The 111242-nt window shown below is 67.3% G+C and carries 105 protein-coding genes, 3 tRNA genes and 1 pseudogene (1 of these 109 running past the window's edge); 38 read left to right on the forward strand and 71 right to left on the reverse strand.

Going from position 1 to position 111242, the window contains the following annotated elements:
- Window positions 1–135: 135 nt before the first annotated feature.
- From ASC81_RS06860 to ASC81_RS06880, 5 genes are all read right to left on the reverse strand, one after another.
- Complete coding sequence (locus tag ASC81_RS06860; protein ID WP_156391860.1) at window positions 136–1242, reverse strand: hypothetical protein; 1107 nt, start codon at window positions 1240–1242, stop codon at window positions 136–138.
- A 60-nt stretch (window positions 1243–1302) separates the two neighbouring features.
- Window positions 1303–2685, reverse strand: a complete 1383-nt coding sequence (locus ASC81_RS06865; RefSeq protein WP_056264408.1) for a TIGR03013 family XrtA/PEP-CTERM system glycosyltransferase — start codon at window positions 2683–2685, stop codon at window positions 1303–1305.
- A gap of 654 nt (window positions 2686–3339) precedes the next feature.
- A complete protein-coding gene (locus ASC81_RS06870; protein ID WP_056264412.1) occupies window positions 3340–4482 on the reverse strand; it encodes a branched-chain amino acid ABC transporter substrate-binding protein in 1143 nt (380 codons plus the stop codon).
- A gap of 117 nt (window positions 4483–4599) precedes the next feature.
- Window positions 4600–5022: a DNA polymerase III subunit chi gene (locus tag ASC81_RS06875; RefSeq protein WP_056264413.1), complete on the reverse strand. Its 423-nt coding sequence runs from the start codon at window positions 5020–5022 to the stop codon at window positions 4600–4602.
- Window positions 5022–6485: a leucyl aminopeptidase gene (locus ASC81_RS06880; RefSeq protein ID WP_056264416.1), complete on the reverse strand. Its 1464-nt coding sequence runs from the start codon at window positions 6483–6485 to the stop codon at window positions 5022–5024. The genes ASC81_RS06875 and ASC81_RS06880 overlap by 1 nt, the downstream gene beginning before the upstream one ends.
- Window positions 6486–6514: 29 nt before the next feature.
- Here ASC81_RS06880 and lptF point away from each other — a divergent pair, with 29 nt between their 5' ends.
- From lptF to ASC81_RS06900, 4 genes are read left to right on the forward strand one after another with little or no spacing between them, the layout of a single operon-like run.
- Entirely contained in the window at window positions 6515–7612 is a 1098-nt protein-coding gene (gene lptF / locus ASC81_RS06885; RefSeq protein WP_056264419.1) for an LPS export ABC transporter permease LptF, read from the forward strand.
- The gene (lptG, locus tag ASC81_RS06890; RefSeq protein WP_056264420.1) at window positions 7609–8736 is read left to right on the forward strand and encodes an LPS export ABC transporter permease LptG; all 1128 of its coding nucleotides are present in this window, start codon (window positions 7609–7611) and stop codon (window positions 8734–8736) included. The genes lptF and lptG overlap by 4 nt, the downstream gene beginning before the upstream one ends.
- On the forward strand, window positions 8733–9104 hold the full coding sequence (locus ASC81_RS06895) for a sirohydrochlorin chelatase (RefSeq protein WP_056264423.1): 372 nt from the start codon (window positions 8733–8735) through the stop codon (window positions 9102–9104). The genes lptG and ASC81_RS06895 overlap by 4 nt, the downstream gene beginning before the upstream one ends.
- Window positions 9101–10045, forward strand: a complete 945-nt coding sequence (locus ASC81_RS06900) for a CysB family HTH-type transcriptional regulator (protein WP_056264425.1) — start codon at window positions 9101–9103, stop codon at window positions 10043–10045. Before ASC81_RS06895 ends, ASC81_RS06900 begins: the two co-directional genes overlap by 4 nt.
- On the opposite strand, the gene ASC81_RS06905 is transcribed toward ASC81_RS06900, so the two are convergent.
- Entirely contained in the window at window positions 10042–11739 is a 1698-nt protein-coding gene (locus ASC81_RS06905) for a FimV family protein (protein ID WP_156391863.1), read from the reverse strand. The genes ASC81_RS06900 and ASC81_RS06905 overlap by 4 nt on opposite strands.
- A 111-nt stretch (window positions 11740–11850) precedes the next feature.
- Here ASC81_RS06905 and ASC81_RS06910 point away from each other — a divergent pair, with 111 nt between their 5' ends.
- Window positions 11851–12555 carry a Crp/Fnr family transcriptional regulator gene (locus ASC81_RS06910; protein WP_056264431.1) on the forward strand — a complete coding sequence of 235 codons (705 nt, stop codon included), beginning with the start codon at window positions 11851–11853 and terminating at the stop codon, window positions 12553–12555.
- Window positions 12556–12601: 46 nt separating this feature from the next.
- Complete coding sequence (locus tag ASC81_RS06915) at window positions 12602–13684, forward strand: phosphotransferase (RefSeq protein WP_056264737.1); 1083 nt, start codon at window positions 12602–12604, stop codon at window positions 13682–13684.
- Window positions 13685–13841: 157 nt separating this feature from the next.
- On the opposite strand, the gene ASC81_RS06920 is transcribed toward ASC81_RS06915, so the two are convergent.
- Window positions 13842–14549, reverse strand: coding sequence for a hypothetical protein (locus ASC81_RS06920; protein ID WP_235533589.1), 708 nt, complete (start codon window positions 14547–14549; stop codon window positions 13842–13844).
- 89 nt (window positions 14550–14638) lie between these two features.
- Between ASC81_RS06920 and ASC81_RS06925 the strand changes: the two genes are divergently transcribed.
- The gene (locus ASC81_RS06925) at window positions 14639–15331 is read left to right on the forward strand and encodes a glutathione S-transferase C-terminal domain-containing protein (protein ID WP_056264436.1); all 693 of its coding nucleotides are present in this window, start codon (window positions 14639–14641) and stop codon (window positions 15329–15331) included.
- Window positions 15332–15338: 7 nt separating this feature from the next.
- Here the strand turns inward: ASC81_RS06925 and ASC81_RS06930 are convergent, their stop codons facing one another.
- From ASC81_RS06930 to ASC81_RS06970, 9 genes are all read right to left on the reverse strand, one after another.
- Window positions 15339–17114 carry a phage tail sheath subtilisin-like domain-containing protein gene (locus tag ASC81_RS06930; RefSeq protein WP_056264439.1) on the reverse strand — a complete coding sequence of 592 codons (1776 nt, stop codon included), beginning with the start codon at window positions 17112–17114 and terminating at the stop codon, window positions 15339–15341.
- Window positions 17115–17142: 28 nt separating this feature from the next.
- A complete protein-coding gene (gene soxA, locus ASC81_RS06935) occupies window positions 17143–17868 on the reverse strand; it encodes a sulfur oxidation c-type cytochrome SoxA (protein ID WP_056264442.1) in 726 nt (241 codons plus the stop codon).
- Entirely contained in the window at window positions 17865–18188 is a 324-nt protein-coding gene (locus ASC81_RS06940; RefSeq protein ID WP_056264445.1) for a thiosulfate oxidation carrier complex protein SoxZ, read from the reverse strand. Before ASC81_RS06940 ends, soxA begins: the two co-directional genes overlap by 4 nt.
- 160 nt (window positions 18189–18348) lie before the next feature.
- On the reverse strand, window positions 18349–18759 hold the full coding sequence (locus ASC81_RS06945) for a thiosulfate oxidation carrier protein SoxY (RefSeq protein ID WP_056264449.1): 411 nt from the start codon (window positions 18757–18759) through the stop codon (window positions 18349–18351).
- Window positions 18756–19130 carry a sulfur oxidation c-type cytochrome SoxX gene (gene soxX / locus ASC81_RS06950; protein WP_056264451.1) on the reverse strand — a complete coding sequence of 125 codons (375 nt, stop codon included), beginning with the start codon at window positions 19128–19130 and terminating at the stop codon, window positions 18756–18758. Before soxX ends, ASC81_RS06945 begins: the two co-directional genes overlap by 4 nt.
- Window positions 19130–21289: a molybdopterin cofactor-binding domain-containing protein gene (locus ASC81_RS06955; RefSeq protein ID WP_056264453.1), complete on the reverse strand. Its 2160-nt coding sequence runs from the start codon at window positions 21287–21289 to the stop codon at window positions 19130–19132. The genes soxX and ASC81_RS06955 overlap by 1 nt, the downstream gene beginning before the upstream one ends.
- Complete coding sequence (locus ASC81_RS06960; protein ID WP_056264455.1) at window positions 21286–21780, reverse strand: (2Fe-2S)-binding protein; 495 nt, start codon at window positions 21778–21780, stop codon at window positions 21286–21288. Before ASC81_RS06960 ends, ASC81_RS06955 begins: the two co-directional genes overlap by 4 nt.
- Window positions 21781–21893: 113 nt before the next feature.
- Window positions 21894–23462 (reverse strand): phytase, encoded by a 1569-nt coding sequence (locus tag ASC81_RS06965; protein WP_056264458.1) that lies wholly within the window; start codon window positions 23460–23462, stop codon window positions 21894–21896.
- Window positions 23462–25942 (reverse strand): TonB-dependent receptor, encoded by a 2481-nt coding sequence (locus ASC81_RS06970; protein ID WP_056264462.1) that lies wholly within the window; start codon window positions 25940–25942, stop codon window positions 23462–23464. The genes ASC81_RS06965 and ASC81_RS06970 overlap by 1 nt, the downstream gene beginning before the upstream one ends.
- A 174-nt stretch (window positions 25943–26116) precedes the next feature.
- On the opposite strand from ASC81_RS06970, the gene ASC81_RS06975 reads away from it, so the two are divergent.
- The 3 genes from ASC81_RS06975 to ASC81_RS06985 all read left to right on the forward strand — a co-directional run bounded on the left by ASC81_RS06975 (window position 26117) and on the right by ASC81_RS06985 (window position 29065).
- A complete protein-coding gene (locus tag ASC81_RS06975; RefSeq protein WP_056264465.1) occupies window positions 26117–27019 on the forward strand; it encodes a GGDEF domain-containing protein in 903 nt (300 codons plus the stop codon).
- Entirely contained in the window at window positions 27016–28056 is a 1041-nt protein-coding gene (locus tag ASC81_RS06980; protein WP_056264467.1) for an AraC family transcriptional regulator, read from the forward strand. Before ASC81_RS06975 ends, ASC81_RS06980 begins: the two co-directional genes overlap by 4 nt.
- A gap of 319 nt (window positions 28057–28375) precedes the next feature.
- Window positions 28376–29065 (forward strand): long-chain N-acyl amino acid synthase, encoded by a 690-nt coding sequence (locus tag ASC81_RS06985; RefSeq protein WP_156391865.1) that lies wholly within the window; start codon window positions 28376–28378, stop codon window positions 29063–29065.
- Between the two features lie 13 nt (window positions 29066–29078).
- Here ASC81_RS06985 and ASC81_RS06990 read toward each other — a convergent pair whose 3' ends face one another.
- The 7 genes from ASC81_RS06990 to ASC81_RS07020 all read right to left on the reverse strand — a co-directional run bounded on the left by ASC81_RS06990 (window position 29079) and on the right by ASC81_RS07020 (window position 37823).
- Window positions 29079–29309 carry a hypothetical protein gene (locus tag ASC81_RS06990; RefSeq protein ID WP_056264473.1) on the reverse strand — a complete coding sequence of 77 codons (231 nt, stop codon included), beginning with the start codon at window positions 29307–29309 and terminating at the stop codon, window positions 29079–29081.
- Complete coding sequence (locus ASC81_RS06995) at window positions 29306–29494, reverse strand: hypothetical protein (RefSeq protein ID WP_056264476.1); 189 nt, start codon at window positions 29492–29494, stop codon at window positions 29306–29308. The genes ASC81_RS06990 and ASC81_RS06995 overlap by 4 nt, the downstream gene beginning before the upstream one ends.
- 216 nt (window positions 29495–29710) lie before the next feature.
- A tRNA-Arg gene (locus ASC81_RS07000) sits at window positions 29711–29787 on the reverse strand.
- 10 nt (window positions 29788–29797) lie between these two features.
- Entirely contained in the window at window positions 29798–31783 is a 1986-nt protein-coding gene (locus tag ASC81_RS07005; RefSeq protein ID WP_056264478.1) for an OPT family oligopeptide transporter, read from the reverse strand.
- Window positions 31784–31957: 174 nt separating this feature from the next.
- Window positions 31958–32034, reverse strand: a tRNA-Pro gene (locus ASC81_RS07010).
- 15 nt (window positions 32035–32049) lie between these two features.
- On the reverse strand, window positions 32050–35265 hold the full coding sequence (locus ASC81_RS07015) for an exodeoxyribonuclease V subunit beta (protein ID WP_056264481.1): 3216 nt from the start codon (window positions 35263–35265) through the stop codon (window positions 32050–32052).
- On the reverse strand, window positions 35262–37823 hold the full coding sequence (locus tag ASC81_RS07020) for a PD-(D/E)XK nuclease family protein (RefSeq protein ID WP_162245866.1): 2562 nt from the start codon (window positions 37821–37823) through the stop codon (window positions 35262–35264). Before ASC81_RS07020 ends, ASC81_RS07015 begins: the two co-directional genes overlap by 4 nt.
- A 144-nt stretch (window positions 37824–37967) precedes the next feature.
- Here ASC81_RS07020 and trxA point away from each other — a divergent pair, with 144 nt between their 5' ends.
- The 4 genes from trxA (at window position 37968) to ASC81_RS07040 (ending at window position 41995) form a co-directional block, all read left to right on the forward strand.
- Window positions 37968–38297: a thioredoxin TrxA gene (trxA, locus tag ASC81_RS07025; RefSeq protein WP_056264487.1), complete on the forward strand. Its 330-nt coding sequence runs from the start codon at window positions 37968–37970 to the stop codon at window positions 38295–38297.
- Window positions 38298–38540: 243 nt separating this feature from the next.
- A complete protein-coding gene (gene rho / locus ASC81_RS07030) occupies window positions 38541–39806 on the forward strand; it encodes a transcription termination factor Rho (protein ID WP_056264490.1) in 1266 nt (421 codons plus the stop codon).
- A gap of 139 nt (window positions 39807–39945) precedes the next feature.
- On the forward strand, window positions 39946–40197 hold the full coding sequence (locus ASC81_RS07035; RefSeq protein ID WP_056264492.1) for a type B 50S ribosomal protein L31: 252 nt from the start codon (window positions 39946–39948) through the stop codon (window positions 40195–40197).
- Window positions 40198–40354: 157 nt separating this feature from the next.
- On the forward strand, window positions 40355–41995 hold the full coding sequence (locus ASC81_RS07040) for a hypothetical protein (protein WP_156391867.1): 1641 nt from the start codon (window positions 40355–40357) through the stop codon (window positions 41993–41995).
- Between the two features lie 8 nt (window positions 41996–42003).
- Here the strand turns inward: ASC81_RS07040 and phoR are convergent, their stop codons facing one another.
- The 7 genes from phoR to pstS all read right to left on the reverse strand — a co-directional run bounded on the left by phoR (window position 42004) and on the right by pstS (window position 48617).
- On the reverse strand, window positions 42004–43371 hold the full coding sequence (phoR, locus tag ASC81_RS07045) for a phosphate regulon sensor histidine kinase PhoR (RefSeq protein WP_056264498.1): 1368 nt from the start codon (window positions 43369–43371) through the stop codon (window positions 42004–42006).
- A 16-nt stretch (window positions 43372–43387) separates the two neighbouring features.
- Window positions 43388–44089, reverse strand: coding sequence for a phosphate regulon transcriptional regulator PhoB (gene phoB / locus ASC81_RS07050; protein ID WP_056264501.1), 702 nt, complete (start codon window positions 44087–44089; stop codon window positions 43388–43390).
- A gap of 2 nt (window positions 44090–44091) precedes the next feature.
- Entirely contained in the window at window positions 44092–44799 is a 708-nt protein-coding gene (gene phoU, locus ASC81_RS07055; protein ID WP_056264504.1) for a phosphate signaling complex protein PhoU, read from the reverse strand.
- Window positions 44800–44813: 14 nt separating this feature from the next.
- Window positions 44814–45599 (reverse strand): phosphate ABC transporter ATP-binding protein PstB, encoded by a 786-nt coding sequence (gene pstB, locus ASC81_RS07060; RefSeq protein ID WP_056264509.1) that lies wholly within the window; start codon window positions 45597–45599, stop codon window positions 44814–44816.
- A 9-nt stretch (window positions 45600–45608) separates the two neighbouring features.
- Window positions 45609–46469 (reverse strand): phosphate ABC transporter permease PstA, encoded by an 861-nt coding sequence (pstA, locus tag ASC81_RS07065; RefSeq protein ID WP_056264512.1) that lies wholly within the window; start codon window positions 46467–46469, stop codon window positions 45609–45611.
- Window positions 46466–47488, reverse strand: coding sequence for a phosphate ABC transporter permease subunit PstC (gene pstC / locus ASC81_RS07070; protein ID WP_056264515.1), 1023 nt, complete (start codon window positions 47486–47488; stop codon window positions 46466–46468). Before pstC ends, pstA begins: the two co-directional genes overlap by 4 nt.
- Window positions 47489–47576: 88 nt before the next feature.
- The gene (gene pstS, locus ASC81_RS07075) at window positions 47577–48617 is read right to left on the reverse strand and encodes a phosphate ABC transporter substrate-binding protein PstS (protein WP_056264516.1); all 1041 of its coding nucleotides are present in this window, start codon (window positions 48615–48617) and stop codon (window positions 47577–47579) included.
- A gap of 217 nt (window positions 48618–48834) precedes the next feature.
- Here pstS and ASC81_RS07080 point away from each other — a divergent pair, with 217 nt between their 5' ends.
- The gene (locus ASC81_RS07080; protein WP_056264518.1) at window positions 48835–49314 is read left to right on the forward strand and encodes a fasciclin domain-containing protein; all 480 of its coding nucleotides are present in this window, start codon (window positions 48835–48837) and stop codon (window positions 49312–49314) included.
- A gap of 62 nt (window positions 49315–49376) precedes the next feature.
- On the opposite strand, the gene glmM is transcribed toward ASC81_RS07080, so the two are convergent.
- The 4 genes from glmM to ASC81_RS07100 form a co-directional block, all read right to left on the reverse strand.
- Window positions 49377–50708 (reverse strand): phosphoglucosamine mutase, encoded by a 1332-nt coding sequence (glmM, locus tag ASC81_RS07085; RefSeq protein ID WP_056264521.1) that lies wholly within the window; start codon window positions 50706–50708, stop codon window positions 49377–49379.
- Between the two features lie 17 nt (window positions 50709–50725).
- The gene (gene folP, locus ASC81_RS07090) at window positions 50726–51565 is read right to left on the reverse strand and encodes a dihydropteroate synthase (RefSeq protein WP_056264522.1); all 840 of its coding nucleotides are present in this window, start codon (window positions 51563–51565) and stop codon (window positions 50726–50728) included.
- 57 nt (window positions 51566–51622) lie between these two features.
- Window positions 51623–53521, reverse strand: a complete 1899-nt coding sequence (ftsH, locus tag ASC81_RS07095; protein ID WP_056264525.1) for an ATP-dependent zinc metalloprotease FtsH — start codon at window positions 53519–53521, stop codon at window positions 51623–51625.
- Window positions 53522–53605: 84 nt separating this feature from the next.
- Window positions 53606–54280: an RlmE family RNA methyltransferase gene (locus ASC81_RS07100; protein ID WP_056264527.1), complete on the reverse strand. Its 675-nt coding sequence runs from the start codon at window positions 54278–54280 to the stop codon at window positions 53606–53608.
- Window positions 54281–54300: 20 nt separating this feature from the next.
- Here ASC81_RS07100 and ASC81_RS07105 point away from each other — a divergent pair, with 20 nt between their 5' ends.
- Window positions 54301–54777 (forward strand): YhbY family RNA-binding protein, encoded by a 477-nt coding sequence (locus ASC81_RS07105; protein ID WP_056264529.1) that lies wholly within the window; start codon window positions 54301–54303, stop codon window positions 54775–54777.
- Here the strand turns inward: ASC81_RS07105 and ASC81_RS07110 are convergent.
- The 6 genes from ASC81_RS07110 to ASC81_RS07135 form a co-directional block, all read right to left on the reverse strand.
- Window positions 54755–55201, reverse strand: a complete 447-nt coding sequence (locus ASC81_RS07110) for a DUF4149 domain-containing protein (RefSeq protein ID WP_056264532.1) — start codon at window positions 55199–55201, stop codon at window positions 54755–54757. The genes ASC81_RS07105 and ASC81_RS07110 overlap by 23 nt on opposite strands.
- Window positions 55201–55677, reverse strand: a complete 477-nt coding sequence (gene greA, locus ASC81_RS07115; RefSeq protein ID WP_056264536.1) for a transcription elongation factor GreA — start codon at window positions 55675–55677, stop codon at window positions 55201–55203. Before greA ends, ASC81_RS07110 begins: the two co-directional genes overlap by 1 nt.
- Before the next feature lie 80 nt (window positions 55678–55757).
- On the reverse strand, window positions 55758–59036 hold the full coding sequence (carB, locus tag ASC81_RS07120; RefSeq protein WP_056264539.1) for a carbamoyl-phosphate synthase large subunit: 3279 nt from the start codon (window positions 59034–59036) through the stop codon (window positions 55758–55760).
- Window positions 59037–59051: 15 nt separating this feature from the next.
- Window positions 59052–59693 (reverse strand): leucine efflux protein LeuE, encoded by a 642-nt coding sequence (leuE, locus tag ASC81_RS07125; protein ID WP_056264542.1) that lies wholly within the window; start codon window positions 59691–59693, stop codon window positions 59052–59054.
- A 13-nt stretch (window positions 59694–59706) separates the two neighbouring features.
- A complete protein-coding gene (gene carA / locus ASC81_RS07130) occupies window positions 59707–60867 on the reverse strand; it encodes a glutamine-hydrolyzing carbamoyl-phosphate synthase small subunit (RefSeq protein ID WP_056264545.1) in 1161 nt (386 codons plus the stop codon).
- Window positions 60868–61044: 177 nt separating this feature from the next.
- Window positions 61045–61446 (reverse strand): heme-binding protein, encoded by a 402-nt coding sequence (locus ASC81_RS07135; protein WP_056264547.1) that lies wholly within the window; start codon window positions 61444–61446, stop codon window positions 61045–61047.
- A 91-nt stretch (window positions 61447–61537) separates the two neighbouring features.
- Between ASC81_RS07135 and ASC81_RS07140 the strand changes: the two genes are divergently transcribed.
- Entirely contained in the window at window positions 61538–62230 is a 693-nt protein-coding gene (locus ASC81_RS07140) for a Bax inhibitor-1/YccA family protein (protein WP_056264550.1), read from the forward strand.
- Between the two features lie 48 nt (window positions 62231–62278).
- On the opposite strand, the gene ASC81_RS26465 is transcribed toward ASC81_RS07140, so the two are convergent.
- From ASC81_RS26465 to surE, 6 genes are all read right to left on the reverse strand, one after another.
- Entirely contained in the window at window positions 62279–63796 is a 1518-nt protein-coding gene (locus tag ASC81_RS26465; protein WP_082536336.1) for a glycoside hydrolase family 5 protein, read from the reverse strand.
- A gap of 120 nt (window positions 63797–63916) precedes the next feature.
- Window positions 63917–65290 (reverse strand): 23S rRNA (uracil(1939)-C(5))-methyltransferase RlmD, encoded by a 1374-nt coding sequence (gene rlmD / locus ASC81_RS07150; RefSeq protein ID WP_255354402.1) that lies wholly within the window; start codon window positions 65288–65290, stop codon window positions 63917–63919.
- Window positions 65291–65379: 89 nt separating this feature from the next.
- Entirely contained in the window at window positions 65380–66387 is a 1008-nt protein-coding gene (gene rpoS, locus ASC81_RS07155) for an RNA polymerase sigma factor RpoS (RefSeq protein ID WP_082536337.1), read from the reverse strand.
- A gap of 44 nt (window positions 66388–66431) precedes the next feature.
- Window positions 66432–67325 carry a peptidoglycan DD-metalloendopeptidase family protein gene (locus ASC81_RS07160; RefSeq protein WP_056264558.1) on the reverse strand — a complete coding sequence of 298 codons (894 nt, stop codon included), beginning with the start codon at window positions 67323–67325 and terminating at the stop codon, window positions 66432–66434.
- A 64-nt stretch (window positions 67326–67389) separates the two neighbouring features.
- The gene (locus ASC81_RS07165; protein WP_056264561.1) at window positions 67390–68193 is read right to left on the reverse strand and encodes a protein-L-isoaspartate(D-aspartate) O-methyltransferase; all 804 of its coding nucleotides are present in this window, start codon (window positions 68191–68193) and stop codon (window positions 67390–67392) included.
- Complete coding sequence (gene surE / locus ASC81_RS07170) at window positions 68194–68937, reverse strand: 5'/3'-nucleotidase SurE (RefSeq protein WP_056264563.1); 744 nt, start codon at window positions 68935–68937, stop codon at window positions 68194–68196. It lies immediately after the preceding gene.
- Window positions 68938–69030: 93 nt separating this feature from the next.
- On the opposite strand from surE, the gene ASC81_RS07175 reads away from it, so the two are divergent.
- The gene (locus ASC81_RS07175) at window positions 69031–70008 is read left to right on the forward strand and encodes an NADPH:quinone oxidoreductase family protein (protein ID WP_056264566.1); all 978 of its coding nucleotides are present in this window, start codon (window positions 69031–69033) and stop codon (window positions 70006–70008) included.
- 99 nt (window positions 70009–70107) lie between these two features.
- Entirely contained in the window at window positions 70108–70851 is a 744-nt protein-coding gene (locus tag ASC81_RS07180) for a response regulator transcription factor (RefSeq protein ID WP_056264571.1), read from the forward strand.
- 123 nt (window positions 70852–70974) lie between these two features.
- Here ASC81_RS07180 and ASC81_RS07185 read toward each other — a convergent pair whose 3' ends face one another.
- Window positions 70975–71523: a carboxymuconolactone decarboxylase family protein gene (locus ASC81_RS07185; RefSeq protein ID WP_056264574.1), complete on the reverse strand. Its 549-nt coding sequence runs from the start codon at window positions 71521–71523 to the stop codon at window positions 70975–70977.
- Between the two features lie 97 nt (window positions 71524–71620).
- Here ASC81_RS07185 and ASC81_RS07190 point away from each other — a divergent pair, with 97 nt between their 5' ends.
- A complete protein-coding gene (locus ASC81_RS07190) occupies window positions 71621–72484 on the forward strand; it encodes an AraC family transcriptional regulator (RefSeq protein WP_056264577.1) in 864 nt (287 codons plus the stop codon).
- A 55-nt stretch (window positions 72485–72539) separates the two neighbouring features.
- Here the strand turns inward: ASC81_RS07190 and ASC81_RS07195 are convergent.
- The 4 genes from ASC81_RS07195 to ASC81_RS07210 all read right to left on the reverse strand — a co-directional run bounded on the left by ASC81_RS07195 (window position 72540) and on the right by ASC81_RS07210 (window position 75458).
- Window positions 72540–72627, reverse strand: a tRNA-Ser gene (locus tag ASC81_RS07195).
- 47 nt (window positions 72628–72674) lie between these two features.
- Entirely contained in the window at window positions 72675–73970 is a 1296-nt protein-coding gene (serS, locus tag ASC81_RS07200; RefSeq protein WP_056264579.1) for a serine--tRNA ligase, read from the reverse strand.
- A gap of 67 nt (window positions 73971–74037) precedes the next feature.
- Entirely contained in the window at window positions 74038–75015 is a 978-nt protein-coding gene (ispH, locus tag ASC81_RS07205; protein WP_056264584.1) for a 4-hydroxy-3-methylbut-2-enyl diphosphate reductase, read from the reverse strand.
- Window positions 75015–75458, reverse strand: coding sequence for a peptidylprolyl isomerase (locus ASC81_RS07210; protein WP_056264586.1), 444 nt, complete (start codon window positions 75456–75458; stop codon window positions 75015–75017). The genes ispH and ASC81_RS07210 overlap by 1 nt, the downstream gene beginning before the upstream one ends.
- 40 nt (window positions 75459–75498) lie before the next feature.
- Here ASC81_RS07210 and radC point away from each other — a divergent pair, with 40 nt between their 5' ends.
- The 3 genes from radC (at window position 75499) to ASC81_RS07225 (ending at window position 77604) form a co-directional block, all read left to right on the forward strand.
- The gene (gene radC / locus ASC81_RS07215) at window positions 75499–76173 is read left to right on the forward strand and encodes a DNA repair protein RadC (RefSeq protein WP_056264589.1); all 675 of its coding nucleotides are present in this window, start codon (window positions 75499–75501) and stop codon (window positions 76171–76173) included.
- Window positions 76170–76823 carry a Smr/MutS family protein gene (locus ASC81_RS07220; protein ID WP_056264591.1) on the forward strand — a complete coding sequence of 218 codons (654 nt, stop codon included), beginning with the start codon at window positions 76170–76172 and terminating at the stop codon, window positions 76821–76823. Before radC ends, ASC81_RS07220 begins: the two co-directional genes overlap by 4 nt.
- A 136-nt stretch (window positions 76824–76959) precedes the next feature.
- Window positions 76960–77604 carry a hypothetical protein gene (locus tag ASC81_RS07225; protein WP_056264593.1) on the forward strand — a complete coding sequence of 215 codons (645 nt, stop codon included), beginning with the start codon at window positions 76960–76962 and terminating at the stop codon, window positions 77602–77604.
- On the opposite strand, the gene ASC81_RS07230 is transcribed toward ASC81_RS07225, so the two are convergent.
- From ASC81_RS07230 to ASC81_RS07240, 3 genes are read right to left on the reverse strand one after another with little or no spacing between them, the layout of a single operon-like run.
- Complete coding sequence (locus ASC81_RS07230; protein ID WP_156391869.1) at window positions 77601–77990, reverse strand: group II truncated hemoglobin; 390 nt, start codon at window positions 77988–77990, stop codon at window positions 77601–77603. The genes ASC81_RS07225 and ASC81_RS07230 overlap by 4 nt on opposite strands.
- Window positions 77983–78795 (reverse strand): MinD/ParA family protein, encoded by an 813-nt coding sequence (locus ASC81_RS07235; RefSeq protein ID WP_056264599.1) that lies wholly within the window; start codon window positions 78793–78795, stop codon window positions 77983–77985. The genes ASC81_RS07230 and ASC81_RS07235 overlap by 8 nt, the downstream gene beginning before the upstream one ends.
- Window positions 78792–79502 (reverse strand): GGDEF domain-containing protein, encoded by a 711-nt coding sequence (locus ASC81_RS07240; protein ID WP_235533590.1) that lies wholly within the window; start codon window positions 79500–79502, stop codon window positions 78792–78794. Before ASC81_RS07240 ends, ASC81_RS07235 begins: the two co-directional genes overlap by 4 nt.
- Before the next feature lie 238 nt (window positions 79503–79740).
- Here ASC81_RS07240 and ASC81_RS07245 point away from each other — a divergent pair, with 238 nt between their 5' ends.
- Genes ASC81_RS07245 through ASC81_RS07255 form a run of 3 tightly spaced genes read left to right on the forward strand, consistent with a single transcriptional unit; the run spans window position 79741 to window position 82360 of the window.
- Window positions 79741–80592, forward strand: a complete 852-nt coding sequence (locus ASC81_RS07245; RefSeq protein WP_156391871.1) for a CheR family methyltransferase — start codon at window positions 79741–79743, stop codon at window positions 80590–80592.
- A gap of 2 nt (window positions 80593–80594) precedes the next feature.
- Window positions 80595–81260, forward strand: a complete 666-nt coding sequence (gene cheD, locus ASC81_RS07250) for a chemoreceptor glutamine deamidase CheD (protein ID WP_056264602.1) — start codon at window positions 80595–80597, stop codon at window positions 81258–81260.
- 11 nt (window positions 81261–81271) lie between these two features.
- Window positions 81272–82360: a chemotaxis response regulator protein-glutamate methylesterase gene (locus ASC81_RS07255; RefSeq protein ID WP_056264607.1), complete on the forward strand. Its 1089-nt coding sequence runs from the start codon at window positions 81272–81274 to the stop codon at window positions 82358–82360.
- A gap of 7 nt (window positions 82361–82367) precedes the next feature.
- Here the strand turns inward: ASC81_RS07255 and ASC81_RS07260 are convergent, their stop codons facing one another.
- Complete coding sequence (locus ASC81_RS07260; RefSeq protein ID WP_056264609.1) at window positions 82368–82676, reverse strand: hypothetical protein; 309 nt, start codon at window positions 82674–82676, stop codon at window positions 82368–82370.
- Window positions 82677–82768: 92 nt separating this feature from the next.
- On the opposite strand from ASC81_RS07260, the gene ASC81_RS07265 reads away from it, so the two are divergent.
- Window positions 82769–83695: a LysR substrate-binding domain-containing protein gene (locus ASC81_RS07265; protein WP_056264612.1), complete on the forward strand. Its 927-nt coding sequence runs from the start codon at window positions 82769–82771 to the stop codon at window positions 83693–83695.
- Here ASC81_RS07265 and hemW read toward each other — a convergent pair.
- Genes hemW through ASC81_RS07290 form a run of 5 tightly spaced genes read right to left on the reverse strand, consistent with a single transcriptional unit; the run spans window position 83667 to window position 88082 of the window.
- A complete protein-coding gene (gene hemW / locus ASC81_RS07270) occupies window positions 83667–84851 on the reverse strand; it encodes a radical SAM family heme chaperone HemW (RefSeq protein WP_056264614.1) in 1185 nt (394 codons plus the stop codon). The two genes, ASC81_RS07265 and hemW, sit on opposite strands and share 29 nt — an antisense overlap.
- Before the next feature lie 4 nt (window positions 84852–84855).
- Complete coding sequence (gene rdgB, locus ASC81_RS07275) at window positions 84856–85461, reverse strand: RdgB/HAM1 family non-canonical purine NTP pyrophosphatase (protein ID WP_056264617.1); 606 nt, start codon at window positions 85459–85461, stop codon at window positions 84856–84858.
- Complete coding sequence (rph, locus tag ASC81_RS07280) at window positions 85458–86189, reverse strand: ribonuclease PH (RefSeq protein WP_056264621.1); 732 nt, start codon at window positions 86187–86189, stop codon at window positions 85458–85460. Before rph ends, rdgB begins: the two co-directional genes overlap by 4 nt.
- A 13-nt stretch (window positions 86190–86202) precedes the next feature.
- Complete coding sequence (locus tag ASC81_RS07285; protein ID WP_056264622.1) at window positions 86203–87114, reverse strand: PP2C family serine/threonine-protein phosphatase; 912 nt, start codon at window positions 87112–87114, stop codon at window positions 86203–86205.
- Entirely contained in the window at window positions 87114–88082 is a 969-nt protein-coding gene (locus tag ASC81_RS07290) for a serine/threonine-protein kinase (RefSeq protein ID WP_056264626.1), read from the reverse strand. Before ASC81_RS07290 ends, ASC81_RS07285 begins: the two co-directional genes overlap by 1 nt.
- Before the next feature lie 45 nt (window positions 88083–88127).
- Here ASC81_RS07290 and ASC81_RS07295 point away from each other — a divergent pair, with 45 nt between their 5' ends.
- A complete protein-coding gene (locus ASC81_RS07295) occupies window positions 88128–89042 on the forward strand; it encodes a YicC/YloC family endoribonuclease (RefSeq protein ID WP_082536340.1) in 915 nt (304 codons plus the stop codon).
- Between the two features lie 130 nt (window positions 89043–89172).
- On the opposite strand, the gene ASC81_RS07300 is transcribed toward ASC81_RS07295, so the two are convergent.
- From ASC81_RS07300 to ASC81_RS28240, 3 genes and pseudogenes are all read right to left on the reverse strand, one after another.
- Window positions 89173–89733, reverse strand: coding sequence for an FxDxF family PEP-CTERM protein (locus tag ASC81_RS07300; RefSeq protein ID WP_082536341.1), 561 nt, complete (start codon window positions 89731–89733; stop codon window positions 89173–89175).
- 171 nt (window positions 89734–89904) lie between these two features.
- Window positions 89905–90840, reverse strand: a complete 936-nt coding sequence (locus tag ASC81_RS28235; RefSeq protein ID WP_369820843.1) for a methyl-accepting chemotaxis protein — start codon at window positions 90838–90840, stop codon at window positions 89905–89907.
- Between the two features lie 75 nt (window positions 90841–90915).
- Window positions 90916–91446: pseudogene (locus tag ASC81_RS28240) on the reverse strand (MCP four helix bundle domain-containing protein); the annotation flags it as partial.
- Between the two features lie 161 nt (window positions 91447–91607).
- On the opposite strand from ASC81_RS28240, the gene ASC81_RS07310 reads away from it, so the two are divergent.
- On the forward strand, window positions 91608–91859 hold the full coding sequence (locus ASC81_RS07310; protein ID WP_056264632.1) for a hypothetical protein: 252 nt from the start codon (window positions 91608–91610) through the stop codon (window positions 91857–91859).
- A gap of 48 nt (window positions 91860–91907) precedes the next feature.
- Here ASC81_RS07310 and ASC81_RS07315 read toward each other — a convergent pair whose 3' ends face one another.
- The gene (locus ASC81_RS07315; RefSeq protein ID WP_056264635.1) at window positions 91908–92399 is read right to left on the reverse strand and encodes a DUF2231 domain-containing protein; all 492 of its coding nucleotides are present in this window, start codon (window positions 92397–92399) and stop codon (window positions 91908–91910) included.
- Window positions 92400–92418: 19 nt separating this feature from the next.
- Window positions 92419–93009: a DUF4142 domain-containing protein gene (locus ASC81_RS07320; protein ID WP_056264638.1), complete on the reverse strand. Its 591-nt coding sequence runs from the start codon at window positions 93007–93009 to the stop codon at window positions 92419–92421.
- A gap of 243 nt (window positions 93010–93252) precedes the next feature.
- Here ASC81_RS07320 and ASC81_RS07325 point away from each other — a divergent pair, with 243 nt between their 5' ends.
- The 5 genes from ASC81_RS07325 (at window position 93253) to ASC81_RS07345 (ending at window position 97793) form a co-directional block, all read left to right on the forward strand.
- Complete coding sequence (locus ASC81_RS07325) at window positions 93253–93951, forward strand: ferritin-like domain-containing protein (RefSeq protein ID WP_056264641.1); 699 nt, start codon at window positions 93253–93255, stop codon at window positions 93949–93951.
- 132 nt (window positions 93952–94083) lie between these two features.
- Entirely contained in the window at window positions 94084–95217 is a 1134-nt protein-coding gene (locus tag ASC81_RS07330) for a putative zinc-binding metallopeptidase (RefSeq protein ID WP_056264646.1), read from the forward strand.
- A gap of 3 nt (window positions 95218–95220) precedes the next feature.
- Window positions 95221–96096, forward strand: coding sequence for a transglutaminase family protein (locus tag ASC81_RS07335; protein ID WP_056264649.1), 876 nt, complete (start codon window positions 95221–95223; stop codon window positions 96094–96096).
- Between the two features lie 312 nt (window positions 96097–96408).
- A complete protein-coding gene (locus tag ASC81_RS07340; protein ID WP_056264651.1) occupies window positions 96409–96987 on the forward strand; it encodes a PEP-CTERM sorting domain-containing protein in 579 nt (192 codons plus the stop codon).
- An 80-nt stretch (window positions 96988–97067) separates the two neighbouring features.
- Window positions 97068–97793 (forward strand): hypothetical protein, encoded by a 726-nt coding sequence (locus tag ASC81_RS07345; RefSeq protein ID WP_056264654.1) that lies wholly within the window; start codon window positions 97068–97070, stop codon window positions 97791–97793.
- Between the two features lie 13 nt (window positions 97794–97806).
- Here the strand turns inward: ASC81_RS07345 and ASC81_RS07350 are convergent, their stop codons facing one another.
- The 4 genes from ASC81_RS07350 to ASC81_RS07365 form a co-directional block, all read right to left on the reverse strand.
- A complete protein-coding gene (locus tag ASC81_RS07350) occupies window positions 97807–98055 on the reverse strand; it encodes a hypothetical protein (protein WP_056264655.1) in 249 nt (82 codons plus the stop codon).
- Between the two features lie 41 nt (window positions 98056–98096).
- Window positions 98097–98435, reverse strand: a complete 339-nt coding sequence (locus ASC81_RS07355) for a hypothetical protein (RefSeq protein WP_056264658.1) — start codon at window positions 98433–98435, stop codon at window positions 98097–98099.
- A gap of 101 nt (window positions 98436–98536) precedes the next feature.
- Complete coding sequence (locus ASC81_RS07360; protein ID WP_056264661.1) at window positions 98537–101941, reverse strand: response regulator; 3405 nt, start codon at window positions 101939–101941, stop codon at window positions 98537–98539.
- Window positions 101938–104538: a TonB-dependent receptor gene (locus tag ASC81_RS07365; protein ID WP_156391875.1), complete on the reverse strand. Its 2601-nt coding sequence runs from the start codon at window positions 104536–104538 to the stop codon at window positions 101938–101940. Before ASC81_RS07365 ends, ASC81_RS07360 begins: the two co-directional genes overlap by 4 nt.
- A 193-nt stretch (window positions 104539–104731) precedes the next feature.
- On the opposite strand from ASC81_RS07365, the gene ASC81_RS07370 reads away from it, so the two are divergent.
- Together ASC81_RS07370 and ASC81_RS07375 are read left to right on the forward strand one after the other, a co-directional pair.
- A complete protein-coding gene (locus tag ASC81_RS07370; protein WP_082536343.1) occupies window positions 104732–105886 on the forward strand; it encodes a serine hydrolase in 1155 nt (384 codons plus the stop codon).
- 46 nt (window positions 105887–105932) lie between these two features.
- Window positions 105933–107012: an MBL fold metallo-hydrolase gene (locus ASC81_RS07375; protein ID WP_056264663.1), complete on the forward strand. Its 1080-nt coding sequence runs from the start codon at window positions 105933–105935 to the stop codon at window positions 107010–107012.
- Window positions 107013–107022: 10 nt separating this feature from the next.
- Here ASC81_RS07375 and ASC81_RS07380 read toward each other — a convergent pair whose 3' ends face one another.
- Both ASC81_RS07380 and ASC81_RS07385 read right to left on the reverse strand, forming a co-directional pair.
- On the reverse strand, window positions 107023–107502 hold the full coding sequence (locus ASC81_RS07380; protein WP_056264665.1) for an AAC(3)-I family aminoglycoside N-acetyltransferase: 480 nt from the start codon (window positions 107500–107502) through the stop codon (window positions 107023–107025).
- A 35-nt stretch (window positions 107503–107537) separates the two neighbouring features.
- The gene (locus ASC81_RS07385; RefSeq protein WP_056264668.1) at window positions 107538–109451 is read right to left on the reverse strand and encodes a winged helix-turn-helix domain-containing protein; all 1914 of its coding nucleotides are present in this window, start codon (window positions 109449–109451) and stop codon (window positions 107538–107540) included.
- Window positions 109452–109580: 129 nt separating this feature from the next.
- On the opposite strand from ASC81_RS07385, the gene ASC81_RS07390 reads away from it, so the two are divergent.
- Together ASC81_RS07390 and ASC81_RS07395 are read left to right on the forward strand one after the other, a co-directional pair.
- Window positions 109581–111023: a hypothetical protein gene (locus ASC81_RS07390; protein ID WP_056264670.1), complete on the forward strand. Its 1443-nt coding sequence runs from the start codon at window positions 109581–109583 to the stop codon at window positions 111021–111023.
- A 65-nt stretch (window positions 111024–111088) separates the two neighbouring features.
- Window positions 111089–111242: the beginning of a DNA-3-methyladenine glycosylase gene (locus ASC81_RS07395; protein WP_056264673.1), read on the forward strand. Its footprint extends 446 nt past the window's final position; 154 of the gene's 600 nt are visible here — the first part of the coding sequence; the start codon lies at window positions 111089–111091; the stop codon falls past the right edge of the window.

Genomic DNA, 111242 nt, shown 5'->3' on the forward strand with positions numbered 1-111242 from the left:
CTCGAGCCTGCGGATGCGGTCACCCAGGGAGTTCAGCTCGAGCCTGCGGATGCGGTCACCCAGGGAGTTCAGGCAACATCAACAGCGCGTCACCCAGACCGGGAGCGCGCCAACCAGCGCATAGACCGTGTCCGGTTATGCAGGGGCAAGATCAAACATGCCACTGGGGCTCTCCACCAGATTCGCCAAGGCTCGCACCACTGTCTCTGCAGTGTGCTGTGGCTCCGCGCTGCCCGACAACAGTTGCGTGAAGCGCAGCCACTCTTCGCGGTAGTCGTAGCGATAGCTGAAGAAGTTCTTGCTGATGTAGACGCGCAATCGCGAGCGCATCGAACCGGATGCAACGAGCAAGGCCAGCGCGACCATGGCAACGAAGACCAGGGCGAGGGACAACGCCCGCCCCCAATGCCCCCCCGTGTAGCGCACGTAATAACCGACACCAGCCACGATCAGCAAATAGGCGCCCACTAGCAGCAACGTTGCCGAGTGGAAGACAGCCGCTCGCGACACATGCAACTTGCCCAGCCAGTCGGCATGCCGCCGGGACGCCACGTAGAGCAAGGGCACCGCTGCCGCGTGCACAAGGGAACGCACGCTGATCGCGTCGCCATCGAAGCGTTGGAACAATGCGGCTTGCGAGCCGATGAACAGGTCGAAGACGAAGATCGCACCCAGGCCCAGGCAGACGGGCTTGGCATTCCAGCGCGTGTCTCCCGTCGCATTGCGCAACATTTGCTCGACAAGAACCAGCCCCAGCACGGCAATCCCAAGCGCGGCAAAGGCGCGGGGCCGAGCCAGCGTCTCCGGCGGCAGACCCTCACCTAGGAAGATCAGCCCGAGCTGGGCCAGAAGCACAAGGGTCGTGATCGGGCGCAACCACCCCAACCCACCGCCACGCCTTGGCTTTGGCAGCAACATCAGCATGAAAGCGAACCACAGGCTGAAGCGCAACAGGTCGAGCGCCGGGGCTGCCCAGGTTGGGAGCTGGTTGGACCAATGCCTGAAACCGTCTATCAGCCCGACACCTGCCCAGCATGAAGTGGCAATCAGTGCGGCAAGAAAGACAAGGGCCAGCACGCTGACCGGTACGCCACCGCGAAGCAGCCGTTGCGCGAAGTACAGCGCAAAGAGCCCATAGGCTGCACAGCAGATCAGATTGCCCAGGCCACTCAGCGAAAAGAAGGGAAGAAGCGCTTCGATCACGACGCCTGGGGCAGAGTCCAATTCAGCGGCGGTAGACATGCATCATTCAAGCATGCCCCAGGGCGACAGACATCGGCGCTTACGCCGAGGAAGCTGCGTTCAGCGCGCGCCCTTGCCGGTCAGCACGACGGCCACGGTCTCCAGCATGATCAACAGATCAAGGAAGAGCGAGTGGTTCTTGACGTAGTAGAGGTCGTACTGAAGCTTCTCGACCGAATCCTCGATCGTCGAACCGTACTCATAGCGCACCTGGGCCCAACCTGTGACGCCCGGCTTCACGCTGTGGCGCACGGCGTAATAGGGAATCTTGGCGACCAACTCATCCACAAAGAACTGGCGCTCCGGGCGCGGGCCGACCATGCTCATTTCGCCCCACAGCACGTTGAAGAGCTGCGGCAGTTCATCGATACGGACCTTGCGGATGAATCGGCCGACACGTGTCACGCGATCATCGTTCTTGGTCGCCCAGCGCGGCTTGCCATCCTTTTCCGCATCGGTGCGCATGCTGCGGAACTTGATGACGTTGAACGGCACGCCGTTCAGGCCGACGCGCTCCTGCCGGTAGAGCATCGGACCGCGCGATTCGAAGCGGATGGCTAGCGCGGTGATCAACATGATCGGCCAGGTCACAGCCAGAATCAGCATCGCAAAGACGATGTCGCAAATCCGCTTCATCGCGGCGCGCAGCATGCCCTGGCTGAAGCCGTCACCAAAGACCAACCAGCCGGCGTTGACGTGTTTGATGTTGATCTGAGCCAGCGTCTTCTCAAAGTGAGTGGCGATGTCCACCACGCGCACACCAGACAACTTGCAGTCCAGCAACTGGCGCAACGGCATGCTGCCGCCGCGGCGTTCGCTCAGCGCGACGACAATCTCGTCCACGTTGTGCTTCAGTGCGGCTTCGGTCAGATTGGCACCGTCGTTGATGATCTCGGCGCTGGGCACCTCAGGATGGTCCTCATTGGGACCCGCGTAGAAGCCGACGATCTGCGCATGGGGATCAGAGGCCCGCAAGGTGTTGCCAACGGTTCGCGCTGCGACGCCCGTGCCGAATATAAGGATGCGGCTGCGCAGGCGCGCCTGAGTGCCCGAGTGGGCGGCGTAGACGCGGTGCACCATCACCGCAGCGACCGCGACCATGGCCACCAGCGTCAGCAGGTCGCGATGGCTGGTGGTCGAAGGCACCAGGCTGAAGATCACATAGGCCAGGGGCAAGCCGAACAGCAGACCGAACAGTGCGCGAGCACAGGACTCAGTCACCGAGCGGTTATGGACGTGCTGGTAAAAGCCGGTTGCCGAGTTGATAACGAACATGCAGCCCGCCAACGACAGGCTGTGCGACGCCGCAAACGGCAGTACGGTCTGGGCAGATTCCCCTTGGCTGAGGACGACGGCGATGACGGCGAAAACAATCAGGCCAAGATCGAAGAAAACCTGGAGCAAGGTCTGCTTATGCAGGTAATGGTTGAATATTCGAATCATTTGCTTCCCCGATCTTTACTACTTGGCATTCTGCGTTCGCAATTCGACCAATGAAACTCGAATCAAGTATCGATATTCACTCGCCGCGCGAAGGCCATCTGTCGCATCACTGCCAATGCGGCAACCCAACAGCCGACCACCTCGAAGACCGCCTGGCTGGCTCGGGATGTCCCGGGCTTGACGCCGCAATGGACATGTCCGACCAACCCTTGATCGCGCCGGCATCATGCCTCCGGCACCCAGGCTTGAAAGCCCCCCGTTTAAAGGGGGCTTGCCCCTTGAATCCGCGTCGTGACGAGGTCGTTCGGCGGTCCGCCGCAGTGCTAGTTTCAACGACGCGCGGCAGTAGAACCGAAAGCGGGCGACAGCACCATGACAACGTCGCGGCGCCGGCAGCAAAGCGTGCGAAACGCACAGGCGATCTACCGAAATTATTGAAACCGATCCACGACCACCCGACCAAGGCGGCACGGAAGATATGCAAATACTCTGGAGCGGCGTCTCTCCGGCAGTATTCACGCTCCAGGCTCGACCAATTGAACTAGTAAGCAGTGTTTACCCGCTGCTGCAGTCGCCCCAAATGAAAAGCCCGCACACGGCGGGCCTTGGCAACAAAGAACGCCCGCGCAGGGCGGGCGTGCGTAACGCAGACGGTCAGCGAACGACAGCCAGTTGCTCGCGGGCGCCGCCCTTGTAGGTGTAGAGCGTCAGCGCACCGTTCTTGATGTCGCCCTTTTCGTCGAAAGCGATCGTTCCAGTCACGCCCTTGTAGCCCGTGGTCTTGGCCAGCACGGGCAGGTACTTGGCCGGATCGGCTGAGCCGGCCTTGGCCATCGCTGCCACCATCACATTGACGGCGTCGTAGACGTAAGGGGCATAAATCTGCACGTCGACATTGAACTTGGACTTGAACTTGGCCTTGAAGTCGTCCATCGACTTCTTGGCTTCGCCCTCGACGCCACCGGCTTCGGCGCACACGACCTGGCCATCGCCCATGGTGCCGGCGGCCAGCTTGGGCAGTTCGCCGGAGCAGATGCCGTCGCCGCCCATGAACTTCGCTTCGATGCCCAGTTGCTTCATCTGGCGCAGCATCGGGCCGGCCACGGCGTCCATGCCACCGAAGAAGACGACGTCGGGCTTCTTGCCCTTCAGGGAGGTCAGGATGGCGGTGAAGTCCGTTGCCTTGTCATTCGTGAACTCACGGCCGACGACCTTGCCGCCCGCACCCTTGACACCCTTTTCGAACTCGTCAGCGACGCCCTGGCCGTAGGCCGTGCGGTCATCGATGACGGCGATCGACTTGCCCTTCAAGTCCTTGGCAGCGTAGCGGCCCAGCGTGCCGCCCAGGTGCACGTCGTCAGCGACGACGCGGAAGGTGGTCTTGTAGCCGTTGCGCGTGAACTTGGGGTTCGTGGCTGAAGGCGAAATCTGGGGAACGCCCGCGTCGCTGTAGACCTTCGAAGCCGGGATGGAGGTGCCCGAGTTCAAGTGACCCACGACACCATTGACCTTTGAGTCAACCAGCTTCTGCGCGGCGGCCGTGCCCTGCTTCGGATCGCCAGCGTCGTCTTCGGCCAGCAACTCGAACTTGGCCTTCTTGCCACCGATCATGACGCCCTTGGCGTTCAGCTCTTCGATAGCCAGGCGCGCACCCAATTCGTTGTCTTTGCCCAGGTGGGCAATGGCACCGCTGGTCGGCGCCACGTGACCGATCTTCACGACCAGGTCCTGCGACATTGCAGCGCCGCTGAGGAGTGCTGCCACTGCGCCCACGACGATATTCAGCTTGATTTGCATGGATCAACTCCAGTTTGAAAGAGAGAGGAACAAACAGAGAACTGTTGATTTTTCAACTAATTGAACATACCCCAAATCCAGGGGGCACTCATTCGGGAAAGCGTGGACGCAGCGTTGTCAACCCGCCGCTGAAAAGTGGTCCAGCTTGGCACCCGACTGCTGGTAGACGCGATAACGCGCACGCCCCGCTTGAACGCGCGCCGGGTCGGTTCCGATGACCTCCAATACGCGTTCGAAACCCAGCGCGTCGCCCGGCATCTCGTCGCCCAAGTTCAGAAGCAGACCGCGGTGCGGCAAAAGGGCCGCGTCTTCAACCAGCAGCACTTCGCCCGGCGCGGGTGTTGTCGCCCCGTCCCAACGACGGTGGGGGAGGAAGTCGGTTGCGTCAAAGCTCCACAGCAGCTCGTCCAGACGCGCGGCCAAAGGCGCTGGCGCACAGACGCCGACCGGCTTGCCCGACGCAAGGGCGCGGCGGATCAAACGGCAGGCGTACTGAAGTGGCTCGGCCGCGTCGCTGTAAAAGCTGACCTGGACGGCCACTACTTCGCCTGGCTCAGCACGAAATGAGTCAGCAGACCCACCGGCCGGCCTGTCGCGCCCTTGGCGGCGCCACCCTTCCAGGCCGTGCCTGCGATGTCGAGATGGCCCCAGCGATATTTGCCGGCAAACCGCTGCAGGAACTTGGCCGCCGTGATCGAGCCGCCGGCGCGCCCGGCGATGTTGGGGACGTCGGCAAAGTTGCTCTTCAGGCCGTCGGCGTACTCATCGTCCAGCGGCATGCGCCAGCAGGGGTCGAGGACGGCGTCGCCCGCAGCCGTCAGCGCGGCGGCCAGTTCGTCGTCGCTTGCATACATGCCGCTGCGCACCCCGCCCAGCGCGATGACGCAAGCGCCGGTCAGCGTGGCGACGTCAACAACGACCGCCGGCTTGAAGCGCTCCGCATAGGTCAGCGCATCACAAAGGATCAGCCGACCTTCGGCGTCAGTGTTCAGGATCTCGATGGTCTGGCCCGACATCGACGTGACGACGTCGCCCGGCTTGATGGCACGGCCGCTGGGCATGTTCTCGCAAGCGGCCACGATCATCACCAGATTGAGCTTGGGCTTGAGTTCGGCCACCGCCCGCAGCGTGCCGATGACGCTGGCAGCGCCGCCCATGTCGAACTTCATCTCGTCCATCTCGGCGCCGGGCTTCAACGAGATGCCGCCGGTGTCGAAGGTGATGCCCTTGCCGACCAGCACGACCGGCGCCACCGTCTTGGCCGCGCCTTCGTAACGGGCGACGATGAAACGCAGCGGCTCGTCAGACCCTTGCGCCACGGCCAGGAAGCTGCCCATACCCAGCTTCTCGACGGCCTTGCGGTCCAGCACCTCGACCTTGAGGCCATGCGTCTTGCCAAGGCCCTGCACCACCTCGCCCAGATAGGTCGGTGTCGCATAGTTGCCCGGGAGGTTCGCGCACTCACGCGCCAGCTCGACGCCGGCAGCAATGGCCTGGCCGCGTGCCAGCCCCGTCTTGACCGCCTTGGCGTCAGCCTTGCTCACCGCCAGGACAAGCTTTGCTAGCTTGGAGGCTGGCGCCGCGCTCGGCTTGGTATGACGGTAGAGATAGATAGCTTCGGACCCGGCAAGCGCCGTCTGCTCAGCCAGCGACTCGGCCATGCCCGCGTCGAACCCCACAAACGCCACAGCCGCGCTGACAACGCCGCGCGATTTGATCTGCGCCAGGGCCGCAGCCAGGGCAGCGCGCCCGGCGGCCAGCGATGTCTTGCCACTCGCTGCCAGCACGAGACGCGGCGCCTTGACACCGTCCGCCTGCGTCAACGTCAGCACCTGCCCGGCCTTGAGCGCGAAGTCGCCGAGCTTGATCGCTGCCTGCGCATGCCTGGCCACCACTGCATCCAGACCGGGCGCCAGCAACTCGCCGCCGAGCACGACAACGAGGGCGTCAGCGGCGATTCCCGCGAGCGCATCCAGCTCAGCGGTTTGAATCTTGAAGTCCATAATGACCAGAAGTAGATTGAAGTAATTTCATGTTATTCGATTCATCGACGCGCTCAGAGCTGGCCAAGAGCTTCGGCGTCACCCTGGTGGTCATCCTGACCATCATGCTCACGTCGACCTTGATCCGCACGCTCGGCCAGGCCGCTGGCGGCAATGTCGCGCCGCAGGACGTCGTGCTGCTGATGGGCTACGCGACCATCGCCCATCTCGCGACGATGCTCATCCTGTCCCTCTTCATCGCCGTCGTCCTCACGCTGGGCCGCATCTACCGCGAGTCGGAGATGACGATCTGGTTCGCCAGCGGCATTCCGCTGTCGCGTTTCGTGCGGCCGGTGCTGCACATGGCCTGGCCGATCCTGCTGGCGGTCATCGTGCTCGAACTGGTCGTCTGGCCCTGGGGCAACCAGAACAGCACGGAACTCAAGGAGCGCTACCAAAAGCGCAGCGACCTGTCACGCGTCGCCCCAGGGCAGTTCCAGACCTCGCGCGACGGCAGCCGCGTCTTCTTCATCGAGCGCGACGGCGACGACGCCGCGACCGGCCGCAACGTCTTCATCCTGGCCAGCAAGAACGAGCGTGAATCGGTGACGACATCGGCCCGCGGCCGGCTGGAGATGGAGGGCGATGACCGCCTCCTCGTCCTCGACCATGGCCAGCGCAATGAGACCCAGCTCAAGACCGGCGAGAAAAGCCTCGCTCGCTTCGAGCAGTACAAGGTCATGACCGACACCCAGGTGCTGGCCAACGCCAACCAGTTGCCCCCCAAGGCCATGGCGACGCTCGACCTGCTGCGGGCGCCAACCGCCAAGAACCAGGGCGAACTGGCATGGCGCCTGGGCATGATCCTGGGGGCCATCAACATGGCCTTGCTGGGCGTGGGCCTGGCCGCCTCCAACCCGCGCCGGGCCAGCAACTGGAACCTGCTGTTCGCGCTGCTGGCCTTCATCGTCTATTTCAACCTCATCAACCTGTCGCAGTCCTGGGTTGGCAACGGCCGCGCAGGCCTGCCACAGGCGCTCGCCGCCGTGCATGGCAGCGCCTTCTGCCTGGCGCTCGCCGTCATCTGGATAAGGGACAACGGCAACCGCTTCTGCCTGCGCCGCCGCATGAAGGTGGCTGCCGCATGAGGACCGTTCGCCGCCTGCTCTACAAGGACATCATCGGCTCGGTCGTGCTGGTCGCGCTGGCCTTCCTGTCGCTCTTCTTCTTCATCGATTTCGTTGACGAGCTCGACCGCATGACCCGCATCGGCGTGGGCGGCGGCAAGGCCGCATTGCTCGCCGCGATGGAGCTGCCACGGCATTTCTACGAACTCTTTCCCATTGCCGTGCTGATCGGCGCCATCGTCGCGCTGGCACGCCTGGCACAGAGCAGCGAGTTCACCATCCTGCGCACCGGCGGCCTCGGCCCTGCGCGCGCGCTCGCATTGCTGGCCGGACTGGCCACCGTGTTCGCGGCGCTGACCTTCGTCATCGGCGATTACGTCGCGCCGCATTTCGACCGCCAGGGCGAAGACCTGCGCGCCGGCTTCAGCCGCGGCGCCGCGCAGACCAAGCGCGGCGTCTGGCTCAAGGACCACCAGAAGGTCGACGGCCAGGACCGCAGCTATTCGATCAATGTCGGGCGCGTCGGCAGCAGCGGCGCGCTGGAAGACGTGCGCATCTTCGAGTTCGATGCCCAGGGCCGGCTGATGTCGCGCACCGAGGCCGACAAGGTCGATGTCGATGGCCAAGGGCTCTGGCGCCTGCAGACGGTCAGGCGCAGCATCTGGAATCCCGGCACATCTGCCGCCGCCAGCCCCGTCGGCGATGTCGTCATCAGCGAGCAATCGATGGACAAGCTGGATTGGCAAAGCTCCTTGCACGCCGGCGTCATCGCTGCGGCCGTGTTGCCTGCCAAGACCATGTCCACGCTGGAGCTCTACCGCTACACCGAACACCTGTCGGCCCAGGAGCAGTCGGCGCAGGCCCACAACATCCAGTTCTGGCGCAAGGCCTTCTATCCCTTCGCCTGCTTCGTCATGGTGGCGCTGGCCCTGCCCTTCGCCTATCTCCACGGCCGCTCGGGCGGCATCAGCATCAAGGTCTTCGGCGGCATCATGCTGGGCATCAGCTTCGTGCTGCTGAACAACGTGGCCGGGCATCTTGGCTTGCTGAAGAACTGGACGCCCTGGGCGGTGGCGGCGACGCCGAGCCTGATCTATTTCGGACTGTCGATGGCGGCATTTACCTGGCTGGTGAAGTACAGATGACTGAAGGCCTGCTCTTGTTCGCTCACGGCGCCCGCGACCCGGCCTGGGCGCGCCCTTTCGAGATCGTCGCCGAACGACTGCGCACGGCGCGGCCCGGCACGCCGCTCGTGTTGGCCTACCTCGAAATCATGGCGCCCGACATGGCGGGCGCCGCTGAGCAACTCGTGGCGGCCGGCTGCACGCGTGTACATGTGCTGCCCCTGTTTCTCGGCACCGGCGGCCATGTGCGGCGTGACGTGCCGCCGTTGCTGGAGAGCCTGCGCGAGCGCCATGGCGACGCCGTCGAATGGCGGCTGCATGCGCCGCTGGGCGAGCAGGAGGCTGTGCTCAACGCCATCAGCCTCGCCTGCCTCGGCGTCCTCGAATGAACCTGCATCAATTCCGCTTCGTCCAGGAAGCCGCCCGCCGCAACCTCAACCTGACCGAGACGGCCAAGGCGCTGTTCACGTCGCAGCCCGGCGTCTCCAAGGCCATCCTGGAGCTGGAGGAGGAACTGGGCGTCGACATCTTCTCGCGCCACGGCAAGCGCCTGCGGCGCATCACCGAGCCGGGCCAGCAGGTGCTCGCATGCATCGAGATCATCCTGCGCGAGGTCGGCAACCTGAAGCGCATTGGCGAGGAGTATTCGCGCCAGGACAGCGGCACCTTCTCCATCGCCACGACCCACACCCAGGCTCGATACGTACTGCCCGCGCCGGTGGCCCAGTTGCGCAAGAACCTGCCGCAGCTGCGCATCAGCCTGCACCAGGGCAGCCCGGACCAGGTCGCCAAGATGCTGCTGGACGAGACTGCCGACCTCGGCCTCGCGACGGAGTCACTGGCCCAGTACCCCGAGCTCGTCACCCTGCCCTGCTATGAGTGGCAGCACGTGATGGTGGTGCCGCGTGACCACCCTCTCGCGGCGGTCGAGCGCATCAACCTCGAACAGCTGGCCAGCGAGCCCCTGGTGTCCTACCACCCCAGCTTCACGGGCCGCACCCGCATCGACAAGGCCTTTGCAGCGCGTCACCTGACGCCCAACGTCGTGCTGGAGGCCATCGACTCCGACGTCATCAAGACCTATGTGCGCCTGGGGATGGGTGTGGGCATCGTCGCCGAGATGGCGATGCGCGAAGAGCCCGCCAACAGCGACCTGGTCGCGCGGCCGCTGGGCGCCATGCTGGGCAGCAATGTGACGCGCATCGCCTTCAAGCGCGGCGCCTACCTGCGCAACTATGTCTACGCCTTTGCCGAGCTGCTGTCGGAGCGCCTGTCACGCAAGCTGATCGAGAAGGCCATGAGCGGCGACTCGACCGACTTCGGTATCTAGCGCGCGTCGCTGCCGAAGCTTGAATCGAGCGGCAGCATCAGGTCCACCTCGGCGCCCCGCAGCCCGGCCTCAAAGAGATCGCGCGCAACGCTGTAGAGCGTCAAGAGGTCGCGATAGGCCGGCAGGTCGAACCGGGCGACGCCAGGCCCGCCACCTTGGGCGAGCAGCTCCTGCAACATCTTCATCGCAGCGGCCGGGTCGTCCCAGACCGCCTGCAGATGTGCGACGACGCTCGGGTTGGCCTCCAGGCTGCGGCCACGCGACAGGCTTTGCGACCACTGGGGCGCCGGCGCGCCAAAGCGCTGTTCGAACTGCTTGACCAGTTCGGCAAACACCTCGGGCTCGCCACGTTGCTGACAAAGCTCCATCAGCAGCAGATAAGGCATCGCGCCCGCCTGGTCGCGCGTCAGCCGCGTGGCCAGCAGATCGGCGGCGGCGTCCTGCTGGCCAAGCAGCTGCAGGAATTCGACTTGCTGCTGCAGGTCCAGCAGCTCGTCGGCAACGGTCAGCTCATTGGAAAGCACCGGCGCCGCTGCCGCTTGCACCGGCAGTGGCTGGGTGGCCTCCATGCGCGGCACGGGGGCGGCCGCCGAGGAAGCGGAGGGTGCCGGGGCCCAGGGCATCGGCCGGGGCTGCGGACGCGTGATCTGGTGCTGGCCTTCATCCGGCAACGCTGCAGCCACGCCGACCACCGGCGGCGCGATGCCGGGCGAAGGCGCAGCCGGCGGCAGGCCGGCCCCCTCCGCCGCATGCAGGGCCCGCCAATAGGCCAGTTCGCGCCGCGCGCGCTGGTCGCGCCAGCGGCTGAAGTAAAAGGCGGCGGAACCGGCAAGCAGGCTCAAGGCCAGCGTCAGCACCCAGGTCATGGGGTCGCGATGGGGTGACGCCCGCACGCTCTGAATGGGCGCGGGCACCGCCACCGACGCGGCAGGCGGCGGCGCCGGGATGGCTGCGGACGTAGCTTGTGCGTCGGCCTGCTGGCGTGCCAGCAGCTCCGCGCGCAGCTGCGCCACCGTCTGCTCCAGCTGCACGATCTGCGCTTCAAGCTCCGGCGTCAGCTCCAGCTCCGGCGCGCTGGCTGCTGGCTGCGCGGGCCGCGGCGCCTCGGCAACCAGCACCTCCGGCCGCTCCAGCAGCAGGCGTGGGCCGCTTGCACGCGGCTTGGGCCGCGGGCGCTGCCGTGCGACCGGTGTCGGTGCGGGCGGCGCCTCGGCCTGCAAACGCGCGACCGGCTCGACAACGGGGGGCGCCGGCGGCGCGACTGCCGGCGGCGGCGGCTCGGGCGCGGAGGCCGCGCTGGCCGGCGGGTCGACGAAGGCATTGAACTCGCGCGTCAGCCGCAGTGGGCAACCCAGGGCCAGCGTGATGCGCAACGCCGGCTCCTCGATGCGCACCTGGCTTTGAAGGCGGACGCGCTGTTGGCCAAGCTCGCCCTCGACGCGCAACTGCAGCAGTCCCGCCGGTACGCGCGAATCACCTGCCGAGACCTCGGCACGCAGGCAGGCGTCGCTCAGTCGTTCGCCCTCGGCCAGGGTCAGCGGGATGCTCGCATCCAGCGGCCGGCCCAAACTGGAATGGATCAGCGGCTGGCCGAGCCCCAGTGCCTGGGCCGGTTGAGGCGCCACGCCGAGCAGCAGTGTCAAAGCGGGTGTGAGGGCACCCAGCAACATCGGGCGCAGGGCCGTAAGGGGCATTGACTGCGGGCGGCTACAAGCGGTTGAGAGAGGGTGGGGACAACGCGAATCACTCTAGCATGGGGCCGGCCACCGACGAGGCAGCGGCGGGCCGGCACAATGCCTCAAGCCATGAACGCACTCAGCCTCACCCCCGCCGAACGCCAGCAGATCGACCAGGGCCCCTGGTTCTCGAAGTTGTCCGAGCCGCTGCGCAATGACATCCTGCAACGCGCCTTCGTGCGCCGCCTGCCTGACGAGACCATGCTTTCCCACCGCGGCGAGCCCGCCGAGGAATGGTCGGCCGTGGCCAAGGGCGCCGTGCGCGTCAGCTCGGTGTCCCTGGCCGGCAAGCAGATCTCGCTGACCTATGTCGAGCCCGGCACCTGGTTCGGCGACATCGCCCTGTTCGACGGCCTGCCCCGCACCCACGACGCCTACGCCCATGGCGAGACGACGCTGCTGTGCGTGCGCAAGTCCGACTTCCGCGCGCTGCTGCAGGCCCACTCCGAGCTCTACGACGCGCTGCTGCGGCTGAACTGCCGACGGCTGCGGTTGATGTTCGACATGATCGAGGACCTCAACACCCGGCCGCTCGCGGCCCGCCTGGCCAAGCAGGTGCTGCTGCTGGCGCGCTCCTATGGCGTGCAGGAGGGTGACGAAATCCGCATCGGCCTGCAGCTTGCGCAGGAAGACCTGGCCCAGCTGCTCGGCGCCTCGCGCCAGCGCGTCAACCAGGAACTCAAGGCATTCGAGCGTGAAGGTGCCGTGCGGGTGGAGCCGACCCGCCTCGTCGTGCTGAGCCGCGAGAAGCTGCTGGCCGCTGCGGCGCGCTGAGCCGCTGCCACGAACGGGACACCCGGCGACGGGCGTGCCGCGCACAATCGCCGGCATGGAAGCATTCACCGGCACCCGTCCCCTCGCCCAGGCCCTGGACACCGCGGCACTCGAAGCCTGGCTGACCTCGCATGTCGAAGGCTTTGCCGGGCCGCTCGCCATCGAGCAGTTCAAGGGCGGCCAGTCCAACCCGACCTATCTGCTGAAGACGCCGGGCGCGCAGTACGTGATGCGCAGCAAGCCCGCGCCGGTGGCCAAGCTGCTGCCCTCGGCCCACGCCATCGAGCGCGAGTTCCAGGTCATGGGCGCGCTGGCCGGCACCGACGTGCCCGTGCCGACCATGTATGCGCTGTGCGAGGACGAGAGCGTCATCGGCCGCGCCTTCTACGTCATGTCCTTCATGCCCGGCCGCGTGCTGTGGGACCAGAGCCTGCCCGGCATGAGCAACGCCGAGCGCGCAGCCCACTACGACGAGATGAACCGCGTCATCGCGGCCCTGCACCATGTCGACTTCAAGGCCGTGGGCCTCTTGGCTTACGGCAAGCCGGGCAACTACTTCGAGCGCCAGATCGGCCGCTGGAGCAAGCAATACCTGGCCTCGGTCACCGAGCCCAACCCGGCGATGGACGCGCTGCTGGCCTGGTTGCCGGCCCACATCCCGGCGTCGGCACGTGACGAGCGCGAGGTCGGCATCGTGCATGGCGACTACCGCATGGACAACCTGGTCTTCCACCCCACCGAGCCGCGCGTCATCGCCGTGCTGGACTGGGAGCTGTCCACGCTCGGCCATCCGCTGGCCGACTTCAGCTACCACTGCATGAGCTGGCACATCAAGACCTCGGGCGCGGCGCGTGGCCTGGGTGGCAAGGACTTGGTCGAGCTGGGCATCCCCAGCGAGCGCGAGTATGTGCAGCGCTACTGCGAGCGCACCGGTCGCACGGACGTCGATGCCGTCATGGCCGACTGGAACTTCTACATGGCCTACAACATGTTCCGCATCGCGGCCATCGTGCAGGGCATTGCCAAGCGGGTGGTCGACGGCACGGCGTCCAGCGCCCAAGCCAAAGAAACCGCGACAAGTGCCAGGCCGCTAGCCGAACTCGCCTGGAGCTTTGCTCAGAAATCGTGAACCCCTCGCCCAGTTCGCAGCGCTAAACGCGCGCGATCTAGTCGGTCCCCCGAGGGGACGGCGATGCCTGCCGGATTGACCGGCCAGCGCATCGCCATAGCGGGCCGGCTTGGGAGCGGCCCAGCGCTCGGCCCGGAACGGCCGGACAACTCAGGCGTCAGGCTACGTCGCCAGGGCGCGTCGAAGGCGTGAAGGCGATGGACGTCGTCGTCGGCCAGGCGCCGCTGTCTGACAGCCGGGCGTTGACGCGCAGTGCCTCGCGTGCGGCGCATTCGAGCAGGCGCACGAAGGCCTGCACCTTGGGCAGGTCGGGCTCGCTCATCTCGGTGCGCAGATAAAGGTTGCCGCGCATGCTCATCAGCACGAAGGGGTGGCCTTCGGGCAGCAGGTCCTGGCTGGCCTGCACCAGCGCCTCGCTGAGTTCACCGTCCAGCCAGGCGCCGGTCAGATCCTTGGTCACGCCCACGAGTCCATAGCGCTGGCGCAGCAGCTGCGAACTCGCGTTGTTGAACTTCGGGAACATCACCAGCCAGCGCATTTCCTCTGGCGTGTCAGTGTCGACGCGCGTCTTCAGCGTGTCGGTGTAGGCCTCGAAGACGGCGCGCTCCAGGTTCTCCATCAGCGTGCGGCACAGCACCATCAACTGCAGGTCATGGTGCAGCTTCATCTCGCAGCGCATGCGCAGCTCCGAGCCGGGCAGATAGCTGCGCTGTGACACACCCCATTCGATGCGCAGCGACCCCGGTGCCGCCGTGGGCTGCTCGATGAGGAAGCCTTGGCCGTCACGGGTCTGCGTGAACTCGGCGCCACGCGCCTCGGCCCAGTCCTCGATCGGACGCCAGCGGGCTGCGTTGGCGCGGGTCACGAGCCAGTGCTTGACTTGCTTTACCACCATGAGTCGTGCGGAAGTCTGAGAATGGGGCCGCTTGCTAGGCACATCGCAGGAGGCGAAGAATGATCGAAGTGTATTCATGGCCCACACCCAACGGCCACAAGGTGCACATCATGCTGGAGGAGTGCCGCCTCGCGTACCGGGTCCATCCCGTGGACATCGGTGCGGGCGAGCAGTTCACGCCCGACTTCCTGGCCATCAGCCCCAACAACAAGATCCCGGCCATCACCGACCCCGACGGTCCCGATGGCCAGCCGATCTCGCTGTTCGAAAGCGGCGCCATCCTGCTCTACCTGGCCGGCAAGACGGGCAAGTTGCTGCCCACCGACGTGCGCGGCAAGTACGAGGTGCTGCAGTGGCTGATGTTCCAGATGGGCGGCGTCGGGCCCATGCTCGGCCAGGCCCACCACTTCCGCATCTACGCGCCCGAGAAGCTGCCCTATGCCATCGACCGCTACACCAATGAGGCCAAGCGGCTCTACACGGTCATCAACAAGCGGCTGGCGCATGCCACCTACATCGGCGGGGCCGAGTACAGCATTGCCGACATCGCCGTTTTCCCCTGGCTGCGCTCCTGGAAGAACCAGGGCGTCGAGATGAACGACTACCCGCATCTCAAAGGCTGGTTCGACGAGGTCGCCAAGCGCCCGGCCGTGCAGCGCGGGGTCGAGGTGCTGGCCGGCGCGCGCAAGCCGTTGACCGACGACAAGGCGCGCGAGGCGCTGTTCGGCAAGCGCCAGGTCGAGCAGCGCTGAGCCGCCGTCAGACCGGTCGGTCAGCGGTCCATTGACCGATGCGCAGGATGACGAACTCCGCCGGCTTCAAGGGCGCCACACCGATCAGGCAGACAAGCCGCCCGTTGTCCAGGTCGTTCTGCGTCATCGTCGAGCGGTCGCAGCGAACGAAGAAGGCGTGTTCGGGCTTGTCGCCGAGCAGTCCGCCCATGCGCCACTCATTGAAAAGGAAGTCGCTGACCGCCGCGCGCACCTGCGCCCACAGGGCCTCGCCGTGGGACTCGAACACCACCCACTGCGTGCCCTTGTCGATGCTGTGCTCAAGGTAGGTGAAGTAGCGCCGCAGGTTCACGTACTTCCACTCGGGGTCGCTGCTGACGGTGCGGGCGCCCCAGAGCCGGTGGCCGCGGCCCGCGAGCGAGCGGAAGCAGTTGATGCCCTCGGGGTTGAGCACCTCTTGCTCCGCGGCCTTGATCACCGTCTCGAAGCCGATGGCACCGCGCACCACTTCGTTGGCCGGCGCCTTGAAGACGGCGCGCTCGACATCGTTGCGGGCAAAGATGCCAGCGACGAAACCAGACGGCGGCAGGTTCAGCGGCTGGTTCGTGAGCGGGTCCTGAACCGTCACCCAGGGGTAGTAAAGCGCTGCGTGGTTGCTGTCCAGCCCCGATCTGAAGTCGCGCACCCCGGCGACGCTCAGCCTTTGGGGCGGGTCAAGCAGGGCGATGCGGTATCGCATGTGCTCGGCGTGTGCGATCAGCAGCTTGTTGATGGTGGCGGCATCGCTGGCGCCGGGGGCGGCGATGGTGGCGATGTCGTCGATCAGCTCGAACTGCTTCAGCCCCGTGGCCTGGCCCAGCGCCGGGTCGGCCTGGCCCTCGTAGTCGGCGCCAGCGGGCAGCACGCCGTCGTTGCCACCGGTCAGATGGATCGTGGCCTGCAGGCCACGTTTCAGTTTCAGGCCGTCGGGCAGCGCAGCCAAAGCCCGCAGCAGGTCAATGCCATGGTTGACAACGTCTGTGCCTGCCGCGCTGCCGTCGACCAGCACGATGGGAGCGTCGCCATCCAGGCCGAACCGGTCGAAGATGCGGTCCGGGCGCAGTGGCAGCCCCTGCCAGGCGCCCAGCGAGCGGCCCGCCGCAGTCAGCACTTCGATGTCAAGCGTGAGGGCGCAGATCGCATCGGCGCCGTCGAGCGAGAAACCTGCCCCGCCGCCGCTGAAGCGCCAGCTCCCGTCATCGCCCTTGCCAGCGATGCAGACCGGCAGCTCTGCGATGCGACGCACCGCCCGACGCGATCCCACCGCAGACCTCCAGACCACGTCGCCAACGCCGAGTCCGGCCAGCGTCGGCAGCAGGTTGGGGCCGACCTTGACGGTAAAGCGGACCTGCAGATTGCCCATCGCCCCGGGGTGGCGTGCGACGACGCGAAACACATGCGGCGCGATGCCCGCCGATGCGCGCCCATGGCCGTCGTCCAGGTCCGCGGCATCGGCGCCGCCTTGCGGACGGAACACACGGCTGACGTACAGCCGCTTGCCGCCCTCATCGAAGAAGCTGCGCACCGCATGCCAGAGGTAATTCACGCGCCCCGCCGCATCGTCTGCAGCAAAGACGAGGGGGCCGCCATCGCCATGCAGGCGCTCGAACTCCGACAGGCTGGTGATGACGACCGGCGCGCCCGCCACAGGCCCGTAGCGGCAGGGACCGAGGAAGCCCGCGGTGGATGTGCTGACCCCTTCGATGACCTTGGGCCGGGTGGTCAGCTCTTCGACATAGACACCGGGTGCAAGGTAGTCGGGCATGGCAGTCTCCGGCGTGGGCGACGGGGCTTCAGGGTCGCACACCCGGCGGCTGCATCGCCATGCCGGCCGAGCGGCGCGCGAGATAGACCTCCAGCGCCAGCAGTTCGTCGCTGTCCCAGGCCCACACCGTCGCTCGCACGCCGCTGAGGCAGCCCCGCAGGCGGCGCTGCAGACTGCCCAACGACTGCCACTCCAGCCGGAAGACCGGGTAGTCGTCCACATGGCCCTGCGGAATCAGGCTGCCACCCAGGCGCAGCCCCGCGCGGTCGTCATGGCATTGGGCGCAGGACAGGTTGAGTGCGCCGATGCGGGTCGTGTAGAGGCGCTGGCCTTGGCTCGCGGCCTTGTCGAGCGCCGCGCTTTGCGGCGGCTTGAGCGGCAGGCCGCGCGACTGCTGTGCCACCAGGGCCGTCAGCGACAGCAGGGGCTCGGCCTCCGGCTGCCACGCGGGCTGTTGCTGGTGGCGCACACGGCAGCGCTGGATGCGGCCGGGGAGGTCGATGAGACCGTGATCCCACGCGGGGTAGCGCGTGGCGGCGCCGCGCAGCTTCGCGGGCTCGCCGTGGCAGCTGGCGCAAGACTTGTCACCGGCGGCCCACTGATCGCGGCCGAGCGCCAGCGCGAGCTGCGCGGGGTGTTGCGCATCGTCGGCCTGCAGCGTGCGCAGCGCCGGGCTCATCGTGTCGCGGCCGGAGCGGCGCTCGTCTGCCCCCGCCGGGAGCGCGACGAAGAGCAGCAGCAGCGCAGTCCTCATGCCACGGTCAACCGGCGTGTCTCGCGGTGCTCGAAGCCCTTGTCGCCGCGCCAGACGAAGGTCAGCTCACCGGACTTGTCGGCCCGCACCCAGAAGGCCAAATACGGATTGGCCGAGACGGCCGCGAACAGGTCGGCGGCAAAGACCAGCTCGCCATCGAGCCGGCATTCAAACCGCCGGACAAGGTCGCGCGGCAGGCGGTTGCCTTCATCGCTGGCGCGGTAGCCGGTCTCCATCGGATGCGCCACCGTTGCGCGCACCTCAAAGGGCTCGCCGGCCTTGATGGCGGCGGGCAGCGTGATGACCGCGCGGGTGGTCATCAGCGCCTGCCGGGCCGCCCCAAGGGCGCTGGCGCCCCCTCGGGGGGCTGAGTCCGCACACACAGCGTCCAGTGGACGCTGTGTGGCTGACGAAGGACCGGGCCACTGGCCCGGTGCGGCCTGCAAGGCGTCGAGCGAAGCGAGCGTGGGGGCTTCATGCTCAGGGCTCCACGCAGGCAGCGAGCGTCACGATGACATCCATGCCTGTCTGCCAGCAGCGCCCGTCTGCCGCTTTGGCGACGGCAACGATGCGCTGGCTGCGCGCCAGGCGCATGCGGGTGCCGAACTCCGGCTTGCCGTTGCCCGCGCCCAGGCTGACCTGCACGACCTGCGGCTCCGGGTTCAGCGGCGTGAACAGGGCCAGGCCCGTCACCGGCTCGCTGGCAACGACGCGCACTGGCACCGCGTTGCCGTTCTCCACCAATTCGGCAATCTCGATCTTCAATGCCCCCGCCACAGGGTCGCGGCCGGCCCAGTCACGGATGGCCGCCTGCATCGCCTCGTCGCTGGCCTGCGCCTCGGGCAGCAGCGCCAGCGCCGTGGCGCTCATGACGAATTCGCGCCGCTTCATGGCCTGGCCAGCGTTCCGAGATAGGCCACGATGTCGTCGAGCTGCTGCTCCGTCAGCGCCGGCTTGCCGGCCCAGGCCGGCGCCACGTCGCGCAGGCCTTCGGTCGAGCGGAAAGGTGGCATCACGGTGGCGGGGTTGAAGCGCCGCATGTCGGCAATGCGCTCGCGCAAGCTTTGGGCATCCAGGCGCGCCGCGCTGGCGTCCAGCGGCGGCGCCAGATTGCCCTGGTTGGCATCGCCCGCACTGTGCAGCGCATGGCAGAGCAGGCACAGGCTCTGCGTGCGGTCGGCCACCAGCGCCCGGCCGCGCTGCGCGTCACCGGGCTCGGCCTGGGCGCCGGCCGCCACGAGCAGCAGGGCCAGCGCGTACATCACACGAGAGGCTGGTTCTTCAGCGGCAGGTCGCGCACCCGCTTGCCCGTCGCTGCAAAGATCGCGTTCAGCACCGCCGGCGCCGCCACTGCGATGGTCGGCTCGCCGACACCGCCCCAGAAGCCGCCCGAGGGCATGACGATGGTCTCGACGGCCGGCATGTGCGCCATCTTCAGCACCGGGTAGGTGTCGAAGTTCTGCTGCTCGACGCGGCCGTCCTTGACGGTGATCTCGCCGAAAAGCGCTGCGGAAAGCCCGTAGACGAAGCTGCCCTCGACCTGCGCTGCGATCTGCTGCGGGTTGACCGCATGGCCGGGGTCGGTGGCGGCAACGATGCGGTGGATCTTCAGCTCGCCCTTCTTCGACACCGACACCTCGGCGCAGGCCGCCACATAGCTGCCGAAGCCCATGATCTGCGCCAGGCCCAGGTGGCGGCCCTTTGGCCGTGGCTTGCCCCAGCCGGCCTTGGCGGCCACGGCGTTCAGCACGGCCAGATGCTTGGGGCTTGCGGTCAGCAGTTCGCGGCGCAGCTCCAGCGGGTCGCGCTTGGTGGCATGGGCCACCTCGTCGAGGAAGCACTCCAGATAGACCGCGTTCTGGTTCAGGTTCACGCCGCGCCAGAAGCCCGGCGGCACCGTCGGGTTGCGCATCGCATGGTCGATCAGCAGGTGGGGCACCGCATAGCCCAGCGCGCCTTCCGCGCCACCGGCGTTCAGGCCCTGGAAGACGGCCGGGTCCTTGCCGTCCTTGATGTTCTGCGGAAAGATGCCCGCGACGATGCTCTGGCCGGAGATGCGCATGTGCAGCGCAGTCAGCTTGCCCGCGGCGTCCAGGCCGGCCGTCAACTTGCACTGCGTGACCGGGTGGAAGCGGCCGTGCAGCATGTCCTCCTCGCGGGTCCAGATCAGCTTGACCGGCGTGCCGGGCAGCTCCTTGGCAATGGCCACGGCCTGGCGCACCCAGTCGTGCACGGCACCGCGCCGGCCGAAGCCGCCGCCCAGGTGCAGCTTGTAGACCTCGCAGGCGGACGGCGGCAGGCCCGACGATTCGGCCGCCGCGGCCAGCGCAGCCTCGCCGTTTTGCGTCGGCGTCCAGACCTCGCAGCGCTCCGGCGTCCATTTGGCGGTCGCGTTCATGACCTCCATGCAGGCGTGGTTCTGGTGCGGGTAGCTGTAGACGGCCTCGACCTTGCGCGCCGCACCGGCCAGCGCGGCTTTCACGTCGCCCTGGGCGCTGCCGACCGCCGCCGTGTCGGCGTCCAGGCCTGCCTTCAGGATGGCGGCCGTGTCAGCGCTGTTCTGCGTCGCGTTGGCGCCCTCGTCCCAGACGATGGGCAGCGCGTCCAGCGCCGTCTTGGCGCGCCACCAGGTATCCGCCACCACGGCCACGGCCGTGTCGCCGACCTTGACGACCTTCTTCACGCCCGGCCGCTTCTCGACCTCGGTCGCGTCGAAGCTCTTGAGCTTGCCGCCGAACACCGGGCAATCCTTGATGGCCGCGTTCAGCATGCCGGGCAACTGCAGGTCCATGCCGTAGACCAGCGAGCCGTCCAGCTTGGCCTTGGTGTCCAGGCGCTTCATCGGTCGGCCGGCCAGCTTCCAGTCCTTGGCGTCCTTCAGCTGGATGTCGGCCGGCGCCGCCAGCTTGGCGGCCTCGGCGGCGAGCTGCCCGTAGCTCAGCTTCTTGGCCCCATGGGTCACCCAACCCGAGGCCGTCGCGCATTCCACGACGGCCACATTCCACTGGTTGGCCGCCGCCTGGATCAACAGCGCGCGCGCCAGAGCCCCGCCCTTGCGAACGTACTCATGAGACTCGCGCACGCCGCGGCTACCACCGGTGCTCATGCTGCCCCAGGCGCGGTTGCGCGCCAGGTTCTGGCCCGGCGTCGGGTATTCGGTCTTCACCTTGGCCCAGTCGCATTCCAGCTCCTCGGCCACCAACTGGGCCAGGCCGGTCAGCGTGCCCTGCCCCATCTCGGAACGCGCAATGCGGATGACCGTGGTCTCGTCCGGGAGGATCTGCACCCAGGCGTTCAGCTCGGGCGCGGCGTTGGGTTCGGCGCTCTGGGCAAGACCCGGCACATGGAAACCGACCATCAGGCCGCCGGCAGCGGCACTCGTGGCGCTGAGGAAGCCGCGCCGGTTCAGAACGGCGCTCATGCCTGGCCTCCCTCGATGACGATGGGAATCTGCTTGCGCTGCACCTGGCCGGCCGCCAGGTGGATGGCCGCACGCACGCGGTTGTAGGTGCCGCAGCGGCAGATGTTGGTCATGGCCGCGTCGATGTCGGCGTCGGTCGGTTTCGGCTTGCTCTTCAACAGCGCTGCGGCGGCCATCAGCATGCCGCTCTGGCAGAAGCCACACTGCGGCACGTCGAGCGCGTCCCAGGCCTTCTGCAGTGGGTGGGAAGCATTGGGCGCCAGGCCCTCGATGGTGGTGACCTTCTGCGCCGCCGTCAGCGCCGAAGCCGGCATCACGCAGCTGCGCACCGGCGCGCCGTCGATGTGCACCGTGCACGCACCGCACTGGGCCACACCGCAGCCGTATTTGGTGCCCGTCAGGCTCAGCTGCTCGCGCAGCACCCAGAGCAGCGGCGTATCGGCTTCCGCCTCGTACTGCATCCGCTTGCCGTTGACCGTCAATTCCGCCATGCCGCTGCTCCCGTATGCCACCTTGGCGGGCGGCAGACTAGCAGGGTCTGCGCCGCTCTGTCACGCGGTCAGCAATCCGACCGAGCGCGGCGCTGGGTTGAAGCGCCGGGCGCTCACCGCCGCGTCAGCACCGCCTTCTCGACAGCCGCCCAAGGCACCAGCTTGAAGTTCTGCGGCCCGTGCGGCAGGCGCTTGTGGCCGTCCTGCACGACGAGCACACCCTCGGCGTAGGGCCCGCCCAGGTTGGCGCCGGTCAAGTCCAGCCCATCGGTTTCCGACACGGCGTCGATGCCGAGCGCCGTGTTGATGCCGATGGCAAACGTGCCGCGCTGCGCGAATGGCCGCTTGATGTCGTAGACGGCGAAGGAGTCGCTGCCCTGCGAAGACACGACCAGCCAGCCGCGGCCGGGGTGGAGGGCCAGGCCTTCCACATCGGGCGTCAGGCCCGGGCCGGCCGTGATGACCAGCTGTGGCGCACTGCCCGCCGTGGACAGGTCCAAGCGCCAGACGCCGCGCTTCTCCTCGCCGACGAACAGCGCGCCATTCGCCTCGTCGACGACGCAGCCTTCGGGCTGGCTGTCCAGGCGGAACTCGGCGACTTGCTCGGACTGCCAGGTCTTGCCTGACAGCTTCAGCCGCAGCCGCAGCACGCGGCCGTCCTTGTCGTTCGGGAAGACATCCAGCCCGCCCTCGGCATTGCGGCCGACACAGACACCGTAGATGTCGTCCAGCCCGGTCTTCAGCCGCGCCAGTTCGCTCACCTTGCCGCCGGCCGACACGCCGAACAGCACCAGGCCGGCCTCGTCGCGCTGCGTGGCCACGGCCAGGTCGAGCTTGCGGCCGCCGTAGGCCAAGCCCTGGCGCAGGTCGACGTTGTTGATGCGGCCCACGGGCAGGAACTGGCGCTCGCGGCCATTCAGGCCGTAGACGGCCAGGCCGCGCTTCTTGTCGGTGCCGAGGATCAGGCTCTGCGCGCCGCTCGTCGGGTGCACCCAGATGGCGGGGTCGTCGGCCGCATCGCCGGCCTCGCGCATCGGCTGGGTCTGGCCAGTCGGCAGCACGACGGGTGGGCGCATCGGCGCCGCGGCAGCTGGGTGCTCGGCCAGCCAGGTGTCCAGTCGCGCATGCAGCGCCTTCTCGCCCGACTCGGCATCGGCCATCAGCAGGCGCCGGCCGGCCCGCTCGGCGTTGGCGGAAAGCGCCCACAGCCCCACGCCGGGTTCGGCAACGTAGAGCGTGCTCTCGGCATCGCGCACGCGGCAGGCGCTGGGCGCCAGTGGCGTGGCCAGGTGCTGCACCGGCAGCGCACGCTGGCCGTCGATCAGCCATTGCTCGGACAAGCCTTCGTTGCCGAGCAGGAAGAGCTGCAGCAGGCCCTGCGGGTCGCGGTAGAGGCAGAGCTGCTCGACCCCCAGCGCCGGCGGGGCCCAGGCCGCGTCGCGCTTCAACTGGCCGCCTTCGGCGCGCCAGAGCTGGATCTGGCCGCTGTCGGCGTCCTGCAGCACGGCCAGCGCGCCGCCGTCGTGGCGCTGGTCCATGTGCTTGGCGCGCACGGCATGCCGGGCCAACACGCGGCCGGCGTCGTCGTACAGCTCCAGCGCTGCCTTGCCCAACGCAAAGCGCTCGGCCTGGGCGCCGCTGAGACAGGCCGTCAGGACCAGGGTCAGGAGAACGCGTTTCATCAGTGCAGGCTCCACTTCACGCCGATCTTGACGCTGCGACCATAGCGCTCGTACTGCGCGTTCTGCGCCGGCGTGGCCTGATAGACGTAGTAAGGCTCGTTGATCAGGTTGGCCGCCTCGAAGCCGAATTCCAGCTGCTTGCTGGGCGCGTACTTCAGCGAGAAGTCCAGGCGCTTCTGGCCGTCCACGCGCAGGTCCTTGGCCGCGTCGAAGACGTCGCCGACCTCGATCAGGTAGGAGGACTGCTGGTTCATCGCCAGGCGCGTGCTGAAGCCGTGGCCCTCCCAGCCCAGGCTGAGGTTGAAGCTGCGGTCGGACTGGCTGGGCAGACTGATCTCGCGGCTCTTCCAGGTACCGCCGTCGTAGCCGCCGACGCGCGCCTTGGAGCTCACGAAGCTGACGTTGGCGCCGACGATGAGACCGTTGAACGGTGCCGGCAGGCCGCGCAGGGCCTGCGCATAGGCCAGCTCCACGCCGTGCAGCTTGGCGCTGTCGCCATTGGCGTAGGTGACGACCTCGTCGAAATCCTCCCAGCCGGGGCTGCCGGCCAGGTCGGTCTGGAAGACGAAGTCCTTGATGCGCTTGGTGAACACATAGGCCGACAGCGTGCCGTCGCGACCCAGGCCTTGCTCCACGCCGAGATCCAGGTTGCGCGAGCGCAGCGGCTTGAGCCTGGGGTTGCCCAGCTCGGCCTCGTCGCCGTCCACCAGCATGCCCGGCGACAGCTGCTCGAAGCTGGGGCGCACCAGCGAACTCGTCAGCGCCGCGCGCAACAGCAGCTGGTTGCCGAAGTCGTGGCGCAGCAGCAGCGCAGGCAGCCAATGCGTACTGCGTGTGTCGACGCTGACGGGCTGCGCTTCTTCATTGAACAGCGCCATGCCGCGCGCCTTGAACGTGATGCGTTCCATGCGCAGTCCACCCAGCAGCTGCAGGCCGCCGCTTTCCCAGGTGGCCTGGGCATAGCTGGCATCGATGTTTTCCTTCATGTCGAAGTCGCCCACCAACGAATCTTCATCGTCGCGCGAGCCGGCCAGGTCGATGCCGCGCCACAGCGCGCGCACCTTGCCCGCGTCGATGGCCGGACCGAAGCCGCCGCCCCATGGGTAGCTGACGCCACCGCTGCCGGCCACGTCGGCCAGGCCGCGCTCGCCCAGCGTGTCGCTGTCCAGCACATACGTTTCCTGCTGGTTGTCCTTGTGGCGGCGCGTGGCCTTGGCGCCGGTCATGAACTCCAGGCTGGCGCCGCCGGCCAGGTCAAAGCTGCGCTTCAGGTCCAGCTTCAGGTGGCGCACGCGGTCGCGGGCACGGCTGTCTTCCACCTCCACCTCGTCCAGCTCGTAGGCCGACGCATCACGCAGCGCGGCCGGGCTTTGCAGCAGCGGGCGGCGGCTGTCCGCAAAGCCCAGGCCGGCGAAGTCCGCCTCGAAGGCTGCGCCCGCCAGCCCCTCGGGCGTCCGCTCTTCCGCGCGGCCCAGGCCGGCCTCGGCGCCGAGTTGCCAGCCCGCTGCTTCCACGCTGCCGCCCAGTGCCAGCGACGCCGTGCGGGCCGTCTCCTTGCGTGCCTTCAGGCTGCGCACGACCGTGCCTTCGCCCAGTTCACCGGCGCCCTGCGCATCCTCGAACTCCACAGCCAGCGACTGGCGCTGCTCGTCGTCGGTAAAGCGGCTGGCAAAGCCGCGCAGATACAGCTGCTGGCCGGCGGCGGGCCGCCAGTCCAGGCTCATCGCCGCACCCGTGCGCGAGCGCAGGATGGTGTAGCGGCGCAGCTCCAGCTCCTCCAGCTTGCCGTCCTCGTCCCAGGCGCCGCCGGTCTCGACGTTGTCGCTGGCGAAGCGGCGCTGGTCGCGTGACACCGACACGGCCAGGCCCAGCTTGCCGTCTGCAAAGCGGTCGGCGAAGGTCAGCCCGGCGCGGGGCCGGGTCTTGCCCAGATTGCTGTCGTGGTTGGCACCGGCATCCAGCACCAGCAGCCTGCCCTGCACGTCGAACGCCGTCAGCGTGTTCACGCTGACGCTGCCGCCCAGGCTGCTCGCATCCATGTCGGGTGTCAGCGTCTTGTGCACTTCCAGCGAGCGGATCAGGCCGGCCGGCACCACGTCCAGCCCCGGCGCGCGGCGACCGGCCTCGGAGGCCGGCACCGTGGCGCCGTTGATGCTGATGGTGTTGTAGTCCGACCCGAGGCCGCGCACCCGCACGAAGCGGCCCTCGCCCTGGTCGCGCTCCAGCGTCACGCCGGGCAGCCGGGCCAGCGCCTCGGCGGCGTTGTCGTCAGGCAGCTGGCCGATGGCGTCGGCATGCACGACGCTGAGCAGCCCTTGAGCGTCGCGCTGCTTGTCCAGCGCCGACCGCAGGCTGGCGCGCTGGCCGGTGACGACGACGCTGTCGAGCTGCCGGGGCTGGGTTTGGGCTTGGGCCGAGAAGGCCAGGCCCAGGGCCAGGCCGAGCAGGCTCAGGCGCGGGAGTTTGTTGTTGTGATGCATTGCAAATGCCGACTGAGTGGGTGGATAGCCGCCATGCTCGCGACCACCCATGGCGCCCGTTTGAATCGGTTGTCACAAAGGCGGGTTGGCGCACGCCGGTGTGGCGCGTGAGCCGATCCGACTCCCCCGCCGCGCCTTCGCCACGCTGTCACACGGCCTTCATACGATGCCGCGATGAACCGCCTGACGCTCCCTGGCCCGCGCCTTGACCTGCCGCTGAACCTGCTGCTGCGCGAGGTCTTCTATCCGCTGCTCGCCGTGCTGATGGTTGGGCTGACGCTGGTGTTTGCCGTACTCGGCAGCGTGAAGCCGCTGGTGGAATGGCACGGGATGGACGTGCTGGCCGAAGGCGGCATGGCGCTGATGGTGGGCGTGTGGCTCGTCTACGTGCGCGGCAGCCGGCCTGCTGGTCGCGTGACGACCTGGCTGACGCTCGGTCTGGCCGGGATGCTGGTGGGCGAATGGGTGGACGCGCTGGACGAGGTCTGGCGCCTGCCCAAGGCCGCCGTCTGGGACAACTGGCTGGAGGCGCTGACGCCGCTGGGCATGGTGCTGCTGACGGTGGGCCTGCACTTCTGGCGCCAGGAGCAGCGCGTGCTGAGCCGGCAGCTCGCCCAGCGCGAGCGCTTCCTGCGCGACCACCGCGCGGTCGACCGTGTCACGCAGCTGGCCGATGCCGGCTACATGGCCGAGCAGATCCAGCTCGAACGCAGCCTCGGCCGCACGGCTTGCGTGCTGATGCTGGGCTTCGATGGCTTTGACCGCCTGACGCGTGAGCTGGGCATGCAGGCGGCCGACCACGCGCTGGAAGCCGCCAGCCTGACGCTGCTGCTCAACCTCAGGCCCGGCGACCTGCTGTGCCGCTATGCCGGCGACCGCTTCGTCGTGCTGCTGCCCGATTGCGGCGCGGCCGAGGGTCGGCGGCTGGGTGACGAACTGAAGGCCGCGCTCGAACCGCTGAACTTCAACGGCAGCGACGGCCAGCGCCTGCGCTTGCCGGTGCGCGCCGCGCACGGCGACACGGCCGGCAGCGAGCCGCCAGCGCAGCTGTTGCTGGGCCTGCTGAGGCGCCTGTGAACCTTCAGCTGCAGCTCGACGCCTTGCTGCCGCTGGGGCTGGGCGGTGCCGACGCCGGCCTGCCGCCCTACGACATCGACACCGCCTGCCTGCCGGTGGCCGACCACGCCGCGCTGCTGTCCGAATTCGCTCATCACCGGGGGGTCGCCCTGCCCTGGCCGCAACAGGCGCTGATCTCGCCGCGCCAGCTGCTGGAGCTGCTCGCGCCGCTGCGCGAGGCCGGCGCCGACAGCGCCTTCGAACTGGGCCGGCTGCTGCTGCCCGGCCACTACGGCCTGGCCAGCCAGGCGCTGCTGCAGGCGCCCAGCCTGGTCGACACACTGCGCCTGTTGTGCCGGCATGCCGGCCGGCTGACGCCGCTGCTGACGCCGCGTTTGCTGGTGGACGAACGCGAGCTGATCCTCGTGTGGACCGATGCTTGCGGCCTGCCGGCGGGTCTGCGCGGCTTTGTCATCGACCTGCACATGAGCGCCGTGGCCAGCCTGTGCGGCTGGCGCGCCGGGCGCCGTCTGCCGTGGCAGTTCAGCTTCAACCGCACCGCGCCGCGCAACGTGGCTCAGCATGCGGTGCATCTTGGGCCAGAGCTTCATTTCGGCTGCCAGGTCGACGCCATGCGCTTACCGCGCGCCTGGATCGAGCCCGGCTGGCCGGCCCCCACCGCCCCCGGGCTCGCCGAGCTGGCACTGGCCCGCCAGGCCGACCCACAGGCGCTGCGCCGCGGCTTCCTGGCGGCGCTGGGAGACTGCTTGTTGCGGCAACTGGCCGACCCGCCGCGCCTGGAGGCATTGGCCGAAGCGTTCGGCGGCAGCGCGGCCACCTTCAAGCGCAGGCTGTCACGCCATGGCACGCACTATCAGGCCGAGATTGACCGTGCGCGCAGTCATGTAGCGCTGTACCTGCTGGGGCCGTGCGGCCACAGCCGCGACGCGGTCGCGCAGGCGCTGGGCTACTTCGACGGCGCCAATTTCCGGCGCTCGTTCAAGCGCTGGACCGGCATGGGGCCGGGCGACCGGGTGTCACCGGCAACCGTGGGCTGAGCGCAAAAAAGAAACCCCGGCACCAGGCCGGGGTTGAAAACCGCCTTCCGCTGTCACGGTAGGCGCCTGCTCAGGGAGGAACAGCAGGGGGCCGAAGCCCGAAGCCAATGTAGGCCACCCGCGGGCGCCGGTTTGTAGGACGACAGCCCGATCACCTCGATGGTGCGATTCCGCGGGATCCACCCCACTTGAGGCTCGATCACGTGACAAACCGCATGAACGCCATGTGAGCCATGTATCGGTCTGTGAGATGCGGGCTCGTTGGGGTTATGGGTCCATAGACTGCGCCGCTTGCCAATGGACGCTGAGGATGCAGCCGATGTTCCACGTATCTCAACCGACGCCGCGAGCGTCGACGCCGAACAAGTTTGCAAACCCGTCGCTCGCCTTGAACAGCGGCTTCGGTGCGCTGGACGGCGACGCGCGGGACCTCGTCGAGCGCCGCTATAGCGACCGTGGCCTGCTGACCAAGCGCGAGCGTTACAGCAGCCGCAACCAGGATGGCGACATCGTCTGCACCGCTCGCGACGGCGAGGCCATCGTCGGCACGCTGTCCGTGCGTTTCGACGGCGCCGGCGGCCTGCACGCCGACCTGCTGTTCGGCGCCGAGCTGGATGAATGGCGGGCGGATGGTGTCAAGCTCTGCGAATTCGGCGGCCTGGCCGTGGACAAGCATTCGCACGACCCCAAGCGCGTGCTGGCCCAGATCTTCCACCTGGGATATCTGCATGCCCACCGTCGCGCCGGCTGCGAGCGCCTGGTTGTCGAAGTCAACCCGCGCCACGTGCCCTTCTACCGGCGCTGCCTGGGGCTGGTGCCCTGCACCAAGCCCCGGCACAACCCTCGTGTCGAGGCGCCGGCCGTGCTGATGAGCATCGCCTTCGCCGACATCCGCGAGCAGATCGCCCTCTGGGGCGGCATGCCGGATCGCCTGGGTTCGGCACGCAGCCTGTACCCGCTGGCCTGGGATGAAGCGACCGAGGCCACCATGCTGGCCAGCCTGTCCTAGGGGGTCATCTGGCTCAGCCGTGGAAACGGCGGACGTCAAAACTGGTCTCCTCCCACTCGGTCCAACTCGACCGACTGTCCTCGGCGCCGGCAGGAAACGGCTCTTCATCGCCGTCGTGAGCGGCGGCAGCGTGGATTGAAGTCAAGCGGCGAAGGGCGTCACGCAATTGCTGGACCGAGGTCTGGGCCAGGGTTGCGAACAGCGGCCGCCGGGCGGGCTTGGATGGGAACAGCGCGGGCTTCACAACACCGTCCGGCGAAAGTCCAGCTCGGTACCTTCCCACGCCTCCTCATCGGCCTTCGGCAACGTGACGCCATGCCGGGCAACGTCGATCTCCCATTCGCGCAGTTGGCTGATGGTGATGCGCAGCACTGCGGCGCTCGCCCAGCGGGCGTCATCGGTGGTGGGCGTGTCGGATTGAGATTGCATGGCGGCTCCTGTGTCGATGGAGCCAGTCTCGGAGCCCGGCCCCCCCGCGGGAATCGCCCTTAAGTGGGGTCGGTGGGGGATGGCCGGGTGGGCATCCCCCACCGTCTCCCTCTTAAGGGGGATGGACGCCGGCCGAGACCGCGTGCAGCCATGCGCCGGTTCGCCATGAAAAAAGCGCCCGGGTCCTTGAGGACGCTGGGCGCTCTGATGCGATGGTGGCCTGTCCGGAGGGACTCGAACCCCCGACCTGCTGCTTAGAAGGCAGCTGCTCTATCCAGTTGAGCTACGGACAGTCAGACCGAATTAGATCAGCACGTTGATGATGGCGTTGCCGATGCCCATCAGCGCAGCACCCGAGATCAGGCCGGCGCAGATCGGCTCCATGCCTTCGACCCAGACACGGTGGCCGGGGGTGCCCGGTGTCTTGTGCTTGCGGCCCATGGCGAAGAAGAGCACCGCGCCGACGAACATCGCCAGCACCGCCTCGGGCGGCAGCACCACGCCCAGGCCGGTGGCCACGGCCGAGAGCTGGAAGCGCCCCTTGGTCTTGATGCGCGCCACTTCCATCGCAACAGCGGCCAGCGCGGCCACAGCCATGGAAATCAACGCCGACGTCGGCAGGCCCTTCAGGCCCTTGGCGATGATGTCGGCCACGCCCTTCCACTGCAGGGCCGCCGGCATGGCGAATTGGTCGGACACCAGCGTCGTCACGCTGCGCACGCCGTTGGCGTCGGGCGTCAGGAACAGCAGGAAGAACAACGGCACGCAGAAGATCACGCCGGCCAGGTTGCCGATGATGTGACCGATGGCCTGGTGGCGCGGCTTGCCGCCGAGCATGTAGCCGGGCTTGATGTCGGACAGCAGGTTGGCCGCGTTGGAGGCGATCTCAGCGGTCATGCCCGCCGGCAGCAGGTTGGAGCCGGGGTTGGTGCGGTCCAGCGCGCCCATCGTGAACTGCGTGATCTTGGACAGCGCGCCGGTCGGCGTCCACGAGGTCAGCGCCATCGAGTTGGTGCAGATGATGGTCAGTACGAAGATCAGGGGCAGCGACACCAGGGCCAGCCAGAAGGGCACGTTGAAGAAGACGTGCGTGACATAACTGCCCAGCAGGCTGAACAACGGCACGCCGACGTAGCTGATCCACAGCGGCACCTCGATGTCCTTGAGCAGGTCGCCGTTGCCGCCGGCGCTGGTCACCGGCGCCGCCTTGCGCTTGAAGATGCTCTTGAAGATCTCCGGCTTTGCCAGCAGGCCGACCAGCGCACCAACGACCATCATGGTCACGCCCCACCACAGCGACCACTGGTTGACGATCTCGGCGCGGTTCAGCGGGATCAGCGTGCCGTCGGCGGCCAGGCGCGGCGCGATGTCGCCGGCCTGGATCATCATGGGAGCCAGCACGACGAAGTTGATGAAGGACCCGAGGAAGCAGCTCGTGGCCACGGCGATGCCCATCAGGCCGCCGACGCCCAGCATGGCAGCATCCAGCGTCAGGCGCAGGCCGAGCTGGCGGATGTCGGTGCCCATGATGGTCGGGATCAGCGCCGTCGTCTTGCCGGCCCACGCGTAGTAGTAGTGGTCCAGGCGCTCATGCAGATGCCAGGGGACCGACATGCCGGCCCACTTGTCCAGCATGAGGATCTTGAACTGGACCAGCTTCATCCAGCCGTCGCTGACGATGGCCTGGTAGAGGGCCGTGAAGCCAGCCACCACGCCGAGCAGCTTGGCCTTGAACATGCCTTCGCCACCGGCGCCGTGATAAAGCGAATCCAGCACCACGCCGCAGGCGCGGCCTTCAGGGAACGGAGCCTGGTCTTCGTTGATGAAGCGGCGCTTGAGCGGGAAGGCCAGCAGCACGCCGATCATCGCGACGACGAATATCCACACCATCAACTGCCACCACGCCGGGATGACGCCGGTGATCAGCATGTAGGCCGCGAGGCTGGAAAACAGCGGCGTGATGACGTAGCCCGCAGCGGTCGCTACCGACTGCGTGCAGTTGTTTTCCAGGATGGTGTAGTCCTGTGCGAAGCCGCTGGCATGCAGTGCACGGAACAACGCGAAGGCGAGGATGACTGACGTCAGGCCCACGCCAATGGCGATGCCGGTCTTGGCGCCGATGTACAGGCCGGTGGCCGACAGGATGCCGCCGAGCAGGAAGCCGGTGAAGCCTGAGCGCAGCGTCAACTGGGCCATGTCGCCGCGGAAGACGTTTTTGAACCACCACTCGTCCTTTTGGGCGCGTGTCCAGGTGGCGATCTGCTCGTCGGTCAGGTGTTGGAGTGCCATGGAATCTCGGGCGGCGCTTGTGGCCCCGCCAGGGTTGAAGCAAAGCCGGGCATTGTCCCGGCCGACCGCTCGGTCGGACTTTGGGGGATGCCCTCGGATCGAAGCCCCGGGATGAGGGGTTTCAAAAAACAAACCCGCCGTGGCCAGAGCCAGCGGCGGGTTGCTGAAGAGGTTTGGTCGGGGCGGCGGGATTCGAACTCGCGACCCTCTGCTCCCAAAGCAGATGCGCTACCAGGCTGCGCTACGCCCCGAACAAGCTGCGCATTCTATGCGACAGGAATGAATCGTCCCGTGCCGCTGATCAAAGCAGCGCGAATCGGCTCGCCGGGCTGCAGGTTTTGAACCGCCGCGACATAGTCGCGCATCTGCGCCAGATAGGCCGGATCGCGCTCCGGCGTGGCGCCCAGCTTGTAGTCCAGCACCCACCACTGGCCATCGTCCAGCTGCACCAGCCGGTCGATGCGTTGATCGTCGCCGCCCGAACCCACGGCCACCTCGTTGCCGGCCCAGCGCAGCCGCGCTGGGTCGAAGAAGGCGCTGCAGTCAGGGCTGGCGAGGATGGCCTGGGCCGCCTGCGCCAGCTGCTCGCGCGCCTTCTTGTCCAGGCCGAAGGCCTGCGAGGCGGCCGACGTGAGCACGGCCAGCGGCTGGGTCTGGCCCGGTGCCGAGGCCCATTCCAGCACGCGGTGCAGCGCCTCGCCGACACGCGCCTGGCGCTCGTTGCGGGCCGCGCCGTCGCGGGCGGCAACGGGCGCGGGCGGCTGCCAGCGCGGCAGTGGGGCCAAGCGAGGCGGCGCGGCGTCGGCCCGGCCGCCAGTGGCCATCGGGACGGGCCAGCGCCGGGCCAGCGGCTGCAGCCTGGCCCACCAGCTCGTCGCCTGGCTGCGGCTGGGCGTGTGGCTGAGCACCAGTGCCCGCCGCGCCCGCGTCAACGCCACATACAGGCCGTTGAGCTCCTCGCGCTCGCGCTCGGCGCGCTCCTCATCGACCAGGACCTGCAGTGATGGCGGCGGCCTCGCCTCGGAAGCCAGGAATGCAGCGCGGCGCGGCGCTGCCTGCCCCACCGGCCAATCCAGCAGCAGGCCCAGCGTCTCGGCCTTGGGCGGCGCGGCGTCGGTGTCGATCAGGAAGACGATCTCGGCCTCCAGACCCTTGGCCCCGTGGATGGTCAGCAGCTGCACCGCATCGGGCGCGGCGGCCGGCACGAACTTGACGGGGCGGCTCTTCAGCGCACGCACAAAGCCGTAGAGCTGGGCGTAGCGGCCGCCGTCCAGGTCCAGCGCGGCGCGCAGCAAGGCCTGCACGCTCTGCAGCCGAACGGCCGCGTCTGGCGCCGGCACGGCCGCGGCGATGCGCGCGAACAGGTCGCCTTCGTGGACGATGCGGTCCAGCAGCTCGTGCGGTGTGCGTTGGCGCGCCTGCTCGGCCCAGCCGCGCAGCAGCACCTGTGCGCGCGCCATCGCCGGGCTGGGCGACGCGAGGCCCTGCAGGGCGCTCCACCACGACCGCCGCTCGGCAGTTGGTCGCCCCAGCCATTCGGCCGTGCCGGCGGCCTCGGCCAACATCAGCAGGTCCGCCTCATCGGCGCCGAACAGCGGGCTGCGCAGCGCGTGGGCGAGCGACAGGTCATGGCCCGGCGAGGCCAGGACGTCCAGCAGCGCCAGCAGGTCGGCCACGTCGACCATCTCGGCCAGTGGCTGCTCCTCGGGCGCCGCATGCGGCACACCCGCCGCCGTCAACGCCTCGCTCAACTGACGCAGCGGGTCGCGCTTGCGCGCCAGCACGAAGAGATCTCCAGGCTGCAGCTCGGGACGGGCCCGCAGCAAGCCGACGATGGCCGCGCAGACGCGTTCGCATTCGGGCGCTCGGCGGCTGATCTCGGGCTCGCGGCGCGGCTCGGTCAGGCTTGGCCGCCAGCGCAGCGGGTCTGCCTCGGGTGCGGCAGGCGTTGCGACGACCTCGGCATCCAACGACCACAGGCCCGCCATGTCGTCCACGCCGGCCACTTCGGTCGTGTGCAGGCGAAAGCCCTGGTAGGCACCGGCGCGCTGGGCGCTGTCGAAGGCGGCGTTGACGGCGGCCAGCACCTCGGGCGCATTGCGCCGCGTGTGGTCACAGGCCAGGCGCACGCCAGCCAGCCCGTCGCAGACGAAATCCTGCGCTGCCGCGAACACGCGCGGGTCGGCGCGCCGGAAGCGGTAGATGCTCTGCTTGGGGTCGCCGACGATGAAGACCGACAGCGGCGAGCCCGCACCCGCGCCCGCATAGGCCGACAGCCAGCCGTGCAGCGCCTGCCACTGCAGCGGGCTGGTGTCCTGGAACTCGTCGATGAGCAGGTGGCGCACCTGGGCGTCCAAGCGCTGCTGCACCCAGCCGGCCGTCTGCGCATCGGCCAGCAGGGCCAGCGCGCCGCGCTCCAGGTCGTTCATGTCGACCAGGCCGCGCTCGCGCTTGAGTGCCTCGAAGTGGCTCACCAGCACCAGGCTCAGGCGGCGCATCGCGGCGTGCTCGTCGGCGGCGCGCTGCTGGGCGATGGCCGCGCGCAGGCGTTGCAGCTCGTCGCACAGCTCGTCGAGGTCCGAGCAGTCCAGGCCCAACTTGCGAGGCTCGCCCTTCAGCGTGAACAACGCGGCGAAGGCGGCGTCGAAATCCTGCGCCTGCTCCAGCGCCGCGGCAGCATCCTGCGCCTTCTTGCCCTTGGCGGCGCCGAGCAGCCGGGCCAAGCCCTGCAGCGGCTCGCGCAGATGCTCGAAGAAGCGCTCGGGCGTGGTGCCCAGCAGGTCCGCCGCGCCCGGCAGACTGGTCTCCAGCACACCGGCGGCCTCGGCCAGGCGCAGCTCCACGCGCTTGGCAAAGGCGCCCAGCAGCCACTCACGCAGGTTGAAGCGGCCGCGCGATTGCGTCAGCGACTGGAAGTCGGCCCGCAGCGCCTCGTCTGCCAGCACGGCAACGTGGAAGCGCCGCCAGAGCTGCGGCATCAGCTCCGCTTCGTCCTCGATGAGCTTGAGCTCGGGGGCGATGCCCTGGGCCTGCAAAAAGGCCAACGGCGCGGCGCGCAGCAGTTGTGAGAACCAGCCGTGGAAGGTGCGCACCTCCACCGCACGCCCGCCGCGCAACAGCGCGGCCTGCAGCGCCGCGAGCCTGGGGCGCAGCGCGACAGCGTCGGCCTCGGACACGCCGCGCTGGCGCAGCGCTGCAAGCTGCTCGGCCTCGCTCGCATGCGCAAATTCGGCCAGCCATTCGGCCAGGCGCTGCCGCATCTCGCCGGCGGCCTTGCGGGTGAAGGTGATGGCGACGATCTGCTGCGGCTCGGCGCCGGCCAGCAGCGCACGCAGGATGCGCGAGACCAGCATCCAGGTCTTGCCCGCGCCGGCGCAGGCCTCGACGACGATGCTGCGGGACGGGTCGCAGGCCAGCGCGTAGAACTGCTCACGCGGGATGCGCAGGCCGTCGGCCCAGTAGGCGAGTTCGGCGCCGCTCATGTCCAGTCATCCTTCCGGCACAGGCCGCGGGCCTCGCAGTAGTCACAGGTCTTGCCTTCACCGAGGGCGGGCAGCGGAGCGCCATCGCGCATGGCCATCAGGTCGGCTTGCAGACCGTCGCGCAGGGCCAGCGCGGTGTCGCTGACGTCTTCGTGCGGCAGCAGCGCGATGCCCTTGCCGTCGTCGAGCACCAGGTAGGCGGCCTGCAACCCCGTCTCTGCGCCCATCAGCAACGCGTAGGTGGCAAGCTGGGTGTCCTCCAGTTTCGCGGTCACCTTGTCCTTCAGGCCCTTCGCATCGCCGGTCTTGTAGTCCAGCAGCCAGGTCTGGCCCGCGCGGTCGTCATCGATGCGGTCGATGCGGCCTTTGAGCAGCAAGCCGTCCAGCGGCGCGTCGAACGGCTTGCAGTCGCGATCCACCTCGCCGGCCGCATAGCTTTGGCCACGGGCCTCGGCTTCGGCCAGCCAGGCGAGATAGAGCGGCCTCAGCCGCTCGAAGGCGGCGGTGAAGGGCAGGAAGTCGGCCGCATCCAGCCACGCCAGCTCGGCATCGGCCGCGGCGCGCAGGGCGGCATCGTCGTCACCGCCATCACGCGACTCGTGGAAGCGCTTCAGCACGGCGTGCAGCCAGGTGCCGTAGTCGCGCTTGGTCGCCTCCTGCTCCAGCTCGTCGGCTTCGCGCAGGCCGAGCAGCGCACGGCTGAAGAACTGGTAGGGGCAGTTGCGCAGCGCCTCGATGGCGCTGGCGCTGAGGGCCGCCGGCAGGCGCCCCTGGGCGGTTGCAGCGGCGCGGTACTGTGGCCGGCCGCGCGGCGTCAGCAGCTCGCGCTCGTCGACCCAACGGTCCAGGGCACGGCCGCTGGCCAGCCGCTCCAGCAGCGGGCTCGGCGGCAATGGCTCGGCACCGGCGAAGGCACAGCGCAGCAGCGTCAGCACTGGCGCTCGCAACAGTTGCGCAAAGCCCAGGGCTTCGGCCTCTCGGCGGTCAGAAAGGCTGGGCAGGCCCAGTGCGGCCGCGTCGGCATCGGCCAGCAGGCCGGTCTGGGGGTTCACGGGGCCCAGCGTGGCGGCATCTGCGCCTGGCAGCACGATGGCGCCAAACGGCCGCAGCATCGCGCGAGCCAGCGGCGTGATGATCACTTCGGCAGTGCCCGGTTCTTCGGTGGGCTCGAACTGAGCGGCCTCCAGGCTGTCATCCACCCAGGCAAGAAATTCCTCGGGTCGCAGCCGCGTCTGCGCCAGCGCATGTTCATGCGCACTGCCGGCCCAGGGGTTGCGCGAGATCCACAGCGTCTCCAGCAAGGCCTCGCCGCCTTCAACCTCGGCCAGCGAGCCAAGGCCGTTCAGCGCCTGACCCAGGCCCAGCAGCCAGCCACCCAGCGTGCGAGCGCCGCCCGCGAGCGGCTCCAGCTGACAGCGCGCCCGCTGCCAGACTGCGCCGGTAGCAGGCGGCAGAGTGGCCGCGTCGAGCTGGGCGGCCTGGCGCCAGCCGAAGCGGCGGCAGCGGGATTCCAGCCCGTTCAGGCCCCCGACGTCCCAGCCCGCCGTCAGCGGCGACTTCAGCCAGGCCAGCCAGTCGTCCACCACGCCACCCGACAGCGCTGCGCGCAGCAGGGCCATCAGCGCGGCAGCGGCAGGCGTGGTGGCCAGCGTCCAGCCGGTTTCGTCATGCACGGGCACGCCCTGGCGCGCCAGCAGCGCCCGTACGCGGCGGATGGCGACGCGGTCCTGGGCCAGCAGCGCAACCGGCCGGCGGCCGGCATTGAGATGCTGGACAACGGCCGTGGCGGTCTGCTCGGCCAAGGTCTCGAAATCGTCTGCCACTGCCTCCTCCACATGCGCGGCAGGCGTGAAGCCCAGCCAGGCCTGGTCGAGGTCCAGTTCGGCATCCAGGCAAAGAGCCGGCGCGTCGCCCGCGAGCAGGGCCTGGGCCAGCGGGTCGGGCCCACCGGCGCGCAGCCAGATCCAGGCGCTGGGCCGCAGTGCGAACAGCGTGTCCGTGGCGGGTTGGCGGTCATCACTGGCCACCCAGGCCAATGCGACCTGGGCCAAGGCGCGCTCCAACAGGCCGGGGCCGGCGTCCAGAGCGGCGAGCCGCTGTTGCGCGGCACTCAGGAACGCAGGCCGCTCGGTCGGCGGCACCTGGGCCGCGGCGCGGGCCAGCGCCTGGGCGGTGTCGACCAGCCGGGCGAGCGCCACGCGGTAGTCGCGCGCACTGCTGCGCTTGAGCGGCTGCACCCAGCTCTGGTCGGCGAGCAGCCGGTCCGCCGTGAAGACGTCAATGGCGGCATCGCCGGAGAGCTGGTCGGGCGCGGCCAGCGCGGTAGGCGCCAGCGTCGAGGCCAGGCTGCGGCTGGTGGTGATGCGCGGCTGCCAGCCGCCCTGGGCCAGCCATGCGCGGCGCGCCGGCGCGATCTGCTGCGCGAAGGGCAGCAGCAGCACGGCGTCACGCGCGGCGGCGCCCTGCCCCGCCAGCCAGTCGGCGCTGACGGCCGCCACGCGGCGCCAGAACCCGTCGATGTCTTCACCCGGCACGAGGCCCAGCTTCAATGCTTGCAATTCAGGCCTCCCGCCCTCACGTCCTGCCATGTTGCGGTCAACCTCGCGACCGTCCGGACAAAGTGGCTATGTCACAATGATTTTGCCTATTCGGACGGCGCCTTCGCGGCGACCGCCAACCCTTTGAGGCCAAGGAATCCTCCCATGAGCAGCGAACTGATCAAACATGTTTCCGACGCGTCCTTCGACGCCGACGTCATCCAGGCGGGCAAGCCCGTGCTGGTGGACTACTGGGCCGAATGGTGCGGGCCCTGCAAGATGATCGCGCCCATCCTGGACGAGGTCGCCACCGGCTACGGCGACAAGCTGCAGGTCGCCAAGATGAATGTCGACGAGAACCGTGAAGTGCCGGCCAAGTTCGGCATCCGCGGCATCCCGACACTGATGCTGTTCAAGGACGGCCAGCTGGCCGCCACCAAGGTCGGCGCCCTGTCCAAGGCCCAGTTGACCGCCTTCCTCGACGCGAACCTATAATCGCGCCAACTGCTGCGGTGTTGACCGCGCCTCCCGGCGCCTCGCCGCAGCAGCCAAAGCCAACACGCCCCGGGTTCCAAGGAACCCAGCCAGCGTGGTCTCGGCCCCCCTCCCTCCACTTGGTTAGTTGTCGAATCCGCGCCGTTCGCTGTTTGAACGGCCCGTCATTCGCTCAGCATGGGACGGCCGTGGAATCGTCGTTGCGCCTTGGCTGGCGCTGCGACCCCTGACGGGTGTCCACCCATGCATCTTTCCGAACTCAAAGCCCTTCACGTCTCCGCCCTCATCCAGATGGGCGAGGAGCTGGAGATCGACAACGTCACGCGCCTGCGCAAGCAGGAGCTGATGTTCGCCATCATGAAGAAGCGCGCCAAGGCCGGCGAGCAGGTCTTCGGCGATGGCGTGCTTGAAGTGCTGCCCGACGGCTTCGGCTTCCTGCGCTCGATCGAGGCCAGCTACATGGCATCGACGGACGACATCTACCTGTCGCCCAGCCAGATCCGGCGCTTCAACCTGCACACCGGTGACCTGGTGGAAGGTGAAGTGCGCGTCCCCAAGGATGGCGAGCGCTACTTCGCGCTGGTCAAGGTGGACCGCGTCAACAACCAGACGCCGGAGGAGAGCAAGAACAAGATCATGTTCGAGAACCTGACGCCCTTGTTCCCCAAGGAGCAGTTCAAGCTCGAACGCGAAGGCTACAAGGCTGATGAAAACATCACCGGTCGCATCATCGACCTGGTGGCGCCCATCGGCAAAGGCCAGCGCGCGCTGATCGTCTCGCAGCCCAAGACCGGCAAGACCGAGATGATGAAGAGCCTGGCGCATGCGCTGGTGGCCAACCATCCGGACTGCCACCTCATCGTGCTGCTCGTCGACGAGCGCCCCGAGGAAGTGACAGAGATGATCCGCACCGTGCGCGGCGAAGTCATCAGCTCGACCTTCGACGAGCCGGCCGCCCGCCACGTGCAGGTGGCCGAGATGGTCATCGAGCGCGCCAAGCGCCTGGTGGAGCTGAAGAAGGACGTGATCATCCTGCTGGACTCGATCACCCGCCTGGCGCGCGCCTACAACAACGTGCTGCCCAGCTCGGGCAAGGTGCTGACCGGCGGCGTTGACGCCAATGCTCTGCAGCGCCCCAAGCGCTTCTTCGGCGCGGCCCGCAACATCGAGGAAGGCGGCTCGCTGACCATCATCGGCACCGCGCTGATCGACACCGGCTCCAAGATGGACGAGGTCATCTACGAAGAGTTCAAGGGCACCGGCAACTGCGAGATCCACCTGGACCGCCGCATGGCCGAGAAGCGCGTCTACCCTTCGCTGCTGATCAACAAGTCGGGTACGCGCCGCGAGGAGCTGCTGCTCAAGCCCGAGATCCTGCAAAAGAGCTGGATCCTGCGCAAGCTGCTCTACAACATGGACGAGATCGAGGCGATGGAGTTCATCCTCGAGAAGATGAAGGCGTCGAAGAACAACCATGATTTCTTCGACATGATGCGGCGCGGCGGGTAGGCCCGGCACCCAGAATTAGCCAAACCGCAGCGAAGCCCGCTAGAATCGCGGGTTTTCCGCCCAGACAACCTTCGGAAAGTGCGTCGCCATCGCTATGAAGCTTTGCGGCGTGGCTCCCGACCAGACCTAAGAGGTTCCCATGAAAGAAGGCATTCACCCGAACTACCGCGACGTCGTCTTCGTCGACCAGTCCAACGGTTTCCAGTTCGTGACGCGCTCGACGCTGCAGACCAAGGAATCCATCGAGATCGATGGCAAGAAGATGCCGCTGGTGAAGCTGGAAACCACCAGCGAGTCGCATCCCTTCTACACGGGCACGCAAAAGAGCATCGACAACCTCGGTGGTCGCGTCGAGAAGTTCCGCAACAAGTTTGCCCACCTCAAGAAGTAAGCGGCTTGGCGGCTTGTGCCGCGTCAACCCACAAGGGGCAGCTCAGGCTGCCCTTTTGTTTTTCTCGTCCCAATAAGACGCTGGGCGTGAAGCCGCCCTGCCATTGCGGCCCTCTTTTGACGGCATCATGCCGCCCGGCTCCATCGAACTTCAGCGCGTGAACCTCCCCACTCCCGCCATCGTCGCCGAGCGCGGCGTCGAACGCCTGCCGCGGCTGGCGCTGCTGCTGCTGTGCGCCGCCTATGTGCTGCCGGGCATCTTCGGCCGTGACCCCTGGCGAAGCGCCGACCTGAGCGCCTTTGGCTTCATGGCCAGCATTGCCCAGGGTCACGCACCCTGGTGGCAGCCCGCCATCGCCGGCATCCCTGCCGAAGGCGGCCCCCTGCCCTACTGGCTGGGTGCACTGGCGATCAAGGTCCTGCCCTTTCTGGACGCGCCCGTCGCTGCCCGGCTGCCTTATGCGCTGGTGCTCGTCGGTGTTCTCGTGGCCGTCTGGTATGCCTGCTTCCACCTGGCGCGCACGGATGCCGCCCAGCCGGTGGCTTTCGCCTTTGGGGGCGAGGCGCAGGCGGTCGACTACGCGCGCGCGCTGGCCGATGGCGCGCTGCTGGCGCTGATGGCCTCGCTGGGCCTGCTGCAACTGGGCCACGAGACGACACCCGAGCTGATGCAGTTGCTGGGCGTGTCCGTGTTCATCTACGGACTTGCCGCAGCGCCCTACCGACGCCGCCGCTCGCGGCTGGCCGTGCTGCTGTCGCTGCCGGTGCTGGCCGCCAGCGATGCCCCCACGGTAGCCTGCGCATTGGGCCTGCTGGGCGTTCTGCTCAACCACCGCTCCAGCTATGCGGAGGCCAAAGATCAGCGTGTCTGGCTGTTGGGCGCATTGACGCTGGCCGTGCTGGCCGCCTGGGCCTTTGACGGCTGGGCATGGCGCGCGCGAACAGGCCTGGATGTCGCCTCCTTTCTCAGCCTGCTGGCCTGGTTCTGCTGGCCGTCCGGGCCACTGGCGCTTTGGACGCTGTGGCGCTGGCGCCGCCATGGCCTGAGGCGCCACATCACGGTACCGGCCATCGCCTTGCTGGTCCCGCTGGCTGCCTGTATTGGCATGGAAGGCTCTGACCGCGCGCTGCTGCTGGCCCTGCCTTCGCTGGCGATCCTGGCTGCCTTTGCGCTGCCGACGCTGACCCGCGGTTTTTCGGCCGCGGTGGACTGGTTCTCGGTGTTCTTCTTCAGCGCGGCGGCGCTGTTCTTCTGGCTCTACTACCTGTCCATGCACACCGGTTGGCCGCCGCGGCCGCTGGCGAACCTGCGTCGCCTGGCTGAAGGCTTCGAGCCTCGCTTCAGCCTGATGGCGCTGCTGCTGGCCATCGCTGCCACGGTGGCCTGGCTGGCGCTGGTTCGCTGGCGCACGGCCAGGCACCGTCATGCGCTCTGGAAAAGCCTGGCTCTTCCCGCAGGCGGTGTGGCGCTGGGCTGGTTGCTGGTGATGAGCCTGCTGCTGCCGCCGCTGGACTACGCGCGCAGCATGGCGCCCCTGGTGGCGCGGCTGAAGCTGCGCATGCCCGCGGATACCAACTGCCTGGCTGCGGCGGGCCAGAACCTCGCAACCCTGGCCGCGCTGGAATGGCATGGTGGCTGGCAGGTCCGCGGCCGCGGCTCGCTGGATTCATCTGGCTGTAGCCACGCCGTCATCAGCGCCGGCCAACCGACGCCGGCGGGCTGGCAGGTGATGGCCCAGGTGAAGCGCCCGACGGACCGCCGCGGCAGCGCCGGGTTGGTGCTACTGCGGAGGCTTTGACGGCGACGTCAGTGGTCGGACAGGACCGCACCGCTGAACGCGGCTTCGTCGCCCAGGGCTGAATCGTTTTCCTGACGCACTCGCGCGGCCGGGAACACCAGGCGGAAGCGCGAGCCCTTGCCGACATCGCTCTGGATCATCAGCTCGCCGCCATGGCGCTGCATGACGTGCTTGACGATCGACAGCCCCAGGCCCGTGCCGCCGGTCTCGCGCGAGCGGCTGCCATCGACACGGTAGAAGCGCTCAGTCAGCCGCGGGATGTGTTCGCGCGCGATGCCCAGGCCGGTGTCGGCGACGGCCAGTTCGCCGCTGCCGCCATCGAGCAGCCGCCAGGCCACCTCGATCTCGCCGCCGTCCGGCGTATAGCGGACCGCGTTGTTGACGAGGTTGGCGATGGCACTGAGCAGTTCGCTCTCGATGCCGGCCAGTTCGACATGGGTCTGGGCCCTCAGGTGCAGCTGATGTCGTCCGGCCGACAGCGCTTCTGCGTCGGCGGCGATGCGCAGCAGCATGCTGTCGAGGGATACCCAACGGTCCGGTGCCGGCCGTGGGCTGCCCTCAAGCTGGGCCAGCGTCAGCAGGTCGGCCACCAGGGTCTGCATGCGCTGCGTCTGCTGGTTCATCAGGACCAGCACGCGCTCGCGCTCCACCGCCGTCAGCGGCAACGAATGCATGGTTTCGATGAAGCCTGACAGCACGGTCAACGGCGTGCGGATCTCGTGCGACACATTGGCGACGAAATCGCGCCGCATCGCCTCGGAACGCACCCGCTCGGTGATGTCGAGCGACAGCACCAGCCGCATGCCCTCGCCGTACTCGCGCACGATGATGGACAGCGTGCCCGGGCCGCGGCCATTGCCAAGCACCAGCGCTTCGGCAAAATTGCCCGCTTGCAGGTAGGCCACGAAGGCCGGCGCGCGCACGAGGTTGGTGATGCGCTGGCGCAGGTCGCGCTGCGGGTCCAGCGAGAAGTGATCGGCCGCGACGCGGTTGCACCAGACGATCTGCTCGTGCGAGTCCAGCATCAGCACGCCGTTGGGTGACGCCTCGATGGCAGACAGGAACTGGTCCAGCTCCAGCCGTCCGCGCGCCACGGCGCGTTCACGGTCACGAACCGCGCGCTCTACGCGATAGCCCAGCTCACCCCACAGGCCGGTGTCGCGCGGCGCGTTGTCGAGCTGATTGCTGCGCAGCCAGTTCAACAGCCGGTTGCCACGCACTGCGTCCAACAGCAACACAAGGGCAACGCCCGCCGTGACCGCCGTTCCGAGACCCAGGCTGCCGATGCCCGTGACCTTTTCGACCACCACACCAACGAAAAATCCGAACAGCGCGGCCCCAAGGGCCATCAGCAGCCGAGGTAGCAACCAGGTCATGTACTGCCGATGGGCCTCAAGCGGAGAGCGCGCTGCTCTGTTGTGTCAGCCGGTAGCCCGCACCGCGGACGGTTTCGATCATGCGCGCGCATTGCACCCGCTCCAGCGCCTCGCGCAGCCGCTTGACATGGACGTCGATGGTGCGTTCCTCGATGAAGACATGGTCGCCCCAGACACGGTCCAGCAATTGCGAGCGGCTGTGCACGCGCTCGGGGTGCGTCATCAAGAAATGCAGCAGGCGGAACTCGGTCGGACCGAGCTTGACCTCGGTGCCATCCCGGCTGACGCGGCGCGTGCCCGGGTCCAACAGCAAGGGGCCCACTTCAACCGCACTGTCCAGCGCCTCGGGCGCCTTGCGGCGCAGCACGGCGCGGATGCGGGCCAGCAGCTCATTGGTCGAGAACGGCTTGGCGACATAGTCGTCGGCACCGGCGTCCAGCCCGGCGACCTTGTCGGCTTCCTCGGCGCGCGCCGTCAGCATGATGATCGGCAGCTCCTTGGTCCGGGACGCGCCGCGCCATTGGCGGGCGAGCGCCACGCCGCTTTGGCCCGGCAGCATCCAGTCCAGCACGACCAGGTCGGGCAGCACGCGGTCGACCTCGTATTGCGCCGCGCTCGCGGTACCTGCCAGCGTGACCTCGAAACCCGCGTGGCGCAGATTGATGGAGATGAGTTCGGCGATGGCCGATTCGTCTTCGACGACAAGAATCCGGCTCATGTTCAACGCACCATCGTTTCGACGGCTTCGGGACTGTTGTGCCGCACGTCCTGGCCCTTGACCACGTAGATGACGACCTCGGCCAGGTTCTTGGCATGGTCGCCGACACGTTCGATGGCCTTGGCTACGAACACCAGGTCGATGGACGACGAGATCGTGCGCGGGTCTTCCATCATGTAGGTGATGAGCTTGCGCAGCAGGCCGTCAAACTCCTTGTCGATGGCGTCGTCGTGCTTGAGCACATCGAGCGCGCGCTCGACATCCAGGCGGGCGAAGGCGTCCAGCGCCTTGCGCAGCTGGGCGGTGGCCAGTTCGGCTTCGAAGCTGAGGTCGGACATCGGCACGCGCAGGCGGCTCGACACGCCGCTGGCCACCAGGCGCTGCACGGTGCGGGCGATGCGCGCGGCCTCGTCGCCGACGCGCTCGAGGTTGGCGATACTCTTGGAAATCGCGATCAGCAGGCGCAGGTCGCGGGCCGTCGGCTGGCGGCGCGCGATGATGGTCGAGAGATCGTGGTCGATCTCGACTTCCATCGTGTTGACGCGGCCTTCGCGCGCCAGCACTTCATCCGCCGACTCGGGGCTGAAGTCCTTGAGCGCCTGCACGGCCTGGGCCACCTGGGCTTCCACCAGGCCACCCATTTCCAGCACGCGAGTCGAAATGCCGCTGAGTTCAGCGTCGAACTGGGTCGAGAGATGCTTGTCCACCATACCGTCCTCCTTGATCAGCCGAAGCGGCCGGTGATGTAGTCCTCGGTGTCCTTGCGCTTGGGCTTCATGAAGAGCTCAGCGGTGGGACCGAATTCAATCAGGTCGCCCAGGTACATATAGGCGGTGTAGTCGGAGCAGCGCGCAGCCTGCTGCATGTTGTGCGTGACGATGGCCACCGTGTAGTCGGTCTTGAGCTCATGGATGAGCTCTTCGATCTTGCCGGTCGAGATGGGGTCCAGCGCCGAGCACGGCTCGTCGAGCAGCAACACCTCGGGCTTGATCGCGATACCGCGTGCGATGCACAGGCGCTGCTGCTGGCCGCCGGAGAGGCCCGAGCCACTCTGGTTCAGCTTGTCCTTCACCTCGCCCCACAGCGCCGCCTTCTTCAGCGCCCATTCGACGCGCTCATCCATCTCCACGCGCGGCAGCGTCTCGAACAGGCGCACGCCGAAGGCAATGTTGTCGTAGATGGACATCGGGAACGGCGTGGGCTTCTGGAAGACCATGCCGATCTTGGCGCGCACCAGCGAGACGTCTTCGCCGCTGGACAGGATGTCCTCGCCATCCAGCAGGATCTGGCCCTCGGCGCGCTGCTCAGGGTAAAGCTCGAACATGCGGTTCAACGTGCGCAACAGCGTCGATTTGCCGCAGCCCGACGGGCCGATGAAGGCGGTGACCTTCTTCTCCGGGATGTCGAGATTGATGTTCTTCAGCGCGTGGAAACTGCCGTAGTAGAAGTTCAGGTTGCGCACCGCGAGCTTGGCTCGCTCGCCCACGGGCGTTTCGATCTTGGCGTCCATGGTCAATCCTTAATGTTTGTTCTTGAAGAGCACGCGGGCGAGGATGTTCAGCAGCAGCACGCCGACGGTGATCAGGAAGACGCCGGCCCAGGCCAGCTTCTGCCAGTTCTCGTACGGACTCATCGCGAACTTGAAGATGGTCACCGGCAGGCTCGCCATCGGTGAGCTGAGGTCGTTGGTCCAGAACTGGTTGGACAGCGCGGTGAACAGCAACGGCGCCGTCTCGCCGGACACCCGTGCCAGGGCCAGCAGGATGCCGGTGATGACGCCTGCGCTGGCCGCCTTCAGCGTGACGGACATGATGACCTTCCACTTGGGCGTGCCCAGGGCATAGGCCGCTTCGCGCAACGCGTTGGGTATCAGGCTGAGCATGTTCTCCGTCGTGCGGATGACCACCGGAATCACCAGCAGCGCCAGCGCCAGCGAGCCAGCGAACCCGGAAAAACTCTTGAGCTTGGCGACCACGACTGCGTAGACGAACAGGCCGACGACGATGGACGGCGCGGACAGCAGGATGTCGTTGATGAAACGCACCACGCTGCCCAGCAAGGTCTTCTGGCCGTACTCGGCCAGGTAGACACCGGCCAAGATGCCGATGGGCGTGCCCAGCAGCGTGGCCACGCCAACCATCACGAAGCTGCCGAAAATGGCATTCGCAAGACCGCCGCCCTCGCCCTGCGGCGGCGGCGTCATCTCGGTGAAGGTGGCCAGGTTGAGGCCGCCGATGCCGAGATAGACGGTCTCGAACAGGATCCAGATCAGCCAGAACACGCCGAAGCTCATCGCTCCCAGCGACAGCGCCAGCGCGACGAAGTTCATGCGCTTGCGCTTGGCATGCATGGCCAGACGGCCGGCATCGATTGAGCTCATGTGCGGGTTCCTTCGCTCTTCTTGAGCTGGGCGAGCAGCAGCTTGGAAACGGTCAACACGATGAAGGTAATCAGGAAGAGCACCAGGCCGAGATACATCAGCGATGCCTGGTGCAGGCCTTCACCCGCTTCGGCGAACTCGTTGGCCAGCGTCGAGGTGATGCTGTTGGCCGCCTCGAAAACCGAGAGCGAGTTCAACTGGTTCATGTTGCCGATGACGAAAGTGACCGCCATCGTCTCGCCGAGCGCCCGCCCGAGCCCGAGCATGATGCCGCCGACGACACCGGTCTTGGTGTAAGGCAGCACGACCTTGGAGACGACCTCCCAGGTCGTCGCGCCCAGGCCATAGGCGCTTTCCTTGAGCATCGGCGGCGTGACCTCGAAAACGTCCCGCATCACCGAGGCGATGAAGGGAATGATCATGATCGCCAGGATGATGCCCGCCGACAGGATGCCGATGCCGACCGGCGGCCCCGAGAAAAAGGCGCCGAGGTAGGGCACGCCACCGAAGGCGGCCTGCAGGGGCGCCTGCACATAGGTGGCCAGGATGGGGCCAAAGACCAGCAGGCCCCACATGCCGTAGACGATGGACGGCACGGCAGCGAGCAGTTCGATGGCCGTACCGAGCGGGCGCTTCAGCCACTTGGGCGACATCTCGGTCAGGAAGATCGCGATGCCGAAGCTGACCGGCACGGCAATCAAGAGCGCGATGAAGGAGCTGGCCAGCGTGCCGTAGATCATCACCAGCCCGCCGAACTTCTCCTGCACCGGGTCCCATTCCGTGCTGGTCAGGAAACCGAGGCCAAAAGCCTCCAGGGCCGGTGCAGCACCGACGATCAGCGAACCGATGATGCCGGCCATCAGGGCCAGCGTCAGCCACGCAGCGCCCTGCGACAAGGCGGCGAACAAAGCGTCTGCCCATGGGGCGACGCGGCGGCGCTTGGGCTGAGGGTTCATCGGCGCGGTCTGCGGCTTGCTTCTATCGACGCCGGCGTCGCCGGCTGGAAGGATGGCTGCCAAGGAACCTCCGAAAGGTCATGTCACAAGAAAGGGCGCTGCGGACATGGCAAAGCCCGGCAAGGGCCGGGCTCTGCCTCGCGCCCCGTGTTTACTGGAATGCGATGGGCTTGCCGGCAGCGTCCTTGATCTGGCCGGCCCACTGCTTGCGCACCAGGTCCTTCACCAGGTCGGGCAGCGGCACGTAGTCGAGCTCATCAGCCATCTTGTCGCCATTCTTGTAGACCCAGTCGAAGAACTTCAGCGTCGCCGCGGCGCTCGCCGGCTTCTCCTGGGACTTGTACATGAGGATGTAGGTCGGGTTGGTGATGGGCCAGGCATCCTTGCCCGGCTGCTCTGTCGTGATCTGGTAGAAGGTCTTGCTCCAGTCAGCGCCGGCTGCGGCGGCCTTGAAGGCCGTGTCGCTGGGGGGCACGAACTGGCCGTCCTTGTTGCGCAGCAGGGTGTAGGTCATCTTGTTCTGCTTCACATAGGCGTACTCGACGTAGCCGATGGAGTTGGGCAGGCGTTGCACGAAAGCGGCGACGCCTTCATTGCCCTTGCCGCCGGCACCAGCCGGCCAGTTCACCGCTGTACCCTCGCCAACCTTGGTCTTCCATTCTTCGCTGACCTTGGACAGGTAGTTGGTGAAGATGAAGGTCGTCCCCGAACCATCGGCGCGACGCACGACGGCGATGGCGGCATCAGGCAGCGGGACGCCGGGGTTGAGCGCGGCGACCGCAGCGTCATTCCACTTCGTGATCTTGCCGAGGTAGATGTCGGCCAACAAGGCGCCAGTCAGCTTGAGCTGGCCCGGGGCAATGCCCTTGACATTGATGACGGGCACGACGCCGCCGACGACAGTGGGGAACTGCACCATGCCGTCCTTGGCCAAGTCTTCGTCCTTCAGCGGCATGTCAGACGCGCCGAAGTCGACCGTCTTGGCCTTGATCTGGCGAATGCCGGCACCGGAGCCGACGGATTGGTAGTTGATGCGGACACCGGTGGCCTTGTTGTAGGCATCGGCCCACTTGGCATAGATGGGCGCCGGGAAGGTGGCACCGGCACCGGTCACATCCTGAGCAAAAGCCGCTTGAGCGCCGAACAGACCTGCGACGAGCGCAAGAGACTTGCTGACCTGGACAAAGTTCATCTGAGACACCTTCCGCGAGCGGTTTTGACAATGACGGCATCCTAGGGACTCAATGTGACGATTCGGTGACCGTCACGTCATGCATGCGGCCATTGGACCGTGAGAAGGCGCCACTGGGAAGACGCCTGAAGCGCTTTATGACATCGTCATTTGAGCTTCACGTGACGGTCATATTGAGCTTCTAGAGTGCGTCTGCCCTTGTTCTGGAGCTTTTTACATGATCCGTCGCTCAACCCTGATCGCCCTTGCGGGCAGCGCGCTGCTGGCTGCTTGCGCCACCACCCCCGCGCCGGCTCCTTTGGCCGACACGCTGGCCCGCGAGCCTCAGCTCAGCACCTTCAACCGCCTGGTGGCCCAGGCCGGCCTGGCCGAGGACCTGCGCGCTGCCGGTCCGGTGACGGTGTTCGCACCGAGCGACGAAGCCTTCAAGGCCGTGCCAGCCAAGACAATGGAAGCGCTGGCGGCGGACCGCGCGCAACTCAAGGCGGTGCTGAGCCATCACATCATCGACGGCCGCATGGCCGCCGCCGATGTGAAGCAGGGCTCTGCCAAATCGCGTCAAGGCAGCACGGTAGCGCTGGCCAGGGCCGGCAGCTTCATCACCATCGAAGACGCCGTGGTGCAGCAGGCCGATATCACCGCGACCAATGGCGTCGCCCATGTTGTCGACCGCGTGCTGATGCCGCCGAAGAAGTAATCACGGGGCATGCCCAAAAAGCAAGGCCGCCTCCAGGGCGGCCTTTGTTTTGGCGAGACGGTTCAGGCGGCGACGGCTTCCGCCAGGCGCTGGGCACAGCGCTGCGCCAAGCCGGCGTCCGAGGCTTCCACCATCACGCGCAGCAATGGCTCCGTGCCCGAGGCGCGGATGAGAATGCGCCCCCTGTCACCGAGTTCGGCCGTCACGGCGGTCTGCTCCTCCGCCAGACGCCTGTTGGTCTTCCAGTCCTGGCCTGATTGCAGGCGGACATTGATCAGGGTCTGCGGGAAGAGATCCACGCCTTGCAACTGCTCGGCAAGGCTGCGACCGCTGCGGCAGACCGATTGCAGCACCAGCAAGGCGCTGACGATGCCATCGCCGGTGGTGTGCTTGTCCAGCGCCAGCAGATGGCCGGAGCCCTCGCCGCCCAGCTGCCAGCCGCGTGCGGCCAGCTCTTCCAGCACATAGCGGTCACCGACCTTGGCGCGCACGAACTCGACATCGCGCGAGCGCAGCGCCAGCTCGACAGCCATGTTCGTCATCAGCGTGCCGACGGCGCCAGGCACGCGCAGGCCCTGGCTCAGGCGGTCCGCCACCATCACGTATAGCAGCTCGTCGCCGTTGTAGAGGCGCCCGTTGGCGTCAACCAGCTGAAGACGGTCGGCGTCACCGTCGAGCGCCACGCCGTAGTCGGCGCCATGGGCCTTGACCGCCTCAACCAGCGCACCTGGCGCCGTCGCGCCGAAACCGGCGTTGATGTTGAAGCCATCGGGCTTGCAGCCGATCGAGATGACCTCAGCGCCCAGCTCGTGAAAAACGTCCGGGGCGACGTGATAGGCCGCGCCGTTCGCGGCGTCGACAACGATCTTGAGTCCCTTGAGCGTCAGGTCGGAGCCGAAGCTGTTCTTGCAGAACTCGATATAGCGGCCGCGCGCGTCTTCCAGGCGCTTGGCGCGGCCCAGGCTGGCCGAGTCCACCCACTGCGGCGCCTCTTCGAGTGCGGCCTCCACCGCCAGTTCCCAGGCATCGGGCAGCTTCTCGCCCTTGGCCGAGAAGAATTTGATGCCGTTGTCCGCAAACGGGTTGTGCGATGCACTGATGACGACCCCCAGGTCCTGGCGCAGCGCCCGCGTCAGGTAAGCAACGCCAGGCGTTGGCAACGGGCCGGTCAGCAGCACGTTGACGCCCGCCGACGCGAAGCCGGCTTCAAGCGCGGACTCGATCATGTAGCCGGAAATGCGCGTGTCCTTGCCGATCAGGACGGTCGGGCGTTTGGCCGACTTGCTCAAGACCCTGCCCACCGCATGGCCCAGGCGCATCATGAAGTCGGGCGTGATCGGGCCCTGGCCCACCGTGCCTCGAATGCCGTCGGTTCCAAAATACTTGCGGCCCATCGAGCTCTTTCTTGTGTTCAGTGGGGTGGAATTGTCGCCGCATCGACGGCGGCCCAGACCTTGAGCGCGTCCACCATCGGCGCGACATCGTGCACGCGCAGCAGCTTCGCGCCGGCGCTGACGGCCCGCAGACCCGCCGCCAGACTGGCAGCCAGGCGCTGGTCGACCGCCCGGCCGGTGATGTCACCCAGCGTGCGCTTGCGCGACCAGCCGACCAGCAGCGGGTAGCCCAGTTCGGTCAGGCGCTGCTGGCCGGCGAGCAGACTCAGGTTGTGCTCTGCGTTCTTGGCAAAGCCATAGCCGGGGTCGAGGACGATGGCGTCAGCCGGAATGCCAGCGTCCCGTGCGGCCTGGGCACGTTGAGCGAGAAAGGCGCCCACCTCAGCCACCACATCGCCATAGACCGCCAGGTCCATCATCGACGCCGGCTCACCACGCATATGCATCAGGCAGACGCCGGCACCGCTACCGGCAACGGCAGCCAGCGCACCGGGCGACTGCAGGGCTTGCACGTCGTTGATGATGTCCGCACCGGCATCCAGCGCGCGTTGCATGACCACCGGCTTGCAGGTATCCACCGAGACCGGCACACCCATCTGGATGGCCGCAGCCAGCACATCGGCAATGCGCGCCCATTCCGCCTCGGCGTCGACCCGGGGGGCGCCCGGCCGCGTGGACTCACCGCCGATGTCGAGAATGTCGGCGCCCTCGGCGACCAGGCGCTCGCAATGCGTGATTGCCGTGCGCGTGTCGCCGTGGCTGCCGCCGTCCGAGAAGGAGTCTGGGGTCAGATTGACGATGCCCATCACCCGCGGACGGGTCAGATCGATGCGGGAGCGGCAGGTCTGCCAGTGCATGGGGCGGAATGGAAAACGGGCCCGACTGGATGGCCGGGCCCGTTGATGGGGTGGAGATCAGGCGGCGGCTGGCGCGCCGTCGGTGCTGACAGGCGGCGTGCCGCCCGTCGGACCGCTGGGCGTCGTCGGCTTGTCGTCAGGCGCACGCGGCGGCCGGCCGGCCATGATGTCCAGGATCTGGTCGCGGTCGATGGTTTCCCACTTCATCAGCGCCTCGGTCATCGCCTCGACCTTGTCGCGGTTGTCCTCGAGGATCTTCTGGGCCACGGCGTACTGCTGGTCGAGGATGCGGCGGATCTCACTGTCAACCTTCTGCTGCGTGGTCTCGCTGATGTTGGCCGTCTTGGTCATGCTGCGGCCGAGGAAGACTTCGCCTTCATTCTCGGCATACACCATTGGGCCCAGCGCTTCGCTCATGCCGTAACGTGTCACCATGTCGCGGGCCATGCGAGTGGCGCGCTCGTAGTCGTTGGAGGCACCGGTGGAGATGTCGTGGACGAACAGGTCCTCGGCAATGCGGCCGCCAAACATGATGCTGATGCTGTTGAGCATCTGCTTGAAGTACAGGCTGTGCTGGTCACGCTCGGGCAACTGCCAGGTCACGCCCAGCGCGCGGCCGCGCGGCATGATGGTGACCTTGTGAACGGGGTCGGTGCCCGGCAGCACTTCCGCCACCACGGCATGGCCGGCCTCGTGATAGGCAGTCGCGCGCTTCTCGTCCTCGGTCATGACCATGCTTTTGCGCTCGGGGCCCATGTAGAGCTTGTCCTTGGCGCGCTCGAAGTCGTTCATCTCGACCAGCCGGCCACCGCGGCGCGCAGCGAACAACGCAGCCTCGTTAACGAGGTTGGCCAGGTCCGCACCGCTCATGCCGGGCGTACCGCGGGCCAGGATGGACGCGTTGACGTCCTGGCCGATGGGCACCTTGCGCATGTGCACGTTGAGGATCTGCTCGCGGCCACGAATGTCGGGCAGCGTGACGTAGACCTGGCGGTCGAAGCGGCCCGGACGCAGCAGCGCGGGGTCCAGGATGTCGGGGCGGTTGGTGGCCGCGATGACGATGACGCCGAGGTTGGTCTCGAAGCCGTCCATCTCGACCAACATCTGGTTCAGCGTCTGCTCGCGCTCGTCGTTGCCGCCGCCGAGGCCGGCACCGCGGTGGCGACCGACCGCGTCGATTTCATCGATGAAGATGATGCACGGTGCGCTCTTCTTGGCCTGTTCGAACATGTCGCGCACGCGGGCCGCGCCGACGCCGACGAACATTTCAACGAAGTCGGAGCCCGAGATCGTGAAGAAGGGCACCTTGGCTTCGCCGGCGATGGACTTGGCCAGCAGCGTCTTGCCGGTGCCCGGAGGGCCGACCATCAACACGCCGCGCGGAATGCGGCCGCCGAGCTTCTGGAACTTCTGCGGGTCCTTCAGGAAGTCGACCAGTTCCTTGACCTCTTCCTTGGCCTCATCGCAACCGGCGACGTCGGCGAAGGTGATGTTGTTGCTGGCCTCATCCAGCATGCGCGCTTTCGACTTGCCGAAACTGAACGCCCCGCCTTTGCCGCCTCCCTGCATCTGGCGCATGAAGTACACCCAGACGCCGATCAGCAACAGCATTGGCGTCCAGTTGATCAGCATGCTGACGAGGAAGCTTTGCTCCTCGCGCGGCTTGATGTCGAACTTCACGCCATTGGCGCGCAGGTCCCCGACAAGGCCGCGGTCCTGGTAAGTGGCGAGCGTGCGCAGCTTGTTGCCGTCGGTGTCTTCGGCGTAGATGTCGCCGGTGATGCCATCCGGCAGCGTGGCGGACTTGATCCGGTTGGCCTGAACAAGGTCCAGGAATTCCGAATAAGTCACCTGCTTACCAGGTGCGGTTGTTCCGCCGAACTGTTTGACGACCGTGAACAGCACGAGGGCGATCACGATCCAGACGGCGAACTTAGAAAACCATTGATTGTTCACTGCGACTCCTTGGCCCTGATGGCCCGGCACGGGTTTCAGGACAGTGGGGGCGATTTTAGGGGTGGCAAGGGGCCAACCCTGTAATCAGCGGTTTTTCAATCCGATACCGACCAAGAAGTTCTCGGAAGAACGGATACGGGACGCCTTCGGCTTGACGGCCTTGACGACCTTGAAGCGCTCGCGGAACAGCGCCACCAGTTCGTTGTAGCCGCTGCCATGGAAGACCTTGGCCACCAGCGCGCCTTCGGGCTTGAGGTGCTGCCCGGCAAAGTCCACGGCCAGCTCGACCAGATTGGAAATGCGGGCGGCGTCGGTGGATGCAATGCCCGACATGTTGGGCGCCATGTCCGACACCACCACATCCACCGGACGGCCGGCCAGCGCCGCTTCCAACTGGGCGTAGATCGCTTCATCCTGGAAATCGCCCTGGATGAACTGCACGCCTTCGATGGGCTCAAACTCCAGCAGGTCCAACGCAATGATGGTGCCGTTGAGCTGACCCACCGCCGCACCGCCACGACCCGCCTCCATCGGCGCAAACCGGCGACGCAGATACTGGCTCCAGGCACCCGGCGTCGCGCCGAGGTCGACCACGACCTGACCAGGGCGGATCAGCTTCAACTCCTCGTCGATCTCCTTGAGCTTGTAGGCTGCACGCGAGCGGTAGCCCTCCTTTTGTGCCTGCTGCACATAAGGGTCTGACACATGGTTGTTCAACCATGCCTTGTTGAGCTTTTTGCTTTTCGTTTGAGTTTTCATGCCCACGGGATAATACGGGGATGCCTCAAATCATCCTGACCCCTGCCCAGCGCAAGGACAAGCGCTCCGACGCTCACCATCTTGACCCGGTCGTGATGATCGGCGGCGACGGCCTGACCCCTGCCGTCGTCAAGGAAACCGACATGGCGCTCAATGCGCATGGCCTGATCAAGGTGCGGGTGCTGGGCGACGACCGCACGGCCCGCGAGGCGATGTTTGCGCAGCTCTGCGACGAGCTGAACGCCGCGCCCATCCAGCACATCGGCAAGCTGCTCGTGCTTTGGCGCCCGATGCCCGAAAAGGCCAAGGGTGAGCGCGAGGACGGCATGCCCGGCCCACGCGTGGTCAAGATCGTGAAGTTCTCCAAGAGCGGCAATGCACGGCCACAGGTCAGCAAGGTCAAGGTGATGGGCAATCAGCGTGTGACCCAAGGCGGCGAGATCAAGCGTGCCAAGAAGCGTCGCCTGACCAGCGTCAAGAAGAACGTGGCCGACTGAGTCGCCACGCCAGGGCCAGCACCGCCAAGCCCTTGACCGCGAACAAAGCCAGCGAAGCGCCATGCAGCGCCGCGAAGGACGCGACGCCCGCACCGGTCCGCGCGTCTGCCATCAGCGGCTGCAAGCCGTAGTAGCCGGCAACCGTGCAGAACAAGGCAAGCGCAGGCAGCAGGACTTCAGCAGAGAAGATGTTGGCGGGAGCACCCGCTTCCGCGGCGTCGCGCGCGCGGCGGCGCTCCAGCAGCATCAGGATCAGCGCGGCCGCCAGGCTGACCTGGGCTTCGACGCCGAACACCCGGCCGACCAGCATGCCGGCCTGGGCGCGCTCCAGCACCGCGAAAGCGCTGGGCGCCGCTGCAAACGCCACACACAGCAAAAAGCCGCCCCAGAGGGCGGCCAGCAGGGCTTGTAGCCGAGCGAACATCACTCGTAACGCACTTCGACGATCTCGTAGCGCTTGATGCCGCCTGGCGCCTGCACCTCGGCCACGTCGCCGGCTTCCTTGCCGATCAACGCACGGGCGATGGGCGAGCCAACGGAGATGCGGCCATGCTTGATGTCGGCCTCGTCGTCGCCAGTGATCTGGTAGGTCACTTCCGTGCCGCTGGCCTCTTCCTCCAGGTCAACGGTCGCACCAAATACCACGCGGCCACCGGCGTCCAGCGACGAAGGGTCAATGATTTGCGCGGCCGCAAGCTTGCCTTCGATCTCCAGGATGCGGCCTTCGATGAAGCCTTGCTTGTCCTTGGCCGCGTCGTACTCCGCGTTCTCGCTCAGGTCGCCCTGGGCACGCGCCTCGGCAATCGCCTGCACGACGGCATGACGCTCCACCGTCTTCAGTCGGTGCAGTTCGGCTTTGAGCGCCTCGGCGCCGCGCTTGGTCAGGGGAATGGTCGTCATGTCAAAACTCACTGGCAAAAAGAGTTCCGCCGCTGCAGCCCGGGGTCCAGGCTGCTGCGGCGGAATCGATAAGCTGTAGTTTAAAGCAGCTCGGCGTGCAGCTCTTGCAGGGATTGCACGGTCAGGCCATCGCGGTGTTTCATACCTTCGACCGCAGCCTCGCAACCAGCCATCGTCGTGTAATACGTGACGCGGCTGGCCAGTGCGGCCTGGCGGATGTAGCGGCTGTCGGCAATCGCCGTGCGGGTCTCGTCCACGGTCGTGAAGACGAGCTGGATGTCGCCGCCCTTGAGCGCATCGACGATGTGCGGGCGGCCGTCCTTGATCTTGTTGATCAGCTTGACGGGCACGCCGGCCTCGGTGATGGCCGCCGCCGTGCCGCGAGTGGCAACGACGGTGAAACCCAGCGCGTGCAGTTCCTTGGCGACGGCGACCGCGCGCACCTTGTCGCTGTTCTTCACGGTGATCAGCACATTGCCCTGGCGCGGCAGGCGCGAGCCGGCGCCGATCTGGCTTTTCAGCATCGCTTCGCCGAAGGTCTTCGCCGAACCCATCACCTCACCAGTCGAACGCATCTCGGGGCTGAGGATGGGGTCCACGCCCGGGAACTTGTTGAACGGGAAGACGGCTTCCTTGACGCTGAAGTACGGCGGGATCACTTCGGCCGGCACACGGCCCTTGCGGTCGCGCTGATCGGCGAGCCTCTGGCCGGCCATGCAGCGCGCGGCGATCTTGGCGAGTTGCTGGCCGGTGGCCTTGCTCACATAAGGCACAGTGCGCGAGGCGCGCGGGTTCACTTCCAGCACGTAGACCGTGCAGGCGGCGAGGCCCGCGGTCACGTCGCCCTGGATGGCGAACTGCACATTCATCAGGCCGACGACCTTCAGCGCCTTGGCCATCGCAGCCGTCTGGCGGCGCAGTTCATCCTGCAGATCGGCCGCCAGCGTGTACGGCGGCAGCGAGCAGGCGGAGTCGCCGCTGTGGATGCCGGCCGCCTCGATGTGCTCCATGATGCCGCCGATCATGACGTCGCCCGTCGAGTCGGCGATGCAGTCAACGTCGACCTCGACCGCGTCTTCCAGGAAGCGGTCCAGCAACACCGGCGACTTCTCGGACACGCGCACGGCTTCGCGCATATAGCGCTCCAGGTCCTTGTCGCCATGCACGATCTCCATCGCGCGGCCACCCAGCACGTAGCTCGGGCGCACGACCAGCGGGTAGCCGATCTCGTTGGCCAGCGCGACGGCCTGGTCTTCATTGCGCGCGGTGCGGTTGGGCGGCTGGCGCAGGCCCAGCTCGTGCAGCAGCTTCTGGAAGCGCTCACGGTCCTCGGCGATGTCGATGGAATCAGGCGTCGTGCCGATGATGGGCACGCCGGCGCGCTCCAGGTCCAGCGCCAGCTTCAACGGCGTCTGGCCGCCGTACTGCACGATGACGCCGACCGGCTTTTCCTTGTCGACGATCTCGAGCACGTCTTCCAGCGTGACCGATTCGAAATAGAGGCGGTCGGAGGTGTCGTAGTCGGTCGACACGGTCTCGGGGTTGCAGTTGACCATGATGGTCTCGTAGCCGTCCTCGCGCATCGCGAGCGCGGCATGCACGCAGCAATAGTCGAACTCGATGCCCTGGCCGATGCGGTTCGGGCCACCGCCCAGCACCATGATCTTCTTCTTGTCGGTCGGGTTGGCCTCGCACTCGGCGTCGGCTCCTTCGTACGTGGAGTACATGTAGGCCGTCTGCGTGGCGAACTCGGCCGCGCAGGTGTCGACGCGCTTGTAGACCGGGCGCACGTTCAGCGCATGGCGGCGCTCGCGCACGGCGTGCTGGTTCGTGGCCAGCAGCTTGGCCAGGCGCTTGTCCGAGAAGCCCTTGCTCTTCAGCAGGCGCAGTTCGGCCTCGCTGATGGACTCGATGGCGCGGCCCTTCAGCTCGCCTTCGATCTGCACCAGTTGCTCGATCTGCGCGAGGAACCACGGGTCTACCGCGGTCTCCTCATAGATCTCGTCCAGCGTCATGCCGATGCGGAAGGCGTCGGCCAGATACAGGATGCGCTCGGGGCCTGCTTCGCCGATCTCCTGCACGATGTCCTCGCGGTCGGTCGAGCGCTCGGTCAGGCCGTCGATGCCGGTCTCCAGGCCGCGCAGCGCCTTCTGGAACGACTCCTGGAAGGTGCGGCCCATGGCCATCACCTCGCCGACCGACTTCATCTGCGTCGTCAACCGCGAGTCGGCCATCGGGAACTTCTCGAAGGCGAAGCGCGGGATCTTGGTGACGACGTAGTCGATGCTGGGCTCGAACGAAGCCGGCGTGATGCCGCCGGTGATGTCGTTCTTCAGCTCGTCCAGCGTGTAGCCCACGGCCAGCTTGGCGGCGATCTTCGCGATGGGAAAGCCCGTAGCCTTGGAGGCCAGCGCCGAGGAGCGCGACACGCGCGGGTTCATCTCGATGACGACCATGCGGCCGTCCTTCGGGTTGATCGAGAACTGCACGTTGGAGCCGCCGGTGTCCACGCCGATCTCGCGCAGGATGGCGATGCTGGCGTTGCGCAGCAGCTGGTATTCCTTGTCGGACAGCGTCTGCGACGGCGCCACGGTGATGGAGTCGCCGGTGTGGATGCCCATCGGGTCCAGGTTCTCGATGGAGCAGACGATGATGCAGTTGTCCGCCTTGTCGCGGACGACCTCCATCTCGTATTCCTTCCAGCCGATCAGGCTCTCCTCGATGAGCAGCTCGTTGGTCGGCGACAGGTCCAGGCCACGCTTGCAGATGGTCTCGAATTCTTCCGGGTTGTAGGCGATGCCGCCGCCGGAACCACCGAGCGTGAAGCTGGGGCGGATGACCATCGGGAAGCCCGCGCCACCGATCTCGGCGTGGATGCGCTTCTGCACGCCCCAGGCCTCTTCCAGCGAGTGCGCGATGCCCGACCGGGCCGAGCCCAGGCCGATCTTGGTCATCGCATCCTTGAACTTGAGGCGGTCCTCGGCCTTCTCGATGGCGTGCTCGTTGGCACCGATCATCTCGACGCCGTACTTGGCCAGCACGCCGTGCTTGTGCAGGTCCAGAGCGCAGTTCAGCGCCGTCTGGCCGCCCATCGTCGGCAGCACCGCGTCAGGCCGTTCCTTGGCGATGATCTTCTCGACCACCTGCCAGGTGATGGGCTCGATGTAGGTGACGTCCGCCGTGTCCGGGTCCGTCATGATCGTCGCCGGGTTGCTGTTGACCAGGACGACCTTGTAGCCCTCCTCGCGCAGCGCCTTGCAGGCCTGGGCGCCGGAGTAGTCGAACTCGCAGGCCTGGCCAATGATGATCGGGCCCGCGCCGATGATGAGGATGGTCTTGAGGTCTGTACGTTTTGGCATGGCTTGCGAGTCTGCTTAGAGCGTGGCCGTGGCCAGCTTGGCCCCGAACCCAACGAAAAGTGCGCCGACGCCGGCGTTGGCGGTGCTGGACAGCCGGCGGCGCGCGCGGAAGGCGGCGGCGAGGCGGGCGCCGGCAAAGATCAGCGTCGAGAGATAGAGGAAGCTCAGCACCTGGATGATGGAGCCCAGGATGAGGAAGGTCAGCGCCGGGTGCGGGTAGGCCGGGTCGACGAACTGTATGAAGAAGGACAGCAGGAAGGCGATGGCTTTGGGGTTCAGCAGGCTGACGACCAGAGCCTTCCTGAACGGCTGGCTGGCGTCGACGGCTTGCGGCGCCCCTTCGGCCTTGGTGTCCCCGCGCCAAGTACTGATCGCACCGCGCAGCAGCTGGATGCCGATCCAGCCCAGGTAGACCGCGCCGACCATCTTCACGACGAAGAAGATCTGCGGGCTGGCCATCAGCAGGGATGCGCCGCCGGCGGCGGCCGCCGTCATCAGCACCGTGTCACCCACGAACACACCGCAGGCCGCGATATACCCGGCGCGCACGCCACGCTGGGCCGCGACGGACAGCACGTAGATCGAGTTAGGCCCGGGCAGCAAGATGATGAAGATCGCCGCCGCGAGGAAGGTGCCGAGGTCGGTGATGCCGAACATGGGAGCGCCTCCTTCAGGCCTTGTTCATCAACGACAAGAAGTGGTCGAACAGGTAGGCGATGTCGTGCGGCCCGGGGCTGGCCTCCGGGTGGCCTTGGAAGCTGAAAGCCGGCTTGTCGGTGCGGGCGATGCCCTGCAACGTGCCGTCGAACAGGCTGATGTGCGTGGCACGCAAGGTTGCCGGCAGCGTGTCGGGGTCCACCGCAAAGCCGTGGTTCTGGCTCGTGATGCCGACGCGGCCGCTGTCCAGGTCCTTGACCGGGTGGTTGGCACCGTGGTGGCCGAACTTCATCTTGAAGGTCTTGGCACCCGAGGCCAGCGCCACGATCTGGTGGCCCAGGCAGATGCCAAAGACGGGGATGCCCGATTCGATCAGTTGAGCCGTGGCCTTGATGGCGTAGTCGCAGGGCTCCGGGTCGCCGGGGCCGTTCGACAGGAAGATGCCGTCCGGCTCCAGGTCGAACACCACGCTGGCGGGCGTCTGAGCCGGCACGACGGTGACCTTGCAGCCTCTTGAAGCCAGCATGCGCAGGATGTTGCTCTTGACGCCAAAGTCATAGGCGACGACGTGGAACTTGGCATTCGTCTGTTCGCCATAGCCGCTGCCCAGTTGCCATTCCGTCTGGGTCCAGACTTCGTTCTCGGTGCGGCTGACCACCTTGGCCAGATCGAGACCGGCCATCGACGGGGCGGCTTTCGCTTGAGCGACCGCTTCATCAATGTCGGCCTGGGTCAAGGCCTGGCCGGCGGGTAGCGCCAGGATGCAGCCATTCTGCGCGCCCTTGGTGCGCAGAACGCGCGTCAGGCGGCGGGTGTCGAGGCCGGCGATGCCGACCGTACCTAGCTCACGCAGGTAGGTGTCGAGCGTCTTGCCAGCGCGGAAGTTCGACGCGCGCAAAGGCAAGTCTTTGATGACGAGGCCGGCGGCATAGACCTTGCCGGCTTCGACGTCTTCGTCGCTGACGCCATAGCTGCCGATGTGCGGATACGTCAGCGTGACGATCTGCTTGCAGTAGCTCGGGTCGGTCAGGATTTCCTGGTAGCCGGTCAGTGCGGTGTTGAACACCACTTCACCGACCGTCTGGCCCGTGGCGCCGATGGATTGGCCTCGGAACACCGTCCCATCCGCCAACGCCAAGATTGCTTGAGGGGGGTGGAGCAGGTCAGCCAGCACAAAGGTCTCCGCAAGTGGGGCGCGTGCCCAGCATCGACCCGTCGGTGACGGGTCAGCTTGAAGAAACCGAGGGGGTTTTTCGCCGGGCAGCGTGGGGTTCAGGTAAACCCATCAAGTATAGCCGACTGGGGTTAGTACGGAGGCTTCGTGACCGCTCGGCGACGTCTTCGTGAAGACTCAAAGTGCCGCGATGCCGGCGCGGGCGATCTCGACGTCCTCGCTCGACTTGACGCCGCTGACACCGACCGCGCCGACACACTGGCCGTCGATCAGGATGGGGACGCCGCCCTCCAGCAGGCCGTGCAGTCCTGGCGCACTGAGGAAGGACACGCGGCCTTGGTTGATCATGTCCTCATAGACCTTGCTTTCTCGGCGCCCGAGCGCAGCCGTCTGCGCCTTGGCCGGCGCGATCTGCGCAGAAATCGGCGCTGCGCCGTCCAGCCGCTGCAGCCACAACAGATGCCCGCCTGCGTCGGCGATGGCAATGCTGACTGCCCAGCCTTGCTGCCTGGCATGGGCTTCGGCCGCCGCCGCGACGCGCTTGACATCTTCGAGTTCGAGCTGAGCTTGCTGTTTCATGGTCTTGCGTTTGCTGGGACAGGCCCCAATGTAGCCGCCTTGCACCGACCTAGAATCGGTGCAGTTTCTATTGCCCCTTCGGAGGATCGTCATGAACGAAAGTCTGCAAAACCAATATGGCTACGCCAACGTAGGCCTTGCGGCTGATCGTCAGCGTGTGCTGCGTAACACCTACTGGCTGCTGGCTCTGTCCCTTGTGCCGACGGTCCTCGGCGCCTGGGTCGGCGTCGCGACCGGGCTGTTCGCGGCGATGAGCCCCGGTATCAGCATGATCGTGTTCTTCGTCGGCGCCTTCGGGTTGATGTTCGTCGTCGAGAAGACCAAGGACAGCGCAGCCGGTGTAGCCGCGCTGCTGGCGTTCACCTTCTTCATGGGGCTGATGCTGTCGCGTCTGGTCGGCCACGTACTCGGCTTCAAGAACGGCACATCGCTCGTCATGACTGCCTTCGGCGGCACCGCTGCGGTCTTCTTCACGATGGCTACCCTCGCGACCGTCATCAAGCGTGATCTGTCGGGCATGGGCAAGTTCCTGACTGTGGGCGCCATCGTGTTGCTGGTCGCCTGCATCGCCAACTTCTTCCTGCAGTCATCGGCCCTGATGCTGACCATCCTTGTGCTGATGCTGGGCGTGTTCTCGGCCTTCATGCTCTACGACATCAAGCGCGTCATCGACGGCGGCGAGACCAACTACATCAGCGCAACGATGGCAATCTACCTGGACATCTACAACGTCTTCCAGAGCCTGCTGTCGTTGCTGGGCATCTTTGGCGGCGAGCGCGACTGATGCGCCAGCCGGCTTGAGCACCAAAGGCGGCCGAGGCCGCCTTTGGTCTTATTGGGCAGGTTTGTAGTTCTTCAAAACAAACGGCGCGCTCAGCACCACGGGCTGGCCGATCTGGCCCAGTTGCAGCGCCAGGTTGACCGTGCCGCCGGCGAAGCTCTCGGCCGCCACGCCGCCGATGGCGATGGGCTCCAGCTTGCTGGTCAACGTCACCGAACCGGAGACCACGGCCGTGTAGGGCGGCGTGCCGAGTTGCAGCAGCATGGGCAGGACCGCCTGAGCCTTGGTGTCCTCGGTGTCGAGCCGAGCCCAGGCGATGACTTGCAGCTTGTCGCCCTTGGCGATGCTGCCCTGCAGCGGTGCAACGGCGCCGATGTCCCAGACATTGGGCTTGGCGGACTGCAGCGCCACGCGCAGGCAGACCTTGCCGGTCGCCGCGCAGGGCACCTGCTGGCTGGATTGGCCCTCGCCGTAGACCGACCAGGTTGTCACGCGCGGCGTGTTGATCAGATAGTCCAGTGCGGGGTCGCTCGTGCGTGCGGGCGCCGCAGCGCTGGCCTTCTCGGGCACCAGCGCGCCATGGATGGGTTTGACCCAGCCGTCGGCCTTCATGTCCCAGAGCACGAAGTCGGAGTCGAACTGCCAGTAGGACCACGCGAAGCCGCGCGCTTCGGCCGCGCGCGCCACGGCGGCCGTCCAGGCGACGCGCTGCGCCATGCCCGCCGTTTCCAGTGCGCCGAACTCACCCAGCAGGATGGGCCGCTGGTGCTTGTCCGCCCAGGCCTTGACCCGGTCCAGGTCATTCTTCAGCTTCTCCTGGTCGGCCGCCGTGCCCCAGGTCACGCCGGACAGCTTTTGAAACTGCGGCGTCCACGACGCTCCCTGGTGGGTGAACTCCATCGGCGTGTAGTAGTGGAAGGTGACGATGAGTCGCCGATCAGCCTCTGGCAGCCGCAGGCTGTCGAGCTGGTCCAGCGAGTTCCAGGACTTCGGGCCGACGATGACGCGGCGTGTCGGATTGGTCTCGCGGATGATGGCCAGGTTCTCCGCCAGCATGTCGTTCCAGACCGGGTCGGCCGCACCGTTGGGTTCGTTCAGGATCTCGAAGATCACCGCGTCCGGCGTGCCCTGGTAGCGCGCGGCAACCTGCCGCCAGAACGCTTGCAGACGGACGCGGCAAGGCGCCAGGTCCGCATCCTTGGCACACTCGTTGAAGTTGTGCTCGTCCAGGATGACCTGCAGCCCGGCCTTCACACCCGCGTTGACCAGGTCGTCGAGCGTCTTGAACCACTGCGCGGACAGGCGGTTCTCCGCGTCCATGTGGGCAAAGGCGTGCAGGTTCAGGCGCACATGATCGAAGCCGCCGTCGCGGATGGCCTGCATGTGGCGCGACTGGAAGCGCGCCTTGGTTGGGTCCGTCCAGATCGCGTCGTAGCCGACGATGTTGACGCCGCGCTTGAGCGTCCCCAGCGCCGAAGCGCCATCTCCTTGAGCCTGCGCGACGCCAGACAGGCTGAACGTCAGCCAGGCCAGACCCAGCAGTCGAGCGACATCGAAACGATTGAACATGGCTTGCTCGTCTCCGTGTGGATTTTTAGATAAACAAAACTAAACAAGAATGTTTATCTATTTTGTCCACGAGACCCGATTCGGCACCCCGGACTTACGCGGAGACGGCCGCCCGACTGGTCAGCGCTGGAACACGGCGATGGATTCAACGTGGGCCGTGTGCGGAAACATGTTCACCGCGCTCGCCGCCGTACAGCGGTAGCCGGCCACATTGACGAGCAAGCCGGCATCGCGCGCCAGCGTCGCCGGGTTGCAGCTGACATAGACGATGCGCTTCGGCGGCGTCCAGCCGGGCGCCAGCGATGGGTCGAGCGCGATGTCAGCCACGGCTTTGGCGAGGGCGAAGGCGCCCTCACGCGGCGGGTCGATGAGCCAGCGGTCGGCGGTGCCGTCCAGCGCCAGCAATTCAGGCGTCATCTCGAACAGGTTGCGCGCGACAAAGCTGGTCTTGTGCGCCAGGCCATTGGCTGCCGCGTTTTCGCGCGAGCGCTGCACAAGCGTCTCACTGCCCTCGATGCCCAGCACCTCGCGCGCCTTCGTGGCGAGCGGCAACGTGAAGTTGCCCAGGCCGCAGAACCAGTCGATGACACGGTCGTTGGGCTCGACGGCCAGCAGTCGCAGCGCGCGACCGACCAGCGTCGCGTTGATGTGCGGGTTGACCTGCGTGAAGTCGGTCGGCTTGAAAGGCATCGTCACGCCGAACTCGGCCAGCCGGTAGGCCAGTTGCGCGCCGCCTTCGTCCAGCAGCTTGACGGTGTCGGGTCCCTTGGCCTGAAGCCACCACTGCACGCCGTGCTTCGCGGCGAACTCGCGCAGCAATGCGATATCGCCATCGGGCAGCGGGTTCAGGTGGCGCAGCACCAGCGCGATGACCTCGTCGCCCATGGCCAGTTCGATCTGCGGCAGGCGATCGCGTTCGGCCATGCTGGCGATCAGCTCGCGCAGCGGCATCAGCAGGTCGCTGACGACCTTGGGCACGACCTTGCAGACCTGCATGTCAGCCACATAGCGGCTCTTGCGCTCGTGAAAACCGATCAGCACGGTGCCCTTCTTCTGCACGTAGCGCACCGAGAAGCGCGCGCGGTAGCGGTAGCCCCAGGTCGGGCCCTCGATGGGCCGCAGCAGCACCTCGGCCTTGACCTTGCCGAGATGCCAGAGCTGGTCCTCGACGACGCGCTGCTTGACCGCCACCTGCGCGCCCGCGTGCAAGTGCTGCATCTTGCAGCCGCCGCAGGCGCCGGCGTGCAGCCCGAAATGCGGGCAGCCCGGCGTCACGCGCAGCGGGCTCTCCTTCTTCATCTCGGTGAGCTGACCTTGCTCCCAGTTGTTCTTGCGGCGCGAGATCTGCGCCTTGACGATCTCGCCGGGCAAGGCGCCGTCGATGAAGACCACCTTGCCCTCGGCGTTGTGCGCCACGCCCTGTGCTTCAAGTTCGAGGCTTTCGACCTTCAGCCATTCCGTTGTTTGATTCATCCTCGAATTATCCGAGGACAAAACGGAACCCTTCGCTCACCGAGCACGTCGCGCGATCCCCCAAAGGGATGCGGACCGGCTCCGGGCGGCCCGTCGCTCGGCCCAACGGCTTAGAAGATCGAATCCCTGTCCACGCCGTGCCGCATCATGTTGCGCTTGAGCTTGGCCAGCGCCTCGATCTGGATCTGGCGGATGCGCTCGCGCGTCAGCTTCAGGCGGATGGCCAACACGTCCAGCGTCTCGGGCTCGCGGTCGGACAAGCCGTAGCGACCGGCCAGCACCTCGCGCTCGCGGTCGTTCAGGCTCGCAAGACCATGTCGCAGCAGCTCCTCGACCTCGTGCGACAGGCGCAGGCCCAGCGGGTCGATGGCCTGTTCGTCGGCCACAAGGTCGAGCATGGATTCGCCGCCCTCGCCGTTGCGGTCCACCGGAGAGTCCAGCGAACTCGGCAGCTCCGCATAGGCCAGCAGTTCGGCCACCTCGTCGACCGGGCGTCCCAGCGCCTGGGCAACGTCTTCCGCACGCACGCGCCCTTCCGACCCGTTGGCACTTTGCAGCGCCTCCAGAGCCCGACGCGCCTTCAGCACCTGGTTGAGCTCGCGCACGATGTGCACGGGCAGCCGTACCAGGCGGGCCTGGTGCATCAGCGCGCGCTCGATGCTTTGGCGGATCCACCAGCTCGAATAGGTCGAGAAGCGAAAACCGCGCTCAGGCTCGAACTTGCTGATGGCGTGCATCAGGCCGAGGTTGCCCTCCTCGATGAGGTCGCTCATCGGCAGGCCGCGACCGAGGTAGTTCTTGGCGATGCTGACGACGAGCCGCAGGTTGTGCTCGATCATGGCCTGCCGGGCATCGAAATCACCCGCGCGCGCCGCCTGGGCGGTGTCGAACTCCTGTTGCGGTGTCAACAACGGCGTGCGGCGGATGTCGCGCAGATAGGCCTGCAGCGCATTGCCCAGCTCCACCTCGTCGCCGCTGCTGCGCAGCACCTGGGCATCTTCGTCAGGGGCACCGGACACAGGCTCCGATTCGCCGTGCCCGTTGATGGCCGACAGCAGGACGCCCGGTTCGCGAGCGGAACCGTCATGACCGTTGAGCTTGGGCGCAGCGCGTTTCATGACTTGGTCGCTGGCCCGGGTTGTGTGATTGACGCGCCGTCGCTTCAGCGCGGCGGCAGCAACTTGGAAGGGTCGACAGGCTTGCCGAGTTTGCGCACTTCGAAGTGCAGCTTGACGGTGTCGCTCTCGGTGGAACCCATCTCGGCAATCCTCTGACCCTTGCGTACCACTTGGTCCTGCTCGACCAGCATCGCCCGGTTGTGGGCATACGCCGTCAGGTAGGTGTTGTTGTGCTTGATGATGACCAAGTTACCGTAGCCGCGCAACCCCGAACCGGCGTAAACAACGCGTCCGTCGGCGACAGCGAATACCGGGTCGCCCGGCTTGCCCGCAAAGTCCAGGCCCTTGTTGCGCTGCTCGTCAAAACCGGCACTGACCGGCTGGGACACCGGCCAGGCCCAAGCAAGGCCATCATCATCCGTGGCTGCAGCAGTAGCGGGAGCCGGAGCAGTAGTGGTCGCCGTCGAGGGCGCCGATGCGGGCGCGCTCGCCGCGGCCACGGGTGGCTTGGCATCCAGCGGGCGTGTTTCGACCTTGGCTGCGCCGGCGACCGGCTTGGCTGTGACGGCACTCGGGTCCACACCCGGCGGCACTACGCGCAGCACTTGGCCGACCTCGATGCGGTTCGGGTTTTCGAGGTTGTTCCACTTGGCCACGTCGCGCCAGCTCTGGCCGTTGTCCAGTGCAATGCGGATCAATGCATCACCCGGCTTGACGGTGTGATAACCCGGCTTGCCCGCGTTTTCTGCACCCGGAAGCGCTGGTTTGGTTTCGACTGCCGACGCGGCCGAAGCTGCGGGTTCCGGTGTGGCCGGCACAGTGACCTTGGGCGGCTGCGGATTGCGGTCTTCGACCGGAGCGCGTTGCAACGAGGTGCCGCAGGCACTGAGCAGCAGCGCGGTGGTGACTACAAATATGAGGCGCAGGCTAGAGGGCATCGTGTGGCGAAGACGCGTTGGGAGGCCGACCCAATTGTGTGGCGCGGTGCGCCGACGACCCCCGTCAAACAACGCCAGATTTTAGGGGAACGAAAAGCACGGCTTCATGTTCGCTGCGCACCCAGCGGCTGACGCCCGCCTCCACAACATGGTCCAACACCACCAGCACTTGGCCCCGCCCCCTCGCCACGGTCGGCGCAACGAGGCGCCCCCCGGGCGCGAGCTGCTCGGTCCAGGCCGGTGGAATGTCCTCGCCGCCCGCGGCCGCGATGATGCTGTCGAAAGGACCGCTGGCCGAGTGGCCGATGCGTCCGTCGCCCCAGATGAGGCGCGGCGAACGCGGTAGGACAACGCGCTGCAGATTCAGCTTGGCTTTGTCATGCAGGGCCTGCAGGCGCTCGACGGATGTGACCTGGCGTGCCAGCATGGCGATGACGGCGGCCTGGTAGCCACAACCCGTGCCGATCTCCAGCACGCGGCCCAGCGAGCCGCGCTGGCGCGCGCCGCCGCTGACCATCAGCAAGCCCAGCATGTGGGCGACGACGGAGGGCTTGGAAATCGTCTGGCCATGGCCGATGGGCAATGCTGTGTCTTCATAGGCCTGGGCGGCCAGTGCCGTGTCGACAAACTCGTGGCGCGGCACCGCGGCCATCGCGGCCAGCACGCGTTCATCGAACTTGCCTTCAGCCCGCAACCGCTCGACCATGCGCTGGCGCACCGCGCCGCCGTCGAGCCCCGTCCCGCTGGGGCGTGACAGCCGCGCCGCATCGACGGTGGCCTGGTGCAGATGGCGCTGCGGCATCAGCAGCTCGCGCTGCGGCGCAGCGGCCGACTTCAGGCTGGCAGGAAAGCGCTTGGCTGTGGACATTCAGAGCCCAAGGCGCTGTGTCCAGCAGGCAAGCGATGAATGCTCGGTGAGGTCGACCTGCAGCGGCGTGATCGACACAGCGCCATTGCTCGTCGCATGGAAGTCCGTACCTTCGCCAGCTTCGCGGGCGTCGCCCGCGGGACCGATCCAGTAGATGGTCTCGCCGCGCGGATTGACCTGCTCGATGATGCCCTCGCTGGAATGCCGCCGACCCAGGCGCGTGATGCGGCGCGGCAAGGTGTCGGCATCCGGCCGGTTGGGAATGTTGACGTTGAGCAGGAAGGCCTGGCTCAACCCTCCGGCGATGACCTGCTCAACCAGGCTGCGTGCCAAGCGGGCTGCGGCCTCCAGTTCGCCCCAGCCCTTCTCGGCCTGCGAGAACGCGATGGACGGGATGCCGAAAAGATAGCCCTCAGTCGCCGCCGCCACGGTGCCCGAGTAGAGCGTGTCGTCGCCCATGTTGGCGCCGTTGTTGATGCCGGACAAGACCAGGTCGGGCCGGTAGCCCAGCAGGCCGGTCAGCGCGAGGTGGACGCCGTCGGACGGCGTGCCGCTGACATAGCGGAAGCCGTTGGCCGCCCGGTAGACGTTCAGCGGCCGGTTCAGTGTCAGCGAATTGGACGTGCCGCTGGCGTTTTGCTCGGGCGCGATGACGTCGATCTCGCCAAGGCCTTCGCAGGCTTTCACCAAGGCCGCAAGGCCGGGGGCCAGGTAGCCGTCGTCGTTGGAAATGAGGATGCGCATGGCGGCCAATTGTAGGGATGACGTCACCTGCGAGACCGGGTGTAACCCTCTCGATTCCTATCATGCCGGCTTCGGAAAAACGTGGAGACGACGATGAAGGCTTGGCTGTGCGACAACCCCACAGGCGTCGAGGCGCTGCAGTGGCGCGAACTGCCGCAACCGGCGCCTGCTGCAGGTCAGATCCGCGTCCAGATCAAGGCGGCCAGCTTGAACTTCCCGGACTTGCTGATCGTCCAGAACAAATATCAAATGAAACCGGCCCTGCCCTTCGTGCCGGGCACCGAGTTCTCCGGCGTCGTCACGGAACTCGGCGAAGGCGTCAAGGGTTTCGCGGTCGGCCAGCGCATCGCCGCGTTTGGTGGTTTGGGCGGCTTCGCTACGGAGGTCTGCATCCCGGCCATGCTCGCCATGCCCTTGCCGGATGCCTTCAGCTTTGAGGACGCGGCCGCCTTCATCTGCACCTATGCCACCAGCCATCACGCGCTGATGGACCGCGCAGCGCTGCGCGCCGGTGAGACGGTGTTGATCCTGGGTGCTGCCGGCGGTGTCGGCACGGCTGCCATCCAGATCGCCAAAGCCGCGGGGGCGCGCGTCATTGCGGCAGCGGGCAGCGACGCCAAGTGCGAAGCCTGCAAAGCGCTGGGCGCGGATGCGGCCATCAACTACACGACCCAAAACCTGCGTGACGAATTGAAGTCGTTGACTCAAGGCAAGGGGCCCGACGTCATTTACGACCCCGTCGGCGGCGACCTCGCTGAAGCCGCCTTCCGTTCCATTGCCTGGCGCGGCCGCTATCTGGTCATCGGCTTTGCGCAAGGGGCCATTCCGGCATTGCCGCTCAATCTCGCGCTGCTCAAGGGCGCATCCATCGTCGGCGTGTTCTGGGGCGAATTCGCCAAGCGCGAGCCAGGCCCTAACGCCAAGATGCTGGGAGAACTCGCCGCCTGGTACACGGCCGGCAAGATCAAGCCCGTGATCGACCGCGTGCTGCCCATGGAGGAACTGCCCGCCGCCTTCGCGCGCATGGCTGCCCGCGAGGTCGTCGGCAAGTTGGTTCTTACCAATCCTTGAAGCCTGAACCGGGGGCGTGAGCCGCCGTGATATCCCTGAGCTCCTAGGGGGCGGTGCGCTACATTCGACGGTCGAAACGACAGCCGCCCGCCTCGCGCCATGACCGTCAAAGTTCTCATCATCGAAGACAACCCTGTCGCCCGCAGCTTCTTGTGCCGCGTGGTGCGAGAGAGCTTCAGCGACGCCATGGAGATCACCGAAGTCGGCGATCTTGAGAACGCCCGCCGCCAGGCCGCCAAGCTGTCAGGCGGCAACCCGGAGATCAGCTTCAAGCTCATCCTCGTCGACCTTGAACTGCCCGATGGCAACGGCATGGAGTTCCTGACCGAGATGGCCGGCTCACCGGCGATCAAGATCGTCACCACGCTGTACTCGGACGACGACCACCTTTTCCCAGCCCTGCAGTGCGGCGCAGACGGCTACCTGCTGAAGGAAGACCGGTTCGAGGTGTTGGTGGAAGAGCTCCAGCGCATCGTTCGCGGTCAACCGCCCCTGTCGCCCGCCATTGCGCGCCGCCTGCTGTCGCACTTCCGCCCCAGCACCAGCGACAGCGGCACGATGCCGCTGAACTCCGGCTTCGGCACCTTGTCGTCGTCGCATGCGCCCTTTGCCAACAGCCGCGGTGTCGCCTTGGACCCGCCGCCTGAGTGGGAACGCCTGACACCGCGCGAGAGCGAGGTGCTGACCTATCTGAGCAAGGGCTTCACGATCAAGGAGATCGCGAACCTGATGGGCATCAAATGGTTCACCGTCAACGACCACATCAAGAGCATCTACAAGAAGCTCAACGTATCGAGTCGCGCTGAGGCCGCGGTGTTGGCAAGCAAGCAGGGCCTCGTCTAGGTAGCGGCCCACCCACCGCTTCTGTCCAAGGCCTCGTCGAGTACGGGGCCTTGTTGTTAGCGGACCTCGCAGAGCGCGGGGGGAAGGCGCAGCGGCGGTGCCAACTGCGCCTTCTGGACTGCGTCAGACCGCCGAGCGCAGCTTTACAGCGGGGAAATCGACCGGCACTGCAAACGCGACGTTCACGTAGTTCGTGAACAGGTTCAATGCGACATGAGCCAGGATTTCGACGATCTGGCCATCATCGAAACCAGCCGCTTTCAGCGCTGCAATGTCCGCGTCACCCACCTGGCCGCGTTGCTCCACAAGCTTCAACGCAAACTGCAGCGCTGCTAACGTTGCGGGATCAGCGGACTGACCGGCTTGTGCTGCGCTCATCTCGGCCGGCGATGCGCCCGCCTTGCGGCCCAATGCGGTGTGCGCAGCCAGGCAGTATTCGCAGGCGTTGCGGTCGGCGACGGCGACGGCGATCTGCTCGCCCAGCTTCGCCGGGATGCGGCCCGCGCCAAGGGCGCCGAAGCATGCCCACATCGCCTGCAGCGCGGCGGGTGAATTCGCAACGGCGCGGAACATATTGGGCGTTGCGCCAAAGGCGCCGTGCACGGCGTCGAGCAGTGCACGGCTGCCGGCGGGAGCGTCGGCAAAAGAAACGAGGGGAACTCGGGCGGTCATGGCGTCACCTTTCGGTTGCAGTGGAAAGGACGCCACTGTGCCGCCTAGTGCCGCACGATAAGTATCATGGCGTCCATCTTTTATATCCAATCGTCCCATGCCCGACGACCATCCGCTGGACCGCCTCAGTCCGATGTTTGAACGCCTGCGCTTGCGGGCCAGCCTCTTCCATACCGGTCCGCTGTGCGGGGTGACCCATTTCGACGCACGTCCGGGCCGCGGGTTCCTGCATGTGATGCGCAATGGCGAGATGCAGGTGCGGCACGCCGCCGCGACAGGCATGGTTGAACAGCTGTGGGTGCGGGAGCCCAGCCTCGTGTTCTACCCACGGCCCCTCGCCCACGACTTCCACAACGCACCCACCGAAGGGTCGGACTTCGTCTGCGCAACGGTGGACTTCGACCAAGGCGAGGGGCACCCGCTTGTGCAGGCGCTGCCACCCCTCGTGGTGCTGCCTCTGGACCGCGTTGAAGGAATCGCTGCGACGCTGTCGCTGTTGTTCGGCGAAGCCGAACGCGTGCGCTGCGGCCAGCGCCTGCTGGCCGACCGGCTCTTCGAGGTGCTGCTGCTACAGCTGCTCCGCTGGATGCTGGATCAGCGCGACGCACCGCTGCCCGTCGGCCTGCTGCGGGGTCTGGCGGACACCCGGCTGGCACGTTCCCTGACCGCCCTGCATGCACGGCCCGGCGAGGCCTGGAGCTTGGCCCGCATGGCCGCCGAGGCGGGCATGTCACGCAGCCGCTTCGCTGAAGCCTTTCGCGACGCGGTGGGACAGCCGCCGGCCGACTATCTCGCGCAATGGCGGCTGATGATCGCGCGCGCCGAATTGCGCGCCGGCAAACCCATGAAACAGCTCGCCGCCGAATTGGGCTACGCGAACGCATCCGCATTGAGCCGCCTGTTCGCGCAACGACACGGGGGCCTGTCGCCACGCGCCTGGTTGAACGGCCCCGTCGCCTGAACCACATCCAGAGACACAAAGAAAAAGCCCGCCGGGGTTACCGGCGGGCTTGTCCTGGAGGAGAGGGGGGGATTCGAACCCCCGAGACGTTACCGTCCGCCTGATTTCGAGTCAGGTACATTCAACCACTCTGCCACCTCTCCGAATCTGGTGCGAGCTGAGCCCAGCATTATAGCCAGGCTTTTCGAGCTCAACCCCGCAGCGTGTCGACCCCGCCCAGATAAGGCCGCAGCGCCTCCGGCACCGTGATGCTGCCGTCCGCGTTCTGGTAGTTCTCAAGCACGGCGACGAGCGTGCGCCCCACCGCCAGACCCGAGCCGTTCAGCGTGTGCACGAACTCGTTCTTGCCCTGGGCGTTCTTGAAACGGGCCTGCATGCGCCGCGCCTGGAAGGCGCCCATGTTCGAGCAGGAGCTGATTTCGCGGAAGGTGTTCTGCGCGGGCAGCCATACCTCCAAGTCGTAGGTCTTGGTCGAGCCGAAGCCCATGTCGCCGCTGCACAGCAGCACGGTACGGTAGGGCAGGCCGAGCTTCTGCAGCACGGCCTCGGCGTGGCCGGTCATCTCCTCCAATGCAGCCATGCTGTTGTCGGGATGCTCGATACGCACCATCTCGACCTTGTCGAATTGGTGCTGGCGGATCAGGCCGCGGGTATCGCGGCCTGCAGAGCCGGCTTCGGAACGGAAACAGGGGCTGTGCGCCGTCAACTTGACCGGCAGGTCTTCGGGCTTCAGCACGCTCTCGCGCACGGTATTGGTCAGCGAAATCTCAGACGTGGAAATCAGGTACTGCTCAACCTGTTCCTCGTCGCCGCCGCGCAGCACCCAGAACATGTCTTCCTTGAACTTGGGCAACTGGCCCGTGCCCTCCAGGATCTCGCGGTTGACGATGTAGGGCGTGTAGCACTCGGTGTAGCCGTGCTCGGCCGTCTGCACATCGAGCATGAATTGCGCGAGCGCGCGATGCAGGCGCGCGGCCGGGCCTTTCATGAAGGCAAAGCGCGATCCGGAGAGTCTCGCACCCATCTCGAAGTCCAGGCCCAGTGGCGCGCCGAGGTCGACGTGATCGCGGACCTCGAAATCGAAGCTGCGCGGCGTACCCCAACGCCGCACCTCGACATTGCCGTGTTCATCCGTGCCCGCGGGCACGCTGGTATCCGGGAGGTTGGGCACGCCCATCAGCATCTGGTTCAGCTCAAGCTGAATGGCGTCCAGACGCTCGGCACCAGCCTTGAGTTCATCGGCAATGCTGCCGACCTCGCTCATCAGCGCCGAGGCGTCTTCGCCTTTGCCCTTGGCCATGCCGATCTGCTTGGACAGCGCGTTACGCCGTGCCTGCAGTTCCTCGGTGCGCACCTGCACCGAGCGGCGTTCGCCCTCCAACGCGCTGAAACGATCAACGTCTAGGAAGGGCTGGGGATTCTTGCGCGCTGACAGACGTTCGATGACGGCGTCCAAGTCCTTGCGCAGCTGGGTGATGTCCAACATGTTCAGTCTCCGAATTTCATGCAAGAGCGGCGCCACAAGGCGCCGCCATAAAAGGTGGGCGCTCGCGTCAGGATCGCGAGGAACTGACCTCGGCCATGGACTTGTCGCCCAGGCCCATCGGCAGCGGAAAACGCACATGCTCTTCAACGCCCGGCAGGCTGCGTACCGTCGTGGCGCCCAGGGCGCGCAGGCGGTCGATGACGGCCTGCACCAGCACATCGGGCGCCGAGGCCCCAGCCGTCAGGCCCACACGGGGGCAGCCTGCCAGCCATTCGGCCTTGAGATCCTCGGCAGCGTCGACCATATAGCCCGGCGTCCCGAGTCGTTCGGCCAGTTCACGAAGGCGATTGCTGTTGGAGCTGGTCGGGCTGCCGACGACGATGACGACATCGACCTGCGGCGCCAGCACCTTGACGGCGTCCTGCCGGTTCTGCGTGGCGTAGCAGATGTCCTGCTTCTTAGGCTCGCGCACCTGCGGGAAGACGCGCTTCACCTCGGCCAAAATCTCGGCCGCATCGTCGACGCTCAGCGTCGTCTGCGTGACGACGGCCAGCTTGGACTGGTCGCTCACTTGCACCTTGGCCACGTCCGCAACCTCCTCGACCAGGAAGATGCCTTCACTGAGCTGGCCCATCGTGCCCTCGACCTCGGGGTGGCCCTTGTGGCCGATCATGATGAATTCGTAGCCCTCGCGGTGCAGCTTGGCCACCTCGACGTGGACTTTGGTCACCAGCGGGCAGGTCGCGTCGAAAACCTGGAAGCCGCGGGCAGCCGCCTCGCGCCGCACCTCCTGGCTGACACCGTGGGCGCTGAACACCAGCGTGGCACCGGCCGGCACATCGGCCAAGTCCTCGATGAAGATGGCACCGCGCGACTTCAGGTCGTTGACGACGTAAGTGTTGTGGACGATCTCGTGACGCACATAGATCGGTGCACCAAACTTCAGCAGCGCCCGCTCGACGATCTCGATGGCGCGGTCCACGCCAGCGCAAAAACCGCGCGGCTCAGCCAGCAGCACTTCCTGGGGATGCACAACGGCGTTCATCACAGCACCCCGATCACTTGCACCTCGAAGCTGACCGGCTGGCCAGCGAGAGGGTGGTTGAAGTCAAACAACAGCGCGTCATCGCCCAGTTCGCGCACGACGCCGGCATAGCCGCCCTGCCCGTCCGGACCGGGGAACTGCACGACATCACCGACGTTGTAGGTCTCGTCCGGGTCGCCGAGCTGGCGCAACAGCGACAGCTTCACGCGCTGCAGCAGCTCAGGGTTGCGCTCGCCAAACGCTTCGCCGGGCGCCAACTGAAAGCGCTCGTGTGCACCTTCGGGCAGGCCCATCAAGCGCGCCTCGATGGCGGGCGACAGCTGGCCGGCGCCCAGTGAAAGCGTCGCGGGCTTGTCGTCGAAGGTGTTGACGATGTCGGCGCCGTCCGGGCCCGAGAGCCTGTAATGCAGCGTGAGGAAGGAGCCGGCCTGGATGGGGTTCATCAAAAGAGGGAGAGAGGTGCTTGGCTAGACTGCCGATTTTATGCCGCTGACCCACCTGCCCCCGGATGCCCGCCCGCGCGAAAAGCTGCTTGCCCGCGGCCCGCAGGCGCTGGCGGACGCCGAGCTGCTCGCCCTGCTGCTGCGCACGGGCATCCAGGGCACGCCGGTGCTGCAGCTGGCGCAGAGCCTGCTGGACCGCTTCGGCGGCTGGGCCGGGCTGCTGGCGACCAGCGTGCAGGACCTCGGCAAGGTCAAGGGCCTGGGGCCGGCCAAGCGCGCCGAGATCGCCGCGGTGCTGGAGATCGCCCGCCGTTCGCTGAACCAGCGCCTGGTGGAGAAGTCGACGATGAACGACGTCGACACGGTCAAGACCTATGTGCGCCTGCACCTGGGCGGCCTCAGCCACGAAGTGTTCGCCGTGCTGTTCCTCGACACGCAACTCAAGCTGATCGCGATGGAGACGCTGTTCCAGGGATCGCTCGCCCACACCACGGTGCACCCCCGCGAGGTCGTCAAGCGGGCCCTGGCACTGGGGGCGGGTGCAGCCATCCTGGCGCACAACCACCCGAGCGGTGTTGCGGAGCCGTCCCACGCCGACCAGCTGCTGACAAAACACCTCAGCCAGGCGCTGGCGCTGGTAGACGTGCGTGTTGTCGACCATCTCGTCGTCGGTGCCGGCGAGGTCGTTTCGTTCGCCGAGCGGGGCCTGATGTGAGCAAGCCGGCGGTGACGGTTCGCAGCCTGGCCGATCTCAAGCCGCTGGCCCGTGAGCTGGCAGCCGCGCGCCTGGCCGCCGACGTGGAGCGCGAGCGCATCGCAGCGGCCATGCGCCTGGCCGAGCAGGAGCGCCGTGTCTTCGAGCTGACGGTCGGTCCCGTCACACCGCTGCGACATGTCGACCGCGTGCTGCATGAGCTGGAGCAGCCCGCGCCCGAGCCGCGCCAGCGCCAGGCCGACGAGCGCGCCGTGCTGCTGCAGGCGCTGTCGGATGAGATCGACGTCGACACGCTGCTGGAGACCGACGAGACGCTGAGCTTTCGGCGCGAAGGCATCAGCGTGGAAGTGGTGCGCAAGCTGCGCCGCGGCCACTGGGCGCTGCAGGCGCAGCTGGACCTGCACGGCCTGCGCCGCGACGGCGCGCGCGAGGCACTTGGCCAGTTCATTCACGACAGCGCCCGGCGCGGCCTGCGCTGCGTGCGCGTCGTGCACGGCAAGGGCCATGGCTCGCCGGGCCGCGAGCCGGTGCTGAAGGGCCGGGTGCGGCGATGGCTGGTGCAGAAGAACGAGGTGCTGGCCTTTGTGCAGGCGCGCGCCAGTGACGGCGGCGCGGGTGCGCTGATGGTGCTGCTGAGCGGAACGCCCTGACGCACCGCTGACGCGTGCCCCCGCGTCGCATTGCGCCGACACGCCGTGTCGCCATTGACCTGTCTCGTTAGGGCGGAGTAGCCTGATCCCAACGCTGCCGCGCAAGCGCGATCCGGTTTCACCACGAGGAGAGCCCATGGACCTGTCCCGCCCCTTCCCCAATCGCGCCCCCACGCCCGCCCGCTACACGGGCATCGGCCTGGTCATCGCGCTGCATCTCGCTGGCATCTACGCGTTGAGCGTCGGGATGATCAAGCCGCCGGCCAGGGAACGTGAACTGGCGACGGTGAAGCCGCTTCCCCCGGAGGTGCGCGAGCTGCCACCGCCCGAGCCGCTGAAGGCGCCCCGGCCCGCAATGACCGCACCCCAACCCATCGCCGTGCCGCTGCCGATCTTCGACGTGCTGACGACGCAGGAACCGCTGATCAGCGCAAAGCCCCTGGACACGACACCCGCGGTGACGACAGGTCCGACACGCCCCCCGGAGGTCGCACCAATCCAGACCGTTGAGAAGCCGCGCATCCACAGCCCGGGCGCGGTCTGTTCCGTGATGCCGCGACCCGAGGTGCCCGCCGTCAACTGGAGCGGTGAAGCGGTGCTGCAGGTGATCGCGACCGTGCGTGGCGGACGGGTCGTGGGCAGCGAGGTTCGCATGGCGCAGGGGGCGCCCGACGGCAAGACGCGGCGTTCGCTGCAACGCTCGGTTGAATCAGCGCTGGCCGGCTACCAGTGCCAGGGCGACGCAGTATTCCAGCAGGATTTCGCGTTTCGCCTCGACTAGACGTTGCGCATCCAGTCGGCGGTGCCGGCGAACGACTCGACCAGGCGCTCTTGCAATGCCGGGTCGACGCCGCATTCCTGCATGGCCTGCGCCATGCATGCCAGCCACTCGTCGCGCTCGGCAATGCCGATGCGAAACGGCATGTGCCGCGCCCGGAGCCGCGGGTGGCCGAAGCGGCTGATGTAGTGGTCGGGACCACCCAGCCAACCGCAGAGAAACCAGAACAGCTTGTCGCGCGCACTGTCGAGCCCGTCGCCGTGCGCCGCGCGCAGCCGCGCATAGGCCGGCTCCAGGTCCATCAGGTCGTAGAAGCGGTCGACGAGTTCGCGCACACGCGCCTCGCCACCGATCCATTCGAAGGCGGAGGTGGGTGACTGTTCAGCCAAGGAGTTTGGAGGCGAGTGCCTTGATGGCCTGAGCGGCGTCGCAGCCCGGGTAATGCTCCAGCATCAACTGGCGCTTGAGCACGGCCTGCCGCACGGCCTGGTCGGCCTTCACCTCGCCATAGAGTTCCAGCCGGAAGGCCTGGCCCGGCATCGGTCCGACAAAGCGCTGCAGCACCTGCTGCAGCTGGCTGCAGATCAGCTTGCCCTCGCCCACGCGGTTGGCCTGGTTGACGAGCAGGCCCACATGACGGCGGTCCTGCTGGGTGGCCAGCACCTTGATGGTGGCGTAGGCGTCGGTCAGCGAGGTCGGCTCGGGCGTGGCGACGACAAGGACGTCAGTCGCCAGGGAGATGGCGAACAGCACGACGTCGGAGATGCCGGCACCGGTGTCAAGCAGCACCCAGTCGAAACGCGGCTTGACCAGGTCGACGATGTGCAGAAGCTTGTCGCGCACTTCGGGCGTAAGGCGCGAGTACTCGACCATGCCCGAGCCGGCCAGCAGCACCGAGAAGCCGCCGGGCGCCGGCAGGATGGCCTGCTCCAGCGTGGCCTTTTCGGTGAAGACGTCGTGCAGCGTCAACTTGGGGTGCAGGTTGAGCACCACGTCGAGATTGGCCAGGCCGAGGTCGGCGTCGAGCACCAGCACCTTCTGTCCACGCGCAGCCAGCGCCGCAGCGAGGTTGGCGGTGACGAAGGTCTTACCGACGCCGCCCTTGCCGCTGGTGACGGCAAGGGTGCGGGCGCCGGCGCGCGCCGGGCGTGCATGCGGCATGGCGGGGGCAGCAGGATCGGAGGTCGTGCTCATGCAGTGTCCTGTTGCGTATCGAGGTTCAGGGTGGCGAACAACATGCCCTTTTCTTCGGCGCTGACCAGGGATTCGATCTGGGGTTCGAGGCAGGCGCGGTTGCGGCCTTCGGCCTTGGCGCGATAGAGCTGGCGGTCGGCCCGCTCCGTCCACAGCAAAGGCGAGGAACGGACCCACTGCGGCGCGAAGGCGCCGCCCAGGCTGACGGTGACATTGAGCATCTGGCCGGGGGCGACTTCGATGCGCAGTTCGGACACGCGCTCGCGCACGCGCTCGGCGACGGCCAGGCCTGTGTGCGAGGCGCAGTTGGGCAGGATGATGGCGAACTCTTCACCACCGACACGGGCGACGAGGTCCATCGGCCGCACGGTGTGCTCGACGGTGCGAGCGACCGCGCGAATGACCTGGTCGCCGGCCCCGTGGCCGTAGGTGTCGTTGACCGCCTTGAAATGATCGATGTCCAGCATCAGCAACAGGGCCGCCTCGCCGGAGCGGGCGACGCGGTCGACCTCGCGGGCCAGGGCCATCTCGAAGCTGCGGCGATTGACCAGGCTGGTCAGCGCGTCCTTGCTGGACAGGTCACACAGCGCATCCAGCACGGCCTGCAGCCAGGCGGCACTCTTGGGCGCCTCATCCGGAAGCAGCGCGCCGGCCTGCTGCAGCAATTGCAGAGCCTGATCCAGAACGAGCGTTTCAGCGTCGATCAAGGTGGGGGCGGGCAGGCGGTGTTCCAACGGTGGGCAGTGGTCGCGACGGGTAGAGGGATTGTGGTTTCGAGTCAGTCTAGCAGCGGCCTGCGCGCGTCCAGGTCGTGAAACAGGCACGTTCCTGCGGGCTGTTTGCACTATGCTGGACCGCACCCAGGGCCGTACAAAGGGCCCGCGGTGCAGAATCGGCGCGCCGACGCCAGAGCTGCTGCGAGCACCCACAAAACCGATTCTCGACATGCCCGCACCCGACCTCGCCCAAGGCACTGAATCTCTCGATCATGAATTCAGCTTCAGCAAGGCCGACTTCGACCGTGTACGCGAGCTGATCTACAAGCACGCCGGCATCAGCCTGCATGACGGCAAGCATGCGATGGTCTACAGCCGGCTGTCGCGCCGCCTGCGAGAGACGGGCCACAAGAGCTTTGGCAGTTACCTGCAGTGGCTGGAAGCATCGAGCGGTGCGTCGGGTGCGGCCGAGTGGCAGGAGTTCGTCAACTGCCTGACGACCAATCTGACCTCCTTCTTCCGCGAGGAACACCACTTCCACGCGCTCAAGGACGACCTCAAGCCCTATGTCGGCAAGCAGGTCCGCATCTGGTGCTGCGCCGCGTCGACGGGCGAGGAGCCCTATTCGATCCTGATGACCTGCAGCGAGGCGCTCGGCTCCGGCGCGTCGGTGCAACTGGTGTCCAGCGACATCGACACCAATGTGCTGGCCGCCGCCAAGCGCGGCGTCTACAACGCCGACGCGCGCGGCCTGGACGCCACGCGGCTGAAGAACTTCTTCATGCGCGGCACGGGCGCCAATTCCGGAAAGATCCGCGTCAAGCCCGAACTGCAGCGTTGGGTGGAATTCCGCCCACTGAACCTGATGGATCAGCAGTGGCAGCTCGGCGACCCCTTCCACATGGTGTTCTGCCGCAACGTGATGATCTATTTCGATGCGGCCACCCAGCGCAAGGTGCTGGAGCGCATCCACCGGGTCATGCGTCCGGGCGGCCTACTCTTCGTCGGCCATTCGGAAAACTTCACCGAGGCGCGCGACCTGTTCAAGCTGCGCGGCAAGACGATCTACGAAAGGGTCTGATCATGAGCACCCCTTTCGCCTCACCACCGGCCGTCGGCTTCGGTAATCCGGCCGCGGTCGCACGCGTCAATGAACTCAAGGCCCAGCCTCGCAAGCAGGGTGAGGCCTCGTTCTTCTTCTATGACGCCCACTTCAAGAACGCGGCGGTCAAGATCCTGCCGGGCGAATACTTTGTCGACCAGGAAGACCTGCTCGTCATGACGACGCTGGGTTCGTGCATCGCTGCCTGCCTGTGGGACCGCGTGGCCAAGGTCGGCGGCATGAACCACTTCATGTTGCCGGAGGGCAATGGCGATTCGGGCCGCTACGGCTCCTTCGCGATGGAACTGCTGATCAACGAGATGATGAAGCGCGGCGCCAGCAAGTCGCGCATGGAGGCCAAGATCTTTGGCGGTGGCGCGGTGATCTCGGGCATGAACACGCTCAACGTCGGAGAGCGCAACACCAACTTCGTCATTGACTACCTGAAGCTGGAACGCATCCCCATCGTGTCCAAGGACGTGATGGACGTGTACCCGCGCAAGGTGTGCTTCCTGCCGGCCAGCGGCAAGGCGATGGTCAAGCGCCTCGCACCGACGAATACCGACGCCCTTGTTCAACAGGACAAGGCCGCAATCCAGAAGGTGCAGCCTGTCGCGAGCAGCGGCGGCTCCATCGATTTGTTCTGAGGAGGCCAACGATGGCCAAGACCAAGGTCGTGGTGGTGGACGACTCCGCACTCGTGCGGTCCATCCTCACCGAGATCATCAACCGCCAGAGCGACATGGAATGCATCGGCGCAGCGGCCGACCCCTTGGTCGCGCGCGAGATGATCCGCAACCTCAATCCCGACGTCATCACGCTGGACGTCGAGATGCCGCGCATGGATGGGCTGGACTTCCTGTCGCGCCTGATGCGGCTGCGGCCGATGCCGGTGGTGATGGTGTCCACACTGACCGAGCGCGGCGCCGAGGTCACCCTCAAGGCGCTGGAACTCGGCGCCATCGACTTCGTCGCCAAGCCCAAGATCGGCGTGGCCGACGGCATCCGGCAGTTGGCCCAGGACATCACCGACAAGATCCGTATCGCCTCCAAGGCCCACATCCGCCGCGCGCCCGCCGCGCCGGCACCGGGCGCTGCGGCTGCGGCACCGGTCAAGGCCGTCACCATGGCCAGCCTGGGCAGGGCGTCGACGGAAAAGCTCATCTTCATCGGCGCCTCCACGGGCGGCACCGAGGCCACCAAGGACGTGCTCGTCAACCTGCCGGCCGACAGCCCGGCGGTCGTCATCACCCAGCACATGCCGCCCGGCTTCACCAAGAGCTATGCGGCCCGGCTGGACGGCCTGTGCAAGATCCGCGTGAAGGAAGCACAGGACGGCGAGCGCATCCTGCCCGGCCACGGCTACATCGCGCCGGGCGGCATGCACCTCAGCATCGAGCGCAGCGGCGCGAACTACATCGCGCGTGTTCAGGACGGTGAGCCCATCAACCGCCACAAGCCGTCGGTCGAGGCGCTGTTCCTGTCCGCGGCCAAGGTCGTCGGGCCAAACGCCATCGGCATCATGCTCACCGGCATGGGCGCCGACGGCGCCAGGGCCATGAAGGTCATGAAGGACGCCGGCGCCTACAACTACTGCCAGGACGAGGCGAGCTGCGTCGTCTTCGGCATGCCGCGGGAGGCCATTGCGGCCGGCGCGGCGGACGAGGTGCTGCCGCTGAACCAGATCGCCAGCAAGGTGCTGGAGCGGCTTCGCGCCACGTCCGGCATCTCGCTCAACCGGGTCTGACGGCGGCTCAGCGCTTGCCGGCGCTGTCCGGCGCGCCCGCCTTGGCCAGCAGCGTCGCGCGGCTGCGCGCCTGCATCACGCGCTCGTCAGGAAGAACCGGCTGGAAACCGTCCAGCGACTTGACCGCCGCCGGCACCCAGACCGTCTGCACGGGGCGGTGCGCCTTGCCGGTCACGACGACGCGGGCCGAGCGGTCGACCGCAGCTTCCTTCAGGTCGGCGTTGAGGTCGTTGAATGCCTGCGCCGCTGTCGCGCCCAGTCCGAGAACGGTTGCGAGCGACGTGTAAGCGATCCAGCGTGATAGGGGTTTCTTCATGGTTGACTCCTTCAGTGCTGGTTATGCTATTCATCCAACGCCTTACCGATAAGCGCTAGTTTCTGCACTGATTGGTTGGATAGGCTTACCAGATGGCATCCCTCGACCGCTTTCCGCTGCATTACCTCGCCGCCTTCCGCGCTGCGGCCCAGACCGAAAACCTGCGCGCCGCGGCAGAGACGCTGCATCTGACGCACAGCGCGGTCAGCCAGCAGATCCGCGGGTTGGAGGCGCAACTCGGCTTCGAACTCTTCACGCGCCAGGGTCGGCGGCTCACGCTCAACCCGGCGGGCCAGGCACTGCAGCGCGCCGTCAGCAAGGTGTTTGCGGAGTTGCAGGCCGGCCTGCTGGCCGCGAGCCAGGCGAACGGCAACACGGCGCAGATGCTGCGCGTGACCTCCCTGCCCTCCTTTGCGCAGCGCTGGCTGATGCCGCGCCTGCCGCGCTGGCAGGCCTTGCAACCCTGCATTGCGCTGGACCTTCACACCGGCCAGCAGGTGGTCGACCTGGAACGCGAGGGCTACCAGATCGGGCTGCGGGTCGGCCGCGGCACTTGGCCGGGCCTCATCACCGAGCGCCTCTTCCATTCGCCGCTGATTGCCGTGGCCGCGCCGGCGCTGGCGCACCGGCTGATCGGTCAGCCGCCACTTGCGTTGGCCTCACAGCCCTTGCTGGACGATGTGGACGTCTGGCGCGAATGGTTTGCGCTGGCGGGCCTGCCGGTGGCGCCGGTGGTCGTCGCCAGCTTCAATGATGCCGGTGTGCTGTTGCAGGCGGCCGAGCAAGGCATGGGCGTGGCCCTGGCACGCGAGCTGATCGCTGCGGACGCGCTGCTGGATGGCCGCCTCGTGCGCGTGGCGTCACAGGAACTGGACCTGGACGCGGGGCGCGACTATCACGTCGTCTATCCCGAGGCATTGCGCGACGATCCAGCCGTGCGCGCCTTCTGCGACTGGCTGCACGCGGAAATCGCCGCCCTCCAGCAAAGGCTCAGAGAAACAGCTGCTGTAGATCGCTGAGGAAGTCGAAGCCGCGCTCAGTCGGCTGGATGCGTGCGGGGTCTTGCGTCAGCAGGCCACGGCCACGCGCCGTTTCCAGCCCCTTGGCAATGGCAGACATCGGCAGGCCGGTGCGCTCAAGGAACTGCGTCGTCGTGACGCCCTCTTTGAGACGAAGCGCATTCAACATGAACTCGAACGGCAGATCCTTGCGTACGACCTCGTGCTCATTGCTGACTTTGTTCTCCTGCGCCATGAAGGCGGCCGGTTCACGCCAGCGAATCTGGCGCAGCACGCGGTTTGGAAAACTCAGCTTGCTGTGGGCGCCGGCGCCAATGCCGAGGTAGTCGCCGAACTGCCAGTAGTTCAGGTTGTGCGTGCAGCGGTGACCGTCCCGCGCATAGGCCGAGACCTCATAACGTGCCAAGTCACGGACACCGGTGCGCGCGGTGATGAGGTCCAGCATGTCGCTGGCCAGGTCCGAGTCCGGCAGGCCCGCCGGCGTGCGCGTCGCGAACACCGTGTTCGGTTCGATGGTGAGGTGGTAGATGGACAGGTGGGGCGGATTGAAGCTCAGCGCCGTGTCCAGCTCACTCGCCAGGTCGTCCAGCGTCTGGCCCGGCAGCGCATACATCAGGTCGAGGTTGAAGGTGTCGAAGGCGCTGGCCGCCTCGGTCAAAGCCTCGCGTGCCTGCGCCGAACTGTGCACGCGGCCCAGGGCCTTGAGCTGCGCATCGTCGAAGCTCTGCACACCCACCGACAGCCGCGTGACACCGGCCTGGCGGAAGCCCCTGAAGCGCTCGCGCTCGAAGGTGCCAGGATTGGCTTCGAGCGTGATCTCGCAGCCGGCCTCCAGTGGCAGGCGCGCCCGAATGTCGGAAATCAGCTGCGCGATCTGCGCCGGGTTGAACAGGCTGGGTGTGCCCCCGCCGATGAAGATGCTGATGACCGGCCGGCCCCAGATCAGCGGCAGGGCGGCTTCGAGGTCGGCACGCAAGGCGGCGAGGTAGGCGTCGGCCGTGTCGGCGGCCAGAGCGCCATCCTTGACTTCATGCGAATTGAAATCGCAGTAAGGACATTTGCGCAGGCACCAGGGCAGATGAACGTAGAGCGAAAGCGGTGGCAGCGCGGGCAGTTGCAAGGTGCCCGGGCGCATCAGGTGGACGACATCAGCCATGACGTCAGCCTAGGCGCCAGACCTCGCGCAATTGCCCGATCAGTTGCGCGGCAGCCAGCGCACGGTGGCTGTGCCGGTTCTTGACCTCGGCGCCCAGGCTGGCCACGGTCTGGCCCAGGGCCGGGATGTGCATCAGCGGGTCATAGCCGAAGCCGCCCGCGCCGCTCGGCGCCGTCAGGATCTCGCCCGCCCAGCGGCCCATGGCGATCAGCGGCTCGGGGTCCTCAGCGCCGCGCACGGCCACCAGCGCGCAGACGAAGCGCGCCCGCCGGTCCGCGATGCTGGCCATCTCGCGCAGCAGGCGTTCGTTGTTGGCCGCATCGCTCTTCTCGCCACCAGCATCCAGCGCGTAACGCGCCGAGCGCACGCCGGGCGCGCCGCCCAGGGCATCGACGCTGAGGCCGGAATCGTCGGCCAATGCCGGCAAGCCACTCAGCCTGGCCGCGTGGCGAGCCTTGATCAAGGCGTTCTCGACGAAGGTGCCGAAGGGTTCCTCGGCCTCCGGCAGTCCCAGGCTGCCCTGGGTCACCAATTCGATGCCGAGCGGCGTGAACAGCGCCTGAAGCTCGGCGAGCTTCTTGGCGTTGTTCGAGGCGAGAACCAGCTTCACGACTTCAAGGCGAGCTGCTGCGCCGTCAACAACGCGCGGATGCCCTCGTCGGCCAGGTCGAGCAGCGCATTCATCTCGTCGCGCGTGAAGACAACGCCCTCGGCCGTGCCCTGCAGTTCGACGAAGCCGCCCGACGCCGTCATGACGACATTCATGTCGGTGTCGCAAGCGACGTCTTCAATGTATTCAAGGTCCAGCAGCGGTACGCCATCGACCATGCCGACGGAGATGGCTGCAACGGCCTCCTTGATCGGCGAGCGGGTCAGCTTGCTGTCGGCCAGCAGCTTGTTGACGGCGTCCTGCGCCGCGACAAAGGCGCCGGTGATGGCCGCCGTGCGTGTACCGCCATCGGCCTGCAGCACATCGCAGTCCAGCGTGATGGTGCGCTCGCCCAGCGCACTCAAGTCGAAGACGGCGCGGAGCGAACGGCCGATCAGGCGCTGGATTTCCTGCGTCCGGCCGCTCTGCTTGCCGCGCGCGGCTTCGCGGTCACCGCGGGTGTGGGTCGCGCGCGGCAGCATGCCGTACTCCGCCGTCACCCAGCCCTCGCCCGAGCCGCGCTTGTGCGGGGGCACGCGCTCTTCGACAGACGCAGTGCACAGCACGCGCGTGCCGCCGAATTCAATCAGTACCGAGCCCTCGGCATACGCGGTGAAACCGCGGGTGATGCGCACCGGACGCAACTGGTTGGCGGCGCGGCCTGCGCTGCGCGTGAAGATCTTGGTCATGACAGATGGAGAGTTAGCGGCGATTGGCGCCGCGCCCGCGGATGACTTCGTTGATCTCGCGCACCGAGCGCTCGATCTCCTCGTCGTCCATGCCGGCCATGCCGGCAAGAAGGTCGGCGTCCAGCGCGCCCTGGATGGTGGACGCGAAGCCCGAGTTGCCGAGGTTCTGCGTCGTGTCGCCGCTGGGGTCGCCCTCCCCTTCCCATTCGACGGCCAGCACCGTGACGTTGTCACTGCGCGCGCCGCCGCGGCGCAGAGCCTGCTCGACGAGCTCGGGCGCGGCCTCGGAGATGGGCTGGTCGGACAGGTGCTCGACGATCTGGGCATCGTCCACGCTGCCCCACAGCCCGTCTGAGCAGAGCAGGAGCCGGTCGGACGGCTCCATCACCAGCGGCCCCTGACAGTCGACCATGGGCTTGCCCGGGCTGCCCAGGCAGGTGAAGAGCACGTTGCGGTTGAAATGCTCGCCATTGCGGGCAACGCGGCCGAGGGCTTCCTGCAGTTCGGAATAGGAATGGTCGCGGGTGCGGGCGATCAACTTGCCGCCGCGCACGAGGTACAGGCGCGAGTCCCCGCAATGGGCCCACCAAGCCTGGTTGCCTTGCAGGATGCAAACCACCACGGTCGTGCGCGGCGTGTCGTTCAGGCCCTTGCTCTGTGCGTAGCGCAACAGTTGCTCGTGGGCGATGACAATACTTTCCTGCAGGAAGCGCTGCGGGTCGTCGATGACGGGCCGGGCGTCTTGCTGGAACAGCGCGGCCAGTGTCTGCAATGCGATCTGCGCGGCGACCTCCCCTTCGGGGTGGCCGCCCATGCCGTCGGCCAACGCGAACAGGCCCGCCTCACGCGTGAAGCAGTAGCCCATGCGGTCTTCATTGGTCTCGCGGCCACCGCGACGACTGACTTGAAAGACGCTGAAACGCATCAGGCTTTCGCTCCGGACTTCAGGTTCTCAAGTTGCAGCTTGAGCCGTTCGCTGAACGACAGCTTGGTATAGCGCCGTTCCGTCTCGCGGGCCAGTTCCTTCTGCAACGCGAACACGCTCTGCGGGCGCGACAGCGGGTCCAGCGACATGCACCACTCGGTCACTTCAAGCAGGTTGTCCGAATAGACATTACGCAGCCGAGACAGGCTCAGGGACAGGCGGTCCTTCTCCAAACGCTGCGGCGCATCGTTCGGCGGATAGCCCTGCATGCAGGCATAGATGCAGGCGCCGATGGCGTAGATGTCGGTCCAGGGGCCAAGCGAGCCGTCGCGGCGATACATCTCCGGTGCGGCAAAGCCCGGCGTGTACATCGGGCGGATGAAGTTGCCTTCCTTGCTCAGCACTTCGCGCGCGGCGCCAAAGTCCAGCAGCACGGCCTTGTTGTCGTTGGTGATGAAGATGTTGGCCGGCTTGATGTCCAGGTGCAGCATCTTGTGCTGGTGGACGATGCGCAGGCCGCGCAGGATCTCGTCGAAGAGGCTGCGGATGGTCGACTCGCGGAAGACCTTGTCGCGCTTCATGTCGCGCGCGGTCACGATGAAGTCCTGCAGCGTGTCGCCCTGCAGGTAATTCATGACCATGTAGACGGTCTCGTTCTCGCGCAGGAAGTTCAGCACCGAGACAACGCTGGGGTGCGAGATCTGCGCCAGCGAGCGACCTTCTTCGAAGAAGCTCTTCAGCCCCAGCCGATAGAGCGGCTGCTTTTCGGGTTTGACGCGGGGGGTCAGCTCGCCTGGCGAGCGTTCGGCCAGCGACGAGGGCAGATATTCCTTCAGCGCGACCAGGTGGTGATCGGGGTCCTCAGCGAGGTAGACCACGCCGAAACCGCCCGCCGCCAGTCGCTTGATGATCTGGTAGCCCCCAACCACCGTGCCTGCGGGCAAGGGCGCCGGCTTCGGCTTGGACATAATCGCGCTTGAATCTCTTGTTAACGTCTGTTTTGCGAGTGCGAAATGCCAGTCTACAGCATGACCGGGTATGCCAATTCCCAGGCACAACCCCCTAAAGCCGAGGACGGCAGTCCCCCGATCCAAGCGTCTATCAGCGTCGAATTGCGCTCGGTCAACGGCCGGTTTCTGGACCTGTCGATGCGCATGCCTGAGGAGATGCGCGGGCTCGAACCGCAGTTGCGCGAGCTGATCGCCGCGCGTTTCAAGCGCGGCAAGATTGAATTGCGCATCAATACCCAGCGTGATGCCGAGGGCGGCTGGCCGCAGCCGCAGCCTGACCAGCTCAACCGGCTGGCCAACCTGGACGCCAAGGTGCGCACGTGGCTGCCCCAGGCCGCGCCGCTGTCAGTCCACGAAGCGCTGAACTGGTGCAAGAGTGGCGCTGCCGTGCCGGCCCAACTGGACGCCACGACGCTGGAGGCCGCTCAGGCCTGTGTGCGGGGTCTGGCCGAGGCCCGCGAGCGCGAGGGCGAGAAGCTGGTGTCCATCCTGAATGAACGCATCCAGCGTTTGCGCGAGCTGGCTGACGAGGCCGAACCCCTGCTGCCCGCCGTTGTTGCACGCCAGCAGCAGCGCTTTCTGGAACGCTGGCAGGAGGCGCTGGCCGCCACGAGCGCGAGTGCCACGGTGCCCCAGTCTGCGCTGCAGGAGCGGGCTTTGAACGAGGCGGCCGCCTTTGCCATCCGCATCGACGTGGCCGAGGAACTGGGCCGCCTGCGCGCCCACCTGGAGGAGCTGACGCGGTTATTGAAGAAGGGCGGCGAACTCGGCAAGCGCCTGGACTTCCTGATTCAGGAGCTGCATCGCGAAGCCAATACCCTCGGCTCCAAATCCGCGGCGCTGGAATTGACGAATATCTCAGTCGAAATGAAGGTGGCCATCGAGCAGATGCGCGAACAGGTGCAGAACATCGAATAGTTTGCCGCGCTGCCGCGGTGATGGTGAATCCGTCTGAAACCAGACATAAAAAAAGCCCCGGCACCTAGGGCGCCGGGGCTCTTCAATCTTCAGGCGGGATCACCAAAGCATGGCGGTCCGCCAAGCGTTTTCAGCTGTTGCGACGGCGGCGCGCGGCGATGAAGCCAACGATGCCGAGGCCAGCGCCGAACAGAGCATAGGTCTCTGGCTCAGGCACCGGCAGTGCGGTGGCCGAAGCCGAAATCGCATAGGCCGAAGGACCTTGGTTGGCCAAGGCGAAAACGTTGAAGTAGTAGTCGCCAGCACTCAGGTTCGTGAAGTTCCCGGTGGACGTGGACGTGAACGCGAAACCGGTGACCACGGCGTCGTCGCCACCGCCCACCACATGATCAGCGCCGGTGCTGACGATGCTGTAGAAGGCCGGCGAGAAATTGCCGAAGAAACCGGTCACGTTGCTTTGCACCGTCGATGCCGACGCGAGCGAGAACGTGAAGGTGTCGTTCACCAGGCCGGGCGCAAGAATCACATTGCCGCCATTGACGGTGGTCGTACCCAAGGGGCCCGTACCCAAAGCGAAAGAAGCGGCTTGCGCTGCAAAGCTGCCTGCCAGCAGCGCAGAAGCGACGACGAAAGACTTGACCATACCTACTCCCAAATAAAAGACCATCAGCTTTAGCAAGGAGCGTGCCATTGGCGTAAACCCTTTCGCCGCCGGCACTTATCGTTGCCGACTTGGCGCGCGTGTAAAAAATATCGACAGCAAAGCGGCCTAGGTCCGACCACGAGGTACTGTGTCGCGGATATACCCCCCGCTGAACCACCGGCCAAGCCGCCGACGTTGTTCAGGCGCGCTGAAACCGGCTCAACTCGCCGGCAGGCGAAACGTCGACACGACCTGCATGAGCCGTTGGGCTTGCTGCTTGAGGCTTTCGGCAGCGGCGGCGGATTCTTCGACCAGGGCTGCGTTCTGCTGGGTGACCTGGTCGAGCTGCGAAACCGCGTCACCCACTTGGTCGATGCCCTGGCTTTGCTCGGCGCTCGCCGTGCTGATCTCGTTGATCAGCTGGGTGACGCGCTGGAACTGCTCGACGATGTCCGTCATGGTCTTGCCGGCGGTCCCGGCCAGCTCATGGCCGGCCTCCACCCTCGCGACGCTGTCGCCGATAAGGTTCTTGATCTCCTTGGCGGCCTGGGCACTGCGTTGGGCCAAGGTCCTGACCTCGCCGGCGACAACCGCAAAGCCACGCCCCTGCTCGCCAGCGCGCGCCGCTTCCACTGCGGCGTTCAGCGCCAGGATGTTGGTCTGGAAGGCGATGCCGTCGATGACGCCGATGATGTCGGCCATCTTGCGCGACGCGGCGGTGATCTGCTGCATGGTCTGCAAGACCTCCTGGACCACCTGGCCACCGCTGGAGGCCGCCTGCGAGGCGGCATCGGCCAGGCGCGTGGCGGCACGCGCGGTCTCGGCGTTCTGCTTGACGGTGGCAGTCAGCTCCTCCATCGAGGCGGCCGTCTCTTCAAGATTGGCCGCCTGCTCCTCGGTGCGCTGGCTCAGGTCTGCATTGCCGTTGGAGATCTGCGTCGATCCGCTGGCGACCGACTCAGCGCTGTCGCGGACTTGTCCGACGATGCCGGACAGGTTGTCGTTCATTGTCTTCAAGGCCTCGAGCAGCCGCCCCGTCTCATCCTTGCTGACCGCTTCTATACGACTGCGAAGGTCGCCATCCGCCACCGCCTGAGCGAGCGAAACCGCCTTGTTCAATGGAATGAGGATGGAGCGGATGATCGTCCAGGCCATCGTCACGCCGACGGCCAGGGCGATGACGATGCCCGCCACGCTGGACCAGAGCACCGTGCTGGCCGTGACGGCGCTGGCCTTGTAGTCCTGATTCGCCACGTCGAGCTGCACCTTCATCAGCTCACCCACGACCTCGGCAATCGGGTCGATCGCCGGGTACAGATCCTTGGCGGCAAAGGCCCGCAAGCCGTCCATGTCGTTCGCCTGCATCAATGCAACCAGCCGCTCGGCGGCTTCATCGGCGCGCTTGAACAACGTCTCGCCCTTGGTGATCAGGACCTTCTCCCGGTCGATCAGCGTGGTGCCGACATAAGCGCGCCAAGACTTGTCGATCTATGCCCGTGCCTGGGTGATCGCCTTGATGCCGTCTGCCGCCGAGAAGGCCCCGTCCCGGGTCTTGTGGGCAGCATCGACGATGCCGACCGCATAACCGTCGGCCACATCCTTGAGCTGCTGGAGCGGCACGACCCGGTCGTTGTACAGCGCTCCGAGCGTGGCGCTGGCTTGTCGTGAATTGCCAATGCCGTACAGCGCAGAGGCGACAAGCAGGATCAGCAAGACGACAACCATGAGGACCAAACGGCCCTTGATGCTGAGTCGGTTCACGGGCTCTCTCCTCCAGATGCCGGCGGTTCTTGGCGCACCTCATCTTCGTCATCCGCGGAGGCCGGCCTATGCGCACAAACCCGGCCGGCTGGCCTTCCGATTGCCCGGACGGCTCGGCGGCGCCCCAAGCCGTTCACCCCAACCCTGATTGAAAGACCTTCATGATCCGCACCCTTCTCCTCGCCGCTGGCCTCACCGCGCTTGGTGTCAGCTTGTCCAAACGCATGTCGCAGCGCTCGTTGCCTATGGCAGACGGCCCGCTCGACGCCCAGGAAGACACAAGCGAAAGCCGCCAGAAGGCCGGCGAGCTGCAGCAGCGGCGCGTGCCGCTGGAGGCTGGCATGCCGACAGACATGTCCAACGACGCCGACCGCGCACGCCCCGGCTTCGCGGACTACGCCCGCGGCGCCTGAGCCTCAAGCAGCACGGCGTCCTGCGCGGGCGCCGTGCTGCTGCTTGCTTCAGTAGTCAGCCTGCGCGCTGCGCTGCGCCAGCGAACTGGGCGCGTCCAGGTGCGCGTCGTCAGACACGCCGACACCCAGCCGGTCGACCAACTCGCCGCCCAGCCAGGCGGTGACCAGCGACAAAGCCGCCCCGCCGAAAGACAGAGCCATCGCGGGCCATCCGGGCGCCGCCGGGTTGTCGTGACGCAGCCATGCGCTCGCCGCAAACAGCACCAGCACAACGACATTGCCACCGGCGTGCAATGCGCCTACGGACTTCGCGCGGGTGCCGCTCGGGATGGCCAACCAGTCGACCGTGCCAAACGGCGCAGCCAGCAAGCCTCCGACGATCCCGGCCAATATCAGATAGTGGGCGACGATGGCCATCAGGCTGTGGTCGGCGCCGATGGCGATGAGGTCGAACACCACCGACGCGCCGAGAAGCCCGAGCGGGAAGACCACCAGCATCTGGTGGACCGGGTGCCCAAGCAAACGCGCTTTGCTTTCCATAGGAACTCCTTTCCTGGCCTCAGGGCTGGCCCGGCGTGCCGGCGCGGGCCGGCGCACCCAGGCCCTGGACATGCGTCAGGTGCTGCCGCAGTGTCGGCAGCGTCTTTGCGGCAAAGGCCTTCAGTTCCGCGTCCTGCCCGGAGCCCGCCTGCTTCTCGAAGAGCGCGACATCCTTGCGGTGGGCATCCAGCATTGCCTGAACATAGAGCCGATCAAACTGCTCACCCGAGGCGCGCTGCAGCTTCTCTGCCAGGTTGCGGTGTTCGGCATCCAGTTGCGTCGGCAGATCCAGGCCTTTGGCGGCCGCAATGCTCTTCAGCTCCTGGTTGGCCTGGCCATGGTCCTTGACCATCTGCGCGCCGAACTGCTTGACCTGGTTGCTGGCGCCTTGCCGCTGCGCCAACTCGCCAAGCTGGACTTCCGCCAGCCCGCCCACTGCTGCCTTGACGGCGAAGTTGCGGTCTGCGGCCGGCACGGCCTTGCCGGCCGCAGCGGGTGCGCTGCCGGCCGCTGCAGGTGTCTGCGCCTGGGCCTGCAGGGGCGCCCAGAGTCCGACCAGCGCGGTCGTGAGCGCCGAGGAAACAAGAAGCTTGGATGGGAGTCGTTTCATGGATTGCTCCAGAGTTGAAAGGCGCCCCGCCGCGGCAAATCGCGCTCCCTCTGCGGCCCCTCGCGGCGCTGCCCTTTGGCGCGCCACTTCACCCAGTTGGATGACGTAGAAATTACCGGGCCGGCAAACTATTGCCGCATAGCCGCTCATCGCGCGGCCCGTCGCTCGGGGCGCGCCCATTGCCTCGCAACGCTGCGGCGCAACGCGCCATCACGGAGCAAGCACATGGACATGAGAACTCGAATGAGACACAACCGCACAGGCACGCAAACGGCGCCGGCCAAGGCTGCCAGCATGCTGGCGCCGCCCTGCGATGACCGGTGCGCCTTCGCCACCGACAACCGCGGTGAGCTGGCCGACACGCCGCTGCGCAAGACCTATTGCAGCGATGCCGGCAGGCTGGGCTCGGTGCCGCTGGCCGCGCGCCGGAACGGCGCGTCCTCGTCGCGTGGCAGGCGCCCGCACCTGCTGATGGACAAGCTGGGCGAGCGCCTGGCCTTCGAGCGCACGGGCGTGCGCCTCTACGACGCTCTGCTCATCAAATGCAAGGCGGCCGGCAGTGCCCTTCAGCACAGCGAGATCAGCATGCTGCGCTACTTCCGTGACCAGGAGGCACAGCATTTCGAACTGCTCGCCAGCGCACTGGAAGAACTCGGCGGCGACAGCACCGCGCAGACGCCGGGCGGCGACCTGGTGGGCGTCGAGGGCGCCGGTCTCGTGCAGGCGATGAACGACCCGCGCGCGTCGCTCGCGCAATCGCTGCACGTGATGTTCGACGCGGAGCTGATCGACAACGCCAGCTGGGAGCTGCTGATCCACCTGACTCGCTCCGCCGGCCACGCCGCCATCGCCGAACGCTTCGAGGCCGCGCTGCGACAGGAGGCGGCGCACCTGCGCACCCTCAAGGACCTGGTGACACGGCTGACGCTGTCCGACGCGTAGGAGGCTGGGAGGCGCAGCGAAGCGTTCCCGCCCCATGCCGAGGCCAAAGGCTCGCGCCGGCCTACACCAGTGGCACGGGCCGCCGCCTAGCATGCGTGCGGCCGTCAATGTCGACGGCGCCCCAGGCCGTCCATGAAAACCTTCAGCTGCGAACGTTGCCAGGCGCGCGTCTTCTTTGAGAACGTCTGCTGCGAAGCCTGCAATGCGCAACTGGGCTTCATTCCTGCCGACCTGACCATCGGCTCCTTCGAGGTAGACGCGACCGGTCGCATGACGCGCCTGGCGCCCGCGACCCACCCGCAGCCGGGCCCGTTGCGCCGCTGCGCCAACCATGTCGCGCCGGTCATCTGCAACTGGATGGTCGACGCCAACGGCGCCGAACCGCTGTGCCAGTCCTGCCGCACGACCCGCGCGCGCCCGGCATTGGACAAGGCCGAGAACCGCGGCTACTGGCGCCGCATCGAGGGCGCCAAGCGTCAACTCGCCTACAGCCTGACGTCCTGGCGCTTGCCGTTTCCGAGCAAGGCGGAGGATCCCGAGCATGGCGTGGCCTTTGACTTCCTGGAGCAGACTGACCCCGCCAAACGCGTGCTGACGGGCCACGATGCCGGTGTCATCACCCTCAACATCGCCGAGGCCGACGACGCGCGCCGTGAACAGATGCGCGCCCAGATGCATGAGCCCTATCGCACGCTGCTGGGCCATCTGCGGCACGAGATCGGCCACTACTACTGGGACCGGCTGATCCGCGCCACCCGCTGGATAGCCGACTACCGCCGCCTGTTCGGCGATGAGCGCGCCGACTACGCGCAGGCGCTCAAGCGCCACTACGCGACGCCACTGGCGAACTGGCAGGAGCGCTATGTCAGCGTCTACGCCAGCTGCCACCCCTGGGAAGACTGGGCCGAGTGCTGGGCCCACTACATGCACCTGCAGGACGGCCTGGAGACCGCTGCATCCTGGGGCATGCAGCTCAACGCCGCCGTACCCAACGGCTTGCCGGTGCGCGCCGAGGTCATCGCCTCCGACGTGGCCGACGTGCCGGCGCGTGTGGTGCGCAGCTGGCTGCCGATCTCGCAGTTCATCAACGCCATGTCCCGCAGCCTCGGCGCGCGCGACAGCTACCCTTTCGTCGTGCCGCCACCGGTGCTCGACAAGCTCGCCTTCATCCATCAGGTCATCGACGCGGGCGTGCGCGCCGCCGTGCCCATGAACTTTGACCCAGCAGCCACGCCCGGCTCCTGCAAGATTCCCTTAGGAGCCTGACCCATGGTCCGCATCGAACTGCAACTGCAACTCAAGTACGAAGTGAGCGCCCCCGGGGCCGACTTCATCTTCAACATTCACCCGGCCTATACAAGCTGCCAGACGGTCTCCGCCGAGCGCCTGCACATCAACCAGGACATCACCTCGGAAGTGCAGACCGACCCAACCACCGGCAACCGGCACTTGCGACTGCAGGCTCAGCCGGGCGACCTGGAGATCCGTTACGAGGCCACGGTCGATCTCGTCCACCACCGCATGCAGCCGGCCGATTTGCAGGAGGTGCCCATCCTGTCGCTGCCGCTGGACGTGCTGCGCTACATCTACCCAAGCCGCTATTGCCAGTCCGACCGCCTGGCCAAGCTCGCCCTGGCCGAGTTTGGCGCGGTCACGCCGGGCCACCAGCGCGTGCTGGCCATCATCGAATGGATCCAGCAGCGCGTCTCGTTCACCTCCAACACCTCCACCTCCAGCACCTCCGCGGTCGACACGCTGATCGAACGCACTGGCGTCTGCCGCGACTTCACGCACCTGCTGGTGGCCCTGTGCCGGGCGCTGAACATCCCTGCTCGCTTCACCACGGGCACCGACTACGGCGCCGACCCTGCACTCGGCCCGCCTGACTTCCATGCCTATGCCGAGGTCTACCTCGGTGACCGCTGGTACATCTTCGACGCCTCCGGTACCGCCATCCCGATGGGCTTCGTCCGCTTCGGCACCGGGCGCGACGCCGCCGACGTGGCCTTCGCGACCATCTTCGGCCCTGTCACGCCCTGGGCACCGTGGATACAGACCATTGCGCTGGCGGACGCCGCTGCCGGCCTCGTGCTGCCACATCACTGCGACCTGGCCTTGTCGACCGACGGGGGCGCTGGCGCATAGGCGCGCCCTGCCCACGACGAGCGAAACGGTGTCGATTCACTTGACAGTCCCCGTCTCGATATACGCAGTGACGGCGCCCGGTTCCGCACGCGCCTCCCATGCCAGGCCCAGCACTCACCGTGCCACGGCTCGAACCTTGCATGGCTGCACGCCTGGGATCCACCCAGCCTCAGGAGCATCATGCGATTCACAAGACTTTTCGGCCTGCGTCACGCGGCCGCCGCAGCCGCGCTAGCCTCCGCAACCCTGGCCGCCGGTGCGGCACCGGTGCTGGTGGACTTTTCCAACTACGGGTCAACGGGCGTTCACGCCGTGGTCGCCAGCGGCGGCTTCACGTTCACGCCGGCTGCCGGGACCATCGCGGTCGCGGCGAACGGCACCAACTGTTTGCCGACCTGCGCTGCCAACGGCAGCACCGCGCTGGCTGTGGGCCGGGTCGGGCTCAATCCGCCCAGCGTCGCCCCCGTCACGATGACCACCGCCCTCTATGCGAGCTTTCGCCTGACCGGCCTGGACTACGCGGAACTGAGCAACAACTTCATCAATGGCTGGAGCGCCTCGTCCATCGAGGTGACGGGCATGCTGCTCGGCGGCGGCACCGTTTCGCAAACGCTGTCTCTCGACGGCATCAACGACGGCCCTGGCGGCGGCACCGATTTCGAAACGGCTGTGCTCGCAGGCTTCTGGAGCACCAGCGACCTGGTCTCGCTGCAGTTCGCCGGTTTCATCGGCGCGGACGACAACCAGGCCTTCCAGCTCGACAACATCGCACTCGATGTGACGCGCGTGTCGCAATTGCCCGAGCCTGGCAGCCTCGCGCTCGGCGGCCTGGCGTTGGCGGCGGCATGGCAGACGCGCCGCCGGGCGGCAGTCGCCCGCCGGTCGAACTAGGTCAGACGACCCGGACAAGCTGATGCGCGACCGGGCCACCGGGCGGCACCCCGCTGCCCTTCCGGTCAAAGGAGCGGCCCATGGCCTCAGGTCTCATCGTACGCAACGCAGTGCGAAAACTGCTGCAGTCCTCGCCGTCCTACCGCGAGCTTCCTGCCGACAAACAGCGCGAGATCGCCCAGGACACGGTACGTGTGGCGTCTTACATGGCCGACCCGCACGGCCTGCTGTCCAAGAAGCCGCCCGCGCAAGTAGCTGCACCGCACGCGGCTGCAACCCGCACCGCCGCGAAAGGCGCACGGGGACCGGCGGCCGCGCATCTGGCGGCGCTGCGCGACCCGCGCGCGGTCGACGCCGCAGCGGCCACGGCCATCATGCTTCAGACAGTCGACTTCCCGGACTTCGTCGGCGACCTGGTCAAGGGCGTTTTCAACGCGGTAGTCGACGCGTCGATCCAGCAGATGCAGGCCTACGCCGAACTCATCAAGCAGGTGGCGGACGCCGTCGACCGATTCAAGCAAGACAACATCGGCACGGCACAGGCCAGGGACTGGCTCACGCAGCGGTTTGGCGCCGAGCTTGAGCGTGATCCGCGCGGCCGCCTGCGCTGGTGCGTCGACCCGGATGCCGGCGCCTGTGCAGTAGCTTCGGCACTGCTGCTGTCCAGCCCTACGACCGACACGCGCGAACTTGTGGCCGCAGCCAGGCGCCGCATGGCAGTGGATCGCCAGCAGCTGCTGGCGACGACGGTGCTGATGGGCATCAACCGGATCGTCGTCACCGACGGCAAGATCCGCCAGCGGTGACGACCGATCCGGCTCAGTACACGAGGGCGAAGGTGACGTAGCCCTCACCAGCCTCGGCCAAGTGTTTGAGGCCCGAGGTGCCGGCACTGATCGAGATGAACTTCAGGTGGCGCTGCGTTTCCTTGGCATGCTTGGCCAGCAGCAAGGCGGCGGCCATCCTGTCGCTGGCATGTGGCGCCAGGTCGTTGTAGGCCAGTTCGAGGTTCGCGCCCGCCGTCATGAGCGAATTCAGGAACGGCGGTTGGAGGGTGTTGTTGTGCACTTGAGCTCTCCGTGGTTACGGGCAGCATAGTCCTCGACCCGTCAGCGCGGTTGAGCCTCCGGTTGGGCGCGGTTGGCCCGCCAGCACTGGATCAATTGCCGTGCCAGTACCGGCAACTCCCCGCGGCCGACCCGCTTGGCAAAGCCGAGGCGCTCGCCGGCATAGATGCGGTCATAGGCCATGCGCGACACATGCGCCGGCCAGCCCTGCGCCGCCATCAGCGCCGAGAAGCGCTCCAGCGAAGGCAGCTCGACCTGCACCGGCCGATCGTCGCTGGCGAATGTTTCCGAAATGACCACCCGCTCCGAACCCTGCGCGCAGGTGATGCGGCGCGGGCCGAAGCTGGGCAGTGGCAAGGGGCGGCGGTGGCGGAATGTCATGGCCGTGAAGATAGAACCAGCGGCGCCGCGGGGTGCGCTGAAAAACACCGCTTCTGCGGCCTGGCGTCGGCGGCGGCCGATGAGCCCGCCAAAGATGTGGGTTAGGTCACACGGGGACCGGGTTCCGACAGGGCGCGCAGCAGCGGCTGCAACAGCCGGTTGACCTCGGTCAACGGCGGCGCGATGACGGCATCGTCGACACCCTGTGCACACGCCGCTTCCAGCGCCGCCGCGGCCTGCTGCAAGGCTTGCATGCCCAGCGTGCCGGCAACGCTCTTCAGGTCGTGGGCACTGCGCAGGGCAGCCCCCGCGTCGCCGCGGGCGCAGGCCTCCCGCATGCGCGCCGCAAAGTCGACCTCCCGCTCGCGGAACATGCCGAGTAGCCGCCGGTACAAGGCCTCGTTGCCGTCCACCGCCGCAAGGCCGGCGCTGAGGTCCAGGCCCGACGCGGACGGCAGGGGCTGGCGTTCGGGCTGCGCCAACGCCGGGCGTACCCAGTGCGCCAGTGTCGCGAACAGCTCGTCCACGCGAAAAGGCTTGGCGACATGGTCGTTCATGCCTGCCGCCAGCACCTTCTCGCGGTCACCGGCCATCGCGTTGGCGGTCATCGCGATGACGGGCAGCTCCTTGAGCGCGGGACGCTGGCGCAGCGCGCGTGTGGCCTCGTAGCCATCCATCACCGGCATCTGGCAGTCCATCAGCACGGCATCAAAACGCTGGCTGTCCAGCGCGGCGAGCGCTTCGCGGCCGTGGCCGGCGATGGTGACGACGATGCCCACACGCTCCATCAGGCTGCAGGCCAATTCTTGGTTGATCGCGTTGTCTTCGACGAGCAGGATGCGCGCGCCGGCCAGGCTGGCCTGGTGCGCGTGCAGCTTCTCCTGCCGCTGTTCGCTGCGGCGTGGCAGCGCCGCCTTCACGCCCAGCGCCGTGACGCAGGCGTCGAGCAGGGCCGACGGCGTGACGGGCTTGGGCAGCAGGGCCGCCACCTGCAGGCCGCGCGCCAGCAGCTGGCGCTCGGCCTGGTCGCGGCTGAAGGCGGTGACCATCAGCACCGTCGGCGGCGCGTGGCGGCCGGCCATGGCGGCCAGCCGCGCCAGGCACTCGACGCCGTCCATGCCGGGCATGCGCCAGTCCAGCAGCACCAGCTTGAAGGGGCGGTCGGCGGCATCGGCATTCGCCACGGCCGCCAGGGCCGCCTCGCCATCGGCCGCCACCTCGGCATTCAAGCCCAGCGAGGCCACCAGGGCGCACAGCAGCTCACGCGCCGCCGGGTGGTCGTCGACGATAAGCAGCCGGGTACCGCGCAGTTCTGTCGTGTCCAGCACCGGCTGCGCCCCAGGCTGCAGCTCGAAAGGCAAGCTGAAGTGGAAGCTGCTGCCGCGCGAGGGCTCGCTGTCCACCCAAATCCGGCCGCCCATGCGCTCGACGAGGTGGCGGCAGATTGCAAGGCCCAGGCCCGTGCCGCCAAAACGCCGGCTGGTCGATGCATCGGCCTGCGTGAAGGGCTGGAACAGGCGCTCGCAGGCCTCGTGGCTCAGGCCGATACCGGTGTCGCGCACCTCGAAGCCCAGCGTCGCGCGCCGGCCGACGCGCTCGGCCAGCGACACCGCCACGGTCACCTCGCCGCGCTCGGTGAACTTGATGCCGTTGTTGACCAGGTTCAGCAGGATCTGGCCCAGCCGCGAGGGGTCGCCGACCAGCCCGGTGGGCAGCTCGGCCGGCAGCATGAACAGCAGCTCCAGCCCCTTCTCCTCGGCCGGCATGCCCACCAGGTTGGCCAGTTGGTCGAACACGTCACCCAGCTGGAAAGGGATGGTCTCCACTTCCAGCTTGCCGGCCTCGATCTTCGAGAAGTCCAGGATGTCGTTGATGATGCCCAGCAGCGACTCGGCCGCGCGGTGCACCTTCTCGACGTAGTTGCGCTGCTTGGCGTCCAGCCCGGTCTGCAGCGCCAGGTAGGACATGCCGAGGATGGCGTTCATCGGTGTGCGGATCTCGTGGCTCATGTTGGCCAGGAACTCGCTCTTGGCCTGCGTCGCGGCCTCGGCGGCGTGCTGGGCGCGCTCCAGCTGGCCAGTGCGTTCGTGCACGCGCTGCTCCAACGTGTTGGCCAGGCGGCGCACCTCGGTGCGCGAGCGGCGCAGCCGCACGAGGAAGAACACCGTGCCGACCAGCGCGAGCATGCTGCCGGCCAGCACCGTCCACAGCCAACGCTCCTGCAGCTCCCGGGTCTGCAGCTCAGTGGCCTGCTGCTGGCCACGGCGCTGCAGCTCGGCCAGCTCGCGCTGGCGCGCCTCGTCGCGGCGGCGCTGTGCGGCCTCCAGCAGGCGCTCGGCGCTGCGCTCGGTGCTGGCACGCGCCTGCATGTCGGCGGCGTCGATGGCCAGCCGGTAGGCGCGCTGAATGTCACCCGCGGCCGCCTGCAGCTGCGCGAGCCGGCGCGCGGCGCTGGCAATGTAGAGCGGCTGCCCGAGTGCGAGTGACTCGGCATAGGCGTCCTCGGCCTCGGCCAGCGCCGCCGCAGAATGCCCCAGCGCCTCTTGGATGCGACTGCGTTGCTGGGCACCATGGAAGCGGCCGGCGCGCAACTGCGTCGTGGCGAGGATGGCGCGCGTGCGGTCACTTTCGGCCAGCGCCTCCTGCAGCCGCCCCTGGTTCAGCAGTTGCTCGGCATGGTTGTGCAAGGCGTTGGCAAGATTCACCGGCGTCGCCACCGCAGTGAAGGCGGCGATGGCCTGGGCGACCAAGCGCTCGCCCTCGCCATGGTCCTTGCGCCGGTGGGCCTCGTTGGACAGGCCGAGCAGCGCGAACCCTTCCTGCAGCTTGGAGCCGGCGGCCAGGGACTGCCGGCGCATCTGCTCCAGCTGCTCGCCCGCTTCGACGAAGCGCTCGCTCTGCATATAGGACACGGCCAGGCCGTGGTGGGCATAGGCCAGTGCCAGCGTGTCGCCCGAGCGCTGTGCGGCGTCCATGGACTGCAAGGCCATCGTGGCCGACTCCTCGAACCGGCCGACGCGGCGCAGCACCAAGGCGCCGCGGAACAGGGCCTCGGCCAGCAGGTCGGGCCGGTCGACCCCGTCCAGCACGGCGATGCTGTGCGAGGTGACCTCGACGAGGCGCTCCACATGGTTGAGGTTGACCGCGCCCAACGACAGGTTCATGTCGGCCTCGGCCTGGCCGGGGCGATCATTGGCCGCGGTGGCCTCGCGCATCGCCTGCTCGGCGCGCGCGACGGCTTCCGCCGAGCGGCCGAGGTGGATCTCGATGCGTGCCAGCAGGTTCAGCACCCGCGCGCGGTCTGCGGCCGGCGCATCGGGCGGCAGCTCGGCCTGCAGGCGCTGCGCCTGCACGTAGGACGCCGGCGCGTCGTTGTCGGCCAGCTTGCGCACGGCGGTGGCGCGCTGGCGCCAGTCGTCAATGGGCGCGGCCACGGCGAGCGTCAGCAACAGCAGCAGCAGCCAGGCTGCGGCGGCTGCGCCCCATCGCAAGCCGCGCAGCCTCATATGCGCAGGCTCAGGCTGGTGCCAAGCTGGCGGTCATTCACCCAGGCGTTCTGCGGTCGGGTCTCGACGCCGAAATGGGAGCGCCGCAGCGTGCCCAGCAGGTTGCCGCCGTCGAGCGACCAGGTCAGCTCGTCGGTGATGCGCCAGCGCAGCGAGGCATCCAGCCAGCCATAGGCGCGCGTGGTCGTCTGCAGTGCACCCAGCCCCACGACGCTGACCGTGCCGCTCGGGAAGCTGCTGCGCCAGTTCCACGCCAGCCGCGCCGACCAGGCGCCGTGCTCGTACAGGCCGACGAGGTTGGCACTGCGGCGCGACAGGTTCTGCATCGCCACAGTGGAGCGCAGCGCGCGGTCGTAGGTGCTGCTGTCGACGAAGGTGGCGTTGGCCTGCAGCCCGAGGCCGCGCCAGGCACCGGGTAAAAAGTCGAGGAAGCGCTGGTAGGACAGCTCCGCGCCCCGGATGCGGCCGGCGTCGGCGTTGTACGGGCGGTTGACTTGGTAGAGCTGGCCGTCATGCGTCTCCGCCTGGCTGCGCGTGGCAATGAAGCCGTCCACGCGTTTCCAGAACAGCGTCACCGAAGCGGCATGGCCGGCGCCGAAATTGCCTTCAGCGGCCAGGTCGGCATTCGTCGCCCGCAGCGGCCGCAGCGCCGGGTTGCCGGCCGTGCCCTGGTTGAGCTGAGGGTTGATGCTGTTCGGCGTCAGCGTGATGGATGGCGACAGCAGGTTGAAGTCGGGCCGCGTGATCGTGCGCGAGGCGGCCGCACGCAGCTGCCAGGGCCCGCCGGCACGCCAGCGCAGGTTGGCGCTGGGCAGCCAGTCGGTCGTCGTCGTGTCGATGGCCAGCGGCGCGACCGTGCCGGTGGAAGGCACGCTCTGGTTGCCCGACAGCGTGGCGCGCGTGCGCACCAGGCGCAAGCCGGCCTGGCCGTCCAGGGCCAGCGCCGGCAGCTTCCAGCCCGCCTCGCCATAGGCGGCGTCGGTAGCTTCGCGGATGTGCCACACGCCCAGCGGCCCGCCCGCCGTGGGCAGCGGCGTGGTGATGCCAAAAGCCGCGCGCGCCGCCACCGGGTCGCGGGCGTCGGCCAGCGTGTCGGTGAGATAACCCTCGATGCTGCTTGTGCGGCCATCGAGCAAGGGCGAGTAGGGGTAGACGGCCGTGCGGCCCGGCTGGGTGGCCGCTGGCGTACCCGGCACCGCAATGTCGCCAAAGATCAGGTTGGGCGCGTTGTCGGCCTCGCGGCGCGCATGGCGCCAGCCGATGGCCACGCGCTCCAGCAGGCCGTTTTCCGGCTGCCACTCGGCGTCGCCCCGGCCCGCGAGCAGGCTGCCACGCAACGGCCGCACCCGGTAGGCCATGGACACATAGCGCAGGTTGGCCGGGTTGGCGAGGTCCGTGCCCGCGACCGATGTGGCCGGCACCGCGCCCGCCACGTCGTGCGTGAAGCGGGCTGCGGTAGCGGCCAGCGTGGGGCCGGCGAAGAACAGGCGGTTGAGGCTGCGCGTGTGGCTGAGGTCGGCGCTCAGCCGCAGCTCGCCTTGCGACCACGCGCCACCGGCAGCCAGCTGGCGCGTGCGGTCGATGGTGTCGCGCGCAAAGCCGAGGATGGAGACTGGCGCGTTCGTCCACGTGATGCGCTGCACGTCGCGCGTGCCGGTGAAAAGGGTGACGCTGGCGGGTTCGAAGCCGCTGCCGGCCGCGAAGTTGGGGCCGATGTTGAGCTGCTGCGTGTCCTGCCTCGTCTTCAGCTCCGCGAAGTGCGCCTCGGCGTAGAGATCGAGGGCGGCGTCGGGGCGCCAGCCCAGCATCAGGCTGGCCGCGCTGCGGCGGCGCCGGCCGAGGTTGGCGCTCTCGCTGCTGCTGCTCGGCGCGACGGTGTCTTCGCCGGGCACCAGGTCCAGCCGGCAGCCCGACGCGGCGCGCGCGCTGCACAGCATCGGCGAGCCGGTGCTCTTCTGGTCTTCGCGGTAGGCCCGGTCCTGCAGCACCAGGTTCACCAGCAGCGCCGTCTCGCCCACCGCGGTGGCCGCACCGCCGCCGTAGAGCAGCGCGAACTGGCCGGCGCCGCGGCCGACGAGATCGCCGTGCAGATGGCGCGCCGACAACGCCAGCATGGGCTGGCGGAAATCGAACGGGCGGCGCGTGCGCAGGTCCACCGTGCCGCCCAGCCCGCCCTCGATGCGCGAGGCCGCCGAGGTCTTGTAGACATCGATGCCGGCCAGCATGTCGCTCGGCAAGTCGGCGTAGTCCAGCGCCCGGCCGAAGCCGGCGGTGAACAGCTCACGGCCGTTCAGCGTGGTCTCGATCTGACCCAGCCCACGCACCGTGGCCACCGAAGCCTCGCCGCGGTCGCGCGTGATCTGCACGCCAGTGATGCGCTGCACCGCGTCGGCCACGCTGAGGTCGGGCAGGCGGTTGATCTCCTGCGCCAGGATGCCGTCGACGATGTCGGCGCTGCTGCGTTTGCGCTCGGCGGCGGATTCGACGCTGGCCCGCACGCCGATGACGACAACGGGTTCGAGCTTCTGCGCCGACATCGCAGCAGGCGCCAGCAGGGCAAGGCTGGCGGCTGGCATGACCAGGCCGATCTGCTTCATACGAGGCCTCCATCCGTTGGGCCAGGCTCGTCGGGATGACGACCCTGGCCGGGGATCACCGCGTTAGGACCGACGCCGGCGTGACGCAACCGAGCGTTCGACTCGTCTTTTATCCCTAAACGAGCCATCTCGACAGTGCCGTCCACTGTCGAGCGGCCAGCTGGTGCGGCGCAGCATCCCGGAGAATCCCGCGATGAGAATCTCCATTGCCCATTGGCTGCTGGTCCCGGTCCTGCTGAGCGGCTGCGCCGTCCGGCCCGCGTTGGCGCCCGCGCCGCTGGCGCAGGCCGACCAGGCGGTCGAGCGCCTCATCGCGCAGCGGCAGTTGCCGGGAGCCGCGGTCTGGATCGAGCGCGTCGGCCACGGCAGTCATCACCGCGCCTATGGCCAGCGTGCCGTCGACCCGGTACCCGAACCGCTGGACGAGGCGACCGTCTTCGATGCCGCCTCGCTGACCAAGCCGGTCGTCACCGCCACGCTGGTGCAGCTGCTGCGCGAGCGCGGCCAACTCGACATGGAAGCGCCGCTGCAGCGCTATTTGCCCGGCTGCGGCGGTGTCGACAAGGCCGGCATCACGCTGCGCCAGTTGCTGACACACAGCTCCGGCCTGCCGGCCAGCCTGCCGGGCAATGGCGCCGGCGATTGGGCCGGCCCCGGCGACGCCGAGCGCATCGCCTGCGGCCTGCCGCTGACCGCGCCGCCCGGCACGCTGTTCCGCTACTCGGACGTCAACTTCATCCTGCTGGGCCGCATCGTCGAGCGCGTGAGTGGCTTGCCGTTGGCGCGCCATGCGGCGCAGGCCGTGTTCGCGCCGCTGGGCATGAAGGACAGCGGCTATCTGCCGCTGCAGCGCATGGACGCGGCGCGCATCGCGCCCACCGAGCGCCTGCCCAGCGGCCAGCTGCTGCGCGGCGAGGTGCACGACCCGACCGCGCGCAAGATGGGAGGCGCCGCCGGCCATGCGGGCCTGTTCACGACCACGGCCGACCTGGCCCGCTTTGCCCGCATGCTGCTGACCGGCGGCCTGGCCGAGGATGGCCGCCGCCTGCTGTCGCCCGAGAGCGTGGCACTGCTGACCACGCCGCAGTCACCCGCAGCGCTGGCCGAGAAGCGCAGCCTGGGCTGGGACATCGCCTCGCCCTTCTCCCGGCCGCGCGGCAGCCTGTATCCGCCCACCAGCTTCGGCCACACCGGCTTCACCGGCTGCGCCTTCTGGCTGGACCCGACGAGCCGCAGCTTCTTCGTGCTGCTGTCCAACCGCGTGCATCCGGCGCTGGGGACGAATGTGCTGCCGCTGTACGGCGAGCTGGGCACGCTGGCGGCGCAGGCGGCGGGGGTGGGGCCATAGGCCGATGCCGCGGCTCGCGTGGCCTGCCTCGGGCACACTCGTTTCCATGCGATCTTTCCTGCGCCTGATCCTCGTCGCCAGCCTCGCCCTCATCGCCAGCTGCGCCAGCAAAAGCAACTGCAGCGCGCCCTATGCCAATTCGCCCCAGCTGCAGAACTGCCTGTTCGCCAATCCGCCCAATCCCGACACACCGCCGGGGGCCAGCGGCTGGTCGATCTGGACCCGCTTCCTGTTCAGCAACAAGGTCGGCACGGTGCCGGTGGACGCCATCCCGGTTCGGCAGCTGACCACTGCGCAGCTGGCGGCGCTCGACGCCAGCGCCAACCATGTCGTGCGGCTGGGCCATTCGTCTCACCTGCTCAAGCTGCAGGGCAAGTTCTGGCTCATCGACCCGGTGTTCGGCGAGCGCGTGTCGCCGTTCAGCTTTGCCGGCCCGAAGCGCTTCCATGCGCCGCCGCTGACGCTGCAGCAGCTGCCGCCCATCGAGGGCCTGATCCTGTCGCACGACCATTACGACCACCTGGACGTGCCCACCATCGAATACCTGGCGCTGCGCGTGCAGCGCTATTTCGTGCCGCTGGGCGTGAAGGCGCGCTTGGTGGACATGGGCGTGCCGGCCGAGCGCGTGCAGGAATTCGACTGGTGGCAGGCCGCGGCGCATGCCGGCGTGAAGCTCACGGCGACACCATCCCAGCACTTTTCCGGCCGCACGCTGAGCGACCGCAACAGCACTCTGTGGGCGTCGTGGGTCCTTGAGAGCGGCGGGCAGCGCATCTATTACAGCGGCGACACGGGTTACTTCGGCGGCTTCAAGCAGATCGGCGAGCGCTTCGGCGGCTTCGACCTCGCGCTGATGGAAAACGGCGCCTACGACACCTACTGGCCCGCCGTGCACATGACGCCGGAGCAAAGCGTGCAGGCCTTCATCGACCTGCGCGCCCAGGTGCTGTTCTCGGTACACAACAGCACCTTCGACCTGGCCTTCCACACCTGGCAGGACCCGCTGAACCGGCTGGCCGACCTGGCCGAGGCCAAAGGCCTGGCACTGGCCACGCCCGAGATCGGCGAGGTCATGACGGTCGGGCAGCCGCGCATCAACAGGCGCTGGTGGGCGGGCTTGAAGTAGCCGGCGGTCGTCAGGCCTTGGGGGCGGGCGCGATGTCGAAGTGCAGCACGTCCTCCCGCACGCCCAGCTTGGTATAGAGCGCAATCGCCGGGTCATCGCCGTGGTCGGCCTGCACGAAGATGACGTAGATGCCGCGCGCCGCGGCCAGTCGCTGCAGCTCGCCGATCATGGCCGTGGCGATGCCCTGGCGGCGATGCGACTCGGCCACGGCCAGGTCGTAGATATAGAACTCTGAACGCTGCTGCTCGAACTTGGGCAGGACATAGCCAGCCAGTCCACCCACCACGTCGTCACCGGCCAGCGCGGCGATGGCGACAAAGGTGGGGCTGGCGATCAGCTGCTGGAGATAGCTGTCGTCCGGTTGCTGCGCCGAGTAGGTGGCCGTGTCGTCGAAGGCGCGGCCGAAAAGCTCAAGCATGCGACGCAGCGGAAGCAGGTCATCGGCGGACAGAACCTGGGTCGTGAAGGTGCTGGATATGGAGATGCTCATCGCGGTGTTGGAGTGCCGGTCGGCGTGAGTTTCGATCAGCTCGGCGACAAGCCCGGCCCATACCCGTCCAGCTTGAGCTGCTTCAACAGCGCCAGGAAGCGCGGCTGCTCGCGCAGCCCGGTCCAGCGCGGGTCGTCCTTCAGGAACACCAGCTGCGTGTCCCGCGCGGCATGGGCGCGCTCCAGCGCGTCGAGCGCCAGCGTCGTTTCACCCAAGGCGTTGTGCAGCACGGCCAGCGAGATCGGTGGCACGAACTGATGGCTTGACCGTTGCAGCAGCCGCGCCAGGATCCCGCGGGCCTCGGCTGAGTGGCCCAGGCGGGCCAGGTGCATGCCCAGCAATGCCTGAGGCCGGCTGTTGCCGCCGGCTTGCTCGGCGGTGCGCCGCAGCGCCGCAAGGGCCAGGTCGGGTTGGCCGTCGGCCAGATGCAGCAGGGCCTGGGTGCGGTGGGCCAGGTAGAAATCCGGCGCGATGTCGAAGGCCCGTTGCAGGCGCGAGCGCGCGGCCTCGCGCTGGCCGCGCGCCAGCAGGTAGCCGGCTTCCAGCGTGTTGAGGAAAGGCGACATCGGGTCCAGCTCGCGCGCCGTGCGCAGGTGCTGCATGCCTTCGTCGGGCCGGTCCTGCGTCAGCAGCAGCTGGGCTAGGCCGAAGTGGGCCATGGCCACATTGGGGTTCACCGCCAGCGCGCGCCGGAAGCCACGCTCGGCGCCGGGCCAGTCGAAGTCGAAGTAGTAGAGGCTGAAGCCCTGCTCGGACAGCGCGGCCGCCAGGTCGGGTGCAAGTGCGAGCGCGCGCTGCACGGCCTGCTTGGCGGGCTGGAAGACATCGCTGGGCGGCGCGTCGGCGGCGAGCAGGGTTTCACGCAGGGCCTCGGCCAGGCCGACATGGGCCAGCGCGTAGCCGGGGTCCGCCTGCAGCGCCTGGCCGAACAGCGCGATGCTCTTGCGCAGGCTGTCGCCGCGGCGCGCCTGCGCATGCCGCGTGGCGGCCTGGTAGAACTCGTAGGCGTCGGTGTTGCGGGTGCCGCCGAGCGGCTTGGCCGGCAGGCCGGTGGCCGCGCCGCCGCCGGCCTGCAGGCGGGGTGCCAGCGCCTGCAGCACGCGGGCGGAGATCTGGTCCTGCATGTCGAAGACGCCGGTGAACTGCGCGTCGAAGCTGTCGCTCCAGCCCGCGCTGCCGTCGCTGGCGCGCAGCAGGCGGGCGCTGACGCGCAGCTGGCTGCCGCGCCTCTGCAGCGAGCCGTCGACGATCCAGTCCACGTCCAGCTCGCGCGCCGCGCGCACCGGGTCCTGCTCGCTGCCGGCGTAACGCCGCACGGAGCCCACCGAGCGCACCACCAGCCCCGGCACCAGCGACAGGCGTGTGATGAGGCTGTCGGCCATGCCCAGCTCCAGCAACTCGTCGCGGCTTTCGGCGGCCAACGGCTTGAAGGGCAGCACGGCCAGCGTGACGCGGCCGGAAGGCTCGTTGACGGCCGGCGCTGGACGGCGCAGCCACCACCATGCGCCGGTCAAAGCGACGGCAGCGCCGCCAGCCAGCGCCCAGCGCCGCGCCGGTTGGCGTGTCGCAACAATCGCTGGCGCTGCTGGCGGTGCGGGCGGTGCGGGCGGCGGCACGGCGTCGTCCAGCACCGTCACCGGAGCAATGAAACGGAAGCCGCGTCGAGGCACGGTCTGGATGTACCGGCTGCCCGCCGGCTCGTCGCCCAAAGCGCGCCTCAGGCTGGAGATGGTCTGGCTGAGGTTGTTCTCTTCCACCACCAGGCCGGGCCACAGCTCGCGCATCAGCCGATCCTTGTCCAGCAGCGTGTCCGGGTGGTCGACCAACAGCTGCAGCGCGCTGAACAGGCGCGGCGTCAGGACCAGCTCGGTGCCGTCACGCTGCAGCACGCGCTGCTGGGACCGCTGCAGCACGAAATCGCCAAAGGCAAGGAGTTCGGGCGCAGGCATGGCGCGGCTTCACAGGGGTTTCAGGAATCGTTCAGACGCCGTTCAAGACGACTGCGGCGCGGGCGGGCCATTGTGGCGTGACGGTCCGCGCCCCGCGGCCGGCGCCATGCCCGAAGGAGACGCACCCCCATGAATGCCATCAACCTCACCCTGCTCGCCGCCCTCATGCTGTCCGCCTGCGGCGGTGGCGGCGGTGACGCCGAGGTCGCCGCGCTGGACGAAGACGGCTGCCTGCTCACGCCCGCGGCCACCTTGGCGTCACACCAGACCAGCACCGTCTGCCGCGGCAAGGCCAACTTCCATGACCGACAACTGCTCGGCCTGGGCGGCAATGGCCGGGCCTGCGTCGACTGTCACTCAGCGGCCGAGCGCTTTCAGCTCAGCCCCGCCAAAGCTCAGGAACGGCTGGCTGCCATGCTCGCCAGCGGCATCGACGACCCCTTGTTCCGTGCCATCGATGCAGACGACTTCCGCGTGCTGGGCGCCGCCGCGCGGGACTTCACCAACCTCACCGTCAACGGCCTGGTTCGCGTGACGCTGCCGCTGCCCGAGAACGTCAAGCTGCTGGACTGTGGTGCCGCGGTGCCCTGCCCGGCCTCGGCGCGGCCCACTGCCGAGACCCATGCCGACATCTGGCGCGCCGTGCCCTCCATCCTGGACGCCCGCCTCACCGGCCCCGACGGCCAGTCGCCGGCCTGGCCGCGGGGCGCCAACCCCAGCGGCGGCTACCAGCTCGACGGCCGCATCGACACGCTGCAGAGCCAGGCCCAGAGCGCACTGCGCAGCCATGCCGCCACCACGGTGGACGCGCCGGACACCTTCCTGGACGACCTCGCCGCCTTCCAGAACGCCCAGTTCTCCAGCCCCGGCGTGAAGCGCCTCGCCGAGGCCATGGCCAGTGCCGCCAGCGCCGCCCTGCCCGACCCCGACCCGCCGCTGGACGACCTGGAACTGATCGGCAAGCGCGTCTTCAACCGCGCCTGCGCCCAGTGCCACGGCAACCTCGGCGCCCACCCGAGCGGCAGCGCGCCCATCCGCCAGGGCATCACCGGCACGCCAACAGCGCTGGTGCGCTATCACGACATCATCACGGCCTGCCCGCGCCCGGTGGACACCGCCAGCCCGCCGCGCTTCGTGTTTGTCCGGTGCAGCCCCAGCCAGATGGCGAACGTGCGCACCTACCAGATCACCAACAGCGGCTCGCCGCCATCCGGCACGCCCTGCGGCGGCGCCGCGCCGCAGCCGGCCTGCGTGACGCGCGTCACCACGTCGGACCCGGGCCGCCTGCTGCTCACCGGCTACCCGACGCCGGGCGGGCCGGGTGACATCCAGAAGATGGACATTCCCAGCCTGCGCGGCATCGCGCTGACGGCGCCTTATTTCTCCAACAACACCGCCGCCACGCTGGAAGACATGCTGGCGCACTACAAGCAGTTTTTCATTCGCGTGCAGGTGCAGAACCCCGCCGCGCCGCTGCTGACCACGCAACCGGGCGTGGCGCCACCGGTGATCGACCGGCCCTTCACGGATGCCGAGACGCCGGCGCTGCTGGCTTATCTGCGCAAGTTGTGAGGCGCGGGCGGGCGCGAGGCAACGCCTGCGCAGGCCGGGTTGGCAAATTGCCCTAGCCTCGCAGGATGTCCATCGATTTCAATGCCAGCCCCGTCGACGTCGCCCGCGAGTTGCTCGGTTGGACCCTGCTGGTCGACGGCGTGGGCGGCGTCATCGTCGAGACCGAGGCCTACGACGGCGACGACCCGGCCTCGCACAGCTTCAGTGGCCGCACCGCCC

Origin of the sequence: Pelomonas sp. Root405 (genome assembly GCF_001425165.1) — a bacterium.
Lineage (GTDB): Bacteria > Pseudomonadota > Gammaproteobacteria > Burkholderiales > Burkholderiaceae_C > Pelomonas.

What these genes read in the sequence shown, in the direction of transcription:
- ASC81_RS06860 (WP_156391860.1), bottom strand. Translation starts at nt 1,242, where the DNA reads ATGTCTACCGCCGCTGAATTGGACTCTGCCCCAGGCGTCGTGATCGAA.
- ASC81_RS06865 (WP_056264408.1), bottom strand. Translation starts at nt 2,685, where the DNA reads ATGATTCGAATATTCAACCATTACCTGCATAAGCAGACCTTGCTCCAG.
- ASC81_RS06870 (WP_056264412.1), bottom strand. Translation starts at nt 4,482, where the DNA reads ATGCAAATCAAGCTGAATATCGTCGTGGGCGCAGTGGCAGCACTCCTC.
- ASC81_RS06880 (WP_056264416.1), bottom strand. Translation starts at nt 6,485, where the DNA reads ATGGACTTCAAGATTCAAACCGCTGAGCTGGATGCGCTCGCGGGAATC.
- lptF (WP_056264419.1), top strand. Translation starts at nt 6,515, where the DNA reads ATGTTATTCGATTCATCGACGCGCTCAGAGCTGGCCAAGAGCTTCGGC.
- lptG (WP_056264420.1), top strand. Translation starts at nt 7,609, where the DNA reads ATGAGGACCGTTCGCCGCCTGCTCTACAAGGACATCATCGGCTCGGTC.
- ASC81_RS06895 (WP_056264423.1), top strand. Translation starts at nt 8,733, where the DNA reads ATGACTGAAGGCCTGCTCTTGTTCGCTCACGGCGCCCGCGACCCGGCC.
- ASC81_RS06900 (WP_056264425.1), top strand. Translation starts at nt 9,101, where the DNA reads ATGAACCTGCATCAATTCCGCTTCGTCCAGGAAGCCGCCCGCCGCAAC.
- ASC81_RS06905 (WP_156391863.1), bottom strand. Translation starts at nt 11,739, where the DNA reads ATGCCCCTTACGGCCCTGCGCCCGATGTTGCTGGGTGCCCTCACACCC.
- ASC81_RS06910 (WP_056264431.1), top strand. Translation starts at nt 11,851, where the DNA reads ATGAACGCACTCAGCCTCACCCCCGCCGAACGCCAGCAGATCGACCAG.
- ASC81_RS06925 (WP_056264436.1), top strand. Translation starts at nt 14,639, where the DNA reads ATGATCGAAGTGTATTCATGGCCCACACCCAACGGCCACAAGGTGCAC.
- ASC81_RS06930 (WP_056264439.1), bottom strand. Translation starts at nt 17,114, where the DNA reads ATGCCCGACTACCTTGCACCCGGTGTCTATGTCGAAGAGCTGACCACC.
- soxA (WP_056264442.1), bottom strand. Translation starts at nt 17,868, where the DNA reads ATGAGGACTGCGCTGCTGCTGCTCTTCGTCGCGCTCCCGGCGGGGGCA.
- ASC81_RS06940 (WP_056264445.1), bottom strand. Translation starts at nt 18,188, where the DNA reads ATGACCACCCGCGCGGTCATCACGCTGCCCGCCGCCATCAAGGCCGGC.
- ASC81_RS06945 (WP_056264449.1), bottom strand. Translation starts at nt 18,759, where the DNA reads ATGAAGCGGCGCGAATTCGTCATGAGCGCCACGGCGCTGGCGCTGCTG.
- soxX (WP_056264451.1), bottom strand. Translation starts at nt 19,130, where the DNA reads ATGTACGCGCTGGCCCTGCTGCTCGTGGCGGCCGGCGCCCAGGCCGAG.
- ASC81_RS06955 (WP_056264453.1), bottom strand. Translation starts at nt 21,289, where the DNA reads ATGAGCGCCGTTCTGAACCGGCGCGGCTTCCTCAGCGCCACGAGTGCC.
- ASC81_RS06960 (WP_056264455.1), bottom strand. Translation starts at nt 21,780, where the DNA reads ATGGCGGAATTGACGGTCAACGGCAAGCGGATGCAGTACGAGGCGGAA.
- ASC81_RS06965 (WP_056264458.1), bottom strand. Translation starts at nt 23,462, where the DNA reads ATGAAACGCGTTCTCCTGACCCTGGTCCTGACGGCCTGTCTCAGCGGC.
- ASC81_RS06970 (WP_056264462.1), bottom strand. Translation starts at nt 25,942, where the DNA reads ATGCATCACAACAACAAACTCCCGCGCCTGAGCCTGCTCGGCCTGGCC.
- ASC81_RS06975 (WP_056264465.1), top strand. Translation starts at nt 26,117, where the DNA reads ATGAACCGCCTGACGCTCCCTGGCCCGCGCCTTGACCTGCCGCTGAAC.
- ASC81_RS06985 (WP_156391865.1), top strand. Translation starts at nt 28,376, where the DNA reads ATGTTCCACGTATCTCAACCGACGCCGCGAGCGTCGACGCCGAACAAG.
- ASC81_RS06995 (WP_056264476.1), bottom strand. Translation starts at nt 29,494, where the DNA reads ATGCAATCTCAATCCGACACGCCCACCACCGATGACGCCCGCTGGGCG.
- ASC81_RS07005 (WP_056264478.1), bottom strand. Translation starts at nt 31,783, where the DNA reads ATGGCACTCCAACACCTGACCGACGAGCAGATCGCCACCTGGACACGC.
- ASC81_RS07015 (WP_056264481.1), bottom strand. Translation starts at nt 35,265, where the DNA reads ATGAGCGGCGCCGAACTCGCCTACTGGGCCGACGGCCTGCGCATCCCG.
- trxA (WP_056264487.1), top strand. Translation starts at nt 37,968, where the DNA reads ATGAGCAGCGAACTGATCAAACATGTTTCCGACGCGTCCTTCGACGCC.
- rho (WP_056264490.1), top strand. Translation starts at nt 38,541, where the DNA reads ATGCATCTTTCCGAACTCAAAGCCCTTCACGTCTCCGCCCTCATCCAG.
- ASC81_RS07035 (WP_056264492.1), top strand. Translation starts at nt 39,946, where the DNA reads ATGAAAGAAGGCATTCACCCGAACTACCGCGACGTCGTCTTCGTCGAC.
- phoR (WP_056264498.1), bottom strand. Translation starts at nt 43,371, where the DNA reads ATGACCTGGTTGCTACCTCGGCTGCTGATGGCCCTTGGGGCCGCGCTG.
- phoB (WP_056264501.1), bottom strand. Translation starts at nt 44,089, where the DNA reads ATGAGCCGGATTCTTGTCGTCGAAGACGAATCGGCCATCGCCGAACTC.
- phoU (WP_056264504.1), bottom strand. Translation starts at nt 44,799, where the DNA reads ATGGTGGACAAGCATCTCTCGACCCAGTTCGACGCTGAACTCAGCGGC.
- pstB (WP_056264509.1), bottom strand. Translation starts at nt 45,599, where the DNA reads ATGGACGCCAAGATCGAAACGCCCGTGGGCGAGCGAGCCAAGCTCGCG.
- pstA (WP_056264512.1), bottom strand. Translation starts at nt 46,469, where the DNA reads ATGAGCTCAATCGATGCCGGCCGTCTGGCCATGCATGCCAAGCGCAAG.
- pstS (WP_056264516.1), bottom strand. Translation starts at nt 48,617, where the DNA reads ATGAACTTTGTCCAGGTCAGCAAGTCTCTTGCGCTCGTCGCAGGTCTG.
- ASC81_RS07080 (WP_056264518.1), top strand. Translation starts at nt 48,835, where the DNA reads ATGATCCGTCGCTCAACCCTGATCGCCCTTGCGGGCAGCGCGCTGCTG.
- glmM (WP_056264521.1), bottom strand. Translation starts at nt 50,708, where the DNA reads ATGGGCCGCAAGTATTTTGGAACCGACGGCATTCGAGGCACGGTGGGC.
- folP (WP_056264522.1), bottom strand. Translation starts at nt 51,565, where the DNA reads ATGCACTGGCAGACCTGCCGCTCCCGCATCGATCTGACCCGTCCGCGG.
- ASC81_RS07100 (WP_056264527.1), bottom strand. Translation starts at nt 54,280, where the DNA reads ATGAAAACTCAAACGAAAAGCAAAAAGCTCAACAAGGCATGGTTGAAC.
- ASC81_RS07105 (WP_056264529.1), top strand. Translation starts at nt 54,301, where the DNA reads ATGCCTCAAATCATCCTGACCCCTGCCCAGCGCAAGGACAAGCGCTCC.
- ASC81_RS07110 (WP_056264532.1), bottom strand. Translation starts at nt 55,201, where the DNA reads ATGTTCGCTCGGCTACAAGCCCTGCTGGCCGCCCTCTGGGGCGGCTTT.
- greA (WP_056264536.1), bottom strand. Translation starts at nt 55,677, where the DNA reads ATGACGACCATTCCCCTGACCAAGCGCGGCGCCGAGGCGCTCAAAGCC.
- carB (WP_056264539.1), bottom strand. Translation starts at nt 59,036, where the DNA reads ATGCCAAAACGTACAGACCTCAAGACCATCCTCATCATCGGCGCGGGC.
- leuE (WP_056264542.1), bottom strand. Translation starts at nt 59,693, where the DNA reads ATGTTCGGCATCACCGACCTCGGCACCTTCCTCGCGGCGGCGATCTTC.
- ASC81_RS07135 (WP_056264547.1), bottom strand. Translation starts at nt 61,446, where the DNA reads ATGAAACAGCAAGCTCAGCTCGAACTCGAAGATGTCAAGCGCGTCGCG.
- ASC81_RS07140 (WP_056264550.1), top strand. Translation starts at nt 61,538, where the DNA reads ATGAACGAAAGTCTGCAAAACCAATATGGCTACGCCAACGTAGGCCTT.
- ASC81_RS26465 (WP_082536336.1), bottom strand. Translation starts at nt 63,796, where the DNA reads ATGTTCAATCGTTTCGATGTCGCTCGACTGCTGGGTCTGGCCTGGCTG.
- rpoS (WP_082536337.1), bottom strand. Translation starts at nt 66,387, where the DNA reads ATGAAACGCGCTGCGCCCAAGCTCAACGGTCATGACGGTTCCGCTCGC.
- ASC81_RS07160 (WP_056264558.1), bottom strand. Translation starts at nt 67,325, where the DNA reads ATGCCCTCTAGCCTGCGCCTCATATTTGTAGTCACCACCGCGCTGCTG.
- ASC81_RS07165 (WP_056264561.1), bottom strand. Translation starts at nt 68,193, where the DNA reads ATGTCCACAGCCAAGCGCTTTCCTGCCAGCCTGAAGTCGGCCGCTGCG.
- surE (WP_056264563.1), bottom strand. Translation starts at nt 68,937, where the DNA reads ATGCGCATCCTCATTTCCAACGACGACGGCTACCTGGCCCCCGGCCTT.
- ASC81_RS07175 (WP_056264566.1), top strand. Translation starts at nt 69,031, where the DNA reads ATGAAGGCTTGGCTGTGCGACAACCCCACAGGCGTCGAGGCGCTGCAG.
- ASC81_RS07180 (WP_056264571.1), top strand. Translation starts at nt 70,108, where the DNA reads ATGACCGTCAAAGTTCTCATCATCGAAGACAACCCTGTCGCCCGCAGC.
- ASC81_RS07185 (WP_056264574.1), bottom strand. Translation starts at nt 71,523, where the DNA reads ATGACCGCCCGAGTTCCCCTCGTTTCTTTTGCCGACGCTCCCGCCGGC.
- ASC81_RS07190 (WP_056264577.1), top strand. Translation starts at nt 71,621, where the DNA reads ATGCCCGACGACCATCCGCTGGACCGCCTCAGTCCGATGTTTGAACGC.
- serS (WP_056264579.1), bottom strand. Translation starts at nt 73,970, where the DNA reads ATGTTGGACATCACCCAGCTGCGCAAGGACTTGGACGCCGTCATCGAA.
- ispH (WP_056264584.1), bottom strand. Translation starts at nt 75,015, where the DNA reads ATGAACGCCGTTGTGCATCCCCAGGAAGTGCTGCTGGCTGAGCCGCGC.
- ASC81_RS07210 (WP_056264586.1), bottom strand. Translation starts at nt 75,458, where the DNA reads ATGAACCCCATCCAGGCCGGCTCCTTCCTCACGCTGCATTACAGGCTC.
- radC (WP_056264589.1), top strand. Translation starts at nt 75,499, where the DNA reads ATGCCGCTGACCCACCTGCCCCCGGATGCCCGCCCGCGCGAAAAGCTG.
- ASC81_RS07225 (WP_056264593.1), top strand. Translation starts at nt 76,960, where the DNA reads ATGGACCTGTCCCGCCCCTTCCCCAATCGCGCCCCCACGCCCGCCCGC.
- ASC81_RS07235 (WP_056264599.1), bottom strand. Translation starts at nt 78,795, where the DNA reads ATGAGCACGACCTCCGATCCTGCTGCCCCCGCCATGCCGCATGCACGC.
- ASC81_RS07245 (WP_156391871.1), top strand. Translation starts at nt 79,741, where the DNA reads ATGCCCGCACCCGACCTCGCCCAAGGCACTGAATCTCTCGATCATGAA.
- cheD (WP_056264602.1), top strand. Translation starts at nt 80,595, where the DNA reads ATGAGCACCCCTTTCGCCTCACCACCGGCCGTCGGCTTCGGTAATCCG.
- ASC81_RS07255 (WP_056264607.1), top strand. Translation starts at nt 81,272, where the DNA reads ATGGCCAAGACCAAGGTCGTGGTGGTGGACGACTCCGCACTCGTGCGG.
- ASC81_RS07260 (WP_056264609.1), bottom strand. Translation starts at nt 82,676, where the DNA reads ATGAAGAAACCCCTATCACGCTGGATCGCTTACACGTCGCTCGCAACC.
- ASC81_RS07265 (WP_056264612.1), top strand. Translation starts at nt 82,769, where the DNA reads ATGGCATCCCTCGACCGCTTTCCGCTGCATTACCTCGCCGCCTTCCGC.
- hemW (WP_056264614.1), bottom strand. Translation starts at nt 84,851, where the DNA reads ATGGCTGATGTCGTCCACCTGATGCGCCCGGGCACCTTGCAACTGCCC.
- rph (WP_056264621.1), bottom strand. Translation starts at nt 86,189, where the DNA reads ATGACCAAGATCTTCACGCGCAGCGCAGGCCGCGCCGCCAACCAGTTG.
- ASC81_RS07285 (WP_056264622.1), bottom strand. Translation starts at nt 87,114, where the DNA reads ATGCGTTTCAGCGTCTTTCAAGTCAGTCGTCGCGGTGGCCGCGAGACC.
- ASC81_RS07290 (WP_056264626.1), bottom strand. Translation starts at nt 88,082, where the DNA reads ATGTCCAAGCCGAAGCCGGCGCCCTTGCCCGCAGGCACGGTGGTTGGG.
- ASC81_RS07295 (WP_082536340.1), top strand. Translation starts at nt 88,128, where the DNA reads ATGCCAGTCTACAGCATGACCGGGTATGCCAATTCCCAGGCACAACCC.
- ASC81_RS07300 (WP_082536341.1), bottom strand. Translation starts at nt 89,733, where the DNA reads ATGGCACGCTCCTTGCTAAAGCTGATGGTCTTTTATTTGGGAGTAGGT.
- ASC81_RS28235 (WP_369820843.1), bottom strand. Translation starts at nt 90,840, where the DNA reads ATGGCCTGGACGATCATCCGCTCCATCCTCATTCCATTGAACAAGGCG.
- ASC81_RS07310 (WP_056264632.1), top strand. Translation starts at nt 91,608, where the DNA reads ATGATCCGCACCCTTCTCCTCGCCGCTGGCCTCACCGCGCTTGGTGTC.
- ASC81_RS07315 (WP_056264635.1), bottom strand. Translation starts at nt 92,399, where the DNA reads ATGGAAAGCAAAGCGCGTTTGCTTGGGCACCCGGTCCACCAGATGCTG.
- ASC81_RS07320 (WP_056264638.1), bottom strand. Translation starts at nt 93,009, where the DNA reads ATGAAACGACTCCCATCCAAGCTTCTTGTTTCCTCGGCGCTCACGACC.
- ASC81_RS07325 (WP_056264641.1), top strand. Translation starts at nt 93,253, where the DNA reads ATGAGACACAACCGCACAGGCACGCAAACGGCGCCGGCCAAGGCTGCC.
- ASC81_RS07330 (WP_056264646.1), top strand. Translation starts at nt 94,084, where the DNA reads ATGAAAACCTTCAGCTGCGAACGTTGCCAGGCGCGCGTCTTCTTTGAG.
- ASC81_RS07335 (WP_056264649.1), top strand. Translation starts at nt 95,221, where the DNA reads ATGGTCCGCATCGAACTGCAACTGCAACTCAAGTACGAAGTGAGCGCC.
- ASC81_RS07345 (WP_056264654.1), top strand. Translation starts at nt 97,068, where the DNA reads ATGGCCTCAGGTCTCATCGTACGCAACGCAGTGCGAAAACTGCTGCAG.
- ASC81_RS07355 (WP_056264658.1), bottom strand. Translation starts at nt 98,435, where the DNA reads ATGACATTCCGCCACCGCCGCCCCTTGCCACTGCCCAGCTTCGGCCCG.
- ASC81_RS07360 (WP_056264661.1), bottom strand. Translation starts at nt 101,941, where the DNA reads ATGAGGCTGCGCGGCTTGCGATGGGGCGCAGCCGCCGCAGCCTGGCTG.
- ASC81_RS07365 (WP_156391875.1), bottom strand. Translation starts at nt 104,538, where the DNA reads ATGAAGCAGATCGGCCTGGTCATGCCAGCCGCCAGCCTTGCCCTGCTG.
- ASC81_RS07370 (WP_082536343.1), top strand. Translation starts at nt 104,732, where the DNA reads ATGAGAATCTCCATTGCCCATTGGCTGCTGGTCCCGGTCCTGCTGAGC.
- ASC81_RS07375 (WP_056264663.1), top strand. Translation starts at nt 105,933, where the DNA reads ATGCGATCTTTCCTGCGCCTGATCCTCGTCGCCAGCCTCGCCCTCATC.
- ASC81_RS07380 (WP_056264665.1), bottom strand. Translation starts at nt 107,502, where the DNA reads ATGAGCATCTCCATATCCAGCACCTTCACGACCCAGGTTCTGTCCGCC.
- ASC81_RS07385 (WP_056264668.1), bottom strand. Translation starts at nt 109,451, where the DNA reads ATGCCTGCGCCCGAACTCCTTGCCTTTGGCGATTTCGTGCTGCAGCGG.
- ASC81_RS07390 (WP_056264670.1), top strand. Translation starts at nt 109,581, where the DNA reads ATGAATGCCATCAACCTCACCCTGCTCGCCGCCCTCATGCTGTCCGCC.